The organism is Azospirillum sp. B21 (genome assembly GCF_008364825.1).
In the GTDB taxonomy this organism is placed as follows: Bacteria; Pseudomonadota; Alphaproteobacteria; order Azospirillales; family Azospirillaceae; genus Azospirillum.
On the sequence record NZ_VTTO01000006.1, the window covers coordinates 335,880 to 450,716 of the forward strand.

A 114,837-nucleotide genomic window follows, 5' to 3' on the forward strand; every position below is an offset into this window, starting at 1 on the left:
GGCGACGGTTGTAAGTGCGGCCGCGGACGAAGTTCCCAAAGGTCATCAGGCGCTCCCCGGAGTTGAACTCGCGGATCATAGAAATTCGCTATTAGCGCGTCATCCGCTTTCACTTCGCCGCGATATGCCGGCAGAGGTGATCGCGTTGAATGTGAGGTAGAGCATGGTCGCCTACAGCTTCAAGAAGCGCTTCGCCCCTCCGATCATTGCAGGCCTGCAGCCGGGCCCGCTGGTTGTCGGCATGAAGCGCCAGACCATCCGTGCCGACCGGAAGCGCCATGCTCGGCCCGGCGAGGAACTGCAGCTCTACACCGGCATGCGCACGCGCTCGTGCCAGCTGCTGGGCAGGACCACTTGCATCGCCGTGGCGCCGGTGCGCCTGCTGCTCGGTCGCTCGCCGTCCGTGGAGATCGGGGGTGAGCCCACCATCACCGATGATGCGGGGCTGGACCTGTTCGCCCGCTTCGACGGCTTTGCGAACTGGCCGGACCTGTGCGCCTTCTGGGCTGCGGAGCATGCCGAGGTGAGCGACTTCAGCGGAGTGCTGATCCGGTGGGAGTCGCGCTCATGAGCCGTGCCCAGCCCACCCTCTTCGAGGACATGCGGACCACCCTGCCCGAGGCCATCGACCTGACGGTCCAGAGCCTCCAGGCCTACGGTCCGCAGCACGAGCACTGGGCCATCGCCTACAGCGGCGGCAAGGACTCCACCGCTACCCTGACCCTCATCATGCACCTGATCGAGATCGGCCGGGTGTCGGCGCCGAAGTCGCTGACCGTCTGCTACGCCGACACCCGCATGGAACTGATCCCGCTGGCCTTCGCCGCTTCGCGGATCATGGAGCAGCTGCGGGCGCGAGGCGTCGACGTCCGTGTCGCTGTGGCTCCGATGGACCTGCGCATGATGGTCAACATGCTGGGCCGGGGCGTCCCGCCGCCCTCCAACTCCTTCCGCTGGTGCACGCGCCAGATCAAGGTCGAGCCGATGCAGGCGGTGCTGGCCGAGCTGCTGGAGAAGGTGCCCGGCACCATCCTGATGCTGACCGGCGTCCGGATCGGCGAGTCCGCGGCACGCGATGCCCGCATCGCCGTCAGCTGCGGCAAGGACGGCGCCGAGTGCGGTCAGGGTTGGTACCAGGAAGTGCTGCCCGACGCCGCCGGCATCCGCGGCCGCATCGCCACCCTCGCACCGATCCTGCACTGGCGGGTCTGTCAGGTTTGGGACTGGCTCATGTTCGAGGCCCCGGCGCTGGGCTGGGCAACGGCCGACGTGGCGGATGCCTACGGCGGGGACGAGGCCGAGGAGGTCAACGCCCGGACCGGCTGCATCGGCTGCCCACTGGCCAGCCGCGACCTGGCGCTCGAGACGGTGCTGCGTTCCCCCCGCTGGGCCTATCTCCGGCCGCTGGCCGACTTGAAGCCGCTCGTCTATCGCGAGCTGCGCAAACCGAAGTGGCGGCTCCGCAAGACCGGGATGGACGAGGCTGGCAACATTGCCGCCGGCAAGAACAAGCAGCGCATGGGGCCGATCACGCTGGACGGTCGGCGAATGGCGCTGGAGCGGGTGCTCGACATCCAAGGGCGGTGCAACGAGGCCGCCGCCCGGCTTGGCCGCCCGACGGTCGACCTGCTGAACGCTGAGGAAGAGGCGCGCATCTGGGAGCTGATCGCCGCCAAGACGTGGCCCCAGGGCTGGGACGGCGACGAGCCGACAGGCGATGTGCCGCTCGATCTGGTCTATCGCGACGGGCTGGTGCAGCCCCTGCTGGTGAGGTGAGCCATGGCCGACCCCGAGCGGATCCAGTCAGCCCGCGCCGCAGAGATCACCGGCCTATCGATTCGCACCGTTCAATATCTGGCCTCTGGCGGAAAGGTCCCTGGCGCCGCCATGCTCGGCGGGCGCTGGACGTTCGACCCCGATCAGCTCCGGCGCTGGATCAAAGACCAAGAGGTGAAAGCAACATGCCGTCCAATCTCTACAAACGTGGCACCGTCTGGTGGTGCCGCATTCAAGCCGGCGGGACCGAGCATCGACGAAGTTTACGAACGGCTGATCGGAAGGAAGCCGAGCGGCGCTTCGCGCAGTTCAAGACGGAACTCACCGCAGCCGTCCACTTCGGCGAGTCGCGGCTGAGCTGGAAGGCTGCCGTCGTGCGGTACCTGACGGAGGTCGGGCCGCACGCGGTGAAGTCTGGAACGCTGAAACGCTACACCGTCAGCCTGAACCAGTGCGGTCCGCACCTGGAAGGGCTCTACATCGACCAGATCACCCGGAAGACGATCGGCGACTTGGTGAGCGCCCGGCGGAAGGCCGGCGCCTCCAACGCGACGATCAACCGCGATCTGACCGCGGTGTCGGCCGTCGTCGGCGCGGCCCTGGAGTGGGGAGCATGCGAATCGAACCCCGCCCGTGACTTCAACCGTCGCATGACGCGGGAGCGCCGTGATCCGATCAACCCGCCGGAGCGGATGGACGTGGAGGCGGTCATTGCCCGCTGCCCGGGCCGGTTTGCGCACATGGTCCGCTTTCTCGACGGCACCGGCTGCCGCCAGGAGGAGGCCGCGGGGCTGACGTGGTCTCAGGTCAACCTGAAGGCTGGCACCGTCACCTTCACCAAGACGAAGACCAGCCGGCCGCGCACGATTCGGCTGGACCAGCCGCTGGTGCAGATGCTGGACGCCCTGCCCCGCTTCCTGGGATCGGAGTTTGTGTTCTGGCACGACGAGGGCAGCCGGTATCTGAACGTCAGCGCCCGGTTTGCTCAGATGGTGAAGTCGGCACAGAAAGCCGGCACGGCTTTCCGGCCCTTTCGGTGCCACGATTTGCGGCACGGCTTTGCGGTGCGGGCGCTTCAGAACGGCTGGGACATCTACGCGCTGTCCAAGCATCTGGGGCACAGCAGCGTGAAGACGACGGAGATTTATCTGGGGTACGTGCCAAACAGGGACGGCACAAAAACCGGCACAGATATAACGGTTCGCCAGGAGTTGCAGCTCCCGACGACCGCGAAGGCTACCGGCTAAGGTATTGAATTTCTTGTGAAAACCTTGCGGTGGCGGAGGGGATGGGATTCGAACCCACGATAGGGCTTTAAACCCTATGACGGTTTAGCAAACCGTTGCCTTCAGCCACTCGGCCACCCCTCCAGCCAGTGCGGTGTCCCGTGGGGCACCGCTGGCGTGGGGAGGTTTCTAATGGCCAGCCGTACCCTTGTCAACGCTTACGGAGGCCAAAATACGCTTTTCCTGAAAACATAAGAATGGGACAAATCTATATAAAATTTTAGGTGCTTTTTAAAGTTCGTCGGTTATGATGTAACCATGAGCAACAAAAAGCCCAACAGGAAGCCCGGGTGACGCTCAATTCGGTCGTGCGAGGTCGATTCCGAAAGGCCCGCCCCGCCGGACAGTGACGCCGCACCCCGATGCCGTGGAGGATTCGATGACCCTGTCACGCCGTTGCGCCGAAACGCTGATCGATCTCGTCGAGATCAAGCTGAGCTGCCTGGAAATCACCGACCGCGAAGACCAGCGGGAGAAGGAACTGCTGCAGCGCTGCGTTCAGGAACTGAATGCCGAACTGCGCGGTGAGAACGGGGCGCTCGCCAACTTCGCGGCTCCCAAGCGCCGCGGCCGCCGGCCCAAGCATCTCCAGTTCCACGAACTGCACGTCGCCTGATCCGCTGCCCCGGCAGACCGTCTGCTCCGCACCGCCAATTCAGGTCAGTGCCGGCTCCTCGGCTGGCACCGCAAGAATCGCCGGTGCTTCACGGGGCAGCAGGATGGTGAAGCGGGTCCCCTGCCCCGGCCAGGATTGGACGGACACCGTACCGCCCAGAGGGCCGGTGACCGTGTTGAACACGATGTGCAGGCCAAGACCCGAACCCCCTTGCCCCCGCTTGGTGGTGAAGAAGGGGTCGAACACCTTCGACAGATGTTCCGGTGCGATACCGGCGCCATCGTCGATGAAGTCGATTCGCACCCGCTCGGTCCCATCCGGCTGCGCGGTGATCCGGATCGTACCGGTCCGGTCGCCGTCGCCATAGGCGTGGACGACGGCATTGATCACCAGGTTGGTCAGCACCTGACCCAGGGCGCCGGGGAAGCTGTCCATCGTCAGTTCGTCGTCGCACTCCACCGTCACCTTCAGGTTGGTGCGCTTCAGCCGCGGGCGGAGCGAGAACAACAGTTCGCGGATATAGCTGCCCAGTTCGAACACCCGCCGGTCGCCGGAAGACTGGTCGACCGCCACCTGCTTGAAGCTCTGCACCAGCGAGGCGGCTCGGTCGATGTTGGCCATCAGCAGGCGGCTGCTCTCGCTCAACCCATCCAGGAACTCCAGGAATTCCGACCGGCGCAACGTGTTGCCGGTGAAGCGGTCGCGCAGGATTTGCGCCTGGTCGCCGATATGGCTGGCCGCCGTCAGGCCGATGCCGATGGGCGTGTTGATCTCGTGCGCGACACCCGCCACCAGCTGGCCGAGCGAGGCCATGGTTTCGGCCTGGATCAGGCTTTCCTGTGCCTCGCGCAGGTCGGCCAGCGCCTGCTCCGCCTCCTCCCGCGCCTGAACCATCGCCGACTCGGCGGCCTTGCGGTCGGTGATGTCGTAAAGCCAGGTCAACAGAGCCGCTTCGCCGTCCAGTTCGATGCTGTTCCAGGACGACAAAACCCAGACGACGCTGCCGTCGGGCCGGCGGAAACGGATTTCGGCGTTGCGGAAGGGACCTTCGCGATCGAATCGAGTGATCAGCGCGTCGCGGTCGGCGGGATCGGCATACAGATCGGCCACCGGCGTGCGCATCAACTCGGACCGGCTGCGCCCCATCAGCCGCACGGACTGGGCATTGCAGAACAGCCAGCGGCCGTCACGGGTGGTGACGTTGACCGCGATGGGCGCCGCCTCCATGATCTTCAGCAGCCGTTCCTCGCTGGCGCGCAGCCGCTCCTCCTGCCGGCGGGCTTCGGTGATGTCGGTCATGATGCCGGCATAGCGCACTGCCCGCCCGGTCTCGTCGCGAAAGGCGCGGCCCTTGGCGGCGATCCACACCCAGCCGCCGCCTTCGTGCCGCAGGCGGTAGGAATAGGCGTAGCTGGTGGTCTCTCCCGCTAGATGCGAGGCGATATGGGCCAGCACCCGCTCGCGATCGTCCGCGTGCAGCCGCTTTTCCCAGAAGTCCGGCGGCATCGGCGGCCGGGCGCGATGGCCCAAAATGCGCGGGAAAGTGTCCGACCACCAGCAGGTGCCGGCCACCAGATCGGCATCCCACACAGCGGCGCCGGTGGCCTCCAGAGCCATCTCCAGCCGTTCGCCGATTTCCGGTTCATGGATGGACGGTCCCGGCGCGCTGTGCCGGCGGGCGGCCCGGCGCCCCGCGACAAGGCCCAGCAGCATCCCCAGCAGACCACCGGCTGCAACACCTGCCAGCGCCACCATCTCCGGTTCTGCCGCCATGGAACCTCCGCCGTTTCCAGCACTGTGGCGATAGTAACCGGGAAAATTCAACTGGGGCCTTGCCGCACCGCTGCGCATCGCCCAAGAAAAAAGCCTCTCCCGCGGGGGAGAGGCTTTCTTTCGGACAATATGGCGACTGCGCACCGCCAAAAGGGTGCGGGCGCTTACCCCTTCAGCTTCTTGGTCAGGATTTCGTTGACCATTGCCGGGTTGGCCTTGCCCTGCGTCGCCTTCATCACCTGACCGACGAAGAAGCCGAACAGCTTGTCCTTGCCGCTGCGGAATTCCGCTACCTTGTCGGGGTTGGCGGCCAGGACGGCGTCGATCGATCCTTCGATGGCGCTGGTGTCGGTGACCTGCCGCAGGCCCTTCTTCTCGACGATGTCGGCGGCCTTCTCGCCGGTCTCGAACATCGTCTCGAACACTTCCTTGGCGATGCGGCCGGAGATGGTGTTGTCGGCGATCAGGTCGATCAGGCCGCCAAGATTCTCGGCGGACACCGGGCTCTCCTCGATCTCCTTGCCCGCCTTGTTCAGATAGCCGAACAGCTCGCCGGTGACCCAGTTGGAGGCCAGCTTCGGATCGCGGCCCTTGGCAACCGCCTCGAAATAGTCGGCCTTCGACTTCTCCGAGACCAGCACGCCAGCGTCATAGACCGACAGCTTGTAGTCCTCGATGAAGCGGGCCTTCTTGTCGTCCGGCAGCTCGGGCAGCGTCTTCTTGATGTCCTCCACCCAGTCCGCATCGAGTTCCAGCGGCAGCAGGTCGGGATCCGGGAAATAGCGGTAGTCGTGCGCCTCTTCCTTCGACCGCATCGAGCGGGTCACGAACTTCGTCGTGTCCCACAGGCGGGTCTCCTGGTCGATCTTGCCGCCTTCCTCGATGATCTCGATCTGGCGGCGCGCCTCATACTCGATGGCCTGCATGACGAAGCGGATCGAGTTGACGTTCTTGATCTCGCAGCGGGTGCCGAAGGCGTCGCCCGGCTTTCGCACCGACACGTTGACGTCGCAGCGCATGGAGCCTTCCTCCATGTTGCCGTCGCAGGTGCCGAGATAGCGCAGGATCGACCGCAGCTTGCGCACATAGGCGCCCGCCTCCTCCGAGCTCCGCATGTCGGGTTCCGACACGATCTCCATCAGCGCCACGCCCGACCGGTTCAGGTCGATGTAGGTCTTGGACGGGTGCTGGTCGTGCAGCGACTTACCCGCGTCCTGCTCCAGGTGCAGGCGGGTGACGCCGACCGTGCGGCTGGTGCCGTCCGGCAGGTCCAGCACGATCTCGCCCTTGCCGACGATCGGCTGCAGGAACTGGCTGATCTGATAGCCCTGCGGCAGATCGGCATAGAAGTAGTTCTTGCGGTCGAAGACCGAGTTCAGGTTGATCTGCGCCTTCAGGCCCAAGCCCGTGCGGACCGCCTGTTCGACGCAATATTCGTTGATGACGGGCAGCATGCCGGGGAACGCGGCGTCGACGAAGCTGACCTGGCTGTTCGGCGCGGCCCCGAATTCGGTGGCGGAGCCGGAAAACAGCTTCGCGTTCGAAATCACCTGGGCATGGACCTCAAGCCCGATCACCACTTCCCAATCGCCCGTTTCACCCTGGATGTACGACATCGTTCCGCTCTTCGACGTTCACGGCACGGGACGGGCCGTGGACCGCCACGAAAACGGGCGCCCCGGCCATACCCTTGGAATCCTGTTTCTTCTAACGCCCTTTGCGCCCGCGCGCACGCTTTATCGCGCCGCCGCTTTTCCAACCCCGCCCTACCCCTATTGTGCGCCCCACCACAGACGCTCCGTTAACCCTCGGGCAAGCTTTGACCGCCACGCTGAACAGGTCGAGCGGGGAGGTCGTGATGTCGGTTCAAGCGCTGATGCGGAAGATCGGGTTCGGTGCGGCTCTGGGCGGGCTGCTGGTGGCGGGTGCCGCGATCAGCCATGCCGCCACCCAGCCGGCCGCCACCCAGCCAAACTCCACCCGCCCGGCCAACGTCTCCCTCGCGCCGGTAACCGTCAATCCGGCGCCCGCGGCTCCGGCCTCCGCCGAATTCCCCGACGCCATCCTGTCGCGCAGCGACCAGGGCGAGGCCACGGTCCTGCGGTTGGACGGCATCATCACGCCGGGGGCGGAGCGCCGCTTCGTCGACGCCCTGCATGCCCTGCCCGCACGCCGTCCGGTGGTGGTCGAACTGTCGAGCCCCGGCGGCTTCACGGCGGCGGGATATCGCATGATCGACGCGGTGCTGGCCGAACGCCAGGGCGGCCGTCCGGTCGCCACCCGGGTGCGCGACGGCGACTCCTGCGAAAGCATGTGCGTCGGCCTGTATCTGGCCGGCTTTCCCCGTTATGCGGCCCCGCGTGCGGAGTTCATGGTCCATGCCCCGCGCATGGCGGAGAACGGCCGGATGACCATGCGCTCCACCCAGGCGATGGTGCAGCGGCTGGTGTCGCTGGGAGCCTCCCCGGCCTGGATCCAGCGCGTGACGGCAGCCGGCGGCTTCTCCGGCACCCGCGACTATCGCGAAACCGCCGACCGCCTGACCGCCGACGGCGCCAACATCGTCACCGACCTGCTGCGCTGACCGGCTCCTCCGCCACTCTCTCCGGCGAGCGGCCGACGATCCGCTCATAGACCTCCGGGTCGGTCGCACCTTCGGTCCCGAACACCAGAACCCGGGCGTCGGGCGCGAGGCCGAGTGCGAGCCGCACATCCTCATGTGCCGTGGCGCAGAGCAGCCCGGCCAGCCCGGCCACGCCCGATTCGCCCGCCACGATCGGCCTGCCGCCGTGCTTGCCATCGGCCAGCTTGCGCATGGCGGTGACTGCACCCTCGTCGGGAATCGTCAGGAAATCATCGGCGCCGCGTTCCAGGATCGCCCAGGCCAGCAACGAGACCTCGCCGCAGGCAAGGCCGGCCATCACCGTGTCCAGGTCGCCCTCCGACCGCATCGGACGGCCGGCGACGGCACTCTGGTACAGGCAGTCGGCGTTGTGCGGCTCCACCACCACGAAGCGCGGACGCTGGCGGCCCCAGCTTTCCCACAGATGGCCGCAGACAGCAGCCGGCAGACTGCCGACGCCGCCCTGGACGAAGACATGGGTCGGCCGTTCGCTGGCGGGAAGCTGGGAGATCGCCTCCTCCACCATGACGGTGTAGCCCTGCATCACGTCGCGCGGGACATCCATATAACCGGTGTAGGAGGTGTCGGAGACGACGAACCAGCCCTGCTCCGCCGCATCGGCGGCGGCCCGGCGCACCGCGTCGTCGTACGACCCGTCGACCACCACCACCCGCGCCCCGTACGCCTCGATGGCCGCACGGCGTCCGGGTGAGCAGGCGGCCGGCACGTACACCACGCAGTTGCAGCCGAACACCTGCGCCCCCCAGGCCACGGAACGGCCGTGGTTGCCGTCGGTCGCGGTGGTTACGGTCAATGTACGCGTCACCCGGGCATAGCGGCCGACGACGAGATCGAGCGCCGTCACGGGTACGCCCGGCACCCGCGCCGTCACCTCCCGCGTCAGCAGCCGCAACACGGCATACGCTCCGCCCAGCGCCTTGAAGCTGCCCAGCGCGAAGCGGGCGCTTTCATCCTTGTACCAGAGCCGGTCGATCCCGGCCTCCCGCGCCAAGCCCGGCAGGGAGCGCAGCGGCGTCGGGGCATAGCCGGGCCAGGCGCCGATCTCCGCCATCGCCTCTTCGAAGGCGGCGCGGCTCAGGATCGCGCGTTCGGACGGGCCGTAGGCTCGCTCATGGTCGGCGCGGGGGTTCGAATGGAGGCGCGGCAGGCAGGAGGATGGGGAGACCGCTTGGTGGGGCATGGCTTCGCTCTCCGGGCCGGCCGGTGGGCGACGCCGTCCGCGACGGCACATCCCGCGACCGCGCACAACGAGACCAGATGCCATCGCCCGCCGTCAAGACTCCAGCCTCAGCGCGGCTGCTACCGAATGAAGCATCGCCAAGGCAGGAGCGCCGCGGTCAACGCTTCCATTCGCGGCTGGATTTGATGAAATCGGTCAGGGTGACGCCGATCTTGTCGTCGATGATCGCCACTTCGCCACGGGCGACCAGAACGCCTTCGACATAGACGTCGGTCGGATCCTTCAGATGGCGGTCGAGTTCGACGACGGCGCCGCGGCCCAGCTTCAGCAAGTCGCGGACGCGCAGCATGGCGGTGCCGATGACGACCTTGATCTCCACCGGCGCGTCGCCGATGGCGAAGGACGAGGCATCGCCGTCGTTGGGATCGGGCGCGCCGAGCAGGTCGTCGATGTTGGCCATGGCTGTCCAAGCTCCCGCGCCGGAATGGGCGCCTTCTTACACGAACGGCGTACTCTACACCCCGACCGGGCAGGCGGGCAACGCCACCAACCGGCGGACTTTGCGACAAGATTGGGCTTTCCCCGCCCCAGCGCTTCGCCCACATTGTCTGCACGCCCGCCGCGGCGGGCATCCGCCATCCTGCCGGATCATTCGTTACGATTGAGTAATGACGACTGCAGGGCAAGGGCACCGACCAACCGGAACCGGGTTCACCGTGATGACCGACAGCAGCATTTCCCCGCTTGTGGACGTTTCCTGGCTGAAAAGCCGGTTCGACAGCCCAGGCATCGTCGTCCTGGACGTGCGGACACCGCCCAGCGGCGGCTTCATTCCGGGAGCGGTTCATTCCGACTACGCAACGGCCGGCTGGCGGACTGTGGTCGGCGGCGGGGCCGGGATGCTGCCGGAATCGGCGGCGCTGGAGGGGCTGATCGGCGGTCTCGGCGTCGGCACCGGCGACCATGTGGTGCTGGTGGCGGCCGGCGCCAATGCGTCGGACATGGGCAACGCCACCCGCGTCTACTGGACCTTCAAGATGCTGGGGCATGACGCGGTGTCGGTCCTGGACGGCGGCTTCGCTGCCTGGACCGCAGCCGGCGGTCCGGTGGTTCCGCAGCCGACAGTGCGCAAGCCGACCGGTTTCTCCGCCCGCCTCCGCAGCGACCTGCGCGCCACGCTGGAGGAGGTCGAAGCGGCGGTGAAGGCCGGCGGCACTCCGCTGCACGATGCCCGCTCCGCCGAGCAGTTCGCCGGCAAGGCCAAAAGCCCGCAGGCCCGCGCCGCCGGCACCATCCCCGGCGCGGTGAACCTGGACATCGCCCCGCTCTTCTCCGCGGCGGACCATCGCTTCGCCTCGGCCGAGACGGTGAAGGCAATGGCCGACCAAGCCGGGCTGCCGCTGCAGGACCAGCCCATCACCTTCTGCAACACCGGCCACCTCGCCTCGGTGTCCTGGTTCGCGCTGAGCGAGATCGCCGGCGTGCCGGGCGTCCGGCTCTATGACGGGTCCATGTCGGAATGGAGCGCCGATCCGGAACGCCCTCTGCAGACCGAGGGCTGACTCACGACTTGGCCCGCCGGCGGCGCAGACGGCCAAGGTCGCTGCGCCGCACCAGCCCCAGCAGCACGGCAACGATGGCGTAGACCGCCAGCCCGACCACTGCCAGCACCAGCAGCCCGCCCAACCGCTCGAACAGCCCGGTGGCACCCAGCCACGGCGCCAGTCGTTCGGTCGCCAGCCACAGGGTGCCGGCCATGGCGGATGCTGCGATCACCATGCGCGGCAGGTTGCGGGTCAGGCGCGCATCGGCCCGGAACAGGCCGCGCCGGTGCAGCAGCAGCGCCAGCAGGCCGGCATTCACCCAGGCGCCGACGGAGGTCGCGACCGCCAACCCGACCTGGGCCAACGGCCCCATCAGCGCCAGCTTCAGCGCCACATTGATGCCGACCGCCACCAGCGCCACCCGCACCGGCGTCGCCGTGTCCTGGCGGGCGTAAAAGCCGTTGACCAGACTGCGGATTACCACGAAGGCCGGCAGACCCAGCGCATAGGCCTGCAGGGTGAGGGCGGAGGCCGCGGCGTCGGACGGGCCGAAGGCGCCGCGCTGGAACAGCACCGACAGGATCGGCGTGCCCGCCACCAGGAAGGCAATGGCCGCCGGCAGGGTCAGCACCAGCGACAGTTCGATGGCGCGGTTTTGGCTGTCGACCGCGCCGGCTTCGTCGCCGCTCTTGATCCGCTTGGACATTTCCGGAAGCAGAACGGTCCCGACCGCAATGCCGATCACCCCCAGCGGAAGTTGGTTCAGCCGGTCGGCGTAGTAAAGGTACGACACCGCACCCGTCGGCAGGGCCGAGGCGATCAACGTGTCGGCGAACAGGCTGATCTGCGTCAGGCCCGATCCCAACGCCGCCGGCCCCAGCACCGTCAGGAAGCGCTTCACGTCGGCGGACAGGCGCGGCACCACCGGCCGCAAGGTCATGCCTGCCCGCCGCGCGTCCCAGGCCAGATAGAGATACTGCGCCACGCCGGCGGCCAGAACGCCCCAGGACAGCGCATGGCCGGCACTCGGCATCAGCGGGGTTCCCACCACCAGCGCCGCGATCAGGCAGAGGTTCATCAGGATGGGGGCGGCGGCGGCGGCACCAAAGCGGCTCATGCTGTTCAGCACGCCACCGTAGAGCGATACCAGCGAGATCAGCAGCAGGTAGGGGAAGGTGATGCTGGTGAACAGCACGGCCAGCCGGAACTTCTCCGGATCGTCGGCGAAGCCGGGGGCGAAGACCGTCATGAATTGCGGCATGAAGGCCAGCACTGTCAGCAGAAGCACCATCTGCACGATGACCAGCAGGGTCATCACCTCGTCGGCGAAGCGGCGGGCCGCGTCGGCGCCGTCCTGCACCAGCTTGCCCGAGAACAGCGGCACGAAGGCGGAGTTGAAGGCACCCTCCGCAAACAGGGCGCGGAAATGGTTCGGCAGCCGGAAGGCGACGAAGAAGGCGTCGGCCACCGGCCCGGCGCCGAGCAGCGCCGCGGTCAGCACGTCGCGCAGGAAACCAAGCACCCGGCTGGCCAGGGTCAGGCCGCCGACGGACAGGATATGACGGAACACGATGGCTGAATCGCTCTTGTGGTGCGGATGATGCCCGGCGGCATCCTAGCGGTGCAGCCGCGTTCGTCATAGGATCGCCGCCCACATTCGTCCAGAACACATCTCACGACATCACAGGTCGAAGGCCCCGACATGCCGCAGCAGCAAGCCCTCCCCCTGACCTATCTGGAAGCCGGCGAAGCCAACGGCGGAACGCCGATGCTGGTCCTGCACGGCCTGTTCGGCTCGGCCCGCAACTGGCAGACGCTGGCCCGCCGCTTCGGCGAATCGCGCCGGGTCTATGCGCTGGACCTGCGCAACCACGGCGGCGCGCCCTGGGCCGAGGGCATGAGCTACCCGGAGATGGCCGCCGACGTGCTGCGCTTCCTCGACGACCGCGGCTTCGCCCGCGCCACCATCGTCGGCCACTCGATGGGCGGCAAGGTTGCCATGGCTTTGGCCCTTGCCCATCCGGAGCGGGTGGAGCGGCTGGTGGTGGCCGACATCGCCCCCGTCGCCTACACCCACACCCACGCCCCCTACGTCGCAGCCATGAAGGCGGCCAAGCTGGAAGGCGTCACCCGCCGGCCGGAGGTGGAGTCCCAGCTGGCCAACGCCGTGCCGGAGGCGCCGCTGCGCTCCTTCCTGATGCAGAATCTGGTGCTGGAGAACGGCGTCTTTTCCTGGCGGATCAACCTCGATTCCATCGGCGCGAACATGGAGGGGCTGATCGGCTTTCCCGATTTCGGCGGCGCCCGCTATGAAGGTCCTGCCCTGTTCATCGGCGGCGGCGCCTCCGACTACATCCGGCCGGAACATCACGACGCCATCCGCCGCCATTTCCCCAAGGCGGAAATCCGCATGATCGAGGGGGTCGGACATTGGCTGCATGCCGAGCGCCCGGCCGAATTCGCGGCGATGGTGGAGGGATTCCTCTGATTTCCGCGGCAAAACTCCACATTTTCGCGTGGTTGTAAGCCGAAGCAGATATTGCATCGCCCGGACTGCGGGGCTATCAAGCCTGCGCGCTTTAAAACGCGGCCTGCGAGACAACGCGGCTGCCATTCCTCGAAGGATCGACCGACCATGAGCGTCATCACCGAGATTCACGCCCGCGAAATCCTGGACAGCCGCGGCAACCCGACCGTGGAAGTGGACGTTGCGCTGGACAGCGGCGCCTTCGGCCGCGCCGCGGTGCCGTCGGGCGCCTCCACCGGCGCCCATGAGGCGGTCGAACTGCGCGACGGCGACAAGGGCCGCTTCGGCGGCAAGGGCGTGCTGAAGGCGGTCGAATCGGTCAACGGCGAGATCTACGACGCACTCGCCGGCCTTGACGCCGACGACCAGCGCGCCATCGACCTTGCCATGATCGACCTGGACGGCACCGAGAACAAGAGCCGGCTCGGCGCCAACGCCATCCTGGGCGTGTCGCTGGCGGTCGCCCGCGCCGCCGCCGAGGATGCCGGCCTGCCGCTCTACCGCTATGTCGGCGGCGCCTTCGCCTCGCTGCTGCCGGTGCCGATGATGAACATCATCAACGGCGGCGCCCATGCCGACAACCCCATCGACATCCAGGAATTCATGATCATGCCGGTGGGCGCCGAGACCGGCGCCGACGCCATCCGCATGGGTTCCGAGATCTTCCAGTCGCTGAAGAAGAAGCTGAAGGACGCCGGCCACAACACCAATGTCGGCGACGAGGGCGGCTTCGCCCCCAACATCGGCTCCACCGACGAGGCGCTCGGCTTCGTCATGAAGGCCATCGAGGCCGCCGGCTACAAGCCGGGTGACGACGTCATGCTGGCGCTCGACGCCGCCTCGACCGAGTTCTTCAAGAACGGCAAGTACGAGCTGGCCGGCGAAGGCAAGTCGCTGTCGCCGGAACAGATGGTCGCCTACTGGTCCGATCTGGTCGGCCGCTTCCCGATCATCTCGATCGAGGACGGCATGGCCGAGGACGACTGGGAAGGCTGGAAGGCGCTGACCGACGCCATCGGCAACAAGGTGCAGCTGGTCGGCGACGATTTGTTCGTCACCAACCCGAAGCGTCTGGCCCAAGGCATCCGCCAAGGCGTCGCCAACTCGATCCTGGTGAAGGTGAACCAGATCGGCACGCTGTCGGAGACGCTGGAAGCGGTCGATATGGCGCACAAGGCCGGCTACACCGCCGTGCTGTCGCACCGTTCGGGCGAAACCGAGGACAGCACCATCGCCGATCTGGCGGTCGCCACCAACTGCGGCCAGATCAAGACCGGCTCGCTCAGCCGTTCGGATCGCCTCGCCAAGTACAACCAGCTGATCCGCATCGAGGAGCAGCTGGGGGTCGCCGCCCGCTTCGCCGGCCGCGGCATCCTGAAGGCTTGATCGCCGTGATGTGAAAAAGCCCCTCTCCGGGATGCCGGAGAGGGGCTTTTTTGTTGGTGGGGTGAGGGCACCGCGGAGAAGAACTCTCACTCCCCAGCCAGCGCGCCGATCATCTTGCGCACCGCGGTCATCTGGAAACCGCCCTTGCGGGCGAAATCGTAGCCGGTGTAGCCGAACCAGTCCCAGCAGGCCTTGGGGTTGGAGGTCGGCTTTGCATTGGCGTCGATCTGCGGGTACAGCACGACGATGTTGTTGACGTCGGCCCAGCGGTTGTAGCCGGCATTCACGGCGAAATGGTCGCCGATCAGGTTCGACGCCATCTTGCAGCCGTGGAAGGCGACATGGATGCGGCAGGTCTGCTTGCCGCCCTCGCAGGCTTCGGGAACATAGATGTAGCCGGTCTTGGCCATGCCGCTGCGGCTGGGCTCGCCGACGAAGGGCGCCTGGTTGAACAGCTGGGGCTGGCGGGCCGCGGCGGGGGCGTTCGGGGTCTTGGCGTCGGCGTAGAAGAAGCGGACGATGGCACCCGCCTGATCGTACTGGCAGTTGTTGATGTATTCGCTCTTCTCATCCTCCTTCGGGATGAAGTCACAGGCGGCGCCATAGCCGTCGGTGATGTAGGCATGCGCCGCCTTCGGGAACTTCACATAGGTGAAGTTGGCGTCAGTCACGCCCAGCGCCTTGTAGAACCGCTCCGTGGCGTCGGCAACCGGGCGCTTCACCGTCAGGTCGTTGTCGCCGTTGAACAGGTAGATCTTCGACTGCGCCATGTTCGACAGCGAGTCGATGTCCTTGGACTTTTCACGCTTCCTTGCGTTGGCGACCAGCGCGTCGAAATCCGGCGCCCCCATCGCCACGTCCATGCAGCGCTTCAACGCCACCACCGCAGGGGCGATGCCGCCTTCCGACACCTCGGCACAGGCATAGGGGCCGCCGGCGACGAGGCCGGCCGCCTTGACCAGACCCGAATAGGCGACCTGGAACTGGCCGGCCATGTAGGCGCCGGAGGAAATGCCAGACACCGTGGTCTGCGCCGGATCGATCTTCAGCTTCAGATCGGAGAGCTTGACTGGAGCGCTGCTTTGGGCTGCGGCGGGAAGAGCCGCGAGAACGACGAACGCCGCCAGCGCCGATTTCAAAATGACTTTATTGGAAATGGTCATGAGAGGGTCACCTTTGCCCGGCAAGGGTTGTCAACATCGCATGGACAGCGGCGATCTGCGCCCCGCCCTTCGTTGCGTAATCCGTCCCCGTCGTGCCGATCCAGTCCCAGCAGGCGACCGGGTCCGCCGAACGGCGGGGCGACAGCTGCGGGTAGAGCACGATCAGATTGTTGTTGGCCGCCCAGCGGTTGAAGCCGGCGCCGGTGGTCACCGCGTCGCCGACCTCCGCCGCGGACTGGCGGCATCCGTGAAAGACGATGTGCACGGCGCAGGCCGATCCCCCCGCACAGGCCGGCGGCACAAAGACGTAGCCGGCCGGTGCCAGACCGGTTCGTTCCGGATCGCCGAAAGGCGTCTGGTCAAAGGGGCTCGCCGCCGGCAGGTCCGGGGAGGGCGGATTCAGGCCGCCGTAGATGTGCGACAGAATTCGTCCGGCTTGGTCATAGTCGCCACAGGCGTTGACGTAGGGGGTGCGGTTGGCGTTGCAGTCGTTGGGCCCGCCCGGTGAAATGAAGCCGTTGCCGGCCTCCAGACCCGCTTCCAGGCGGATCCGGTTCGCCGGGACGCGGGCGGCACGATAGAAGGCCTCCGCCTCCTCCACCGCCTTACGGTTCACCACCATGTCGGCGCGGCCGCTGAACAGATAGACCTGGGCTTCCGGCAGACGGTCGAGCGGATCGATCGCCCCGGCGGCGGCCAGCGGCTGCGCCGCCTCGTACAGCGACTGCCCTCGCGGCCAGAGCGCGTTGCCCTGCATGCAGGACGCCGCCAGCAGCGGATTCTCCGCGGCGCAGAGGAATGGGCCGCCGGCAACCAAGCCGACGCCCGTGATCTCGGTGGAATGGGCGACATGGAACTGGAGCGCCATGAAGGCGCCCGCCGCCAGACCCGACGCCGAGCTCTTTTCGATGACGACCTTGCGCGGCAGGAGCGGGGGCACCGGTTCACCGGCCCTGGCGCCCGGCCAATCGGCGAAAGCTGCAAGCAGCGTCAGCGCCGCAATCCATGCAACCAGGAAAATCCGGGACTGCCGATACGATGCCACCTGCCATGCCCCATCCGCGGCCATGAATGCGGAAGGTAGCGATGCAATGATGTTTGTCTATCAAAAAGGATATGAAGCCATCCGATGCACGCGGATGCAGGACTTTTCACAACTTGATTGCGCGCGGATGGCGTGAGAAGCCTTGCCGCACCCATGAGAAAGGCCGGCGGAGCCCCCGCCCCGCCGGCCTTCCGTCATCGCTCGCCGACTCGGCGGCTTCAACCGCGCAGATAGGCCAGCACGTTCTCCGGCGAGGATTCGCCGTAGGGATCTCCGTTCTCGCCGTCGTCGTTGATGCCGGGCTCCTCGAACCATTTCTCGACCACGCCGTCCTTGACCACCATGGCATAGCGCCAGGACCGGAAGCCGAAGCCCAGATGATCCTTGTCGATCAGCATGCCCATGCGGCGGGTGAAATGGCCCGAGCCGTCGGGGATCAGCTTGACCTTCTTCAGGTTCAGGCTCTTGCCCCACTGGAACATGACGAAGGCATCGTTGACGCTGAGGCAATACACCTCGTCGACGCCGAGATCCTTGAACTCGTCGTAAAGCCGTTCGAAAGCCGGGCACTGCTCGTTGGAGCAGGTCGGCGTGAAGGCGCCGGGCAGGGAGAACAGAACGACGCGTTTGCCCTTGAACAGCTCGTCGCTGGCCACGTCCTGCCAACGGAACGGGTTGGGGCCGCCCACGCTTTCGTCGCGCACACGGGTCTTGAACACCACCGAGGGGACCTTGCGCCCTTCCATCGTCATCTCCGGCTATCGTTTCGACTGTATCGGCCAATGGGGTGAGCCGCGCCGCATCCGTACCTTCCGGGCCGACGCCGGTCACGATACCGGCTCCCCCAGCCTCCTCCAACCGGCAATAAGTCATGCACCCGTTCCGGCAAAATGCCGCAAGACGGACCGTAAGAGCAGCCAAGACAGGGGTAGAGCTGCGCAAAAGTGGTGGCATCCCGTGGCAATCCTGTGACGCGTCCGAATGTTAAGGTCCCATTTACCAAGATCGCGTTCCCTGAGCTCGCCTGCATCCAGTGGGCACTGTGCCGACCGGTGACAATTGGAGGGCTGTTTATGCCTATTTCGACCAAGTCCAACACTACGCAAAGGACCGGCATCGATAAGCCGGAAGCGGCTTTCAACCGCGGCTATTTTACCAGGGTACTTGTTAGTACATTTATCTTCAGCGCCACCATCAATGCTCTGATGCTGGCCATGCCGCTTTATTCGCTTCAGGTGTTCAGCCGGGCCATTCCGTCCGGCAACTACGACACCCTGATCATGCTGACCCTCATCGTGGTCATCGCGCTGACGCTGAGCGGCGTGCTGGAGATGGTGCGGTCGCGCCTGCTGGCCCGTGCCGGCAACGCGCTGGAGGTACGGTGGCGCCGCCGGCTGACCGCCGACGCCCTGGACGCCGCCGGCCGCGGCCGTCCGGACAACGGCCCGCTCGCCGACCTGATGGAACTCAAGGCCGCCTTCGGCCGTCCGTCGCTGCCGGCGCTGATGGACCTGCCCTGGGCGCCGCTCTACGTCATCGGCATCTACGTGATCCATCCGATGCTGGCGCTGGTCCTGGTCGTGTCGATGGCGATCATGGCGGTGATGGGCTGGATCGGCTATGTGGCCGTCAAGGACGTCAACGACGAGAGCAAGCTGCCGGCCGGCCGCGCCCAGAAGCTGTTCGAGGCCCTGGCCTCCCGGTCCGACACCGTGCGCGGCCTGCGCATGGGCGACACCGCGCTGGATGCCGTCAACCGCGACTTCCTGACCGCCAGCGCCCTGCAGAACCAGGGCTACGAGCGCAGCGCCTCCATCGGTGCCGCCACCAAGTGGGTCCGCATGGTCCTGCAGATCGCCGTGACGGGCATCGGCGCCTGGCTGGTGATCGAGCAGCACCTGTCCTTCGGCGGCATGATCGCCACCTCGATGCTGGTCGGCCGCGGCCTCGCCCCCATCGAACAGACCGCCGGCGCCTGGGGCGGGCTGGTCCGCTCCGCCCAGGCCATTCGCCGCCTGCTGCCGCTGCTGAAGCGCCTGTCGCGTGAGCCGGAGCGTCCCGCCGTCCCGGTGGAGAGCGAGCGCCTGACCGTCGAGAACCTGCTGTTCGTCTCCCCCCGCGACCAGAAGCCGATCCTGCGCAGCGTCAATCTCTCGATCGAGCCGGGCGAGACCGTCTGCATCGCCGGTCCCAACCGCTCGGGCAAGTCGGTCCTGGCCCGCCTGCTGGCCGGTGTCGCTCTCCCGTCGGCAGGGACGGTGCGGCTCGGCGGCCTGTCCGTCGCCACCCTGACCCCCGACGCTCCCGAACAGGGCATCGGCTACCTGCCGCAGCAGGTCGATCTCCTGCCCGGCAGCATCGCCGACAACATCGCCCGCTTCACCAGCGCCAGCCGCGAACAGGTGGAAGAGGCCGCCAAGGCCGTCGGCATCCACGAGTGGATCGAAAGCCTCCCCATGGGCTACGAGACGGAGGTCAACGACCCGCTGTCCCCGATCACCGGCGCCAGCGCCCGCCTGATCGGTCTTGCCCGCGCCGCCTTCGGCCAGCCGCCGCTGATGGTGCTGGACGAGCCGACCGCCGGCCTGGACGAGTTGGGCATCAAGGCCGTCCGCGCCTTCGTGGCGGCCGCCAAGCAGCGCGGGGCGACCACGATCGTCATGACCCACGCCCCGGTCTTCGTCGACATGGCCGACCACACCTACGTCCTGAAGAACGGCATGGCGATGGAGCTGCCGCGTCCGGAGCAGCAGCAGGCCCAGCCCGGCGCCGTCAACCTCGCCCGCCTTCGCAATCTCGGCCCTCAGGCCGGTCCGTCCGCCGCCACGGCAGGGGCCGCCGGCTGACCGCCGGCACCGCCCTCAAATCCGAGCAGCCGGCCAGCGACGCCCGACCCGACAGAGCCAAGGAAGTCCCCATGACCACGATGACCACCAGTTTCCCCGCCCCGCTCTCCTCCGACACCGGTCCCGAGACCCCCGCCGGCAAGCCTTCGCGCAAGACCGCGACCATCACCTCGATCCACGCGCTGCGGGCGGCGATGCCGGAAACGGGCGTGCGCGGCCTGCTGCTGGGCGGCTTCCTGGTCCTGGCGGTCGGCTTCGGCGGCATGACCGGCTGGGCGGCGGTGGCCCCGCTGCACAGCGCGATCAGCGCCGTGGGCTCGCTGGCCCCGGAAACCGGCCGCAAGGTGGTGAAGAACACCGAGGGCGGCGTGATCAGCGCCATCCTGGTCAAGGAAGGCGACCGGGTCGAGGCGGGTCAGGTCCTGATGCGGCTGGACAGCACCGAGGCGCAGACCCGGCTGGAGATGCTGAACGTCGCGCTGTTCGACACGCTGGCGACCGAGGCCCGCCTGTCCGCCGAGATGTTCGAGAAGCCGGCGATCGAATGGCCGGCGGAGCTGACCGCCCGCCGCTCCAAGGAGCCGGCGGTCGACAACGCCATGCGGAACCAGGAGAAGCTGTTCCATGTCCGCCGCAACCAGCTGGAGACCGAGGCCAAGCTGACCCAGGACCGCATCGCCACGCTGGGCGACGAGGTGCGCAGCCTGGAACAGCAGCGCGCCTTCCTGGCCCGCGAGATCAAGCTGTCGGACGAGGACATCCAGATCACCCAGGGCCTGCTGGACCGCGGCAACTCCACCCGTACCAAGCTGGTCGCGGCGCAGAAGGAGAATGCCCAGCTGCACGCCCAGGACCATGCGCTGGAAGCCCGCATGTCCCAGTCGCGCCAGCAGGCGGTCGACGCCCAGGGCGACCTGGTCCGCCGCCGCAGCGACTTCCGCGAGAAGGTTCTGGTCGAGCTGGAAAAGTCCCGCGGCGACGCCCAGAAGCTGGCCGAGCAGATCCGCGACGCCAAGAACCGCCTGGACAACCGCACCATCAAGGCGCCGGATGCCGGCAACGTCGTGATCTACGGCCACCCGGCCGTCGGCGGCACCATCACCGCCAACGAACCGGTGCTGGACATCGTCCCCGACGACAAGGCCCTGCTGGCCGAGGTCCGCATCCAGCCGAAGGACATCAAGTCGATGGCCGTCGACCTGCCGGTGAAGGTGCAGCTGACCGCCTATGACAGCCGCGTCGTCGGCACCATCGACGGCACCGTGTCCTACGTCTCGGCCGACCGCCTGACCGACAACGCCACCCGCCAGGACTATTATCTGGCCCGCATCCGCCTGAAGGACGCCGATAGCCACGAAGTCCGCCACATGAAGATCAAGGCCGGCATGCCGGTGGAAGCCCGCATCGTGCTCTCCCCCCGCACCCCGCTGGACTACCTGATCCAGCCGCTGAGCCAGTCCTACGTGAAGGCGTTCATCCAGGAGTGACGGGTTCCTGGGGAGGAAGGTGCTTTGCCCCTTCCCCGACCCTCCCCCACCTTCGGTGGGAGAAGGTGCCTTATGCGAAGCGATGACAGTCCCCTCTCCCGCGTTAGCGGGGGAGGGCTAGGGAGGGGGCAATCGGAGCCGACATCCCCACACAGAAAAAAGCCCCCGGCCATCCGGCACGGGGGCTTTTCCTTTTCCCGAAACCTCAGCTCCGCCCCGGCCGCAAATCCGGCCTCGGCGGGACCGCCATCGGGGTGGGAAGCGGCTCCGGCACCTGGATCGCCTCCGTCTGCTCCTTGGTGCGGCGCGATGCCGCACGGTCCTGCGCCAAGCGGTCCATCGCCTCCTGGCGCTGCGCTTCGGTGGTCAGATCGGTCGGGCGCGGGGGAACCGTGCCCAGGTTCGGGTATTCCGTACGCTCGCCGCTCATGCCGCGGATGGGCGACGTATTGTCGCTGACCGGCGAGGGCTGGCCGGTGACGGCGCCCAGAAGGCCGGTGTCCAGCGCCCGGTCGCTGCAGGCCGACAGCCCGAAAACCATTGGCATTACAAAGATCAGGGTGCCGAACACCCGTGCGGTCACCGCGATGCCCCGACCGCCCTCCTGACTGCCCGTCACCATCATCCTTCCCCGTGTCTGGCCGCGACGCCGCACTTGTGCGACGATCCGTGAAATGAAATGTTCACACCAGCGGTGTATGAGAGGTTTCGGATTTCTCCCGCACCGCACCAGAAGGCCGGACCGCCGCACGCCACCCACAGCGACATGGTGCAGAACGCCCGCTGATAACATCAACCGCAAGCCTGTATAGCCGCCCGTCAGCAAGGCCCAAAGCCCTATCTGGGCCATACGGACCATGGTGGCCGATACCACGTGACCGACGACGCGACACCCGCCCAAAGAAGAAGGACCGTGCACATGGCCGAGACCAAGGCCCCCCCTCAGGCTTCCACCCCGGCTTCCCCCCAGGTGCCCGACGTCAAGCTGCCCGACCCGGTCGAGATGTCGCGGGCGATGACCCGCATCGCCGAACAGAGCCAGCGGTTGGTTTCCGAATTCCTCGCGCGCCAGGCATCCGACGGCGCCGGCCCGAAGAGCCCGGACCCGATGGGCGTCGGCCATGCCTTCCTGGAGATGACCACCCGCATGATGGCCGACCCGGCCAAGCTCATGCAGGCGCAGATGTCGCTGTGGCAGGACTACCTGACCCTGTGGCAGCGCACCACCCAGCGCTTCTTCGGGCAGGAGACGCAGCCGGTCATCGCACCCGCCAAGGACGATCGCCGCTTCAAGGACGCCGCCTGGGACGAGAACACGCTGTTCGACTTCATCAAGCAGTCCTACCTGCTGAGCGCCCGGTGGATGCAGTCGACCGTCAATCAGGTCGAGGGGCTGGACGACCACACGGCCAAGAAGGTCGATTTCTACACCCGCCAGTTCGTCGACGCGATGGCGCCCTCCAACTTCGTCATGACGAATCCGGAGGTCCTGCGCGCCACCATCGAGAGCGGCGGCGAGAATCTGGTCAAGGGCCTGGAGCATCTGCTGAAGGACCTGGAGCGCGGCAAGGGCGAGCTGCGCATCTCCATGACCGACTACGACGCCTTCCAGCTGGGCAAGAACATCGCGGTCACGCCGGGCAAGGTCGTCTTCCAGACCAGCCTGATGCAGCTGATCCAGTACACGCCGACCACGCCGGACGTGAACAAGCGCCCGCTGATGATCGTGCCGCCCTGGATCAACAAGTTCTACATCCTGGACCTGCGCGAGAAGAACAGCTTCATCAAATGGGCGGTCGACCAGGGCCACACCGTCTTCGTCCTGTCCTGGGTCAACCCGGACGAGACGCTGGCGGCCAAGGGCTTCGAGGACTACATGGTCGAAGGCCCGCTGGCGGCGCTGGACGCCATCCAGAAGGCGACCGGCGAGCGCGACGTCAACGCCATCGGCTATTGCCTGGGCGGCACGCTGCTGGCCTCCACGCTGGCCTACATGGCGGCCAAGAAGGACGACCGCATCAAGTCGGCTACCTTCTTCACCACCATGCTGGACTTCACCGAAGCCGGCGAGCTGTCGGTCTTCATCGACGAGGAGCAGCTGACCTTCATCGAAGGGCAGATGGCCGAGCAGGGCTATCTCGACGGCTCCAAGATGGCGACCACCTTCAACATGCTGCGCGCCAACGACCTGATCTGGTCGTTCGTCGTCAACAACTACCTGCTGGGCAAGGACCCGTTCCCGTTCGACCTGCTGTACTGGAACGGCGACAGCACCCGCATGCCGGCGGCGATGCACAGCTTCTACCTGCGCAACATGTACCAGAAGAACATGCTGGCGCAGCCGGGGGCCGTGACGCTGAAGGGCGTTCCGATCGACCTGACCAAGGTCAAGGTCCCAGCGCTGTTCCTGTCGGCCCGCGAGGACCACATCGCCCCGTGGAAGAGCACCTACAGCGGCGCCCAACTGTTCAGCGGCCCGGTCAAGTTCGTGCTCGGCGCCTCCGGCCACATTGCCGGCGTCGTCAACCCGCCGGCGGCCAACAAGTACTGCTACTGGACCAGCGACAAGCTGGCCAAGACCTCCGACGAGTGGCTGGAGAAGGCGACTCAGACCCCCGGCTCCTGGTGGCCGGAATGGAACAAGTGGGTCGGCCAGTTCGCCGACGGCAAGGTCCCGGCCCGGCAGCCCGGCGACGGCGCCCTTCCCGCCCTGGAAGACGCCCCCGGCTCCTACGTCAAGGTCAAGAACGAGTAAGCCCGACGAACGGGGAACTGTGATGAAGGCCCCTCTCCCGACCGGAGAGGGGCTTTTTCTTTGCCTGCCGGGTACACGTCCGGAAGCGGTCAGGCACCAAGCCCCCTTGGAATTGACCCGGATCAAGGAGAGACCTCTAATAGATATGCCATGGTTAACGGACGCTTTCGGCAAGACAGGCGCACGACGCCGTCACCCATCAGCGAACAGGGGTGCCGGAAGACAGAAGAGTCGGATACCGGACAGTTGAAGCATGAGCTTGATCTTCTCTCCTGATTCCCTTTTCGGAGCGCGGTCGACACAACGCAACATCAGCTCCCATCTGCTTGGGATCGTGGTCACCGCCTTGGTTTCGATGGCGCTGATCGCCGTCGGTCTGGTCACCTACACCCTTTCCAGGCAGCGCGACTTCGCCGAGGCCGAGATGTCGGTGACCGCCCGCGCCCTGTCCGTCGCCCTCGACCAGCAGCTGCTCGTCACCAGGGCGGCACTTGAGAGCATCGGCGCGGCCGTCACCGAAGGCGGCGATCCGGAACAGCTCCGCCGCATCGCCCGGACCGTTCAGGCGATGCATCCCAACTGGTCGGCGGTGAGCCTGCGCGATGCCGGCGGCACCACGCTGTTCAGCACCGCCGTCCCCTATGGAGCCCCGGCGCCGGAACCAACCGACGTCTCCACGCAGATCGCCGAGGTGATCGGCAGCGGGCATCCCCAGGTCACCGGCCTGATGTACGATCCCGTCTCCAACACCCCCGTGGCCGCAGTCCTGGTGCCGGTCCAAGCCAGGGACGGCCGGCGCTTCGCGCTGGTGGCGGAGGTCGCGGCTTCCAAATGGGAAGATCTCCTGCGCAACCAGCAGATCCCTGCGGGCTGGGTGGCGGGCATCGTCGACCGGACCGGCATCGTCATCGCCCGAACCCGCGCCAGCGAGCAGTATGTCGGCCGGCCGGTCCGCGACTGGATGAGAGAAGCGATCCAGTCGGCACCCGAAGGACGGGCGGAAGGCCCGGCTTTGGAGGGAGAGATTCTGTCCCTCGCCTTCTCGCGCTCCACGGTTTCCGGCTGGACGGTGACCTTCGCGGCACCCGCCGCCTTCTTCCAGGAACCGCTGCGTCGGTCGCTGTGGACGAGCATGGCGATCTGCGGCCTCGCTCTCGGGGCCGCCTCGCTGCTGGTCCTGCACTATGCCCGCCGGCTGTCCCGCTCCGTCGTCGGTCTGGCGCGGATGGCCGACGCGATGCAGACGCCGGGCGCCACCCTGCCACCGCCGCCGCCCGCCGACATGGAAGAGCTGACGTCCGTCTATGACAGCATGAGGCAGGCGACAGACCAGCTGCGCAAAGCGGAAGAGCAGCGGATGACCTCGATGCGGGAGCTGCAACATCGGGTGAAGAACGACCTGCAGGCGATCATGGCCCTGCTCGCGCTGGAAAGCCGGCAGAGCAGGAGCGACGAGACCCAGCGCATCCTGAAGGAGCTGGAAGGCCGCATCGAAGCGCTCCGGCTCGTCCACAGCCGGCTGTACGAGGCCAAGCTGATCGGCCGGATCGAGCTGGGCGGCTACCTGCGCGAGCTGTGCGGAAACTCCGTCGCGCTGTATGGGCGCGGTCATGCCGCAGGCATCCGCTTCGAAGCGGCGGTCGGCGAAGTCCATGTCGACCACGATACCGCCGTCTCGCTCGGCCTGATCGCCAACGAGTTCATCACCAACAGCGCCAAGCATGCCTTCCCCGGCCGGGCCGGAACCATCAGCCTCGACCTTGCCGTGCCGGAACCGGGCAAGGTCCGCCTGCGGCTGTCGGACGACGGGGTCGGGCTGCCGCCGAACCGGACCCGGTCGTCCGGCATGCGGCTGATCTCGATGCTGGCCGGACAGGTCGGGGCGACGCCGGACTGGGGTGCCGAGGCCGGCACCTCCCTGCGGCTGTCGTTCCGCGTCGAGGAGGAACGGGCGGCGGCGTGACGCGAAACCTCCGCCGCGAGCCTCCCGAGGAGAAGTGCCGGTGGGGGCTCCCGGCGGGGGTTTTCCTGTCCGGCCCAATCCGATAGTGTTACGCACGCGCACGTTAAGGGTTTGTTTGCCCTTTTCACGCCACCTAAGGCCTGCGCACATTCGCACGCCCCGGGGATCCGCCGTCCATGCCTTCCGACGCCCAGACTGGAACGATGGGAACCGCCGCGGCAACGATGGGCAATGCCGAACCGGTCAAGCTCGCCGAACGCTATGAAATCCAGCCCGGCGCGCCAATCCCCCTGCTGAATGCCGTCGGCGGCAACGCCTTCGCCGCCAAGGCTCTGCGCGAGAAGCGGATCGAGCCCTTCGCCATCATCTGCCATGCGGCGATGCTGCCGCGGATGGACATCTGCTCCACCGTCGGCAGCCTCGACAACGCCACCCACATGCGGCTGCTCGACTGGGGGCTGGTGGACTGGCCGCAGGACCGCGGGCGGCGCTATTGCCTGGTGTTCGAGCGGCCGGGCGGCAAGCGGCTGATGGGGTCGCTGACCGACACGCTGGACCCGATGCCGGAAGACCAGCTGACCCGGCAGATCATCCACCCGCTGGTGTCGGCGCTGAAGGAGCTGTCGAGCCGCGGCGTGATCCACGGCGCGATCCGCCCAGCCAACCTGTTCTACCGTGATCTCGCGTCCGGCGGGCTGATGCTGGGCGACTGCGTGTCGACGCAGCCCGGATACGGCCAGCCGGTCCTGCTGGAGACGATCGAGCGCGGCATGGCCAACCCGGCAGGCCGCGGCACCGGCACCATCGCCGACGACCTCTATTCGCTGGGCGTCACCCTGCTGATCCTGGCGCTGGGCCGCAACCCGCTGGCCGGGCTGGACGACGACGCCGTTCTGCAGGCGAAGATGGAGCGCGGGTCCTACCCGGCCCTGGTCCAGCAACTCCGGCTGCCGCTGGCGATCAACGAGGTGGTGCGCGGCCTGCTGGTGGACGATCCCAAGCAGCGCTGGACCCTGAACGACCTCGACCTCTGGGTGGCCGGCCGCCGTCTCAGCCCGAAGCAGCCGCAGATTTCCCGCCGCGCCGCCCGGCCGCTGGAATTCCAGGGGGCCGAATACTGGCACTGCCGCACGCTGGCCCGCGCCTTCGCCCGCCATGCCCCCGCCGCGGCCAGCGTCATCGAAAGCGGGGAGCTGGACAAGTGGCTGCGCCGGTCTATGGGCGACGAGGTTCGGGCGGAAGCGGTCGGCAACGCCATCCAGACCGCGTCCAGCGGCAAGGGCGGCAGCCAGGGCGACCGGCTGGTGGCGCGCGTCTGCATCGCGCTCGACCCCACCGCCCCCATCCGCTACCGCGGCCGGGCGATGATGCCGGACGGCATCGCCACCATGCTGGCCGATGCCTTCATGCGCGGCGAATCCCCCCAGGCGGTGGCGGAGGTGATCGCCAACCAGCTGCCGATGTTCTGGGTCAATGTCCAGACCGACTTCAAGCCGGAATTCGTGCCGCTGGTGCAGACCTTCGACCAGCTGCGCGGCTTCCTCGACCGCTCCTCCCACGGGCTGGGGGTGGAGCGGGTGCTGTACGAGATGAACCCGACCATGCCCTGCATGAGCGCCCTGGTCGCCAAGCAGCTTCCGACGACGCCGGCGGAACTGCTGCGGGCACTGGACTGGATCGCCGCCGGCGGGGAACGGCACAAGGACCCCATCGACCGCCAGATCGCCGCCTTTCTCGGCGCCCGCAACAAGCGCGGGGACGAGCTGCTGTTCACCCAGCTCGGCAGCGGGGTGGAGCCGATGCGGCGGGTCATCGCCATGCTGACCATCCTGTCCGACATCCAGGCTCGCACCGGGGTGGACGGGCTGACGCATCTGGCCTCCTGGGTGGTGGCTCTGCTCGATCCCGCCTTCCGCCGCTTCCACAACCGGCCCCAGCAGCAGGAGGTGCGCAAGATGGCCGACGCCGCCGCGCACAACGGCCGGCTGACCGAGTTGCTGAAGGTGGTCGACGACCCCGAGGCGCTGCGGCGCGACCGTCTGGAATTCGAAGCGGCGCAGATCGCCTATCGTGAGGCGGATGCGGAGATGGACAAGATCCGCCACACCATCGCCGACCGCAACGCCATCATCGAGACGTCGGGCCGGCAGGTCGCCGCGATCGTGTCGAGCCTGCTGTCGACCGTGCTGGTCGCCGCAATCATCCTGTTCTTCGCCTTCTGACCGGATAACGGGGGGATCGCCATGGCGCGCAAGAAAAAGAAGAAGGGCGGCGCCCTCACCCTGATCCTGCTGATCATCCCGGCGGCGCTGATCGTGCTGCCGACCACCATCCTGTTCGGGGTGGGGATGATCCCGACCATCGTCGCCTATGTCGTCGACCGCGATCCCGACAAATCGGCGCCGATCACCGTCGGCGGGCTGAATTTCTGCGGCTGCATGCCCTTCGCCATCGACTTGTGGAAGCACCAGCACACCATCGGCGCCGCCGCGAAGATCTTCGCCGACCCGCTGGCCTGGCTGGTGATGTATACGGCCGCCGCCGTCGGCTGGGGCCTCTATTACGGCATCCCGCCGCTGGTCGCCGGCATGGAGGTCACCCGCGCCGAAAAGCGGGTGGAGGTGCTGAAGCAGAAGAAGGTGGCGCTGGTCCAGGAATGGGGGCCGGACGTCGCCGGCGATTATTTCGACGAATCCGGTGGCCTGGAACCGGGCGCGGAAATGGAAGGCGCGTGACGGAACCGGACCGCTTGCGACCGGGGCTATCGCCATATGCGATAGCCCACAGCCTTGCAAGCAGGCCCCTCTTGCAACCGAACCCGGCGGCAGGGCATGATCGGCGGCACGGACCGCGTGGTCGGCCGAGGGGTCGGAATGTTCAGCGTCAGCCAGGATGAAGCCGCCGCCATTCAGAAGGCGTTTCACGAAAGCGGCGAATGGGCGGCGGTCGTCGAATTGCGGCGACATTTCCCCATTCAGGACAATGTGAACGCCCTGAACGCCGTACGGGCCATCGTCAAATGGGCCCGGCCGCCGCATGCGGCTTCCGCCGATACGCCCGTCTGACCGGGATCAGCCGACGCTGGCCGCCACCGCCCGCGCAACCTCGGCGTGGATGGAATCGTGCTGCTTGAAGTCCTTCGCCGTCTGGGTCAGGTAGCTGGCGACCAGCAGCGGCGGGCGGTTCTCCGGCCAGAGGATGGCGATGTCGTTGGCGGTGCCGTTGGTGCCGGTCCCGGTTTTGTCGCCGACGCGCCAACCGGCCGGCACCCCGGCGCGCAACCGCTTGTCGCCGGTCTTGTTGGCAATCATCCAATCGGCCAGCTGCCGGCGGGAGTCCGGACGCAGCACGTCGCCGACCAGAAGCCGTTCCATGCTGCGCACCATGGCGGCAGGCGTGGTCGTATCGCGCGGATCGCCGGGAATGGCGGTGTTCAGCGTCGGTTCGTTGCGGTCCAGGCGGGTGGTCTTGTCGCCGAAGCCCCGCAGGAAGGCGGTGAGGCCGGCCGGGTCGCCGACGCCCGGCAGCAGCAGGTTGGCCGCCACATTGTCGCTGAGCGTCATCGTCGCCTCGCAGAGCTCCGCCACCATCGGCGGCGTGCCGTTCAGCCGCTTTTCAGCGAAAGGCGCATAGGGCACCATGTCGGCCTGCGTCACCGGGATTCGCCGGTCCAGCCGCTCCTTGCCCTGGTCCACTGCCTTCAGCACGGCGGCAGCCAATAGAAATTTGAAGGTGCTGCACATCGGGAACCGCTCGTCCACGCGCCAGCCCTGCAGCCGTCCGCTTCCGGTGTCGAGCACCGCGACCCCCAGTCGTCCGCCGGTCCGCTCCTCCAGGGCCGCCAAGCGCTCCGCCAGTCCATTGGTCGCGGACTCTTTGCCTTTCGCCGCTTGCGCCGCAGTTGCAGTGAGCAGCAGCGCCCCACCCGTCGCCACCAGGAAACCCCGTCTTCCGATCATTGCGGCCACCTTCCTTGCCGTTGCGATGGCCGGACGATAGAAACCCGGCGCCACGCGAACAAACGAGGTTTCCTCGCGGAAGGCACAAATTAAACTAATGGCTGAAGAGCTTTCCCGGCCCACCGCCGCCGTGGCACCCTATGGACCGCCAGCGATGGGCGAAGGGAGCAGGCAGATGCCGTTGCGTCAGGACATGGAGACCGGCCGGTTCGAGGCACGGGCCGAGGATGGCACCATCCATTCGGTCGTCGAGGTCACCAGCTACATCCAGATGGTCACTTTCCGCGGCCCCGCCGGCTGGGTGCCGGACGGGAAGAGCTATCGCCTTGATGCCGGCGAGGCGGTGGAGGAGACGGCGGACGGCGGGTTCCGCATCGCCGCGACGGGGCTGGCGCTCCGGCGGATCGGCTGAAGACCGGCGGTTTCGCTCCGTGGCCGGGGCCATGGCGGTCCGCCTGATGTTCTCGATCACGAAGCCGCTGAAGGCCTGCAGAGACCGGACAAGAAATCGCTCCAATACGGTGACGAGACCGAAAGCTTAACCTCGGCGAAGGCTTTCAAAGTCATGTTTATTTTCTTCACTTGGTTAATCAGGCAAGGCACATCCTCACCGATCCCCCCTATCAGTTCGTATATGTAGTTAAACTACATTGCGGATTGCTCAATATCTACGGTACAAATTCTTGCGTCATGAAAATGTTCACCGCCCGAGATGATCTAGATCAATCATTCCAGCAACTGGTATGACCACTCTTGCGAACCGATCAGGGTGGATGTAGGTTTCCTACATACCGCAGGGAACCGCGACATAGCAGGTTCCGGGCCCGTTTGCCGGCCGCATGGCGACACCCGACGGGAGACGCCCGATCATGGTTACGACTGTCAAATCCCTCTCCGACCTGAACGCCCTGATCTCGCGCGTGAAGGCGGCGCAAGCGCGCTTTGCCGAGTATTCGCAGGAGAAGGTCGACCTGATCTTCCGCAGCGCGGCTCTGGCCGCCGCCGATGCCCGCATCCCGCTCGCCAAGATGGCGGTGGCGGAGACCGGCATGGGCGTGATGGAAGACAAGGTCATCAAGAACCACTTCGCCGCCGAATACATCTACAACAAGTACAAGGACGACAAGACCTGCGGCGTCCTGTCGGAGGACGATGATGCCGGCATCCTCACCATCGCCGAGCCGGTCGGCCTGATCTGCGGCATTGTCCCCACCACCAACCCGACCTCCACCGCCATCTTCAAGGCGCTGATCGCGCTGAAGACCCGCAACGGACTGGTCCTCTCCCCCCATCCCCGCGCCCGCAAATCGACCTGCGAGGCCGCCCGCCTGGTGCTCGCCGCCGCGGTCGAGGCCGGCGCCCCCGACGACATCATCGGCTGGATCGACGAGCCCTCGCTGGAGCTCTCCAACGCCGTCATGCACCACCCGGACATCAACCTGATCCTCGCCACCGGCGGGCCGGGCATGGTCAAGGCCGCCTATTCGTCGGGCAAGCCCGCCATCGGCGTCGGCGCCGGCAACACCCCGGCCGTCATCGACGAGTTCGCCGACATCAAGCGCGCGGTCGCCTCCATCCTGATGTCCAAGACCTTCGACAACGGCGTGGTCTGCGCGTCCGAGCAGTCGGCGGTGGTGGTCGATGCCGTCTATGACGCCGTGCGCGACCGCTTCGCCCACCATGGCGGCTACATCCTCTCAGGCATCGAGGCCGATGCCGTGCGCAAGGTTCTGCTGGTCGACGGCCATCTCAACGCCGACATCGTCGGCCAGCCCGCCCACGCCATCGCCGCCATGGCCGGCCTCACCGTCCCGCACGCCACCAAGGTGCTGATCGCCGAGGTCACGGACGTCGACGATGCCGAGCCCTTCGCCCACGAGAAGCTCTCCCCCACCCTGGCGCTCTACCGCGCCAAGGACTTCCATGAGGCCTGCGACAAGGCCGCGGCGCTGGTGGCGCTCGGCGGCATCGGCCACACCTCGGTGCTCTACACCGACCAGGACCAGCAGAGCGACCGCATCCGCCATTTCGGCGACAAGATGAAGACCGCCCGCATCCTGATCAACACGCCGTCGTCGCATGGCGGCATCGGCGACCTCTACAATTTCCGCCTCGCGCCGTCGCTGACGCTGGGCTGCGGGTCGTGGGGCGGCAACTCGATCTCCGAGAATGTCGGGCCGCAGCACCTGATCAACAAGAAGACGGTGGCGAAGAGGGCGGAGAACATGCTGTGGCACAAGCTGCCCAAGTCGATCTACTTCCGCCGCGGCTGCCTGCCGTTTGCGCTTGAGGAGCTGCGCGGCAAGAAGCGCTGCCTGATCGTCACCGACCGCTTCCTGTTCGAGAACGGCCATGTCGCCGAGAGCGTCCGCGTGCTGAAGTCGCTGGGGCTGGAGGTGGAGACCTTCTTCGAGGTCAGCGCCGACCCGACGCTGGCGGTGGTGCGCAAGGGCGTCGCTCTGGCCAATGCCTTCCAGCCCGACGTGATCCTGGCGCTGGGCGGCGGCTCGCCGATGGACGCGGCCAAGATCATCTGGGTGATGTACGAGGCGCCCGAGGTTGCCTTCGAGGATCTGGCGCTGCGCTTCATGGACATCCGCAAGCGCATCTACACCTTCCCCAAGCTCGGCGTGAAGGCGCAGCTGGTCGCGGTGCCGACCACGTCCGGCACGGGATCGGAGGTGACGCCGTTTGCCGTGGTGACCGACGAGCGCACCGGCACCAAATACCCGATCGCCGATTACGAGCTGACGCCGACGCTGGCGATCATCGACGCCAACCTGGTGATGGACATGCCCAAGGGTCTGACGGCGGCGGGCGGCATCGACGCGGTGACGCATGCGCTGGAAGCCTATGTCTCGGTGGTGGCGAACGAGTACACCGACGGTCAGGCTCTGCAGGCGCTGAAGCTCCTGAAAGAGAACCTGCCCTCGGCCTATCGCAATGGGTCGAAGGACCCGAAGGCGCGGGAGCTGGTTCACAACGCGGCGACGCTGGCCGGCATCGCCTTCGCCAACGCCTTCCTTGGGGTCTGCCATTCGATGGCGCACAAGCTGGGGGCGGAGTTCCACATTCCGCACGGCATCGCCAACGCGCTGCTGATCGCCAACGTGATCCGCTACAACGCGGCGGACATCCCGACCAAGCAAACGGCGTTCAGCCAGTATGACCGGCCCAAGGGCGTGGCGCGCTATGCGCAGATCGCCCGGCATCTGGAACTGGGCGGCAGCCGCGACCATGAGCGGGTGGAGAAGCTGATCGGCTGGGTCGAGGAGCTGAAGCAGGCCCTGGAGATCCCGGCCTCGATCCAGGCGGCGGGGGTGCCGGAGGCGGCGTTCCTGGCGCGGGTCGATGCGATCGCCGAGGCGGCCTTCGACGACCAGTGCACCGGCGCCAACCCGCGCTATCCGCTGGTCGCCGAGATCAGGCAGCTGCTCATCGACAGCTACTATGGCCGCGCCTATGCCGAGCCGTCCGCCCAGGATGCCGCTCCCGCGCAAGCCCCGGCGAAGGCCGCCGCACGCAAGGACAACGGCGCCCGCAAGGAAGCGGCGCTCGCCAAATGACCGGCGGCAGGGGGCTGCCATGCCGCAAGCCCCCTGCCCTTTTCAATTCCATCCGAGGAACAAGACCATGAGCAAAGCCATCATGTGGGCCGAAACCGATGCCCGCGGCTTTCAGACCGAATGTCTGTTCAACGAAGACAACCGCAGCTACGAAGTGCTGGTCTGCGCCAGAGCCATGGGCGTCGACCGGGCGGAGAGCTTCCCGGTGATCGAGGATCCCGGCCTGGGCATGAGCGCCGACGATCTGCACCGCTCGATCCGGCTGGCCGACCGCCTCGTGTCGGAGGTCGAACGGTCTCTGGGCGACTGCTGACCGTCCCTGCATCGATCAGGACTCTGTTGCGGCGCATATCCTGTGGCATAAGGGGCCAACCACGCCACGGGATTTCAGCCGGATATGATTCGTTTCGATAACGTCAGCAAGCAGAATGGTCACCGCATTCTTTTCCTGGAGGCCTCTGCGGCACTGAACCGGGGTGAAAAGATCGGCCTCGTCGGCCCCAACGGTGCGGGCAAGACCACCCTGTTCCGCATGATCACCGGCGAGGAGCAGCCGGACGCCGGGCAGGTAGCCATCGAGAAGCAGGTCAGCATCGGCTATTTCAACCAGGATGTCGGCGAAATGTCCGGCCGCAGCGCGGTCGCCGAGGTCATGGACGGCGCCGGCCCGGTCAGTATCGTCGCAGCTGAGTTGGCCGAGCTGGAAGCGGCCATGGCCGACCCGGACCGCGCCGACGAGATGGATGCCATCATCGAACGCTACGGCGAGGTGCAGGCGCGCTTCGACGAGCTGGGCGGCTACGAACTGGAAGGCAAGGCGCGCGAGGTTCTGGCCGGCCTCAGCTTCAGCCAGGAGATGATGGACGGCGATGTCGGCGGCCTGTCCGGCGGCTGGAAGATGCGCGTGGCGCTCGCCCGCATCCTGCTGATGCGGCCCGACGCCATGCTGCTGGACGAGCCCAGCAACCATCTGGACATCGAAAGCCTGATCTGGCTGGAAGGCTTCCTGAAGGGCTATGAGGGCGCCCTGCTGATGACCTCGCACGACCGCGAGTTCATGAACCGCATCGTCACCAAGATCATCGAGATCGACGGCGGAACGCTGACCAGCTATTCCGGCGACTATACATTCTACGAAAAGCAGCGGGCGCTGAAGGAGAAGCAGCAGGAGGCGCAGTTCGAACGGCAGCAGGCCATGCTGGCGAAGGAACTGAAGTTCATCGAGCGCTTCAAGGCCCGCGCCTCGCACGCTTCCCAGGTGCAGAGCCGGGTGAAGAAGCTGGACAAGATCGAGCGCTTCGAGCCGCCCAAGCGCCGTCAGGTCGTGACCTTCGATTTCCCGCCGGCCCCGCGTTCCGGCGACGACGTCGCGGTGCTGAAGAACGTGCACAAGGGCTATGGCAGCCGGGCGATCTACCAAGGGTTCGACCTGACCATCCGCCGCAAGGAGCGCTGGTGCGTCATGGGCGTCAACGGCGCCGGCAAGTCGACGCTGCTGAAGCTGATCGCCGGCGCGACCGAACCCGATGCCGGCACCGTCACCGTCGGCGGCAGCGTCAAAATGGGCTATTTCTCCCAGCACGCCATGGAACTGCTGGACGGCGACCAGACCATCTTCGAGTCGCTGGAAGCGCATTTCCCGCAGGCGAGCCAGGGATCATTGCGGGCGCTGGCCGGCTGTTTCGGTTTTTCCGGCGACGATGTGGAGAAGAAGTGCCGCGTGTTGTCGGGCGGCGAAAAGGCGCGGCTGGTGATGGCGATCATGCTGTTCAACCCGCCCAACTTCCTGGTGCTGGACGAACCGACCAACCACCTGGACCTCGACACCAAGCAGATGCTGATCGCGGCGCTGGGAGCGTATGAGGGCACGATGCTGTTCGTCTCGCACGACCGGCATTTCCTGGCCGCGCTGTCCAACCGCGTGCTGGAGCTGACGCCCGACGGCATCCACCAGTATGGCGGCGGCTACACCGAATATGTGGCGAGCACCGGACAGGAAGCGCCGGGCCTGCACAGCTGATCGGCAAGCAACGGGGAGCGCCGCACTGCGGCGCTCCCGCCAGCCTTACGCCGCCTTGATCGACGCCAGGAACTGTTCCACCTCGTGGCGCAGGGTTTCGGCCTGCCGGGCCAGTTCGCCGGCGGCCGACTGGACCTGACCGGCGGCACTGCCGGTCTCGCCCGCGGTCTGCGTCACCTGGGTGATGTTGACGGAGACCTCCTGCGTCCCGACCGCGGCCTGCTGCACGTTGCGGGAAATTTCGTTGGTCGCCGCACCCTGCTCCTCGATCGCCGCCGCGATGGCGGTGGAGATGTCGTTGATGCTGGTGATGGTCCCGCTGATCCCGCCGATGGCGGCGACGGCGCCGGACGTCGCCGACTGGATTCCGGAGATCTGGCTGGCGATCTCCTCCGTCGCCTTTGCGGTCTGGGCGGCAAGCGACTTCACCTCCCCGGCGACGACGGCGAAGCCCTTGCCGGCCTCCCCGGCCCGCGCCGCCTCGATGGTGGCGTTCAGCGCCAGCAGGTTGGTCTGGCTGGCAATGTTTGTGATGAGGTTCACCACGTCGCCGATGCGCTGTGCGGCGTCGGCCAGACCGCGCATGGTGTCGTTGGTTCGCGACGCCTCTTCCACCGCCTGCCCGGCGATGCGGGTGGAGTTCGTCACCTGCTGGCTGATCTCGCGAATGGAGCTGCTCATCTCCTCCGTCGCGGTGGCGACCGTCTGCACGTTGGCGCTGGTCTGCTCGGCCGCCGCAGCGACGGCTCCGGCCTGGGAGTTGGTCTGATGCGCCATCGCCACCATGCTCTGCGCCGTCGCGTCCAACTCCGACGCGGCCGAAGACACGGTGCGCAGGGCGGAGGCGGCGACCCGGTCGAAGTCGCCGATCAGCTGCTCGATCCGCTCTGTCCGGCGCAGCTTGGCGGCCTGCTCCGCCGCCTGCTCCGCCGCCAGCCGGTCGGCCTGCACCAGCCCGTCCTTGAACACCTGGACCGCCCGTGCCATGGCTCCGAGTTCGTCGCCCCGCGCAGTGCCGGTCACCTCGGTCGACAGGTCACGGGCGGCAAGCCGGCTCATCGTGCCGGTGATGCCCTGGATCGGCCGCGACACCGTGGCGATCATCATCCAGGCGGCGCCCAGACACACCGCCATGACGATGCCAAGCGCCGCGACGATCAGAATTCTGCTGCTCAGATAGACCTGCTCGCCGCGGATCGCCGATTCGGCTCCGTTCCTGGTGTTGAACTCCGTCAGTTCGTCCAGCAACTTCTTGGCAGACCGGTAGGCCACGCGGGAATCGCCGCGATACAGCACCGCCGCCTCGCTGTTCCGGTTGGCACGTGACGCGGGCAAAAGCTTCTGCTGGCTGATGGACAGGTAGCTGTCCCAGAGCGTGATGAACTTTCGATAATTCTCCGTCTCCCATCCCGGCGTCAGGAGAGCGGCATAGGCCTGCTTCGCCTTCTCCAAATCGTTCAGCACGACCTGCATCGTGTCTTCCTCGACCTTCAATTCCTGGGGCGTTTCGGAGGCAATATGGGCTCCTTCGAGAATCCGGTAGAAATCGAAAGCCGCACGCAATTCGCCGATGGATTTGACGCTGGGCAGCCAATTGTCCCGAACTTCCGCTGCCTCTTTGTTTACCTCGGAGAGTCTTTCGATGGAGAAAACACCGAGAATGAGTGTGAACAACATGACGAAGGCGAAGCTGATCAACGACTTCGTCCGTATGGTGGTGTCAGTGACCCATGACATTCGCATAGCTCTCCCTGTTGCGCCCATGCATGGGCTGGCGACCAAAATCTCCTACCTCAGTACTCAACAGATATCACGGCGAGGTGAATGAGCGATCTGAGGGAAACCCTGATCTTTCTCGAATGAAAACCCCAAATTCCGAGCAATTAATTAGCGTGCCCACGGCATTATTTTTCTTCAGAGATATAATTTTTACACCGGAAGGCTAAAAAATCGCGCGACCTGTAATATCATTACCACGGAAACCACCTTTTATTACATACGGTGCCCCACCAGACCGCCACCGACTTTGGATTTTCCCAATCCACACAAGTCTTGTATGCGCCGGAATCCGGGTCGATCACTCCGCCGCTCGCTCAGCCAACCGTTCACGGTCCGAACAACGCTGTTGACCAAACCTGTATTATGGATCATACAGGTTCCTGTCTGATCCAGAGACAGGCAGTGGTTTTCCAGCGAAGTTTCCAGCGACAGGGGAGGCGGAGCACTGTGAAGTCGGCGGTCGAACCCCTGAAAGCGCGCAGGATCTATCTGCTGCTGCGCGACCGCATCGTCACCGGCGAACTGCCGCCGGGTGCGCGCCTGCCGGGAGAACCGGCGCTGGCGACCGAACATGCCGTGTCGCGGGTCACCGTGCGCCGGGCGCTCGACCTGTTGGAAAAGGAAGGGCTGGTGCAGCGCAAGCCCGGCTCCGGCACCTTTGTGCACGACACCCGCGCCGTCCGCCCCATCGTCGCCGACCTGTCCAACGTGCTGTCGCACCTGATCGACATGGGGCGCAGCACCGATGTGAGGCTGCTGTCCTTCGGCTATGTCGTGCCCTCCGAAGCCATCGCCGCAAGCCTGGGGCTGCAGCCGGGGGAGCGGGTACAGCGGTCGGTGCGCGTGCGCCTGATCGATGGGGAGCCCTTCTCCTACCTGACCACCCATGTGCCGGAATGGATCGGCCTGACCTATTCGGAGGCGGAACTGGCGGCGCGCCCGCTGCTGGAGCTGATCGAACGGTCGGGCGTGGAAACCGACCGCGCGACCCAGGCGATCAACGCCACGCTGGCCGGACCGGACGCCGCGGCCGCGCTGGATTTGGAGATCGGATCGCCGCTGCTGACGCTGACCCGCATCGTCTACGAACCGTCTGGACGCGGCGTCGAGCATTTGCACGCGCAGTACCGGCCCGACCGCTACAGCTTCCATATGGACCTCGTGCGCACCGGCAACGACGGCGAACGGCGCTGGAGCCCGGCGCTGGGCCGGCCGCGCAGCAGTGACAAAAGCAAAACCGACAAGATCAAGACCGAAAAAAGCAAATCGGGCGAAAAGCCCACCCGCGCAGCGCGGGTCATCAAGCAGAGGAGTTGAGCGTAATGGGACGTTCGGTTCAGGACCCCGCGCTTTGCGGAATTTCCCGCCGCACCGTGTTGAAGGCCGGTGCCGCAGCTGCAGCCTTCGTCGCCGTGCCGGTGGCCGCCCCGTCGATCCTACGGGCACAGACGCCGGCGGTGAAGATTGGCATCCTCCAGCCGGTGACCGGCGCGCTGGCCCATGACGGCGACCTCGGCCGTCTGGGCGCCGAAATCGCGATCAACGAGATCAACGCGGCCGGCGGCATCAAGTCGCTGGGCGGCGCCAAGATCGAGATGGTGTTCGGCGACGCCCGCTCCACGCCCGAAGCCGGCACGCAGGAGGTGGAGCGCATGCAGGCGGAAGGCGTATCGGCCATCGTCGGCGGCTTCGCCAGCCCGATCTGCCTTGCCGCGTCCCAGGCGGCGGCGCGCTACGACCTGCCCTATCTGGTCGATGTCGGCGTGTCGGACCAGATCATGGCGCGCGGCCTGACCAACACCTTCCGCTTCAGCCCCGGCTTCGGCAAGGTCACGCAGGTGGCGCTCGACAACCTGACCGCCATCAACGAGCGGGCGGGCAAGCCGGCCAAGACCGTCGTGCTGGTGCATGAGGACGGGCTGTTCGGCTCCGGCCTCGCCAAACTGCTGCAGACGGAACTGCCCAAGCGCGGCTTCGAGATCCTGGAGACCATCGCCCACCCGACCCCGGCGCGCGACATGTCCAACGTGGCGCTGCGCATCCGCTCGCTGAACCCCGATCTGGTCATTCCGTCGAACTACTACGGCGAGTTCGTGCTGCTCGCCCGCACGATGCAGCAGCAGCGCATCAAGCCGAAGGGCGTCTACGCGATCCTGGGTGGAGCGGCGTCGAACGGCCGCTTCGTCAAGGAATTCCCGCAGGCGGCCCAGAACGTCATCGACTGCAACCACTGGCACGATCCGAAGAACCCGAAGGCGCTGGCCCTGCGCAAGGCGGTGGAGGACCAGGGCAAGTCCTTCGCCTACAACGTCCCGCTGAACTATTCGAACCTGCTGCTGCTGGCCGACGCCATCGAGCGCGCCGCCTCCACCGACCGCAAGAAGATCATCGAGGCGCTGAACGCCTCCAGCTTCGCCGGCCACATCATGCCCTACGGCCCGACGAAGTTCGTGAACGGCCAGAACGAAGGCGCCACCCCGATCAACACCCAGATCCAGGGCAGCGACATCAAGGTGATCTTCCCCGAAGCGTTCGCCGAGGCGAAGGCCAACTTCCCGGCGGCCTGATCCCTTTTTCCGCCGTCGCATCTCCGCATTTCCCTGCCCGTCCGGGACGCCGCAACCAGGCGCATCCCGGCCGGGTGACGGGACCATTCCCCTCATGCGCGGGCCGCCATGTATTCACCTCAGATCATCCTGGAAGCGGCGCTGAACGGTCTGATGACCGGTGCGGTCTATGCGCTGATCGCACTCGGCCTGACACTGATCTACGGCGTGCTCCACATCATCAACTTTGCCCACGGCGCGCTGCTGACCTGCGCGATGTTCGCGGTCTGGCTGGCCTGGGCGTGGCTGGGGATGGACCCCTATCTGGTCATCGTGCCGCTGGTGCCGCTGATGTTCGCGCTCGGCTACGGCCTGCAGCGCTTCGTCGTCGGGCCGGCCAGCCACGGCGACGACGGCAACATCCTGCTCGTCACGCTCGGCCTGTCGATCGTGCTGGAGAATGTGCTGCTGGCGCTGTTCCAGTCGGACACCCGCACGCTCGACACCGACTATTCCTTCCAGGTGGTGGCGCTGGGGCCGCTGCTGCTCTCCTACCCGCGGGTGATCGGGCTGGGCGTGGCGATTGTGGTCACCGGCCTGTTGTGGCTGGTGCTGAACCGCACCGACACCGGCAAGGCGATCCGTGCCGTGGCCAAGGAGAAGCTGGGCGCCAATCTGGTCGGCATCGACGTGCCGCACATCTATGCCGTCACCTTCGGGCTGGGCTGCGCCTGCCTTGCCGTGGCGGCCGGGCTGCTGATGCCGACCTTCTACGTCAACCCGCGCATCGGCGGCGCCTTCGTTCTGGTCGCCTTCACCGTGGTGGTTCTGGGCGGCATGGGCTCCATCCCCGGCGCGCTGCTGGGCGGCCTGTTCATCGGCGTGGTGGAGAGCCTGTGCGGCCTGTTCCTGGGCGACAGCCTGGGCCAGATCGGCATCTTCCTGATCTTCATCGCCGTGCTGCTGGTGCGGCCGACCGGACTGTTCGGAGCCAAGGCATGACCGCGCGCGACCTGATCCCGATCGCCGTCCTGGCCGTCCTGGCGGCCCTGCTGCCGCTGGTGGTGACGTCCAGCACGGTGCTGAACTTCCTGGTCTTCACGCTGATCGTGTCGCTGGGCGCGCAGGGCTGGAACATCCTGGGCGGCTTCGGCGGCCAGTTCAGCTTCGGCCATGCCGCCTTCTTCGGCACCGGCGCCTATGTGACGGCGATCCTCCAGCTGCGCTACGGCGTCAACGCCTGGGCCGGGCTGGCGCTGGCGACGGCGGCGGGCGCCCTGGTCGGCTGGGTGATCGGCTTCCTCAGCTTCCGGTCGGGCCTGCGCGGTTCCTACTTCGCGCTGGTGACTCTGGCCTTCGCCGAGGTGTTCCGCATCCTCGCCAACGCCGCCTCCTTCACCGGCGGTGCGGCCGGCCTTCTCATCAAGCTGGACGTCCGCCCGGCGAACCTGCAATTCGACGACCGCGCCGTCTTCTACTGGCTGGTGCTGGCCTTCGTCACGGCGACGCTGCTGCTGACGCGCTGGATCCAGCGCTCCCGCTTCGGGGCGCAGCTGGTGGCGGTGCGCGAGAACGAGGATGCCGCCAAGGCGTTGGGCGTCGATTCCCTGAAGGTGAAGCTGCGCGCCATCGCCCTGTCGGGTGCGGTAACGGCGCTGTCCGGCTGCCTCTATGCCCAGTACTTCCTCTACATCGACGCCAACATCGCCTATGGCAGCTGGATTTCGGTGGAGCTTCTGCTGGCCCCGATCATCGGCGGCGTCGGCACCGTCTTCGGCCCGGTGGTGGGGGCGCTGACCCTGCACGGGCTGGGCGAGGTCGCCAAGCAGTTCGCCGGCCGGATTCCCGGCATCGACCTGATCGTCTTCGGCGGCGTGCTGGTGCTGGCCGTCGCCTTCGCCCGCGGCGGCATCCTGGGCCTGCTGGAGCGGTTGCGCGACCGCGGCCGGGGAATGGTGACCCGTGGCACCAAGGAGGTTTCCCATGCTGGCCGTTGACGGCGTCTCCAAGCGTTTCGGCGGGCTGATGGCGGTGGACAGCGCGACGCTGTCGCTGGAGCCCGGCGGCATCGTCGGGCTGATCGGTCCGAACGGAGCCGGCAAGACCACGCTGTTCTCGATGATCTCCGGCTTCATCGCCCCCACCGACGGACGCATACGGTTCGAGGGAACCGACATCACATCCGAGGAGCCGCACCGAAGGGCGGAGCGCGGCATCGGCCGCACCTTCCAGATCGTCCAGCCCTTCGCCGGCTTGACGGTGTGCGAGAACATCGCGGTCGGCGCCTATCTGCGCCACGCCAAGCGGGCCGACGCCACCGCCAAGGCCCGCGAGGTGGCGCGCCGCGTCGGGCTGGGCGCCGAACTCGACCGGCCGGCAGGCGGGCTGACGGTGGCCGGGCGCAAGCGGCTGGAACTCGCCCGCGCGCTCGCCACCGAGCCCAAACTGCTTTTGCTGGACGAGGTGCTGGCCGGCCTGAACCCGTCGGAGATCCGCGACATCATCCCGGTGATCCGGGGCATCCGCGACGAGGGGGTGACGATCCTGATGATCGAACACGTCATGCAGGCGGTGATGAACCTGTGCGAGCGCGTCTATGTGCTGGCCCAGGGCCGCATGATCGCCGAGGGCCGGCCCGCCGCCGTCTGCGCCGACGCCCGCGTGATAGAGGCCTATCTCGGCCACGGCGCCGCCGCCCGCCTGAAGGCGGAGGGGGCGGCCCATGGCTGAGCAGCTTCTGGAAATCCGCGGCCTGAAGACCGGCTATGGCGCGACCGAGGTGCTGCGCGGCATCGACATGGCCGTCCATGCGGGCGAGATCGTCACGGTGCTGGGTTCCAACGGCGTCGGCAAGACGACGCTGAACAAGGTTCTGTCGGGCGTGCTGCCGGCCTGGACCGGCGAGATCCGCTTCGGCGGCACCCGCATCGACGGCAAGTCCGCCGCCCGCGTCGTGGAGGAGGGGCTGATCCAGGTGCCGGAAGGCCGCAAGATCTTCCCCAACCTGTCGATCCGCGAGAATCTGGAACTCGGCAGCTACCGCCGCGGCAAGCCGAACCGGGCGCGGAACCTGGAGCGCATCTTCGCGACATTCCCCCGGCTGAAGGAGCGCGAGGCACAGTTCGCCGGCACCCTGTCCGGCGGCGAGCAGCAGATGCTGGCCATCGGCCGCGGCATGATGGCGGAGCCGCTCCTGCTGATCCTCGACGAACCGTCGCTCGGCCTCTCGCCGCTGGTGGTGGAGGAGATGTTCGGGCTGATCCGCAAGCTGAATGCCGACGGGCTGGCGATCCTGCTGGTGGAGCAGAACGTCGTCCAGTCGTTGGAGGTCGCCCGCCGGGCCTACATCCTTGAGAACGGCGTCTTCGCGCTGTCGGGACCGTCCGACGAGATCGCACGCGACCCCGAACTGAAACGCACCTATCTCGGCCTTTGACGGGCCGTCCGCCTGGGAGCGGTGACATGACAAGCCTGTCCTTCGACGTGAAGCCGGCGAGCGAGCTGCTCGCCGCCGCCCGCCCGTCCTGGCTCGACCGCTGGGGCGCCTTCGCCGCCGGCCTGAGCTTCGCCGACCTGCCGGCCCCGGTGGTGGAGCGGGCGAAGCTGGTGCTGCTCGACTGCATCGGCGTGATCGCCGCCGGCATGCAGGAACCGGAATGCCGCGCGCTGGCGGGCCGGATGACGGCGACCGCCGGTGCCGGCGATTGCCCGGCCATCGGTGCGGGCCGCGGCTTTCCCGCCGGTTCGGCCGCCTTCCTGAACGGTGTCGCAGGCACCATGCTGGAACTGGACGAGGGCAACCAGTATGCCCGCGGCCATCCGGGCATCCATGTGCTGCCGGCCGCGCTGGCCGCCGGTCCGCGGCTGAAGGCCACCGGCGCCGACCTGCTGACCGCGCTGGCGCTGGGCTATGAAATCGGTTCGCGCATCGGCATCGCCGCCAAGCTGCTGGTCACCACCCATCCGCACGGCACCTGGGGCACGGCGGGGGCGGCGCTGGCCGTGGCGCATCTGAACCGGGCCGATGCGGCGGCGATGATCGAGACGATCAACATCGCCTCCACCCTCGGCCTCGCCACCAGCCGGCGGACCATGCTGGAGGGCGGCACGGTTCGCAACGCCTATGCCGGCGTGTCGAACCAGCTGGGCCTGACCGCCTGGGATCTGGCTGCCAGCGGCTTTGTCGGCGAGACCGACGGGGTGGGCAGCGTGTTCGGCGGCGTCATCGCCCGCGATTTCCGGCCGGAACTGATGGTCGACGAGCTGGGCGAACGCTGGGAGATCGCCCGCAACTACTTCAAGCGCCACGCCGCCTGCCGCTACACCCACGGCGCGCTCGATGCGCTGGGCGACATTGTGGCCCAGGCCGGCGGGCGGATCGCCCCGGAGCAGGTGGCATCCATCGAGGTCGACACCTATGTCTGGGCCGCCCAGTTGAATGGCGCAGAGCCGAAGAACATGCTGGCCGCGAAATTCTCGCTGCCCTTCGCGCTGGCGACCTTCCTCGCCAACGGGGCGGCGACGCCCGACGCCTTCCGTGACGAGGCCCGGCAGGCCGCGGCCACCCGCAACCTCGCCCGCCGGGTGACGGTGCGCGAGGACACCGAGCTGACCGCCCGCCTTCCCGGCCTGCGCCCGGCCCGCGTCCGCCTGACGCTCGCCGACGGCCGCAGCTTCGCGGCGGAGGCGCTGACCAACAAGGGCGACACCGAGGATCCCTACAGCCCCGACGAGGTGCGGGCGAAGTTCGCCGAACTCGCCGGGCCGGTCTGGGGCGCCGCCCACGCCGCCGCCATTGCCGACTGCGTCGAGACCATCGACCGCGCAGCCGATCTTTCAACCCTGACCCGGCTTCTGTCGGCGCCCGCCGCCGCCGGGGGGAGCGTCTGAGATGACCATGCCCGACCTCAGCTTCAAACAGCGGCTTTCCGAGAACCGCGTCGTGCTGGCCCCCGGCGTCTATGACGCCTTCACCGCGTCGATGGCGGCGCGTGCGGGATTCGAGGCGCTGTATCTGTCGGGTGCCGCCATCGCCTACACCCGGCTGGGCCGGCCCGACATCGGGCTGGTTTCGGTCAGCGAGGTGGCGGACACCATCGCGCTGGTGCGCGACAGGGTGCCGACGCCGCTGATCGTCGATGCCGATACCGGCTACGGCAACGCGCTGAACGTCCAGCGCACCGTGCGCATGTTCGAGCGTGCCGGCGCCACCGCGCTGCAGCTTGAAGACCAGAGTTTCCCCAAGCGTTGCGGCCACCTGACCGACAAGGCGGTGATCCCCGCGGGCGAGATGGCCGGCAAGATCAAGGCGGCGGTCGATGCCCGCGCCAGCGAAGGCACCCTGATCATCGCCCGCACCGACGCGGTGGCAGTGGAGGGCGTCTCGGCCGCTCTCGACCGCGCGCGTCTCTATGTCGAGGCCGGGGCCGACGTGCTGTTCGTCGAGGCACCCAAGAGCCGCGAGCAGCTGTCCGCCATCGCCACCGACCTGGGCGGCATCCGCCCGCTGCTGGCCAACATGGTGGAGGGCGGGCAGACGCCGATCAGCTCCGCGTCGGAACTGGGCGATCTGGGCTACCGGCTGGTGATCTTCCCCGGCGGCATCGTGCGGGCGCTCGCCCGGCAGGCGCAGGACTATTACGGCTCGCTGGCGCAGCACGGCACCACCCAGCCCTTCCGCGACCGCATGTTCGATTTCAACGCGCTGAACGACCTGATCGGCACGCCGGAGATGCTGGCGCTCGGCGAAACCTATAAGGACTTTGGCCCCGCCAAGCGGGAGGACGCAGCATGACCACCAGAACCACCGCAATCGACCCCGTCACGCTGGCGGTCCTGAAGGGCCGGCTGGAGCAGATCGCCGACGAGATGGACGCGACGCTCTACCGCTCCGCCTTCAACCCGATCATCGCCGAGGCGCGCGACGCCTGCCACGGCCTCTACCATGCGGAAACCGGCGCCACGCTGGTGCAGGGCACCAACGGCCTGCCGATCTTCGTCGGCGCCATGGCCTTCGCGGTCAAGGCGGTGATCGACAAGGTGGCTCGGGAAGGCGACCTCCACGCCGACGACATCTTCCTGTTCAACGACCCCTATGACGGCGGCACCCACCTGAACGACTTCCGTCTGGTGCGGCCGATCTTCCGCAAGGGACAGCTGTTCTGCTGGATGGCGTCGGTCGGCCATTGGCTCGACATCGGCGGCAATGTGCCGGGCAACTTCAACGCCCGCGCCACCGACAGCTTCCAGGAAGGCGTGCGCATCCCGCCGGTGAAGCTGGTCAAGGCCGGCGTGATGAACCACGACCTGCTGGCGATCCTGGCCGCCAATTCCCGCGTGCCGGTGTCGAACTACGGCGACTTGAACGGGCAGCTGAACGCGCTGGATCTGGGCGTGCGCCGCCTGACCGAACTGCTGGACGAACATGGCGAGGAGACGGTCGCCGCCGCCTTCGACGCCTTCACCGCGCGGGCCGACGCGCTGATGCGCAGCGCCGTGTCGAAGCTGCCGGACGGTACCTACAGCTTCGAGGATTATCTCGACAATGACGGCATCACGGCGGACCGGCTGCGGATCGCGCTGGACCTGACCATCGTTGGCGACCGGATGACTCTGGACTTCTCGCGGTCGTCGGCGCCCTGTGCCGGGCCGCTGAACATCGCCTATTCCACCGCGGTCGCCTGCTGCTACGTCGCGCTGAAGCATGTCTTCACCGACGTGCCTGCCAATGCCGGCTGCCTCAACCCGATCACCTTCGTCATCCCCGAAAGCACGCTGCTGGCGGTGAAGCCGCCGAAGCCGGTCGGCGGCTATACCGAGACGATCCTGCGCGTCATCGGCGTGGTGTTCGGCGCGCTGGCGCTCGCCGATCCGGCCCGCGCCACCGCCGCCCCCTTCGGCACCATCAACGCGCTGTCGCTGGCCGGCCACCGCAAGGATGGCTCGCGCTGGGTGATGTTCTCCTTCTTCGGCGGCGGCTTGGGCGGCAATCCGGAGACGGACGGGCTGAACCACGCCAACAACCCGATCTCCACCGCCACCATCCCGCCGGTGGAAATCCTGGAAGCCGCCTATCCGGTGATGTTCACCCAATGGGCCCTGCGCCCGGACTCCGCTGGTGCCGGCCTGCATCGCGGCGGGCTGGGCGCGGTCTATGAGATCGAGGCGCTGACCGACGCCGACGTCTTCCTGCTGGGCGAGCGCGGCGTCTTCGCGCCCTTCGGCGTGGCCGGCGGCACCCCTGCGGCGCTGAACCGCTTCACCTGGCAGAGCGACGAAGGCGAGAAGTCGCCGCCTCTGGCATCCAAGGTCACCGACGTGAAGATCCGCGATGGCCAGCGCGTGCGGCTGGAGACGCCGGGCGGCGGCGGCTGGGGCGACCCGAAGCGGCGCGATGCGGAGGCCGTCGCCCGCGACGTGCGGCTAGGCTATCTCGGCCGTGAGGCGGCACGCAACGCCTATGGCGTGGCGCTGACCGACGACGGCGCGCTCGACATCGCCGCCACCGCCACTTTGCGCGAATCCTCCGCCGCCTGACGATTCCGGGATCCAAGACCATGAGCAAGGGTATTTCCAAGGGCGCAATCGTCGGCGTCGATGTCGGCGGCACCTTCACCGACCTGTTCCATTACGACGAGGCGCGCGGCAGCTTCCGCACCGCCAAGGTGCCCTCCAACCGCGGCGACGAGGCGGTCGGCTTCCTCGCCGGGCTGCAGAGCTTCGGCCCGGTCGCCGAACTGGGCTCCATCGTCCACGGCACCACCGTTGGCACCAACGCGCTGCTGGAGCGCAAGGGCGCCAAGGTCGGTCTCATCACCACCGCCGGCTTCCGCGACGTGCTGGAGATGCGCCGCCGCGACCGCCGCCAGACCTGGGGCCTGTGGGGCGATTTCGTCCCCGTCGTCGACCGCGACATGCGGCTGGAGGTGGCGGAGCGCACGCTGGCCGACGGCACGATCCGCACCGAAATCGACCCGGAGGAGGTCCGCGCTGCGGCCCGCCGGCTGGCCGACCAGGGGGCGGAGGCGCTCGCCATCGTCTTCATCAACGCCTACGCCAACCCGGCCAACGAGCTGGCGGCGCTGGAGGCGGCGCGCGAGGTCTGGCCGAACGCCAATCTCGAATGCTCGTCGCGCATCCTGCCGGAAATCCGCGAGTTCGAGCGCACCTCCACCACCGCTCTCAACGCCTATCTCCAGCCGGTGGTCGGCAGCTATCTCGCCAAGCTCGACAATGCGCTGGCAGGCGAGGGGTTCGGCGGACGCTTCCACATCGTGCAGTCGAACGGCGGCGTCATGTCCACCGACACCGCGCGGCGGCTGCCGGTGCGCACCGCCCTGTCGGGGCCGGCGGCAGGCGTCATCGCCGCGGCGGCGATCTCCAAGGCGGCCGGCTTCCCCAACGTCATCACCGGCGACCTCGGCGGCACCAGCTTCGACGTGTCGCTGGTGGTGGAGGGGCAGACCATGCTGGCCGCCCAGACCACCATCGATTTCGGTCTGGTCGTCCGCACCCCGATGATCGAGATCACCACCATCGGCGCCGGTGGCGGTTCCATCGCCGGAGTCGATCCCGGCGGCATGCTGCAGGTCGGGCCGGAGAGCGCCGGCTCGCGGCCCGGACCGGTCTGCTACGGCCAGGGCAACACCCGCCCGACGCTGACCGACGCCAACGTCCTGCTCGGCCGCATCAATGCCGAACGCCCCATCGGCGGCAAGCTGGCGCGGCTGGACGTCGATGCCGCCCGCAAGGCTATCGCCACCCATGTCGCCGAGCCGCTCGGCCTCGACGTCATGGCGGCGGCGGAGGCGGTGGTGCGCATCGCCAACAGCAAGATGGCCGGCGCCATCCGCCTCGTCTCCATCGAGCGCGGCCACGACCCGGCCAAATTCGCCGCTGTGCCCTTCGGCGGCGGCGGCGCGCTGCATGTCGGCGCGCTGATCAAGGAGGTCGGCTTGAAGGCGGCACTGGTGCCGCGCTTCCCCGGCGTGACCTCCGCACTCGGCTGCGTCATCGCCGACATCCGCCACGATCAGGTGCAGACGGTCAACCTGCCGCTGGCCGGCATCGACGCCGCGTCGCTCGACCGCCGCATGGTGGAGGAGGCAACCGCCGCCCGCGCTGTGGTGGAGGCCGCGGGGCTCAGCGTCGAGCGCATCGACCTCGTCTTCGAACTCGACATGCACTACATCGGCCAGACCCACACGGTCGCCGTGCCGCTGCCGGTATCGGTCGAGAACGGGACGACCGGCATCGACGAGGCGACCATCCGGACCGCCTTCGAGCGCGCCTATCAGGCGTCCTTCAGCCGCTTGCTGCCGGGCGTCGGCGCCAAGATCGTCAACCTGCGCACCGCCGCCATCGGCCGCCGTCCGCATTTCGACCTCTCCGCGCTCGCCCCGGCCGCCGGGACGACGGTGGAGGGTGCCCATGCCGGGTCGCGGCCGGTTTGGTTCGACGGGGCTTGGCACGAGACCGCCGTCTACAACCGGCTGGACCTTCCGGTCGGCGCCGTGATCCAGGGGCCGGCGATCCTGGAGCAGCCGGACGCCACCACGGTCATTGACCCCGACCTGAGCGCCCGCGTCGACGGTTACGGCAACGTCATCGTGGAAAGGAGCGGCCGATGAGCAACGCCACCATTCCTGTCGAGCGCACCGCCCTGCTGGTCTGCGACCTTCAGAACGACTTCATCCACCCGGACGGCGCCTATGGCCGCGCCGGGCAGACGGCGCCGGAAATCCTGGCTCTGCCGGAGCGGGTGAAGCCGCTGGCCGATCTGCTGCGCTCGCGCGGCGGCTGGGTCATCTCCACCAACTTCACGCTGGTGCCGGGCCGTGGCGGCGAGCCGATGATCTCGCCCCACCTGAAGGCGCTGCGTCCCTTCCTGGCCAAGGGCGATTTCCAGCCCGGCAGCTGGGGACACCGCACGGTGGACGCGCTGCAGCCCGTCGATGTGGAGGTGGAGAAGGTCGCCTATTCCGCCTTCTACATGTCGCGGCTGGAATGGGTGCTGCGGAAATGCGGGGTGGAGCGGCTGCTGGTCTGCGGCATCGTCACCAACGGCGGCGTCGCCTCCACCGTGCGCGACGCCCATGTCCGCGAGTTCGACACCATCCTGCTGGAGGATGGCTGCGCCGCCTTCAGCCGGGAACTGCATGAGGTCTCCGTCGCCGCCCTGCGCCCGGTCTGCCGCGTGGCGACCGTCGCGGCGATGCTGGAGGAGGTGGCAAGCCGATGAGCCGCATCCTGCCCGCCGACGGCGTGGAGTTCGAATTCACCGTTCCCGTCGTCGTGATCGGCGGCGGTGCCGCCGGAATGGTAGCCGCACTGGCCGCCCATGAGCAAGGGGCCGGCGTGCTGGTGCTGGAGCGCGACGCGCTGCCCCAGGGCTCCACCGCCCTGTCGGCCGGGCTGATCCCGGCACCGGGCACCCGCTGGCAACACGCTGCCGGCATCGTGGACAGTCCGGACCGCTTCGCCGCCGACATCGTCGCCAAGGCGAAGGGCGAGCCCGACCCGGTCGAGGTCGCCCGCGTCACCCAGGCGGTGGGTCCGGCGCTGGAGTGGCTCGCCGACCGCTACGGCCTGCCCTTCTCGGTGGTGGACAATTTCAGCTATCCCGGCCACAGCGCCCGCCGCATGCACGGGCTGCCCAGCCGGTCGGGGGCGGAGCTGATCGACCGACTGCGCGGCGCCGTCGAGACCGCCGGCATCGACGTGTTGTGCGAGGCGCATGTGACGGCGCTCTATGCCGATGGCGGGCAGGTTCTCGGTGTCGAGATCACCCGCCCGGACGGCAGTGTCGAGTTGGTCGGCTGCGGCGTGCTGATCCTCGCCTGCAACGGCTATGGCGGCAACAGGGCGCTGGTCGAGCGCCATGTGCCGGAACTGGCCGACGCGCTCTATTTTGGCCATCCCGGCAACCAGGGCGATGCGCTGCTGTGGGGCGAGGCGCTGGGCGCCGCCACCCGGCACCTGTCGGGGCACCAGGGCCATGGCTCCGTCGCCCATCCCGCCGGAATCCTCGTCACCTGGGCGACGATCACCGAGGGCGGCGTGCAGGTGAACGTGGAAGGCCGGCGCTTCTCCAACGAGGCGCAGGGCTATTCGGAACAGGCCGCCATCGTGCTGCGCCAGCCCGACGGCATCGCCTGGACCGTGTTCGACGAGCGCATCGCCGGCATCGCCCGTCAGTTCGAGGATTTCCGGCAGGCCGAGGCGATGGGCGCGGTGCTGGCCGCCGACAGCCCAGCCGAGCTTGCCCGGCTGATGAAGATCGACGCGGACGCTCTCATCGCGGCTCTGGCCGAGATCGACCGGCTGAAGACGGTGGGTGGAACCGATATCTTCGGCCGCGACTTCACCGGCACGGCCCCGCTGGTGCCGCCCTACCGCGCAGTCCGCGTCACCGGCGCCCTGTTCCACACCCAGGGCGGGCTGGTCGTAGACGACGATGCGCGCGTTCTGGATGCCAATGGTGCCCCGCTGCCCAACCTCTATGCCGCGGGAGGGGCCGCCTGCGGCGTGTCGGGTTCCAAGGCGTCCGGCTACCTGTCCGGCAACGGCCTGCTGACCGCGGTGGCTCTCGGGCGCATCGCCGGCTCCGCCGCTGCAAGCGCCGCAAAGGAGGAAACCAGCCAATGACCGTGCAGCCACGCAGCCTGTTCGAGAAGGTCTGGGACGCCCATGTCGTGGCGACCCGGCCGGACGGACAGGCCCTGCTCGCCATCGACCGTCATTTCCTGCACGAGGGCTCCTTCCACGCCTTCGGCATGATCGACCATGCCGGCCGCAAGGTGCGCCGGCCGGAGCTGACCTTCGCCGTCGCCGACCATTACGTGCCCTCGCACAGCCGGTCCAAGCCCATCGCCGATCCCGAGATCGCCAACATGGTGACGATGCTGGAGGCGAATGCCGGCCGCCACGGCCTGCGCCATTTCGGCCTGCACGACCCGGCGCAGGGCATCGTCCATGTGCTGGCGCCGGAACAGGGGCTGACGCTGCCCGGCCTGACCATCGTCTGCGGCGACAGCCACACCTCCACCCATGGCGCTTTCGGCGCGCTGGCCTTCGGCATCGGCGCCACCGAGGTGTCGCATGTGCTGGCGACCCAGACCCTGTGGCAGCGCCGGCCCAAGACGATGCGCATCACCGTGGACGGGGTGCTGGGGCCGCATGTGACGGCCAAGGACCTGATCCTGGCGGTGATCGCCGCCATCGGCGCCGACGGTGCCGCCGGCCATGTCATCGAATATGCCGGCAGCGCCATCCGCGCCCTGTCGATGGAAGGCCGGCTGACCGTCTGCAACATGTCGATCGAGGCCGGCGCGCGGGCCGGCATGATCGCGCCCGACGACACCACCTTCGCCTGGATCGAGGGGCGGCACTACGCCCCCAAGGGCGCCCTGTTCGACCGCGCAGTGGAGCATTGGCGGACCCTGCCCAGCGACGACGGCGCCGTCTTCGACCGCGAGGTGACGCTGGACGCCGCCGACATCGCCCCGGCGGTGACCTGGGGCACCAGCCCGGAAACCGCCGTTCCGGTGACGGCGGCGGTGCCCGATCCGGGGGCGGAGGCCGACCCGGTGCGCGCCGGCCAGATGCGCAAGATGCTGGATTACATGGGCCTCGCCCCCGGCATGGCGCTGGAGGACGTGCCAATCGACCGCGTCTTCATCGGCTCCTGCACCAATGCCCGGCTGGAGGATCTGCGCGCCGCCGCCGCGGTGCTGCGCGGCCGCCGCGCCGTGGTGCCGGGGCTGGTGGTTCCGGGATCGGTCCCGGTGCGCCGTCAGGCGGAGGCGGAGGGGCTGGACCGCGTGTTCATCGACGCTGGTCTGGAATGGGGGGAGCCCGGCTGCTCCATGTGCGTGGGCATCAACGGCGACCTCGTTCCGGCGGGGGAGCGCTGCGCCTCCACCACCAACCGCAACTTCCCCGGCCGCCAGGGGCCGAACGCCCGCACGCATCTGATGAGCCCGGCGATGGCCGCCGCAGCCGCCGCGACCGGCAGGCTCACCGATGTCAGAAAGCTGGATGTCCGCAAGCTGGGAGCGTCGTAGAATGGATCCCTTCGTCATGCTGACCGCGCCGGCGGTGCCGCTCGACATCGCCAACATCGACACCGACCAGCTTCTGCCCGCCCGCTTCCTGAAGAAGCCGCGCAGCGCCGGCTACGGCAACTTCCTGTTCCATGACGAGCGCAAGCCGGGCTTCCCGCTCGACGACCCGGCCTATGCCGGTGCGCGCGTCCTGGTGAGCGACCGCAATTTCGGCTGCGGGTCCTCGCGGGAGGGGGCGGTCTATGCGCTGGTGGATGGCGGGTTCCGCTGTGTCGTCGCGCCCAGCTTCGGCGACATCTTCGCCGCCAACGCCGCCAAGAACGGCCTGCTGACCGTCACCCTGCCGGAGGATGCGGTGGCGACGCTGCGCCGCCAGCTGCAGGAGAACCCAGGCGCCGCCGTCACGGTGGATTTGCCGGCCCAGACCCTGACCGGCCCGGACGGACGGGCGCTGTCCTTCGCCATCGACCCGTTCAAGAAGGAATGCCTTGTCGAAGGGCTGGACGACGTGGCGCTGACCCTGCGCCACCAGGACGCCATCGACGCCTTCGACCGGGCCGACGCCGAGGCCCGGCCGTGGGTGGTGCCGGGGGCCTGAGAAAAGGGCTCCCGGACCTCACTCAGCGCGGCAGGGGCGTGCCGTTGACCGCGTGGTAGCTGCGGATCACCTGGCTGTCGTCCATCGCGCCCTCGCCGCGGCCGGAGGTCGCCAGGAACATCTGGTGGGCGACGGCGGCCAGCGGCAGGGCGGCCTTGGCGTCGCGCCCGGCCTCCAGCACGATGCCGAGATCCTTGACGAAGATGTCGACGGCGCTGGTGATGCCGGGCTCCGCCTCCAGCATGCGGGGCCCGCGGTCCTTCAGCATCCAGCTGGAGGCCGACGACCCGCTCATGATCTCAAGCAGGACCTTCAGATCCACGCCGACCTTGGCGGCCAGCGCGAAGGCCTCCGCCACCACGGCGATGTGGACGCCGCACAGCAGCTGGTTGACGGTCTTCACCGTGGCGCCCTGCCCCGGCGTCTCGCCGACATGGAAGACCTTGTCGCCCATGGCGGCCAGGACCGGGCGGACCCGCTCCACCGTCGCGGCCGGCGCCGCCGCCATGATCGACAGCGTGCCCGCCACGGCTCCCACCACCCCGCCGGAGACGGGGGCATCGACGAAGCGGCGCCCGGCCGCCTCCACCCGCTCCGCCAGGGCGGCGACCGCGCCCGGCGGGCAGGTTGCCATCAGGATCACCGCCGCACCGGCCGGCAGGGCCTCCAGTGCGCCGTCGGCGAAGAGGGCGGCGTCGGCCTGGGCGGCATTCACCACCATCAGCACCAGCGCGTCCGCATCCACAGCCGCAGCAGCCGCGCTGGAGACGCCCTTCCCGCCCGCACTCTCCAGAGTCCGGACACTCTCGGCCCGCACATCGGAGCCCTGAACCTTGAAACCCTTCGCCAGCAGATTGCGCGCCATGGGCATGCCCATGGAGCCGAGGCCGATGAATCCGACTGTCGTCATTGTTTGAACGTCCTTGGATAGAGTGCAGCCGGCTCAGTACAGGATCGTCGCCGGCACGTAGGACACGAGCCCCAGCACGACCAGCGCCACCAGATAGAAGGGCCACAGCTCGCGCACGATGGCGCCGATGGGCTCGCGGGAGATGGCGGCGGAGATGAACAGGGTGGTGCCGATGGGCGGAGTGAACAGGCCGATGCTGAGATTGACGGCCATCATGATTCCCAGCTGGATCGGGTCCATGCCGATGGCACCGCCGACCGCGACGAAGGTCGGCCCCAGCAGCAGGATCGCCGCCGGCAGGTCGAGGAACATGCCCACCACCAGCATGATCAGGTTCATCGCCAGGATGATCAGCCACGGCTCCTTCAGCACGCTTTCGGCGTAGGAAGCGACCGCGTTCGGGATGGCTTCGGTGATCAGCACATAGCCGACGAGGTTGGAGGCGGCGATGACCAGCATGACCACGCCCGTGGTCACGACCGTGCCCAGCAGCGCGGCATAGATGCGCTTCACCGTCAGGTCGCGGTAGATCAGGATGCTGACCAGCAGGGCATAGGCGACGGCGATGACGCTGACCTCGGTCGGCGTGGCGATGCCGAAGCGCAGCAGCACCAGGATAAAGGCCGGCATCAGCAGCGCCGGCAGCGCCGCGACGGTGGCGGTCCCCAGCGCCCGCAGCCCGCCCTCGCTCTTCAGCAGGGGGAAGTTGCGCATGCGGCCGCTGACATAGCAGACGATCATCATGCCGCCGGCCAGCATCAGGCCCGGCAGGATGCCGGCGAGGAACAGCGAGGCGATAGAGGCGTTCGACACCGCGGCATATAGGATCAGCGGGATCGACGGCGGGATCAGCCCGGCGATCACCGACGAGGAGGCGGTGGCCGCTGCGCCGAAGGCGGCGGGATAGCCCTCGCGCTTCTGCCAGGGGATCAGCATGGAGCCCAGCGCCGACGCCTCGGCCACGGCGGAGCCGGACACGCCGCCGAAGATGGTGGAGCCGACGACGGTGACCTGCGCCAGCCCGCCGGGATAGCGCCCGACCAGGGCCGCGGCGAAGCGCACCAGCTTCTGGCCCAGCGTGCCGCTCATCATCAGCGCGCCGGACAGGATGAAGAAGGGGATCGCCAGCAGCGGGAAGCTCTGGGTCGGCTGGAACAGCTTGATGACGGAGATGACGGTGGGGACGGAGCCCATCGTCATCACCGCGGCCCCTGAACTGATGACCAGCGCATAGCCGACGGGGAATGAGAGCAGCAGGAGAAGGGCGAAAAGGGCGACCATCACGACGGTCATAGCTCTTCCTCCGACACATGGGCGCGGACGGATCGCGGATCCTCGGCGATCAGCAGGCGCAGGAAGGTGGTGACGGCGGTCAGCCCCACCCCGACGAATCCCGCGATCAGCGACAGGTAGGCCCAGCGGGCGCTGACGCCTGTCACCGGATAGACCTCGCTGCCGGTGATCTCGATGACGGCGAGGCCGATGTAGGCGAGATAGAAGAAGGTCGCAGCCACCACCACCTGCATCGCCAGCAGCAGCGACCGCGCCGCCGTACGGGGAAGCATGTCCAGCAGCAGCGTGACCGAGATGTGCGCGCCCTTCTGCGCCGCCAGCACCACGCCGCCCATCACCAGCCAGGGAAACAGCAGGTTGGGCAGTTCGGACGGCCAGCCCATCCCCTGGGTGGTCAGGTAGCGGACCACGACCTCGGCCCCCAGCGACAGGAACAGCACGACCAGCGACAGGATCGACACGGCGGCGGCGGCGACGGAAATCGCGCCGTCTGCCGCCTGGAGAAGGGTGGCGGGAAGTCCCGCCACCACATGCTCCCGGTCGTGGGACACCGTCATCACGGCGTTGCCCCGGCCGCAGCCTCCTTGCGGACCAGCGCCACCAGTTCGGGGAATTGCTTCTCCCACTTGTCGTAGACCGACTTGGTCTTGGCGACGAAGGGCGCCGCATCGACCGTGTTGAACTTCACGCCGGCGTCCTCCATCTTCGACCGCAGTTCCTTGTCGGCCTTGGCGGACATTTCGCGGTTCAGCTTGCCGGCCTCCGCCGCCGCCTCCAGCACCGCCTTCTGGTCGGCCTTCGACAGGGTGTCGAACACCATCTTGCTGGCCAGCAGCGGGGTCGACTCATACTTGTGGCCGGTCAGCGAGATGTATTTCTGCACCTCGAAGAGCTTGGAGGAATGGATGTTCATCAACGGGTTCTCCTGCCCGTCGACCACGCCCTGCTGGAGCGCGATGTAGAGCTCGGAGAAGGCCAGCGGCGTCGGGTTGGCGCCCAGCGCCTTGAAGATGTCCACGGTCATCGGATCCGGCGGGGTGCGGACCTTCACGCCGGCCAGATCCTCCGGCTTGGTGATCGGGCGGACGTTGTTGGAGACATGACGGATGCCGTTGTCCCACATCGCCAGCAGAACCAGCCCCTTGGTCTTCGACGCATCGTCCAGCTTCTTCGCAACCGGGCCGTCCAGCACCTTCCAGGCCTGCGGCAGCGACTGGAAGAGGAAGGGCAGGCCCAGCACGGCATAGTCCGGCACGACGCCCGAGGTGGTGCCCTGCGAATTGGCGCTGAAGGCCAGCGTGCCGAGACGCATGCTGGTCAGCGCCTCGACGTCGTCGCCGTACTGGGCGCTGCCGCCGACCTCGATCTTCACCCGTCCGTCCGTCTTCTGGGCGACGAGTTCCGCGAATTTCAGCGAGGCTTCCGCCTTCGGGTTGCCCGGGGCCGCGTTGTGGGCCAGACGCAGGACCTGCTGGGCCCAGGCGGCCGGCGACGCGACCAGGGCGGTGCCCACCATCAGCGACAAGAGCAGCTTCTTCATCGGATTCCTCTCCCTATGGACGTTTGTTGGTTGAGCGGGTGTGATCGGGTCGGATGAACGGTCGTCCTAGAGCCAGCCCTTGATGCTGGCCGCCATGGCGTCGGTGGAGATGCCGTAGAGGTCGTGCAGGGTCGGCAGGGCGCCGGCCTTCAGAAACTCGTCGGGCAGGCCGATCTGGCGGAAGACCGGGGCGACGCCGGCGCGCAGCAGGGTGCCGGCAACCGCCTCGCCCAGCCCGCCGATGACGGTGTGGTTCTCCGCCACCACCACCATGCGGCCGGTGCGCCCGGCTTCACGCAGGATGGTCTCGGTATCGAGCGGCTTGATGGTGGGGACGTGCAGCACGGCGACGCCGACCTTGTCGGCCTCCAGCCGCTGCGCCACCTCCAGCGCCCGCATGGTCATGATGCCGGACGAGATGACCAGCACGTCGGCGCCGTCGCGCAGCAGCTTGGCCTTGCCGAGTTCGAACTTGTAGTCGTACTCGTCCAGCACCAGCGGGACGTTGCCGCGCAGCAGCCGCATGTAGACCGGGCCGTTATGCGCGGCCATGGCCGGCACCGCCTGCTCGATCTCGTGGGCGTCGCAAGGGTCGATCACCACCATGTTCGGCATGGCGCGCATCAGCGCCAGATCCTCGGCCGCCTGATGGCTGGGGCCGTAGCCGGAGGTCAACCCCGGCAGGGCGCAGGCGATCTTGACGTTGCGGTTCTCCTCCGCGATCGTCTGGTGGACGAAGTCGTAGGCCCGGCGCGAGGCGAAGACGGCGTAGGTGGTGACGAAGGGCATCATGCCCTCATGCGCCATGCCAGACGCCGCCCCCATCAGCAACTGTTCGGCCATCCCCATCTGATAGAAGCGGTCGGGATAGGCCTGGGCGAAAATGTGCAGGTCGGTGTATTTGGCGAGGTCGGCGGTCATGCCGACGATCTCCGGCCGCTGCTTCGCCAGCTCGACCAGCGCATGGCCGAAGGGAGCCGGCCTGGTCCGCTGCCCTTCCGCCGCGATCGAGGCGATCATGGCGGAGGTCTTCAGGCGCGGCTTCGCAGTGGTGTTCGCAGCGGTGCTCATGCGGTCCTCCCGGCGTCGAGCGCGTCAAGCGCCAGCTGCCATTCGTGCGCGTCGACGCGGATGAAGTGGTTCTTTTCGCGGGCTTCGAGGAAGGGCACGCCCTTGCCCATCTTGGTGTCGCAGACGATCATCCGCGGCTTGGCCTCGGGGTGCGACTTGGCGGCGTCGAAGGCGGCGACCACCGCGTCCATGTCGTTGCCGTCCACCCGCTGGACGAACCAGCCGAAGGCCTCCAGCTTGTCCACCAGCGGCTCGAACGCCATCACCTGGGTGGAGGGGCCATCGGCCTGCTGGTTGTTGACGTCGACGATGGCGATCATGTTGTCGAGCTTGTAATGGGCGGCCGACATGATGGCCTCCCACACCGAACCCTCGTCCAGTTCGCCGTCGGAGAACAGCGTGTAGACACGGGCAGCGGAGTTCTTGCGCTTCAGCCCCAGCCCGATGCCGACCGCGATGCCGAGGCCGAGGCCGAGCGAGCCGCCCGACATCTCCATGCCCGGCGTGTAGCTGGCCATGCCCGACATCGGCAGGCGGCTGTCGTCGCTGCCATAGGTCTCCAGCTCTTCCGCCGGGACGATGCCGGCCTCGATCAAGGCTGCGTAGAGCGCGATGGCGTAATGGCCGTTGGACAGCAGGAAGCGGTCGCGCTCCTCCCAATGCGGGTCCTCGGGCCGGTATTTCATGGCGTGGAAATAGGAGACCGCCAGAACGTCGGCGATGTCGAGGGCTTGGCCGATGTAGCCCTGCCCCTGCACCTCGCCCATCAGCAGGGCGTTGCGGCGGATGCGGTAGGCGCGTTCGGCCAGCGGGACATTGTGCCCCAGCGGGGTGGTGTCGAGTGCGGTGTCCACGGGAGGTGTCTCCAGCATTTCGGGATCAGTGGATCAGCATGCCGCCGTTGACGTCGAGCGTGGCGCCGGTGATGTAGGAGGACAGCTCCGACGCCAGGAACAGGCAGGAGCGGGCCACATCCTCGGCATCGCCCAGGCGGTTCAGCGGGATGCCCTTCAGGATTTCCGCCCGCAGTTCGTCGGTCAGCTTGCCGCCGGTGATGTCGGTCTGGATCAGGCCCGGCGTCACCGAGTTGACGCGGACATTGTCCGGTCCCAGCTCGCGCGCCATCGCCTTGGCGAGGCCCAGCACGCCGGCCTTGGCCGCGCTGTAGTGCGGGCCGCCGAAGATGCCGCCGCCGCGCTGCGCCGAGACGGACGAGATGCAGACGATGGAGCCGGACTTGCGCTCCCGCATGTGGGGGACGACGGCCTGGCTCATGTACAGCGTGCCGCGCAGGCTGACGTCGGTCACCGCCTCGTAGTTCTTCGGGCCGATGTCCATGAACTTCAGCGGCTGGGTGATGCCGGCGTTGTTGACCAGCACGTCGATGCGGCCGAACTCCTCGACCACGCGGTTCGCGGCGGCGAAGCAGGCGTCGCGGTCGGTCACGTCGCAGGCCAGGCCGCGGTGCGCCTCGCCCAGTTCGGCGGCGGCTTCGGCAGCCTGCCCGGCGTCGAGGTCCAGGATGATCGCGCGCCCGCCATGCAGCGCGAAAAGCCTCGCGGTCGCCCGGCCGATGCCGCGGCGCGATGCGGCGCCGGTGATCACGCAGACCTTGTTGGACAGCAGCATGCTCGCTCCCTCTGTCGAAGCAGGCTCCGCCGTGGCGGCAAAAGACATGCCGCGGGCGGAGCGTCGGTTTCGCTCGGTTGTGGTGATTTCGCTGCGGCCGACCGATGATTCGTTCAGCCGATGATTGAGGTGATCCTATGGTCTTGAGATGAATTCGACAAACGAATAAGATTGCTCATTGATGAGCTGAATTCATGTGAATGGCGCGATGCGGAAACGGGTCTCGATCAAGGCTTTGCAGGCGTTCGAGGCCGCTGCGCGGCTGGGTTCCTTCGCGACTGCGGCGGAGGATCTCGGGCTGACGCCGTCGGCGATCAGCCATCAGGTGAAAATCCTGGAGGAACAGCTTGGCTTGCCGCTGTTTCATCGGGTGCACCGTTCGGTCGCGCTGACCGATGCCGGGCGCGGCTTCGCCACCGAGATCGTCGGCGCCTTCGCCCGGATGGAGACCGCCATCCGCAACGTCACCACGTCCAACAGCGGCACCGAGATCCTCACCGTCCGCTCGATGCCCAGCTTCGCCACCCAATGGCTGATGCCGCGGCTGAACCGGGTGAAGGCGCTGCATCCCGCCATCGACATCCGGCTGCAGGCCTCGGTCTCGCCCATCGACCTGACGACGGGCGCGGTGGACGTCGACATCCGCTACAACCCCGGCCCGCCGCCGGCCGGCTGCGTGCTGGAGCAGTTCCCGGACGACGTCATCGTGCCGATGTGCTCGCCTGCGCTGGCGAACGGGCTGGTTCCGATCCGCGAGCCGAAGGATCTCAGCCGCCACATCCTGATCCATTCGGAGATCAACATCGTCGGCTGGCGCGACTGGGCGCGCAAACATCGCGGCGTGCAGTTGGACATGGACCGCGGCCTGCGTTTCGACCGCTCCTTCATGGCGATCAGCGCGGCGGCGGACGGGATGGGGGTGTGCCTGGACAGCCTGCTGCTCGCCCGGCAGGAACTTCAGTCCGGCCGGCTGGTCGTCCCCTTCCCCACCCGCGGCCTGCGGGCGCAGGGGCATGGCTTCGTCACACTGAAATCGACCGCCGACCTGCCGAAGATCCGGCTGTTCCGCCAATGGCTGTTCGGCGAACTGGACGCCGGCTGCCAGTGGGAGGAGCAGTATCTCGCCTCGCTCGGAACGCCCGCCGCCGGGGACTGACCGCGGACGGCTAGCCGATCGGCGGCATGCGGTCGATCAGCTTGTCCAGCGTGACGGGATAATCGCGCACACGCACGCCGGTGGCGTTGTAGACGGCGTTGGCGATGGCGGCGCCCACACCGCACAGCCCCAACTCGCCGACCCCCTTCGCCTTCATCGGCGACGACATCGGATCGGTCTCGTCCAGGAAGATCACCTCCTGGTGCGGGATGTCGGCATGGACCGGCACCTCGTAGGACGCAAGGTCGTGGTTGACGAAGAAGCCGCCGCGGGTGTCCACCGCCAGTTCCTCCATCAGCGCCGCGCCCACCCCCATGGTCATGGCGCCGATCACCTGGCTGCGCGCCGACAGCGGGTTCAGGATGCGGCCGGCCGCGCAGACGGCCAGCATGCGCCGGACACGGATTTCCGCGGTCGCGGCATCGACGCCGACCTCGACGAAATGCGCGCCGAAGGTCGATTGCTGGGCCTTCTTGTCGAGGTCGCCATACTCGATGCCGTCCTCCGCCGTCAGCTCGCCGTCGCCGGCCGCCTGCGCCAGCGGCACGCGGCGGTTGCCCGAGCCCACCTGCCCGTCGGCGAACTGCGCGTCGGCGGAGTTGAAGCCCAGCTTCTGCGCCACCGCCTCGCGCAGCTTCACGCAGGCGGCATAGACGCCGGCGGTGGAGTTGTTGGCGCCCCACTGCCCGCCCGACCCGGCCGATGCCGGAAAGCTGGAATCGCCGAGCCGCACCACCACCCGGTCCAGCCCGACGCCCATCATTTCCGCCGCCGTCTGGGCGATGATGGTGTAACTGCCGGTGCCGATGTCGGTCATGTCAGTTTCGACCGTCACCACGCCGCGCTTGTCCAGCCGCACCCGCGCCGCCGACTTGGTCAACAGGTTGTTGCGGAAGGCTGCGGCCATGCCGATGCCGACCAGCCAGCGCCCCTCGCGCATCCGCGCCGGCTCGGCGCTGCGCTTGCTCCAGCCGAAGCGCTCGGCCCCGGTGCGCAGGCATTGCACCAGCTGGCGCTGGGAGAAGGGCCGCTCCGGCTTTTCCGGGTCGACCTGGGTGTCGTTGAGGATGCGGAACTCGACGGGATCGATCTTCAGCCGTTCGGCCATCTCGTCCATGGCGATTTCCAGCACCATCAGGCCCGGCGCCTCGCCGGGCGCCCGCATGGCGTTGCCTTCCGGCAGGTCGAGATGGGCGAGCCGCGTCCCGCTCAGCCGGTTCGCCCCGGCATAGAGCAGGCGCGTCTGGTCGGTCGCCGTCTCCGGCTTGCCGTCGGGCAGGTTGCCGGACCAGCTTTCATGCGCGATGGCGGTGATCCTGCCGTCCGCGGTTGCACCGATGCGGACACGCTGGATCGTCGCCGGACGGTGGGTGGTGTTGTTCGCCATCATCGGCCGCGGCAGCGCCACCTTGACCGGCCGCCCCGCCGCCCGCGCGCCCAGCGCCGCCAGCAACGTGTCGGCACGCAGGAACAGCTTGCCGCCGAAACCGCCGCCGACGAAGGGAGAGATCACGCGGACCTTCTCCTTCGGCATCTTCAGCGTCTCGGCCAGATCGGTCGCCGCCCAGTCGATCATCTGGTTGGAGGTCCACACCGTCAGCCGGTCGCCCTGCCAGGCGGCGATGCTGGCATGGGGTTCCATCATCGCATGGGTCTCGTCGGGCGTGCTGTAGGTCTCGTCCAGCTTGACCGGCGCGGCGGCAAAGGCGGCGGCGAAGTCGCCGACGACGGAGTCCTCCTTCTTGTGCTCGGCCGAATCGCCCATGGCGTCCTTGGCGCGGGCGAGATCGAAGGCGCCGTCGGTCTTCCGGTACTCGACACGGACGAGATTTGCCGCGGCGCGCGCCTGCTCGAAACTCTCGGCGACGACCAGCGCCACCGCCTGATGGTAATGGGCGATCTCCGGCCCCCCCAGAAGCGGGGCGGCATTGCGCTTGCCCTTGCCGAGCTTGCCCGCGGTCTCATGGGTGACGACGGCCAGCACGCCCGGCACGGCCTTCGCCTCCGCCACCGACAGGGAGGCGATGCGGCCCTTGGCGATTCCGGCGCCGACGACATAGCCATAGACCTGATCCGGCACCACGTCGTGGCGCTCATAGGCATAGGGTGCGGTTCCCGTGGTCTTCAGCGGCCCGTCGATGCGGCTGGTCGGCTTGCCGATGACTTTCAGCTGGTCGATGGGGTTGGTGGTGGCGGGGGTGTCGAACTTCATGGCTCAGCCTTTCGCTTCGGCCAGGACGGAGCCGAGCGTTCGCTCGACCAGCGGCAGCTTGAAGGCATTTTCCGGCGTCGGCTTGGCGCCGGCCAGCAGTTGCGCCGTGACGGCCTTGGCCCCCTTGGGCATTTCGGCCTCCGCCGCCTCGACGCGCCACGGCTTGTGCGCGACGCCGCCCAGCGCCACCCGTCCGCTGCCGTCCGGCTGGACGACCGCCGCGACGGCGACCAGCGCGAAGGCGTAGGAGGCGCGGTCGCGCACCTTGTGATAAATGTGCGTGCCGCCGACCGGGCGCGGCAGGGTCACCGCGGTGATCAGCTCGCCGGGTTCCAGCACCGTTTCGATATGCGGGGTGTCGCCGGGCAGGCGGTGGAACTCGGCGATCGGGATGCTGCGGGCGGCGCCGTCCGGCCGCACCGTCTCCACGGCGGCGTCCAGCACGCGCATCGCCACCGCCATGTCGCTGGGGTGGGTGGCGATGCAGGCTTCGCTGCCGCCGATCACCGCAAGCTGGCGGCTGAAACCCCCGATGGCGGCGCATCCGCTGCCGGGCCGGCGCTTGTTGCAGGGCTGGGCGGTGTCGTAGAAATAGGGGCAGCGGGTGCGCTGGAGCAGGTTGCCCGCGGTGGTCGCCTTGTTGCGCAGCTGGCCCGAAGCCCCGGCGAGCAACGCCCGCGACAGCACCCCATAGTCGCGCCGCACCCGTTCGTCGGCGGCGAGGTCGGTGTTGCGCACCAGCGCACCGATGCGCAAGGCTCCGTCCGGGGTCGGTTCCACCTTGTCCAGCGACAGGCCGTTGACGTCGATCAGATGGACCGGCGTCTCGATCTCCAGCTTCATCAGGTCGAGCAGGTTGGTGCCGCCGGCGATGAACTTGGCGCCGGGGGTACGGACCGCGGCGGCCGCGGCTTCGGCCGGGCTGCCGGCGCGTTCGTAGCTGAAGGGTTTCATGCTTCCCTCCCGGCGACCTCGGTGATCGCATCGACGATGTTGGAATAGGCGCCGCAGCGGCAGATGTTGCCGCTCATCCGCTCGCGCAGTTCGTCGGCGGTCAGCTTCGGCGCCGCCATCAGGTCGGCGCTGACATGGCTGGGAATGCCGGCCTCGATCTCCTTCAGAACGGCGACGGCCGAACAGATCTGGCCGGGGGTGCAATAGCCGCACTGATAGCCGTCATGCTTGACGAAGGCGGCCTGCATCGGATGCATGCGGTCGGGCATGCCCAGCCCTTCGATGGTCGTGATGCTGTCGCCCTGGTGCATCACCGCCAGCGACAGGCAGGAATTGATCCGCCGCCCGTCGACCAGGACGGTGCAGGCGCCGCACTGCCCGTGGTCGCAGCCTTTCTTCGGGCCGGTCACGTGCAGCTGCTCGCGCAGCGCATCGAGCAGAGTGGTCCGCGTGTCCAGCGTCAGGTCATGGTCGCGGCCATTCACCGTGAATGACACGGTCGAGGTGACGGGGGTCAATGTCTGTTGGGGGGCGGCGTCGCCGATGGCGGCCTCGGCCGGCACCGGGAAGCTTCCCGCCGTCAGCGCGATGGTCGCCGCGGTTCCCATCAGGACTCCGCGCCGTGTCACGTCCAGATCGCCGGGCTGATGCATCGCGTGCTTCCCTCCTGTCGTCAAGGCCATGCCCTGTCGGCAGCGCGCACGGGCGGTCCCGCTTCGCTTCCACCAACACATACCCCCACAAGCTGGGGCGCGCTGGTCTGACGATTAGCCCCCAATTTGCGATAGGGCCTATAAGTTCAGGTCATGAAACAACGCCAGTCCGCCGGGGTTATCCTGGGTTCGGGCTTTTTCTCCGCGATCGGACGATTCGGGCAGCGGCTTCCCGAACCCCGCCTGTCAGCGGAGCTTCATGGGACTGCAGGAATAGGCGGAGGCGCCCCTCCGCCCATACCGGGGGCCGGTCAGCCGTACGACTTCGGCTCGATCACGCCGGTGGTGGGGTTGAGGCCGAGGATGGGCAGCTTCGCCTCCTTCCAGGCATTGAGCCCGCCCTTGACGTGATGGACGGTGCCGGCACCGGCCTCGATCATGCGTTGCGCGGCCATGCCGGACCGCCGGCCGGTGCCGCATTGCAGGATCACCATCCGGTCGCCCCACATGGCCGGCAGCGCCTTCGGATCGAAGGTGACCAGCGGATAGAGCAGCGCGCCGGGAATGCGCTCCGCGCCATATTCATAGGGCTCGCGGACATCGACGAGGACGGCCTCGCCCCGGTCCAGCCGCGCCTTGGCTTCCACGGGGTCGAGATCGACGATCTTGTGTTCGGTGCTCATGGTATTGCCCTTTCGGTTTTGGACGGGGTGCCGCCGCGAAGCGCGACGTAGATGGCGGGGATGACCAGCACGGTCAGCAGGGTGGAGCTGGCAAGCCCGAACAGCATGGAGATCGCCAGCCCCTGGAAGATCGGGTCGGTCAGGATGAAGGCCGCCCCGATCATCGCGGCCAGCGCCGTCAACAGGATCGGCTTGAAGCGGATCGCCCCGGCCTCCAGCACGATGTCGCGGATCGGACGGCCGCCCTCCTGCGCATGGTCCTCCCGCAGATGGCGGATGAAATCGACCAGCAGGATGGAGTTGCGGACGATGATCCCGGCCAGCGCGATGAAGCCGATCATCGAGGTTGCGGTGAAGGGCGCCGCGAACAGCCAATGGCCGATCAGGATGCCGATCAGCGTCAGCGGCACCGGCACCAGGATGACCAGCGGCAGCTTGAAACTGCCGAACTGGGCCACCACCAGCAGATAGATGCCGAGGATGGCGACGGCGAAGGCCGCCCCCATGTCGCGGAAGGTGACATAGGTGATCTCCCATTCGCCGTCCCACAGGATGCTGGGCCGGGTTTCGTCCCCCGGCTGGCCGTGCAGCCGTACCTCCGGCGGACCGTCCAGCCCGACGGCGCGCCAGTCGATCTCCGACAGGCGGTCCTGCACCGCCAGCATGCCGTAGATCGGCGCCTCGAAGCTGCCGGCCAGCTCCGCCTGCACCATCTCGGCGAAGCGGCCGTCGCGCCGGAAGACCGTGTAGGAGGCGGGCTCCCTGGTCATGGTGACGAGGTTGCCCAGTTCCACCGACCCGCGCCTCCCCGGCACCGGCGTCGCCAGCACGCGCTCCGACAGGAACAGGTCCGATTTCGGCAGGCGGACGGAGATCTCCATCGGCAACCGCCCGGCGCCGCGATGGGAATAGCCGACCGGCACGCCGCCGAGCAGCGCCTGCAGCGTGTCGTAGACCGCCTGCTCCTCCACGCCGAAGAACTCCAGATTGCCATGGTCGAGCGCGAAGCGCAGGCGCTCCCCCGGCTGGCGGACGGTGCCGTCAATGTCGACGACGAAGTCGACCCTCCGGAACGCTTCCCGGACCAGACCGGCGGTCTCGCGGCGGGTCTCGGCATCCGGGCCGTAGACCTCGGCCAGCAGCGTGGACAGCACGGGCGGCCCGGGCGGGACTTCCACCACCTTCACCACGGTCCCCGCGGGGAAGGGCACGGCGGCAAGCCGCCGGCGCAGGTCGATCGCCACGTCGTGGCTGGCGCGCGTGCGCTCCGCCCTTGGCGCGAGATTGACCTGCAGATCGCCCTGGGCCGGCTGGCGGCGCAGGTAGGAATGGCGTACCAAACCGTTGAAGTTGAAGGGAGACGCCGTGCCGGCGTAGGCCTGGATGCCGGTCAGTTCGGGCAGGCCGGCGATGCGGTCGGCGGCGGCGAACAGAGCGCGCTCCGTATCCTCCAGCGAGGCGCCCTCCGGCAGGTCGATGACCACCTGAAGCTCCGACTTGTTGTCGAAGGGCAGCAGCTTGACCGTCACGTCCTTGCTGTAGAACAGGACAAGCGAGGCCAGCGTGGCGACGCCCACCGCCAGCAGGAAGATCCAGGCCGACCGCCTGCTGCGCACCACCGGCCGCGCCGCCGCCAGATAGAGCCGGCCGAGGCGCCCGCCATGGCCGCCCCCATGATCGCCCCCATCATCGCCATGCGCGGGCGGCATCTCGCCGCGGCGCAGCTTCACCATCAGCCAGGGCGTCAGCACCATGGCGACGAAGAAGCTGAACAGCATGGCGGCGGAGGCGTTGGCCGGGATCGGGCTCATGTACGGCCCCATCAGGCCGGACACGAACATCATCGGCAGCAGGGCGGCGACCACCGTCAGGGTGGCGACGATGGTGGGGTTGCCGACCTCGGCCACCGCCTCGATGGCGGCCTGGATCTTCGGCCGGCCGTCGCGCATCGACCAGTGGCGGTCGATGTTCTCCACCACCACGATGGCGTCGTCCACCAGGATGCCGATGGAGAAGATCAGCGCGAACAGGCTGACGCGGTTGATGGTGTAGCCCATCGCCCAGGAGGCGAACATGGTCAGCAGGATCGTGGTGGGGATGACCACGAAGACCACCGCCCCCTCGCGCCAGCCGATGGCCGCGGCCACCAGCAGCACGATGGACAGCGTGGCGAGCGCCAGATGGAACAGCAGCTCGTCCACCTTCTCGTCCGCCGTCTCGCCATAGTTCCGGGTGACGGCGACCTCCAGGTCCTTGGGTAGTCCGGCGGAGCGCAGGGCGTCCAGACGCTCCAGCACATGGTCGGCGATGACCACGGCGTTGGCCCCCGCCCGCTTGGCGACGGCGATGGTCACCGCCGGCACGCGGGTCAGCCCGCCCTTGCCGTCCGGCGTCATGTGCCAGGCCCGCGCCTCCTCCGGCCGGGCACCGACGATCACGTCGGCGACGTCCTTGACATAGACCGGGCGCCCGTCGCGCGTGGTCAACAGCAGCAGGCCGATGTCGGGAACGCCCTGCAGGGTCTGGCCGGCCACCGCCGGCAGGCTGCCGCCGCGCGAGCGCAGCTGCCCGACCTGGAAGGAGCGGTTGGCATTCCTCACCTTCTCCACCAGCTGGTTCAGCGTGATGCCGGACAGGGCGAGGCGTTCGGGATCCGGCTCCACCCGGATCTGGTCCGGCCGGCCGCCGACGATGTAGGTCAGCCCGACATCGTCGGTCTTCACCAGCTCGCCCAGCATCCGGTCGGCCGCCGTCCACAGCGCGTTGTCGTCCCAGCGCGCCGCCGCCTCCGCGCGGGGAAACAGCGTCAGCGTCAGGATCGCCACGTCGTCGATGCCGCGGCCGACGACCAGCGGTTCCGGAATGCCGAGCGGCATGCGGTCGTAATTGGCGCGCAGCTTCTCGTGCACGCGGAGGATGGCGTTGTCGGAGGGCGTGCCGACGACGAAGCGCGCCGTCACCACGGCGCCGTCGTCCACCGTCTGGCTGTAGACATGCTCGACGCCGTCGATCGCCTTGACGATCTCCTCCAGCGGCTTGGTCACCAGCTCCACCGCGTCGTCGGCGCGCAGCCCGTCGGCGCGGACATGGACATCGACCATCGGCACGCTGATCTGCGGCTCCTCCTCGCGCGGGAGGGAGAGAAGGGCGACCGTCCCGACCACCAGCGAGGCCAGGAGCAGCAGGGGGGTCAGCGGCGAGCGGATGAAGGTCCGCGTCAGCCAGCCGGACAGGCCGAGCCTCATCGCGCCGCCCCCGCCTTGACGATCACGTCGCCGGGCCGCAGGCCGGACAGGATCTCGATGGCGCCGGAACCACTGTCGGAGCCGTCACCCGGCACCGGCCGGCCGACCTGAACCGGGATCTCCGCCCCATCGGCGAGCCGCACCATGTCCAGGCCCAGCCGGCGGGTCAGATAGTCCGGCGGGATGAGGATCGCCTCGCGGCTGCCGGTGGCGACCAGAACCCGCACCCGCTCGCCGACGAAATAGTCGCCTAGGGCCGAAACCTCGGCATCCGCCACCACCTGCCCGTCCTCCAGTTCGGGATAGACCCGGCGCACCGTTCCGCGGGCGAGGCCGGCCGCCGGATCCGGCGCGAGGCCGCGGGCGCCGACCAGAACGGGATCGCCCTGCTTCATGAAGCGGGCGTGACGTTCGGGCAGGCGCAGGCGCAGCACATAGCTTTCCGTGGCGATGGTCGCCACCGCCTCCCCCGGCAGCACGACGACACCGTCGACCAGCGGCACCTGCAGCACCCGGCCGGCCGCCGGGGCCAGCACGTTGCCTTCGCGAAGCTGCTGTTCGACCACGGCGCGGTCGGCCTTCATGGCGGCCATCTGGGCGCGGACGACGTCGAGCGCGGTCGTCGCGTCGTCGAGCTTCTGCTGGCTACCGATGCCGGTGGCGCGCAGCTGGCGGGCGCGGTCGAGCTCGATCTCCGCCTGACGCTGCTGCGCCTGGAGCGACTGCAGCCGGGCGTCGAGCGCCGCGATCTGCAGCGGCAGCTTTGGGTCGCCGACGGTGGCGATCACCTGCCCCACCTCCACCCGGTCGCCTTCCCGCACCGTCAGGCCGGACAGGGTGCCGCCGATCCGGGTACGCGCCTTGGCCTGACGAACGCTGTCCACCGTGGCGAACACGGATTTCAGATCCTCGACGGGGCGGCTTTCGACGGTCATACGGCCCTCCTCCGCCGCAAGCGGAGCGGAAAGGCAACACAGCAGGAGGGCGAGGATGGGAAGCGCCGGAAAGGCGCTCTTGCGGGTGCTCATGATGGGAAACCCTGGCCAATGACTCTCGGTTTGACGCTTGACCATTTAATAAGATAAATCTAATTTAGCGTCAACGAATGCATTATGGGGAGCCAGGAGATGCCGCCTCCGGTTGGCCCCCTCGGGAGTGGACACATGAACATCGACCGCATCGTCATGGCCTTCGCCGGAACCGTCATCCTGGCCGGCCTCGCCCTGTCGCAGCTTCACAGCATGGCGTGGCTGTGGCTGCCCGCCTTCGTCGGCGCGAACATGCTGCAGGCCGCCTTCACCGGCTTCTGCCCGCTGGCCATCGTGCTGAAGAAGGCCGGCGCCCGCCCCGGCTGCGCCTTCAACTGATCTCCACCGCTCACAGAAGGATACGGATCATGCACAAGAATTGGCCCGACATGACGGTCGAACTGTCCGGCGCCATCCGCGAACTGCGCGGCGGCGCGCCGGAGGTGATGAAGGCCTTTTCCGGCATCGCCCAGGCGGCGCTGAAGGCGAACGCTCTCGACACCAAAACGAAGGAGCTGATCGCGCTGGGCATCGCCGTCGCCATCCGCTGCGACGGCTGCGTCGCCTTCCACGCCGAGGCCGCGGTGAAGCAGGGCGCCACCCGCGAGGAGATCATGGAGACCATGGGCATGGCCGTCTACATGGGCGCCGGTCCCTCCGTCATGTATGCTGCCCAAGCGCTGGAAGCCTATGACCAGTTCGCGGATAAGGCCAAGGTCACGGCCTGATCGATGGGACGGGGACGACCATGAACCACCTCGCGCTTCTCCTTGCCGCCGCAACCGTGGCCGCGGCCGGCATCGTCACGGGGGGCACGGCAGCAGCGGCGGATCTCGCCGTTTCGGTCGGCCCGGTGCGGGACGCGGCCGGACAGGTGAAGGTCGTCCTCTACGATCGCCCGGACGCCTTCCGCAAGGAGGCGCAGAGCCGCGCCATCCAGACGGTTCCCGCGGTGCCCGGCATGGTGGAGGTGGTCTTCCGCGACCTCCCCGCCGGCACCTATGCGATCATGGCCTATCATGACGAGGACGCGAGCGGCGACCTCAACCGCTTCCTCGGCATGATCCCCACGGAAGGCTATGCCCTGAGCAACGATCCCGAGGTGACCGGCCCGCCCTCCTTCGAGGCGTCGGCCTTCGCACTCCCGGCGGCGGGCTCCAAACTCAAGCTGTCGCTGCGCTATTGAGCGGGGCGGGCAAATGCTCGCTTAGGAAAGCCAGAACAGGGGCCATCACCTCCTCCATCCGGTCCACCGTGTCATGGCCGACGCCGGGCAGGATCGTCAGCCGCCCCAGCCCCTCGGGAAGGGAGGCGGCGATGGCCTCGGAGTCCTCCGGCGGCGTGGTGGTGTCGTCGGCGCCATGCAGGACCAGCGTCGGGCAGCGGACGCGCGCCGCCGTATTCACCGGTGCGATGCCGTCGAAGCGCTCGCCGATCACGCGCTCCACATAGCGGCAGATCAGCCAGCCCAGCGGCCGGTAAGGCACGCGATGCAGGGCAAGAAAGCGCCGCATGACGATTTCCGGATGACGGAAGGCGGCCAGCGACACCACGGCGGCCGGCTTGCGCAGGCGCGCCGCCGCCAGCAGCGCCGCGGCGGCCCCCACCGAATGGCCGAGCAGGGCGATGCGCCCCGGACTCGCCTCCGGCTGCCGCTCCAGCCAATCGAAGGCGTGGGCCAGATCCTCGGCGAAGCGCGGCATGGAGGAATGGCCGTCCCGGTCGCTGCGGCCGTGGTTGCGCGCATCCACCAGCAGAACACCATAGCCCGCCTGCCGCAACGGTGCGGCGACCGGCAGCATGTCCTCCGCATTGGCGCCCCAGCCGTGCATCACCACCAGATGGGGAGCCGGGCCGCCTCCCGGCGGCAGGATGTGCCACGCGAACAGACGGCGGCCACGTTCCGTGACGATGGAGGCGGACCGGTACGGCAGGCCGGCATCGGCGGGAGTCCCGACCTCCGGACGGCAGGGAATGCGGAAACCGCGATGCACCAGCGCCCGGACGGCCAGCGGAAGTCCGAGCGCAAGCGCCAGCGCGGCTCCGGTGCCGGGGCCGAGGACCGCTTCCACCCAGCTCATGGCGTCTTTCCGGTCACGCCGGCGTCAGTGCCCGTGCGGCGCCTTCCAGGCGAACACTCCCTGGACCGCATAGGCGAGAATGGTCGCGCCGACCAGCCCCACGCCCCAGATCAGGCCGACCAGCAGCCAGTCCACCGGTCCGCCGGCATCGGAAAAGCCGGAGATCGTCACCATCGCCATCAGGCCGAGCGCGGCGAAGCCGCCCAGGACGCCGACGATCTCGGACCGGACCAGCCGGCGGCTGACCAGCCCGCCTTCGTGCAGCAGCACGGCGGCGAAGGATACCAGCCCGGCGATGGCGAGCGCCGGCAGGATCCACAGAAGCGGACCCAGCATTTCCTGGAACACCACCAGGAAGACCGCGAGATCGAATTCCTTCATCCTGTCGTCCTCCGCTTATGCCTGGCCGCGCAGCATCGACATGTAGGTCGGCTTCAGAGCCATGGTCTTCATGACCCAGGTCACCCACAACTCCTCCAGCGGCGCGATGACGCCGGGGAAGGAGGGAACGAGGTTGTCCTCGTAATCGAATTCCACAAGCATCGCCCGGCCCAGCCGCGTGATCAGCGGACAGGAGGTGTAGCCGTTGTAGACGCTGGCCGAGGTCGTGCCCTGGATGCTGGCGATCAGGTGATCCACCGCCACCGGCACCTGCCATTTCACGCTGGCCGCAGTCTTGCCCTTCGGAACGCCCGCCACGTCGCCGATGCCGAAGACGTTGGGGAAGCGCTTGTGCCGCAGGGTCGGCTTCTCCACCTCCATCCAGCCGTCGCCGGCCCAGACGCCCTCCTGCCAGCGCAGCGGGCTGTTGCGCACGGCGGCCGGGGCCCGCATCGGCGGGACGACATTGATGAAGTCGTACTTGAATTCGGCCGTGCCGGTCGGGGTCTTGTAGGTGGCGATCTTGCGGCCGGGATCGATCGCCGTCATCACACGCTCGTAGGCGACCTTCACCTGCCGGTCGCGGAACAGCATCCGCACCTTCTCGGAGACGATGAGAACGCTGAACAGGCCCTTGTTCTGCGCCGTGTAGATCAGTTCCGACTTGCCGCGCGTGCCATTGCGGCGCAGATAGTCGTCGGTGATGAAGGTGTATTTCAGCGGCGCGCCCGCACATTTCATCTCGGTGGCCGGACGGCCGAACAGGCCGACACCGCCGGTCTCGGCAAAGCGCGCCATCTCCTTCCAGGTCACCACGGCGGCGGCCGGACCGGCATAGACGCTGCCCAGCCCATCCTTGCCGATCAGGTCGGTGCTCATGCCTTCGATGGCGGCATAATCGAGATGCAGTCCCGTCGCCACCATCAGGAAGTCGTAGCGGATGGCGCGGCCCTTGTCGGTGACGACCTTGTTCGCCACGGGGTCGAACTCCGCCACCTGCTCCTCGATCAGGGTGACGCCGCGGGGAAGATAGTCGGCGGTCGTCGAGACGACGTAGCCCTGCGGCTTCAGCCCGGCCGCCACCAGGGTGAAGCCCGGCTGATAATAATGCTCCTTGCGGCGGTCGATCACCGTGATCGTCGCACCGTCCAGCCGTTCGGCAAGGCGGGCGGCGGCGGCCAGACCGGCGGCGCCGGCACCGGCGATGACGATGTGGGCCTTGGTCGCGACCTTCGGCGGCGCCTCCGCCGCCCTGGCGGGTGCGGACACCGCCATCAGCGTTGCCGCGCCGGCACCGGACAGCGCCAGCATCCTGCGGCGGCTCAGCGGAGAGTCGAGGCCCGCGATCAGACCATCGCGCGGCGGGACTTCGTTCGTCATGCGCTTTCCCCCGGAATTCAGTGTTGTCCGCGCGCCGGCCCGGCATGAGGACGCACCTTATTTATAAGAGAATTCTTATATTGCTGGATGGCAATACAATCAAGCGAATTCGGGGTATGCCGGTTATCGCTTTGCAGGTGGCCGCCCTTTGGATTAAGAGCGACAGCCTCACCGGTCCGCAGCCATCCCGAACAGCCCCCGAATCTTCGATGCCGATCGCAGATACCGAAATCGCGGACGTGGCCCGCCTGCTCGCCATCCTGGGCGAGCCGTCGCGGCTGCGCATCGTCCGGGCGGTCTGGGAAAGGCCGCAGGCGGTCAACCGGATCGTCGAGGCGACCGGGCTGAAACAGGCGAACGTGTCGAAGCAGCTTGGTTGCCTCGTCGAGGCGGGCATCCTCGGCCGGCGCCGCGACGGGGTTTCGATGATCTACTTCATCGCGCTGCCGCTGGTGCGGGACCTCTGCCGGCTCGTCTGCGCCGGCGTCCGGCAGATCAATGACGGGAAGGCACCGATGCCGCCGAACGACGAAGCCCAGCGCGTTTAGAGTCTGTCTGGTGCTTATTGAAGCACCAGACAGACTCTAAGCTTATGGTTTTCCGTGTGATTCACGCTTCAAGCGTTTCCGCTTGAACCGATCACACTCTAGGAGGCCGGCTTTTCCAGGATGGTAAGCCGGGCGGGCTGGTCGAAGAAGAAGAAGCCGTCGCGCAGGGTCGCCAGCTCGTGGAAGCGGGCGCGCAGGACATCCTCGCCGGCGGCGACGCGGCTCTTGCGCGTCGCATCGATCAGGCCCATCCGGGTGGCGAACGCCTCATAGCCGTCGAAGCGCACCGGGTTGAGATAGACGACCTCCTCCCGCTCGACGAACAGGCCGGCGGAGCACGCGCTTCTGAGCGACGCCAGGGCGGCGGCACGCACCTCCTCCTCGTCCTCGACCAGCCGGGTCAGCTGGAAGAAGGGGCCGTCGGCGATGGGCTCGTTGACCAGCACGAGCCCGCCCGGCAGCAGCACCCGCGCGGCCTCGGCGAGGGCGCCGGCCATATGCTCCACCGGAACATGGTGCAGGCTGTTCATGAAGACGACGCAATCGGCGGAGGCGTCGGGCAACGGCAGTGCCTGTCCGACGCCCTCGACGTAGCGCTCGTTCCCGGCCGGTTCGGCGGCACGGGCGCGCTCCAGCATCTCGGCGCCGCACTCGACGCCGATCACCTGGGCGCCCAGCCCGGTCAGCGCGCGGACGAACCCGCCTTCACCGCAGCCGACATCGGCAACACGGCGGCCGGCCAGATCGAGGCGCTCGGCGATCACGTCCAGGGCCTTGCGGCGGATGGGCTCGCTCATGCGTGATTCTCCTTCGGCAATCGCGCCATGGTCGCAGGGCAGCCTCGCATATATCGCAGAGAGCGGTCCAGCCCGAAGCGATGGCGCTCAGCCGCCGATGTAGTGCGGCATCAGCTTCGCCTGATCGCCGACCCAGACGCTGCAGCGGCTGTCCTGATTGCGGAAGAAATAGACCTTGCCGGGCTGGCGCAGGTTCTGCGGATCGATCAGGTTGGCACCGCCGGAAAAGGCGACGCCATAGCGAAACTCCGGCGTCGCCGCCCAATAGAGGCCGTCGACCTCCTGCAGGAAGGCGCCGCGCTGGCACAGGCGCGACAAGTTGCGGTCGAAAGTGGCAAGGCCCTTCAATCCCTGCGGCAGGGCGTAGACGCGGCGGCTTTCGGTGCGGCGCAAGCGCGGCTCGTGGCCGGGCGGCGGGGGCTCGTAGGCGCGGAACGGCGGGCGCAGATGGCCGGGGGCGGTCCGGTCGGTGGGCAGCACCTCCTGCGCTCCCGCGGACAGATGAGGCAGGAGGGTGGCCAGCGTCGCGACGGTCAGGAGGAGGCGGGTCATCGCACCGACGGGTTGTTGGCGACGAAGGCGAAGTAGGGCAGACGCCGCACCGCGTCCGCCACCATCAGATAGGCGACGGCGAAGGCGATCAGCGAGCCGAGGAAATAGCCGTAGCCGTACCACGGGAACCCCATCCGGCTGAACAGCAGGGTGAAGCCGGCATTGGCGGCCAGATAGACCAGCTGCGCCGTCAGGTTCCGCGCCCGCAGGTCGAAATAAGCCAGGATCACCGTGCAGAACAGGAACAGCACCTGGAAGAAGGCGCCCAGCACGCCGAAGCGGAACATGCCGATCTGCTGGTACTGCAACCCGATGGCCCCGACGATGGCCGGAGCCAGGAAGATGCAGACGGCGCAGACCGCTCCCTGCAGGATCACCAGATTGCGGCTGCTGTCTGCCAAGGCGGCGATGATGGCGCGGTGGTTGCGGGCGATCTGGTCGAAGGTCGCGTGCTTCTGGATGTCGCGGTAGAAGCCCTGGTAATGCTCGAAGAAGCGGGTCTCGATGTTCACCGTGAACAGGGTCAGCGCCGGCAGTGTCGTCAGGTAGGCGACGAACATGGCGCCGTCATAGGCGCTGTAGATCGCCATGGCGCCGGAGACGATCTCGCGTTCCGGCGCGAACCACATGATCCATTTGTCGGTCCACACCGCGGCGTTGGCGAACAGGCCGATCAATGCCAGGTCCCAATAGCGCCGGAAATAGCTCAGGAAATCGAACAGCCGGCCCACAGGATAGGGATATTCGGCGAGCACCCGCGCGATCAGCCCGAACTGGATCACCGCCAGCCCGGCGGAAAAGCCCCAGACCATGCCGGCGGCGCCATAGCGGTCGCCCAGCAGCAGCGTGGCGGCCATGCCCACCGCCATGCCGACGCCGAAGGCGACGGTGACGGCCAGATAGTCCTTCAGCGCCGACAGGAAGATCGACACCACCCAGATGCCGCAGACCAGGAAGAAGTTCGCCAGCCCGCCCAGCATCACCGGCAGCGGCAGTCCGCTGAACAGCGGATAGAAGGGTCCGGCCGTCAGCGCGGCGATGGCATAGGCCAGCCCCAGCGTTGCCAGCAGCATGCCCGGCGCCGCCTCCACCTCCTTGGCATAGATGGCGTCGGCGAGATAGCGGGTGGCGACCATCACCAGCGGCCCGGTGAACACCACCGAGAAGCAGAAATTGTAGATCACCACCACGCGGAACAGCGTCAGCTGCTCCATCCCCACCAGATCGCGCCCGATCAGGGTGATGCCGGCCAGCGCCAGGATGGTGAACATCCACGGCCCCGAGGTGATGAAGGCGGAATGGGCGTAGCCCTGCAGCACGCCCAGCAGGTCGTCGCGCCGGGCGAGCCGGCGGAGCGCGAAGCCGATGCCGGCCATCTCAGGCTGCTCCGCTCAGCTGGAAATCGGGCTGCTCAAGCGTCGGCCGTGTCGGCATGGCGATGTGCTCGTCATAGATGGCGCGGTAGATGCGGTCGATGGCGACCTTGTCGTAGGACCGGGCGACGCGCCGGGCGATGGCCTGGGCGCAGCGCTCGCGCCAGGGGCGGTCGAGCAGAAGCGCGCGCAGCTCCCGCGCGGTGTCGAGCGGGCTTGCCAGCGGCGTCACCGCCCCGCCCGGCCCCAGCGGCGGAACCTCGTCCGGGCGGCCCAGCAGCAGCTCGGCGCAGGATCCCACGTCGGTCGCCACCGTCGGCACGCCGGACGCGCCGGCCTCCAGGATCACCAGCGGCTGCGCCTCGCTGACACTGGTCAGCGCGATGGCGTCGACCCGGCCCAGCCAGTCGGTCAGCTTGACCCGGCCGGCGAAGATCACCGTTTGCTCCAGCCCCAGATGCGTCACGATGGTACGGCATTCCTCGACATAGCCGGGATCCTCCTCCAGCGGCCCGAGGATCATCGCCTTCAGGTCGGGGATGTCCTCGCGCAGGATGGATGCGGCCCGGATGTAGGTCTTCACGTCCTTGATCGGCACGACGCGGCCGATCAGCGCGATGGTCGGCGGGCGCGGCTCCGGGTCGCGGCGGACCTGGGAATAGCCGGCATAGTCGATGCCGTTGGGCACGATCATCAGCTTGGCCGGATCGGCACCCTGGCGGCGCTGGAACTCCTGGTTTCCGCCGTACAAGGTGATGATGCGGTCGCAGGCGTCGTAACAGGCCTTGGAGTAGCTGGCGAAGGTGTCCAACCACAGATCCCGCAAATCGCGCTTCTTCCGGTCGAGCACCAGGGAGGTGTCGCCCCCCTCGAACAGCCATTCGGCCATCAGGATCTCGATGCGCCGCTCGTTGGTGTAGATGCCGTGTTCGGTCAGCAGCGCTGGCCGCCCGGTCTCCAGCCTCGCCCGTGCGGCGAACAGCCCGGCATAGCCGGTGGAGACGGCATGGTAGACGGAGGCCCGCGGCATCGGCACCAGCAGCGTGGCGAACAGCCCGCTCATCAGCGCGCGGCTGCCCCAGAAATATTCGAGGAAGGAGGCGTCCGGCAGGGCGGCCCGGCACATGCGCACCACCATCTGGAAGGCGTCCTCGGAATTCAGCAGGGCCCGCTTGCCGACCCGGCCGCGCCGTGGCGCCAGCAGCCGCAGCACCTCGGCCACCTCCGCCAGCCCGCCGCCCTGCTGCAGCCGGCCCAACGGCTGCTCCAGCGCCGCCACCAGCCGCGCCGTCCCGGGTTGCCAGCGCCAGCCGGCGGGCGGGTCCTGGAGATAGACATGGGTCAGGCCGGTGACGTTGGGCGGCAGCTCGTAGGCCAGCCGGCGCGCGCTGCGGTCGGCGACCAGCGCCACGACATGGAAGGTCAGGTCGGCGTGGGAACGGATCAGGTCGTGGGTCCAGGTCGACACGCCGCCTGCGACATAGGGATAGGATCCCTCCATCAGCAGGCAGACGTCGGCCTTGGGGGCATAAGGCGCCTCGGGCAGGGAGCGGCTGGTCATGCGGCCAACTCCTTCGCGGCGGTCGCCGGAGGGACGGATGGCGGATCGTCGCGCCAGAGGGCGAATACGTCGCGCAGGGTGTGGGGCAGGTCCGCCTCGTCGCCCAGCAGGTCGGGCCGGCGGCCGGGAAGCGCGCGCAGCTCGGCGAAGCGACCCAGCCGGAACAGGCTTTCGGCATACCAGTACAGAATGCGACGGTCGGGCGTGCGGTCGACCAGCGGTTCCAGCCGCGCCGCCGCCTCCGCCGCCAATCCGCAGCGCAGCAGCAGCCGGCCGAGGTCGAGGCGGATGGTGTCGTCGTCCGGGGCCAGATCCAGGCTGCGGCGATAGCCCTCCAGCGCCTTTTCCCGGATCTCCGCCTCGCGGTTGGCGTCCAGCAGGCCGCAGAAGGCGTAATCGTCGAGATGGCGGGCGAGTGTGGCCAGCGCGTTCGGGTCCTCCGCCCGGTCGCGTGCCGCATGGTCCAGCGTAAGCCAGCGCTCGTTGAACTCATGCTCCACCCGCGCGGTGGCGGTGGCGGCCTGGACGCGGACGGACGGGTCGGCATCGGCAAGCCCCGCCTTCAGCGCAGGGGTGAAGGCGGGACGGAAATGGCGGGCGACCAGCGCGATCACCGCCTGCTTCTGCTGCGGCGAGCCGATCCACATCACGTCGGTGAAGGACTCGCCGGCGGCGAGGTGCGCGTTCTCCCGCCCCGTGACGATCAGCTCGTACAGCTCGCGCGCGGGTCCGGTCTCGCTCTCTGGGAAGAGGGAAAGATACCAGTCCTGGAAGCCGGTCGCATAGCGGCTGAACAGCGCCAGCAGCGCCGCGGTCACCACGGTGCAGGCGGCGCCGACCGGCCCCAGCGGCACCATGGTGACCAGCAGAAGCCCGGCCAGCCGCAGGTCGCGCCCGCGCCGCGCCAGCCCGCGCACCCACAGCCCGACAAAAGCGCAGAGCGCCAGATGCAGCGCCGCGCCGACCGGCAGAGCGAAGGGAAGACCCGAGAGGGCAAATGCCGCCACCGCGGCGTCGAGCAGACCGGCGGCCGGCGCCACCAGCAGCAACTCGCCCACGCCGGCGGACGGCCGGTCGCCGGGAAGACCATCGAAAGCGGCCGGGATCGGGGCGCTCATTGCACATCCTGCCCGTCCAGCCGGCTCTCCACTCGCTTCTCCACCCGGCCATCCGCGGGTGCTTCGATCCGCCGGGTGGTGAAGCCGATGGTGATGCCTGCCAGTGCAGCGGGAAGCGCCTGCCGGACGGCCCGTTCAAGCTTCGCCTCCACCAGTCGGGCGCCGTCCAGCGGTGTACCGGCCAGCACGACGCCGAAGGACGTTCCCTGATGGCCGAAATCGCAGGCGAGGTCGGTATCGCGCAGGCTGCCGCGCACCGCCTCGCCGATGGCGGCGGCAAGCTCCGCCCGCTGGCCGATCGACAGGCGGGCGATGCCGGTCGGGCGGATGGTGATGGCGGTGGTCTCGAACCCCATGCGGCGGCCGAGCAGGGCCAGGAACTCCGCCTGACGGCCGATGTAGGTGGAAGAATAGAGCGCGTCGTCGGTGAACACCCGCTGTTCGTTGGCGGCGCGGTACTGGCGCGCCTTGGCCAGCGCGGTGCCGATCCATTCGCACAGGATGCGGAAATTCTCGACCGTGTTGACGCTGAGGTCGGTGAAGCCCAGGCTTTCGATCTTCACCATCCCGATAACCTCGCCGGTGTCGCTGCTGACCAGCGGTCCGGCCAGAACGCCTTCGCCGGCCAGGATGCGTTCGTCCTCGGCCCGGCTGACGCAGACCTGGCGCTGGCGTGCGATCACCTGCTGGAACAGGGTGGTGCCGCTGTCGAACCAGCGCGCATAGGTGTCGTTGTCGTCGTCCCAGCCCTCGTTCGTCACCGATTCCAGCACGTCGTTGTTCAGCAGGAACAGCGAGAACTTCTCCGGCTTCATGACGGTGCGGACGAGGTCGGCGACGCCCAGCATCACCTCCCCCTCGTCCAGCCGGTCGATGGACTTGGCGGCCTGATAGAGGGTGAAGACGGTGCGCAACTGGCCGGCGACGCGGGTTTCCAGGCTCTCCTTCACCGATTTCAAGGCGCGATAGGACCGGGCGATGGCCTCCGCCTCCTGCCGGGCGGTGGCAAGGCCGGCACGAAGCTCCTCCCGCTCGCGCAGTTGGCGCATGCGCAGCTCGCCGAACAGCACGGCGGCGACCAGCCACAGGATCGGTTCGCGCGTCAGGGTGAAGAGATGGTCGTACAGGTCCTGGCTGATGCCGGCGTCCGGCACGTTGCCCAGCCGCAGCGCCACCGACGCCGCCAGTGCCGCCAGCACGCCCTCGTTGGTGCCGTACTGGATCGCCAGCAGCAGGACCGGGATCCAGAAGGGATGCGGCTGCACCCCCTCGAACCGCAGCCCGGAGCCGAGCCAGACATCCACCCCCAGCGCCACGCCGAAAAACAGCGCAAGCTCCAGCAGTGCCACCGGACGCAGGCCGAACCAGCGGCGGCGGGGCGCACCGTCGGCGGGGATCGTGGCTGCCGGGACGGAGGGGGGCGGGCTGTTCATCGTCGGACCGAATCTCAGGGCGTGGCGGCGACCACCGGCCGCAGGCTGTCGATCATGCGCGCCACCACGCGCTGGGCGACGTTGTTGACGCTGTCGCGGCTGAAATAGCCGCGTCCGGCCTCCGACTGGCTGGAGGTCCAGAGAACGGCACCGTCGGATACCCGCACCAGCCGGGCGTTCAGCCCGACCACCGGTTCCTCCCGCAGGCCATGCTGATAACCGTATTCCGATACGCTACCGGCCAGCACCGCATCCACCTCCAGCACCCGGCCGGCGGCCTGCACGTCGAGCGGGGCATCGGCGGAAGTTTCGGTTGCCGTTGCCGCACCCGCGTCGGTGGACTTCTGGGCCGCAAGGCGGCTGCGGACGCGGCCGGCCTCCACCGTGCGGACGTTGCCGACGCCGTACAGCTCGGTGGAGACGAGATCGGCGGCGATCTGGCCGGCGTTGGGGTGGTTGGTCAGGTTCTCGAACGGCAGAACGGCGACGGTGGCGCCGGCCAGCAGCGCGGCACCGGGCTGGGCGAAGTCGCGGCTGTTGATCCGCCCGACGCTGCACCCCGCCAGCAGCAGCCCGGCCAGCAGCAGCGCGCCGCAAGCCTGTATTCCCTTGATTTTCATCCCCATGCCCGTCGGCCCCATCGCGTCACGCATCCCCATTCCCGCGTTTCCCTTCCTTTAACCATGAAGACGTTGACACACCGTCAATAACGCCAGACCAGAGTGACGCCTGCGCTGTTCACCGCGCTGGCCGTGCCGCGGGCGGTGGAGCGGGCATGGGCGGCGCGAATCCCCAGTTCCAGCCCGTCCGCCGGCTCCCAACCCAGGGAAACCGCGCCTTGCGGGCCGCTGCGCCCCCGTCGGTCGTAGGCATAGCCGAGCTGCGCGGCGTAGCGGACATAATCGGTGACATGGTCCTCGACGTTGATCTGGAGCGCGTGGACCTCGCGCGTCGCGGCCGGCAGCGGGACATAGGTCTGTCCGTCCGCGTTCTGCCGTTCCTCGCGCTGGCCGACATATTCGGCATCCAGCACATAGGCGACGCTGGCCAGCGGCCCGGCGGCGTTGAGGGTATAACGCAAGGAGCCCTCCACCGTGGCGCTGCGCGCCAGATCGGCGGCCCCGGCCAGCCCATAGCGGTTGTATCCGGCGCCGACCGACAGCGACCAGCGCTCCGACAGCCGTTCCTCATGCTGCAGGAACAGGCGGTCGCGCCGTCCGCCGCCGACGATGCCCTCCAGGAAGGCGAAGTTCGGCTCGCTCCAGGCGAAGCCGGCGCGGGTTTCCGACTCCTCGTCGCGCCAGCCATGGGTGTAGCCGGCGCCCAGCGTCCGCGGGGCGGCGTAGATGGACAGGGTGGAGCGCTGCAGCTCCGGCCAGTCATGGACCAGCGCCGCCTCCAGACGGGTGCGCGCGCCATGAAAGGGTTCCAGCCGGCCGTCGGCGCGCTGGGCGGCGTCGACATCCACCTCGCGCCGTTCCAGCCCCCAGGTCAGGCTGGTCGAGCGGCCAAGCTCCTGCACTCCGGCGAGCCGCGCGATGCGCTGCATGTCGGCGTTGCGCACCTGCTGCCAATCGACGTCGAGGCGGACGCGGTCGGCATTCGCGTGCAGAAGCAGCGCCTTGGCCTGGACCAACGACGGTTCATCGGGCGTCAGTTCCAGTGCGCCGTCATAGGCCATGACCGCCTCGCGCCAGCGGCCGAGCCGTTCCTCCGCTTGGCCCAGCAGGGCGGTGGACTGGGCATCCCGCGGGTCCTGGGCCAGCAGGTCGCGCAGCAGCACCCGCGCCGGCCTGACCTCTCCGCCTTCCATCAGGGCCAGGGCACGGAAATAGTCGATGCGGCGCCCGGCCGCCCGGTCGGCCGCCTCGGCCTGCGGCGTCGGGCCCACGGCGGGGGCGCGGGCCAGCGCGACGGTGACGCCCTTCGGGTCCGCCGCGATGTCGGCTGTGACGTCGGTGGCGAGGACCAGCACGACGCTGTCGTAGCCGTAGAGGATGTTGTCGATCCAGGACTCCAGCCGCTCCGGCACGCGGTCGAGCTCGACCTCACCGAGCGGTCGGCTGAAACGCAGGACGATCTCGCGTCCCTGGCGCTCCACCTCGGTCGCGACCGGAGCGGTCCAGCCCAGGGTGAGCCGGGCGGCGCGGTCCTCCCGCACCGTTTCCAAGCGTGCGGCGGATGGCGCCGGCTGGGCATGGATGGGGGTGGCGGCAAGGAGGAGGGTTAGGAAGACAAGTATGAGTGCCTTTGATCCCCTCTCCCCCCCGGGGAGAGGGTTAGGGTGAGGGGGATGCGTGAGGAGGATTCTCGGGAAGTCACGCCACGCATCCCCCTCACCCTCCCCGCGCCGATGGCGCGGGGCCCCTCCCTCTCCCCACTTTCGGCGGACCGGAGGTCCGCCTGTCGCGTCAGGGCAAACTTCGTTTGCGCGGGAGCGGGGGGGAGAGGGGGTGGATTGCGGGGATTGATTACGGAAGAGCCAGGACACGGCGGGCCTCCGGCAGTCGTCCGTTTTCGATCAGCATCGATGCATAATCCGCCTTCAGCTGCCGGTCGCCGGGGCGGCGCTTGCGCAGGGAGTCGAACAGGACGACGGCGTCATCGACCTTGCCCAGCCGGTTCAGCAGGTTCGCCTCCGTCTGGACCGCCGCGTCACCCCGGCCACTACGGGCACGGAGCTGGGTCAGCGCGGTGCGGTAGAAGGGTGCGGCGGCGGCCGGGCGCTTCAGGGCGGTCAGCGCCTCGCCCAGGAAGTAATGCGCCTCGTAATCGTCAGGGCCACGCGCGGTGTAGCGGCGCAACAGGCGCTCGGCGTCGGCGAGGCGGTTCTCGTCATAGGCCAGCATGCCAAGCTGGCGCAGCGCGTCGGCATCCTCCGGCATCCGCGCCAGCAGAGCCGTCCAGGCTTCCCCGGCGGCAGTGCGCTGGCCGGCCTGTTCGGCAAGGCGGGCATAGCGGCGCAGGCGGTCGGGCGCGGTTTCCTCACGCAGGGCGGCGCGCACGGCGACGGCCAGTTCCTTGCCCTTGCCGGCCGACGCCAGCGCCTCGATGTAGGGCGCCTTCAGCGCCGGCTGAACCGGTGGGCCGGCTTGCGTTGCGAGACCGGCGGTGACGCGGGCTCCGCCACCGAGTTCGGCCAGACGGTCATACCAAGCCGCCTGCGCTGCCGGGCCGGCCGCCGCCTTGGCCCGCGCCTCCAGCCAGTCCAGCGCCGCGGCTGGCGGGCGCGGACCCCAGAGATAGGCGAGCTGCTTGAAATCGTCGCTCTGCGGCCCCTCATCGGCCGCCAGCCGCTGCAAGGCCTGCGTCGCGCCTGCCTTGTCGCCGAGCGCCAGCAGGGCGGAGGCCGGTTCGCGTCGCCGCTCCACCGGCAGGCGGTCGTCGCCGGCGCGGGCCAGCAGGTAGCGGCGCAGGTCGGCCTTGCGGCCCAGCTTGTCCAGCGTGCCGCGATAGAGCGAATCCTCCGCCTCGGCCAGCGGGGCGACGGCGGCCTGCCGTTGCAGCAGCGCGGCAAGCTCGGGCAGCGCGTTCGCCTTGGCAGCGGCATCGGCATAGGCCGCCATCCAATCGCCGCCCAGCCGTTCCGCCCGCACACGCAGCAGCGGCAGCGCGGCGCGGTAGGCCTTGTGGTCGAGCAGCAGGTAGACGATGCCCTGCTCCTCCGCGTCGGTCAGGCCGCCCCTCGCCAGCTTGGCGGTCAGGTGGCGGGCCAACTCCTCCGACCGGCCGGCGCCGTCGAGCGCCGCGATGTAGGCGGCCTCCACCTCCGCACCGCCCTGGTCGAGCAGGGGGGCCAGCAGCGGCAGCGCCTCGGCCGGCTTTCCCGTCGCGGTCAAGGCTGCGGCGACGGCCAGACGGCTGCGCGGCGAGGGGTCGAGCGCGAAGGCGCGCTGCGCGGCGGCCAGGGCCAGCGGAGCGGCACGCCGGTCGGTGACGGCCCGCTCGGCGGCGCTGCCGGCGATGTCCTGCAACAGGGCAACGGGCAGCACCGGCCGGGCGGCCAGCCAGTCGGCGACGGCATCCGGATCGCCGGCCTTGGCCGCCAGCCTCGCCCACCCCTGCCCGACCGCCGGAGAGGGCTTGCCCTGCCGGCGCGCGACGAACCAGTCCAGGCCGGCCGGCGCGCGGTCGAGGTCGATGAACAGGGCGGCCAACTCCTCCAGCTGGTCGTCGGGCAACTGGCCGTCCGACAACTGATCGTCGGGGAGAGGGGCGGACAGCGCCAGACGGTCGAAGGCCGCGGACGCGGCGGCGCGGCGGCCGGCGCGGTCGAGAATGCGGACGGCGGCCAGCCGGTCACCGAGAGTCAGCACGCTCCCGGCCAGACCACGCTCCGCCCAGCGCGCGGCGGCATCGGCATCGCCGCGGCCGAGCGCGATGTTCGCCGCCAGCACCGGGTAATCGGCGAGGAACCCCTCGCCCAACTCGCGGTGCAGGCGGTCGAGAAAGGGGCGGTCGCCGTCGCGCAGAGCCGTCTCGGCCAGCCCGGCCAGCACCCAATCCGGCGCCAGACGCAGATCACGGCCCTTGGCAGCCCGCAACGCCTCCTGCGCCTGCCCGGCACTCATCTCCAGCGCCAGCAGCCGGCCGAAATGGGAGTCCTCCACCGGGCCGGACAAGGCCGACAGACGGGTCCGCGCCTCCTCCCGGCGGTCGGCGGCGATCAGCAGGTCGATGTACGCCAACTCCAGCGCCAGCGCGGGCTTTCGACCGGTCCCTTCCAGCCCGATCACCTGCGGCCCGATCACCTGCGGTTCAAGCAGCCGCAGGCCCAGGTCCGGCCGGGAGGCCGCCGCCAGCTGGCTCGCCAGACCGATCATGGCGGCGACGGTCGGCCGCTCGCCGAGCCAGCGCCGGGCGCGGCCGAAGGCATCCTCCGCCCGGCCGAGGTCGATCAGCAGGCTCATCAGCAATTCGCGGCTGTCGGCGCCGATGTTGCCTCGGGCGCGGTCGTCGGCGCGCAGAAGCCGGTCCACCGCGCCGGCATGGTCGCCACGCGCCGCCAGCAGGGCGGCCAACTCCTGCTGGGCATCGACATCCTCGGGCGCCAGCGCGCAGTAGCGGGCCAGCGCATCGGCCTTCAGCGCCATCCGGTTGCGGAACCCGGCGGCATAGGCCAGTTCGCGGTAAAGGTCGGCGCTGTGCCGCAGCTCCGCCAGGACCGTCAGGTTTTCCAGGTAATCGCCCGGCCGCTGGGCATCCTGGTAGAGGCGGCTCAGCAGCTCGCGCGCCTCGATGGAGGACGGTTCGGCGACGATGAACTCCTCGGTCAGCGCGATGGCGCGCTCCACGTCGCCCTGGACCAGCGACAGGCGGGTCAGCGGCATCACCGTGGCGCCGCCGCGGTCGCCGGCGGCATAGCGCTCCTCGTAGACGGCGCGGGCGCTGTCGTAATCGCGGTCGCGGAATTTCTGCAGGGCAAGCTCGCCGCCGCGTGGAATCAGCAGCAGGCTGGCGCCGATGCCCACGAGCAGCACCAGCAGGACGACCAGGATGTTCGCACGCATCGCCGCCCTACCCCGCCACACCAACGGTGGGACGAAGCCGCAGCAGCAGCGGGGCGATGCCGGAAACCGGAACGGTCAGCGCCAGCCGGCCATCCTCATCCGCAGTCGCGCTGCCGGTCCACAGAACGGTGCCGTCGCGTTCCGCCGTCACCGTCCAGGGACCGGAACGGGGAACCCGCCAGACCATGGAGCCCTCGCCATAGCCGGTGGCGGCGACGCGGAAGCCTGCGCCCTCCCCCGCCCCCTCCCTCGCCAGCGCCGAGAAGGCCCAGCGCCCTTCGACCAGAAAAGGCACGGACGCGGGCGGATCGCGGTCGGCGCGGTCGACCTCGGCGAGCGCCACCACCGGCTCCGCCACCGCGGGGTCGAGCGCGACATAGAGGCTGCCCTGGCTGTGGCGCTGGCCCAGAACCCCGGTGGAACGGGAGAAATCGACCGCGGTGGCGCTGGCCCGGTCGAAACGCAGCGTGTTCAACGCCCCACGGTCGCGCACGCGCCAGCGCCGCCCATCCTCCAGCGGCTCGAACCGCGCGGTGTAGAAGCCTTCGGCGATGCGGGCATAGGTGGTGGCGGCGACCGGCGCCAGTTCCTGCCCACGGGCGGCGGTCAGCACGCTGACCAGCGCGTTCAGGCTGGCCGCCTTCTGGCCGCTGTACATGTGGTAGTAGACGTTGAAGGGCTTCAGCCGGATCGGAGCGCCGGCGTGCCGCATGGTGTTGACCAGATTGCGGTAGCCGTAGAAGCGGTTGGTCCACAAGTCGGTATAGGTGTTCTCGTTGCTGCCGGCGGCGTAGATCTGGCGCTCCGCCCCCACCGGCAGGCCGACGGGCGGCAGACCGGTGATGGACGGGAAATCGGCGTCGAACCGGGCGTCGCCGCCGTTCATGTTGACGCCGCCCGCCTTGCGGACCGCCGCCAGCGCCGCCTCGTATGGGGACGTATCGCCCGACCATTGCACCAGCACCGCCCGCTTGCCGGTGGGGGCCAACCGGGTGAAATAGTCCAGTGCGCCGCCGATCTCCTGGTCGAGGTCGAAGGGCTGCTGCAGATAGGCGCGCGGGACGGCATAGCGGCCGATGTCCGACACCTCGCCCGCCGTCTCCGCCGCATGCTCGTCGCCCTTGCCGGGGCGGTAGGTGCCGTCGCGGTCGAGGAATGGGGCTTCCTTCTGCCGGCTGTAATCCTTGAAGAAGGCCCATTGAAAGGGATGGGTCCAGGTGTGGCTGGCCGGTTCGACCTGCGGCAGGGAGAACAGCCGCTTCGCCGCTTCAACGGATTGCGGCGTGCCGCTCCAGGTCGGGTCGAGGTCGCCGACGATGGGGGCGACGGTCACCGGCAGATCGGGAAAGGGCTCGATGGCGGCGATGCGCACCATGTCGGAGGACAGGACGCGCTTGGCGGCATGGGGCGCCACCTCCGTCACGTTGCGCCAGCCGTCGCCGTCGATGTGGCTGAAATAGATCCGCCGGCCCGACAGTGTGGTGACGTCGGGCTTCGGCAGGTCGTCGGTGGCGAAGGCGTCGCCGAAAAAGGCGAAGGGATCGACAATCCATTGGCGCCGGTTGTACTCGGCGTCGAAATGGCGGCTGTAGCCTTCGGCCGCCAGCCCGCCGGCCGGACCGGTCACCACCAGATGGCTGTCGCTGGCCGGATCGTCCGCCCGCCGCATCACCAGATGGGAGACAACGCGCGTATCGGTCTTGCGGAACAGCGGGTAACCGGGCAGCACGCCCGACAGCGGCCGTTCGAAACCGATCATCCCGTCGGCCAGCGCCGGCTTGGATTTATAGGTCAGGTCGGAAAAGCCGTCGTCGTCGCGCAGCCCGAACCTGGCGAAGAAGCGGTTGGCGAGCGCCAGCGGCACCTGCCTGCCGCCGCTTTCCAGCCGCACCCCCGGCTGGCCCAGCACGGCGAAGCGGACGCCGCGGTCCATCGCCCGCGCCACCCAGTCGATGTAGGCGCCGACATCGGCGAAGGGATCCCCCGCAAACCAGGTGACGACGCCGCGAAGGCCCGGATAGCGCGACAGGTCGGGAAGGCCGTCGGCGACGTTCCAATAGACGACGGACAGGCCCAGATGGTTCAGCGGAAGCTCCGCCATCGTGTGGATGCGGCCGAGGCGGATCGTTTCCTCCTCGCGCAAGTCCACCAGTGCCAGGATGGTTCGCGGCACCTCCTGCAAGGCGGTTGCGGCCGCAGGCGGCGCGCCGGCCGCCATGGCGGGAGCGGCCCACGGCAGCAGCAGGCCGAGCGCCAATGCCGCCGTCACTCTGGTGATGCGCATCACCGGGGCGGCTCCGGGATCAGGCGGTCGAGTTCGACCGTCGAGACATAGGGGGAAAAGCCGTTGGCCCGCTGCAGAGCATAGATGGCCCGGACGCCCGCCGTATCGGCCGGATCCCAGTAATCGAGCGTGAGCAGGCCGAGCCGCGGGTTCAACGCGCCGGCGGCCTTCAGCGCATCCACCTGGAACCGGTAATCCTCGGCGTTCTGGCGGTGCGGGCGCTTGGCGGCGAAATCCCAGCCGGCATAGACGCTCTCCCCCAGCACATGGCTCAGCAGCGGCGCCGTCTGCGGCAGGATCTCGTAGGCGCGGTTCTGCATCAGGCCGATGTCCGGCCAGTTGCGGCGGATGGCCCGCACCAGGGCCGCCGCCGCATCGGTCATGCCACGCCAGCGCTTAGGCTCGGTACGCTCCAAATGCGGCGGATTGTCGAGCGTGTCGAGGAAGACGCCGTGAAAGCCTTCGCGCAGGATCGCCGGCACCAGTTCCTCCACCACCAGCTTGACCCAGCGGCGGTCGCGGACATCGACATAGAAGCTGCCGGGCCAGTTGGGGTTCTCCTGGTCCAGGATGCCCCATCCCTTCACCCGGCCGAACCAGGGGCGGTGCGTCTCCACCTCCCCCACGCTGAGATAGCCGAACAGGGTCTTGCCGCGGTCGGCCAGCGGCTGGAGCGGCGGATGGGTGCGGCTGTCCAGAACCAGCAGCCGATAGGGTTGGAAGGCCGACAGCGGGGCGGCATCGGCGTAATAGACCGCCCAAGGAGAGTTTGAGGATTGAGCGGCGGAGGATAGAGAGCCGGAAGCTTGGCCGGTTTCGGCGGCCCGCAGGGGGCGGTTGGGCAACGCCAGCGACGCCGCACCCGACACGAGCCCCACGGCGACAGCGCGCCGCCCGATCAGACCACCGATCACGCCAGCCGAACCCTTCCCGACGCTTACCCGACCTGAACGGTCAGCCCAGCCACGCCAGCGTCTCGCGCAGCCCGTCCTCCAACGGCGTGTCGCAGCTCATGCCGAAGGCGGCGACGAGGCGCGACGGATCGCCGATGGACACCCGGATGTCGCCCGGCCGCGCCGCACCGTATCGGCGGTCGAGCGGCCGGCCCGACAGCTCCGCCAGCACCTCCGCCAGCCGATTGACCGAAGTCGGACGGCCGGTGCAGACGTTGAAGACCGGTGCGCCGGACCTTGGGTTGTCCATCGCCGCGGTCAGGTATCGCACCAAGTCCTTTACAAAGATGAAATCGCGGACCTGTTCGCCGTCGCCGTTGATGGTGATCGGCTCCCCCCTCACGATCCGGCCGGCGAAGATGGAAATGACGCCGGAATAGGGTGATTTCGGGTCCTGGCGCGGCCCATAGACGTTAAAGAAACGGAAGCCGGTGGTCGGCACGCCGTGCACGATGTCGGCCACCCGCGCATGCAGTTCGCAGCCCAGCTTATCGGCGCCATAGGCGGAAAGCGGGCGGGTCGCCGCGTCCTCGGTCAGCGGCATGGCGGGATTGTCGCCATAGACGGCGGCGGACGAGGCGTAGACCACCGGCACCGGCCCCTTGGGATTGGCGCGGCGGGCGGCATCGAGCACGGCGACGGTGCCGGACAGGTTGGCATGGTGGGTTTCCAGCCACGCCTCGCGCGAGCGGTCGACAGAGGCGACGGCGGCCAGATGGAAACAGCCGTCCACGCCCTCACCGCCGGTTCCGGCCATCGCCGCCTCGACCGCCGCGGCGTCGGCGACGTCGCCGACCGTCACCGGCACGTCCCCAGGCAGGTTTTCGCGCTTGCCAGTGGACAGGTCGTCCAGAACCAAGACCTCGTGCCCGGCGGCCAGCAGCCGCTCGATCAGGTGCGAGCCGATGAAGCCGCAGCCGCCGGTAACAAGATAACGCGCCATCGCTGCTGCTCTCTCCGCTTTTGCGTGTGTGGTGGTTCTTACGCGAGCACCGGCATGGCGGATCTCACGCCACGGCGGAAATCACGGAAGGGGGGTGTTCCCCGGCTGAACAGCGGTCAGGCGGCAGTCAGGAAACCGGCGACGGTGGCCTGGAATTCCTTGGGCTTGATCGGCTTGGAGACATGACCGTCGAAACCCGCATCCGCCAGCCGGCGCTTGTCGGCGGGGGTGGCGAGGTTGGTCACGGCCAGCACCGGCGTTGCGGTGAGTTCGCCATCGGCGCGGATCTGCTTGATCAACTCCAGCCCCGACAGGCCGGGCATGACGATGTCCATCACCACCAGATCCGGAGCCATCTCGCGCATCAGCGACAGAACCGAAGTGGCGTCGGACGCCTCGACCACGGCAAAACCGCCTTCCTCCAGGCAACGGACGAAGAGCTTGCGCATCAGCACATTGTCTTCGACCACAAGGATCGTCCGCGTCTTTTCGACCGTGTCCACCATCTTGCCATCCGGACCTTGGTTCCGCGCCCCGTGCCGCCTGCCATGCGGCGCCGACCGGCGCACAGGACCACACACGGCATATCCACGCGGTATTTCACATACAACTCAGTGTCTACGGCTTTTGGTTTCGCCGGTCAAGCAGCCCACAGCTTTGGAGAAGGGCACTTTCACCGATGTTGTGTGAAACTTGTTGCAGGAGTGCCATGAATAGTGGGGCTGCGCTTTCCACTGGCGCGCCCGGTCCGGTTGAGGCCATCCTCCCGGCAAAGTCGGAGATCGATTTTCCGCAAGATCATCCGGCGGGACCATGCGGGTCCGCAAACCAGGGAGACAGAGCATCGTGACAGCGCCCTTCATCCTCTACGGCAACGTGAATTCCCAGCCGGCGACCCGCGTGGCGCTGTTTTTCCGGCTGGCCGGCATCCCGTTCCAGTACCGGCATGTCGATCTGCACAATGGGCAACAGAAGTCGCCGGAATACCAGGCGATCAACCGCTTCGGCCGGGTGCCGACGCTGGTGCATGGCGACCATTCGATTTCCGAATCCAGCGTGATCCTGACCTATCTGGCCGAACAGACCGGGCAGTTCGGTGGTCGCGACGACGCCGAGAAGCTGCGCATCGCCGAATGGCTGAGCTGGCTGGCCGACGTGCTTCTGCCGGTCCAGCGCGCCCGGGCCGTGCGCAAGTTCAACGGCGACGCCAACGCCCTGCCCTGGCTCGACGCTTCCGCCGCCAGCGGCATGAAGCTGTTCGACGAGCATCTGTCCGGCCACAGCTTCATCCAGAGCGAACGGCTGACCATCGCCGACATCTTCGCCTTCCCCTGGATCGACCTGCTGAACGAATCGGCCATCGAGGCGAAGGACTACCCCAACGTCCAGGCCTGGGCCGAACGCATCCGCGCTCAGCCGGGCTACAAGCCGCAGTACGAGCTGATGCCGTCGGCGGATGCGGAGTGCTGAGGGTCGTTTGACGAGGTTCTGGCGGCAGGTGCCCCCTCCCTAGCCCTCCCCCGCTAACGCGGGAGAGGGAACTCCGCCGCTCAAGCGCTGACTCCCTCTCCCGCGGAGCGGGGGAGGGCTGGGGAGGGGGCAGAGCTGCGACACTCACCCCCGCGTGTCGTCGATCACCTTGCCGTCATTCGGCAAACTCCCCGGCGGCACGAACTCCACCGCCCCTTTGAGCTTGGTCACCGACGACAGCGTCTCGCGGATGGCGGCGGCGAGAGCGTCTCCGGTCTCCTCCGCCTCGCAGCGCAGGGTCATGGTGTCGCTGGCGTCCCGGCGCCCGACGACGAGGCGGCCGCGGGAGAGCTGGGGATGGCGGCGCAGCACCTCGGCGACCTGCCCCGGATGGACGAACATGCCCTTGACCTTGGTGGTCTGGTCGGCACGGCCCATCCAGCCCTTCAGCCGCATGTTGGTCCGGCCACAGGGGCTGGTGCCCGGCAGCACCGCCGACAGGTCGCCGGTGGCGAAGCGGATCAGCGGATAGGCCGGGTTGAAGATGGTCACCACCACTTCGCCCACTTCGCCGTCGGGAACCGGGTCGCCGGTGCCGGGGCGGACGATCTCGACGATGCAGCCCTCGTTCACCACCAAGCCCGAGCGGGCGGCGGTCTCGTAGGCGACGATGCCGAGGTCGGCGGTGCCGTAGCTCTGGTAGACCTCCAACCCGCGCGCCTCGTAGAAGGCGCGGGCGTCGGGCAGATAGGGGCCACCCGACACGGCGGCGATGCGGATGGACGAGACGTCCAGCCCCAGCGCGTCGCCCTTCTCCAGGATGATCTTCAGGAAGTCGGGCGTGCCGATATAGCCGCGCGGCTTGAGGCTGGCGACGACCTGCGCCTGCATCTCGGTGTTGCCGGTGCCGGCGGGGATGACGGCGCAGCCGACGGCGTGCGCGCCCGTCTCGAACATCGAGCCGGCGGGAGTCAGATGATAGGCGAAGCAGTTGTGGGCGAGGTCGCCGGGGCGGAAGCCGGCGGCGAACAGCGCGCGGGCGCTGCGCCAGGGATCGGTGCCATGCGGCTCCGGATCGTGGATCGGGCCGGGCGAGGCGAAGACGCGGGCCAGACGCCCGATCTCCACCGCCGCCAGACCGCCGAAGGGCGGGTTTTCCTGCTGCAGCGCGATCAGGTCGGCCTTGCGCGTCACCGGCAGGGTGGCGAGCGACGCGCGGTCGTGGATCGCCGCCGGATCGATCTCCGCCAGCAGCCGGCGGAAATAGGGGGCCGCATCCCTGGCATGGTGCAGGTGGGCGGGCAGCGCCGCGAACTGCTCGGCCTCGCGCCGGTCGGAGGAACGGGTTTCGAGGTCGTCGTAGAAATCGGTCATGGTCGTTCGTCCGTTCAGGGGTCGGCCGAGGTGACGCGGGGGATTGCCCCCTCCCCATCCCTCCCCCGCTCCGCGGGAGAGGGGGCAGGAGCTTTGCGGGAGTTTTGCAAAGGAGTGGCGGCAGTCCCCTCTCCCGCGATCGGACCGGCCTTCGGCCGGCCGAGAGCGGGGGAGGGTTAGGGAGGGGGCATCAAAGCCGACGCCTCCCCCCTCAAATCCAGCGCTTGCGCCGCTTGAAGCTCTTGAGGTTCTTGAAGCTCTTGCGCTCTTCGTTGCCGCCGCCGAGGTAGAATTCCTTCACGTCCTCGTTGTTGCGCAGCTCTTCGGCGGTGCCGTCCAGCACGACCTTGCCGTTCTCCATGATGTAGCCGCGGGATGCCGCCTGCAGCGCCATGCGGGCGTTCTGCTCCACCAGCAGGATGGTGACGCCAAGGTCCTTGTTGATCTGCTGGACGATGCTGAACACCTCCTTCACCATCAGGGGCGACAGGCCCATGCTGGGCTCGTCCATCAGGATCAGCTTCGGTCGGGCCATCATCGCGCGGCCGATGGCCAGCATCTGCTGCTCGCCGCCGGAGAGATAGCCGGCAAGGCCGGTGCGCTCCTTCAGGCGGGGGAAATAGCTGAAGACCATGTCCAGGTCGTCCTTCACCCCGTTGTCGCGGCGGGTGTAGGCGCCCAGGCGCAGGTTCTCCAGACAGGTCATGTCGGCGATGATGCGGCGGCCCTCCATCACCTGGAAGATGCCCTTGCGGACGATCTGGTCGGGGTCGATGCCGTTGATGCGCTCGCCATTGAAGGTGATGTCGCCACGGGTGACCTCGCCGTCCTCGGTCTTCAGCAGGCCGGAGATCGCCTTCAGCGTCGTCGACTTGCCGGCGCCGTTGGCGCCCAGCAATGCCACGATCTCGCCCTCCGGCACCTCCAGGCTGAGGCCGCGGAGCACGAGGATCACGTCGTTGTAGACGACCTCGATGTTGTTGACGGACAGCATCATCCGCTTCGCCGCCGTGACGGGCGGCACAACTGGAGCGTTGGTCGAAGCGGCCGTGGCGGTGTTCAGCATGCGGCACCTGGACTGTTCGGAAGAAGGGGGGCGCCCCCGCCGGAAACGAGCGGAGGCGCCGGGCACTCAAGGACTTACCAGCCCAGCCATTCCGGCTTGCGCGGGACGTCGACGGTGGTCAGCTTGTCCAGCTTGATCGTGCCGGCCTTGACCAGTTCGTCCACGCCGGCGCCGGTATCGCCGCCGACCTTGGCGCGGTAGATGTTGACCGCCGTCATGCCGCGGTGGTCGTTCTCGGTCCAGGTCGAGGGAACGCAGACGCCCTCGAGCCCGGCCGGGACCCAGTCCTTCTTCTGGTACATCGCCTTGCGGATGTTCGGACCGGTGACGCCGCCATTCTTCGACGCCCAGTCCATCGCCTCCTTCATGTAGAAGGCGGTGCAGACGCCGGCCATGTAGTGCACCGGACGGTAGGCGGTGCCGGCCGCGTCGGAAATCTTGGAAATGTCCTTCAGCGTCTTCATGCCCGGCACCTCGGCGTTCCAGGTCACCGCGGTGCGCATCGGGAACACCACGCCGTCGGCGGCCGCACCGGCGGCCTTGGCGGCGTTCTCGTCCATGCCCCAGACATTGCCCATGAACTGCACCTTGGCGCCGACCGTCTGGCAGGCCTTCAGCACCGAGATGTTGGAGCCGGCGGTGTTGCCGAGATAGGCGTAGTTGACGCCGGACTGCTTCAGCGTCAGGCACTGGGCGGTGTAGTCGCCGGGGGTCAGCGCGAACTGCACGGCCGGCAGGACGTCGAAGCCCAGCTCCTTGGCCAGCTGCTCGCCGGCATCCTTCGGGGCATTGGGATAGGGGTGGTTGGCGCCCATGTGGACGTATTTCGGCTTGCCCTGGCCGCCCTGCTTCTTCCAGTCCTCGGCCGCCCACATCAGCATGCCGCGCAGGGCGTCGGAGTAGGACGGACCGTAGAAGAAGTTGTAGGGCGCCGGCTTGGAGCCGTGCGGGCCCTTGCCGGTCGGGTCGGTCAGGTGGCCGGAGTAGGAGCCGGAATAGGCCGGGATCTCGTCCTTGCCGACGAAGCCGGTCAGCGCCTCGGTATCGGCGGTGCCCCAGCCCTGCAGGGCCGCAATCTTGTCGCTGCCGGACGACCACTTCTTGTACTGGCTGATGGCGCGCGGCGCCTGATAGCCGTAGTCGACGGTGTCGACCGCCAGCTTGGTGCCGTTGACGCCGCCCTTGGCGTTGATGTAGGCGAGCGCGTCCGCCACGCCCTGGGCATAGGGCACGCCGACGTCGGAGGTGGCGCCGGACTGGTCCGCCAGATGGCCGACCGGAATGTCGGCGTAAGCGGTGGCGGTGGTCGCCAGCAGGAGCGCGGAGGTGGCGAAAAGCGCGGTCTTGATCGACATGGTGCGTTGACTCCCCATTCTGTTCTGTTTGTTGACCGGCAAAGCGTCGGGTCTTAGTGCGAGAAAGGATAGAGCTTCCAATAGGCCTTGATCTGCTTCCAGCGGTGGGCCAGCCCGTCGGGCTCGAACACCAGGAACAGGATGATGACGAGGCCGATCGACATTTCGCGCAGGAAGGCGATGTTGTCCTTCAGGTTCAGCGCGGTATCGATGGCGGTGCCGCTGACCAGCTTGGTGAGCGCCTGCATCGCCTCCGGCAGGAAGACCATGAAGGCGGTGCCCATCAGCGTGCCCATGATCGACCCCAGCCCGCCGATGATGATCATGCCCAGGAACTGGATCGAGAAGAGGATGGTGAAGCCCTCCACCGACACGAACTGCAGGTAATGGGCGTACAGCGCGCCGCCGATGCCGGCGTAGAAGGCGGAGATGCCGAAGGACATCGTCCGGTACTTCGTCAGGTTGATGCCCATGATCTCGGCGGACAGGTAATGGTCGCGCACCGCCACCAGGGCGCGGCCGTCGCGGGTCCGCATCAGGTTGGTGGCGAGGATGTACATCACGACCATCGCCACCAGCGCGACGTAGAAGTAGCGCTCGTCGGTGTCGAAGGCGAAGCCGAAGATGGTCAGCGGCTCGGCGATGGTGCCGGCGGTGCCGCCGGTGAACCAGTCGGCGCGGGCGAAGAAGTCCTGCAGGATGTACTGCGCCGCCAGCGTGGCGATGGCGAGGTACAGGCCCTTCAGCCGCGCCGCCGGCATGCCGAACAGCAGCCCGACCAACGTGGTGACCACGCCCGCCAGCGGAATGGCGAGCGCCACCGGAACGCCCAGGCTGTTGTTCAGCCAGGCGGACGCGAAGGCGCCGAAGCCGAAGAAGGCGGAATGGCCGATGGAGATCTGGCCGGTGAAGCCGACCAGGATGTTCAGGCCAAGCGCGGCGATGCCGAGATAGCTGATCTGGATCAGCAGGCTGAGCCAGTAGCGGTCCATGAAGGCCGGGCAGGCCAGGAGCAGAACCACGCCCAGGATCGCGAAGTTGCGGCTGGTCTTCGTCGGGAAGATGGTGGTGTCGGTCCCGTAGGACGTCTTGAAATCGCCGCTCGGGATGATGCTGATGTTCGCCATGGGGGCCTCACACGCGCTCGATGTCTTTGGTGCCGAACAGGCCGTAAGGCTTGATCATCAGGATGGCGATCAGGACGTAGAAGGGCGCGATCTCGTACATGTTGCCCCAGTTCAGCCACTGGCTGTCCAGGTAGTGCGCCATGTTCTCCAGCACGCCGACGATCAGGCCGCCGACCACCGCGCCGATGACGCTGTCGAGACCGCCCAGGATCACCGCCGGGAACACCTTGATGCCGAAGAAGGACAGGGCCGACGACACGCCGTTGACCACGCCCACCGTGACGCCGGCCACCGCCGACACCATGGCGGAGATCGCCCAGCTCATCGCGAACATGTGGCGGACCGAGATGCCGAGCGACTGCGCCACCTGCTGGTCGAAGGCGGTGGCCCGCATGGCGAGACCGGTCCGCGAGTATTTGAAGAACCAGCCGAAGCCCGCCATGATCAGGATCGAGATCAGCAGCGACATAACGTAGACGGTCTGCACCTCCAGCCCGAACAGGTTCATGGTGGGGCTGGCGAAGATCGGCGGGAAGGGCTTGGCGAAGACGCCGAACATCCACTTCATCGCCGCCTGGAAGACGATGGACAGGCCGATCGTCACCATGATGACGGAGATGATCGGCTCACCGATCATCGGCCTCAAGACGACGATCTGCAGGATGACGCCGAAGGCCAGCATGAAGACCAGCGTGATCGGGAAGCCGATCCAGAAGGGCAGCTGCCAACTGGTGAGGAGCCACCAGCAGGTCCAGGCGCCAATCAGCAGGAATTCGCCCTGGGCGAAGTTGACGATGCGGCTGGCCTTGTAGATCAGCACGAAGGACATGGCGACCACGCCATACAGCGCGCCGACGATCAGGCCGTTGACGAGAAGCTGAAACAGAAGGGTCATGGCGTGGCCTCGCCGAGATGGGATCCAAATCCCCCTCTCCCCCCCGGGGAGAGGGTCGGGGTGAGGGGGACGCGCGGCGAGGAGCGTCCGGCAGGCGGAACCCCCTCACCCATCCTCTCCCCGGGAGGGAGAGGGGTCTTAAGCGGTAGCATCGCTATGCGCTCCCCTCACGCCGCGACCGGCTGCCGCGGCGCCTCGGCGGCGGCGGGGGCCAAATCGATGACGGTCAGCGTCGTGCGGATGCGCTGCTTGGTGCCGTCCTGGAAGGCGATCGTGGTGTCCACGTCGATCTTCGGCTGGCCGGCATAGATGCTGTCGATGATGGTGCCGTATTTCTCGGCGACGACGCCGCGGCGCACCTTGCGGGTGCGGGTCAGTTCGCCGTCGTCGGCGTCCAGCTCCTTGTAGAGCAGCAGGAACTTGGAGATGCGCTGAAACTCGGGAAGCGTCTGGTTCACCCGCTCCACCTCCGCCCGCAGCAGGTCGTAGACCTCCTGCTTGGACGACAGGTCGGAGTATGTGGTGAAGGCGATGCGGTTCTTTTCCGCCCATTTCGAAACGATGGAGAAGCGGATGCAGATGATCGCCGACAGGTATTCGCGCTTGTCGCCCAGGATCACCGCCTCGGCGACATAGGGGCTGAACTTCAGCTTGTTCTCGATGTATTGCGGGCTGAAGCGGTCGCCCTGGGCGGTGGTGGCGATGTCCTTGATGCGGTCGATGATGACCAGATGCCCCTTCTTGTCGAAGAAGCCGGCATCGCCCGTGTGCATCCAGCCGTCGCGCATGTCGGCGACAGTCGCCTTCTCGTTCCGGTAATAGCCGGCGAACATGTTGGGGTGGCGGGTGACGATTTCGCCGACGCCGTTGTGGTCGGCGTCGATTACCTTCACCTCGATGCCGTCGTCGAAGGGCACGCCAACCGTGTCGAAATCCACGTCGGTGCCGCGATGGACGGTGTAGGCGCCCATCGTTTCGGTCTGGCCATAGATCTGGCGCAACGGCACGCCCAGCGCCTGGAAGAACTTGAAGGTGTCGGGGCCGAGCGCCGCACCGCCGGTCGCCGCCGATTTCAGGTTGGTGAAACCCAGCCGGTCACGCAGAGCCTTGAACAGGATGGCGTCGGCCATCGCCGAGCGCTGCCCCTTCGCCAGCGCCTCCAGCCCCAGCTTCATGCCGAGATCGTACATCTTCTGCTTGAAGGGCGAGGCGTCCATCATCCGGGCGCGCACGTCGGCGGCGATGGCCTCCCACAGGCGCGGCGCGAACAGGACGAAGGTCGGCCCGATCTCGCGGAAGTCGTGCATCATCGTCTCGGCTTCCTCGACGAAGTTCACGCGCATCCGCGACACCACCCCCATGCCGACGGCATAGACCTGCTCCATGATCCAGGACAGCGGCAGGACCGAGACATACTCGTCCTCCGGACCCTTGGGATCGGCGGACAGGTAGCTGGCGACATGGCGGATCAGGCGCCCGGCCGGCAGCATCGCCATCTTCGGGTTAGAGGTGGTGCCCGACGTGGTGCAGAGGATGGCGACATCCTCGCCCTTGGTCTCCGCCACCATGCGGTCGTAGAGGTCCGGCTGCGCGGCCAGCAGCTCCTCGCCCATGCGGATCAGGTCGGTGACCGGCATCAGGCGGGGGTCATGGTATTTGCGCATGCCGCGCGGGTCGGAATAGATGATGTGCTGCAGCGTCGGCAGCCGGTCGGCGAGGTTCAGCAGCTTGTCGACCTGCTCCTCGTCCTCGGCGAACACCACCTTCACGTCGGCATAGGTGATGAGGTAGGCGACCTCCTCGTCCAGCGCATCGCGGTAGATGCCCAGGCTGTAGCCGCGCAGCGCGTGGGTCGCGATCTCGCCCATCACCCAGTCGGGACGGTTGTCGCCGAGCAGGCCGACCACCTCGCCCGGCACGACGCCGAGCTTGGTCATCCCCAGCGCGAAGGCTCGAACGCGGACATGCACGTCGGTCCAGGTGAAGGTCCGCCAGATGCCGAAATCCTTCTCGCGCATGGCGATGTCGCCGCCATGGTCGCGGGCATGCAATGCCACCAGCTTCGGCAGGGTGTCGTAGACGGCCAGATCAGGCAGATTGAGGTTCGACATCACGCGACCTCCTTGCGCGGCGGCACGACCGCGGCAGGAGCCGCCGGCGCCTCTTCCTCGTCGTCCTCGCCCAGATAGGCGCGGCGGACGCGGGGATCGGCCAGGACCTCTTCCGGCCTGCCTTCGGCGATCTTCTTGCCGAATTCCAGCACCATCACCCGGTGCGAGATGTCCATGACCACGCCCATGTCGTGCTCGATCATGACCACGGTCATGCCGAACTCCTCGTTCAGGTCGACGATGTAGCGGGCCATGTCCTCCTTCTCTTCCAGGTTCATGCCGGCCATCGGCTCGTCCAGCAGGATCAGATCCGGCTTCAGCGCCATGGCGCGGGCCAGTTCCACCCGCTTGCGCAGGCCGTAGGACAGGGTGCCGGCGGTGGCCTTGCGCACATGCTGGATTTCGAGGAAGTCGATGATCTCCTCCACCTCGCGGCGGTGGGACAATTCCTCCTTCCTGGCCCCGGTCAGCCAATAGAGCGACCCGGTCAGGAAGTTGTTCTTCAGCAGGTGGTGGCGGCCGACCATGATGTTGTCGAGCACGGTCATGTGCCCGAACAGCGCCAGATTCTGGAAGGTGCGCCCGATGCCGAGCGAGGCGCGATGGTTCGGGGTCATCCCCGTCACGTCGCGGCCCTTGAAATAGACCTTGCCATCCGTCGGCCGGTAGCGGCCGGAGATGCAGTTGACCATCGAGGTCTTGCCGGCCCCGTTCGGGCCGATGATCGAGAACAACTCGCCCCTACGGATGCCGAAACTGACGTCGGTCAGCGCATGGACGCCCCCGAAGCGCAGATTGACGCCCCGAGCCTCGAAGATGGTCTCCGCCTGGGTGGTGGGCGACGTTTTGGCAGGGCCGGGGTGTGGTGCGACGGGCGCGCCTGACATTTCCTCCTCCGTTGCTGTTGGTACCGCTTCTCGGGGTCACGACCCGGCTCTTTGGTGGCCGGCGAGGTCCATATTGTGGACCGTTTCATGAGCAACTTCCGCACTATATACCGGGTTCCGTTCTGTTATCAACACTGACATTCCGCTAGTGCATGTTTTTTGACGCGACAAGCCGCCGCGTGGTCCATATGATGGACCTCATGAGCAGTCACGCCGGCATCGCCACACCTCCTGCCGCTCCGAGCGGAGCGGGCGGCACCCAAAGCCTGGAACGCGCCATCGCCCTGCTGCGCGCGGTCGCCGACGCGGGCACCGACGGCGCGCGGCTGGCCGATCTGATGGGCGGGGTCGGGCTGTCGAAGGCGACCACCCACCGGCTGCTGATGGCATTGGCGCGCGAAGGGCTGGTGGAGCAGGATGGGCGCAGCAAGCGCTATCACCTGGGGCCGGATCTGGTGGCGCTGGGCGATCTGGCTGCGCTGCGGCACCGGCCGGCTCCCCCTGCCCCGCCACAGCCGCCGGAAGCAGCGGCGTCGGTGGCGGCCGAGACGCCGCCGGCCCTGATGGTGAGGCCGTCGGCCTTCCTGCGGCCGGAGTATCGCGGCCTGTCCATCGCGCTGGCTTCGCTGTTGTGCGACCGTCATGTCCGCGCCGCCGACGGCGCGCGGGCGGCGCTGCTGCATGAAAGCGTGGCGGGACAGACGACGGAGCTGAGCTTCGCCCGCCTCGCCCACGATTCGGCGCGCTTCGCGACCGTGCTGGCAGGCATGGGGGTGGGCCAGGGCGACCGGGTGGCGGTGCTGCTGCCCAAGGGGCCGGAACTGCTGATCACGGCATTGGCGATCTGGCGGCTGGGCGGCGTCTACATGCCGCTGTTCACCACCTACACCGCATCGTCCGTGGCGTACCGGCTGGCCGACAGCGATGCGCGAGCCATCGTCACCAACGGCTTCCTGCGCCGCAAGGTACCGCGCGACAACACCCGGCCGGTGGTGACGGTGGAGGGCGACGAGGCCTTCGGTCCCGACGCGGTGCCCTTCTGGTCGTCGCTGCACGAGGCCGCGCCGCTGGCCGAGGTGGCGCGCTACCGGGAAGGCGACGCCTTCGCCCTTATCTACACGTCCGAATCCGAGCCGACGCCGCTGGGCGTCTCGCTTCCGGTCAAGGCGCTGTCGGGGATCGAGCAGTACATGCGCATCGGCCTGGACCTGCGCGACGACGACATCTATTGGAACATGGCCGACCCCGGCTGGGCCTATGGCGCCTATTACGGGCTGGTCGGGCCGCTGCTGCTGGGACGGACGACGATCTTCTGCGACGGCCCCTACGACGTGCGGCAGGGCTACCGCATGCTGACGAAGTTCGGCGTCACCAACCTGACCGCCGCCCCGTCGCAGATCCGCGCCTGGCACGGCGCCGACCCCGGCGTGTCGCACCAGTTCGCGTTGCGCATCCTGTCGGTGGTGGGCGAACCGCTGCCCCCCGACTTGATCGCCTGGGCAAACCGGACGGTGAAGGTCCCGCTGCTCGACCAGTATGGCCAGCGCGAGACCGGCATCTTCATCGTGAACCGCTACGACCCCGACGGGATCGGCCGTTACGAGTCCGAGGAGGTGGATGGCGGCGAGCCGGCCCAGCCGCCCAGCGGTTCGCTCGGCCGGCCGATGCCGGGATTCCGCGTCGTCATCCTCGACCCCGACGGCCGGGAGGCGCCGGTGGGCGGCGCCGGCGAGATCGCCATCGACGTGGACCATTCGCCGCTGTTCTGGTTCGAATCCTACGCCAACAACCCGGAGCGCACCGCCCAGCGCTTCCGTCATGGCCGGCGCTATTACCTGACCGGCGACCGCGCTTTCTTGGACGGCAACGGCAACATCCATTACCGCGGCCGGGCGTCGGACGCGATCCAGATGCAGCAGGGCGAATAGTCATGGACCGCCCTTTTCGGGTATAGATCGCCTCCGGAGATGCGGCAGCCGGAAAAAGCGCGAAGGACGGGTATGGAATCCAAGACGAAGAACCGCGAATCCTGGCTGGCCGCCGCCTTCGCGGCGCTGGCCGAAGGCGGCGTCGACAAGGTGCGGGTGGAGGTGCTGGCGAAGGCCCTGAAGGTCACCAAGGGCAGCTTCTATTGGCATTTCCGCGACCGCACCGACCTTATGAACGCCCTGCTCGACAGCTGGAAGCTGGGCCGCATCGCGGCCATCAAGGAACAGACCCGGCTGGACGGGCGCGAACCGGCGCAGCAGCTGCGCGACCTGCTGGCGCTCTATGGCGGCAGCAAGCCGCGGGGCATGGCGATAGAGCTGGCGGTGCGCGACTGGGCCCGGCGAGATCCCGAGGCGGAAAGCGTGATCGCCGAGGTCGACCGCGAACGCCTTCACAGCGTCGCCGGCCTGTTCGTGGCGCTGGGTCTGCCCTCCGACCAAGCCTTCGCCCGCGCCTATCTTTTCTACGCCTTCGCCTTCGGCCAGGGGCTGCTCGCTCCCGGCGCCGCGGCCGACCGCGCCGAGGTGGTGCGGGCGATCTGCGCCGACGTGCTGGTTCCGGAGGCGCAGACGACCGCTTAGAAGAGGTTCAGGGCGTATAGGCCAGCCGCACATTGCCCCAATGGCGGCCGCGCACGACGATCGGCGCATCGACCTCCTTAAGGCGCACCATCCGGCCGCCGCCCATATCGCGGCGATAGGCCTGCAGCAGGAACGGCCGGGTGTTGCGCGCGGCGGCAAGGCCCGACCGGTCGGCGAAGACGCGGCGGTTGCGGCAATTGGCGGTGTTCCAGGCGGGGTCGCCCGGCCGCTGCGGCTCGGAATAGCGGCTGTTGTGGGTCGGCACATAACCGACGCTGTTGGCCGCCACGCAGAGCTGAAAGCGGGGGTTGGAGGCCAGGACCGGCTCCTGGATCGCCGGGAACAGGCGGTCGGTCAACTCCGTGAAGGGGGCCAGCGCCTGTTCGGGGTCGCTGCCGGCAATGGGGGCCAAATCGGTGGAGAACAGCGCCTCCTCACCGATGCTGCCACTGGAAAGAGCGCTTTCCAGAGCCTTGGACAGGGCCGCGGCAGTGTTCTGCGCAGTGCGGATGACATCGGAATCGGCCTCCACCATCGCGCGATAGGCCCGGCCCAGCCGGTCCGCCTGAACATCGGACAGCTCGTCGAAGGCCAGATGCAGGCCGAGGTCGCTGATCCCGGCGACGACGGCCGGCAGGTCGCCGACATCGCGCAACGTCACGGTCAGCCGCGTCTGCTCGGCAAACGGGGGAAGCCCCGTGCCCTCCACCAGCATCCCCTCGAGCGACAGGTCCAGCATGGTGGCGGTGCGGCGGTCGTCGGCCAGGACCAGCGTGACGGGCTCTTCGCAGGGGATCCGGTCGGACATGCGGCGGTCGCCGGCAACCGACTGGCGGAGCGCGATGACCAGACGGCGCTTCAGGTCGGCGACGGCGGTCTGGGTATCGGCCATCCGGCGGCTGACGTCGGTGGCGATGCCGGTGATCTCGTCGGCCTGATCGCGGATATGCAGGACGCTGACCGACACCTGCGATGCCCCGCCGGCCGAGTTGGTGGCGCTGCGCCCGATCTCCCCGTTGGCGGCGGATTGCTCCTCCACCGCGGCGGCGGTGGCAGCGGCGGCCTCGTCGATCTCCTCGATCACGGAAATGACGGTCTGGATCGCCGTGACGCTGCCGCCGACCGCCTGCTTCAGCTGGTCGATCTGGCGGGCGATGTCTTCGGTCGCCCGCGCCGTCTGGTTGGCGAGCGCCTTCACCTCGCTGGCGACCACGGCGAAGCCCTTGCCGGCCTCCCCGGCCCGCGCCGCCTCGATGGTGGCATTCAGTGCCAGCAGGTTTGTCTGGCCGGCGATCTCGTTGATCAGGTTGGCGACCTTGGCGATCTCTTCCGTCGCCAGTTCCATCTGGCCGATGGCGGAGGCGGAACCGCGGGCGCTGTCCACCGCCCGCCGGGCCACCTCGCTGGACCGGGCGGCCTGCCGCGCGATCTCGTGCCCGGCACTGTTCAGCTCCTCCGTCGCGGCGGCGACCGACTGGGCATTGGCGCTGGCTTGCTCCGAAGCCGCCGACACCACCATCGTGTTCTCCCGCACCACGCCCAGGGCCTGCATCAGATGCTGGATGCCGTCGCCGGCGCGGTTGCTGGTCAGCTCCACCCCCATCCAGGTGGAGTCCAGGTCGCTTTCGATCGACTTGCAGGTCTCCAGCAGGGCTTGGCGGGTCAGCGCTTTCTGCCGCAGTTCGGTCTCGTGCTTCTCGTGGGCGGCATAGGCCAACTTCGCCTTCATCGCGTTCAGTTCGGACGCGACGCGGGCGAATTCCGGCACGCTGATCGGCGTCATCGGATCGGTGAGAGCGCCGCGGGCGATGCGCTCGAACGTCTGTTCCAGGACCGACAGCGGACGGCGCACCGTGCGCAGGATCAGCCAGCCGAACAGGGCGGCGAGCACGCAGCTCAGCAGTACCGCCGCGGCGACCGCGGCGATGCGCCGACTATGGTCGGCTTCGGCCTTGTCGAACTCCTCCCGCGCCACCCGGATCTGGAGTTCCAGCAGCGCATCCGACACCCGGCGCAGTTCGGCGAAGGCGGGCCGGACGGTGCCGCGCAGATGGGCGTCAAGCGCGGCTCCGTTCTTCTCCCGTGCCAGGGCCAGGGCCGGACCGATGCCGGACTGGAGATAGGAGCCGACCAGCGGCTTGAACCGGTCGGCGAGAACCGCCTCCTCCGGCGTCAGGTAGGTGGCGAGATAGGCGGTCAGCAGCCGCTGCATGGCTGCGGTGTTGCCGGCGACCGCGGACTCGACGGTTGTGAGGTCTCCGGTCCCCTTGCCGGCCTGAAGATCGGCGGCAAAATCGGTCAGGCGCTGCCGGCTGTCGCGGGCGAGATTCTGGATTTCGCCGATCTGATAGGCGGGAACGGTCCGGTCCTCATACACCGTGCGAAGCGACCGGTTGGAGGCCTCCATGCCGTTCAGGCCGAGCCAGCCGGCCGCCAGCATCGCCAGGATCAGCAGCACCATCACCCCGGCCAGACGTCCGGACAGGCTGGACCACGCCTTGGCGGCGGCCCGGCCAGCGCGGCTGCGGCGGACGAGCGCGCCCTGGCTCAGCACCACCGCCGCACGTCCGTCGCGCATCGCCGTATACAGGGCATCGGCCTCCGCGATCTCGTCGCGCGATGGTTTGGAGCGGATGGAGATATAGCCGGTGACGGCGCCGTTCTCGATCACCGGGGTGACGTTGGCGCGCACCCAGTAGAAATCGCCGGACCTGGTCCGGTTCTTCACCAGCCCTTCCCAGGGCCGCCCCGACTTCACGGTCGCCCACAGGTCGGCGAAGGCCTCCTTGGGCATGTGGGGATGGCGGACGAGGTTGTGCGGAGCGCCGATCAGCTCATGTTCGTCGAAACCGCTGATCTCGACGAAAGCCTGGTTCACGAAGGTGATCCGCCCGCCGGTGTCGGTGCGCGACACCAGGGGGACGCCTTCGGTCAGATGGACCTCACGGTCGGTGATCGGGGTGTTGACACGCATGACGCGGTTCCGCTCCAGCCAAAGCCTTGCAAAAAGCGGTCGGGCGTGGAGGCGAAAACTGCAGCGCCGGACGACCGCATCGGTCGCACCCCCGAACCGGACGTTGCACTGCAAGCGGCATGCCGCCAAAATTGACAGCGACCGAACAATCTGTGTGGCGCAATACAACGGTAAGGCGATTTCCACCCGCCGAACTTGTCGCAAAATGCGTCCGGAAAAGAATGGCGGGCGCGGCGCACGATGCAAACTGAAAAAAGCTGAACTGCCTAATTGTTTAGCCGCGCAACGAACCTGCGGACAATCCATCGAGCGGAATGGCGGTGACGCTTTTGACCTCTTCCATCACCGCATAGGTATGGGTTTCCCGCACGCCGCGCGCGGTGGACAGCAGTTCGCCCAGGAACAGGCGGTATTCGTTCATGTCGCGCACCCGCGCCTTGACCAGATAGTCGAAGCCGCCGGCGACCATGTGGCATTCCATGATCTGCGGCATGCGCAGCACGGTGGCCTTGAAGTCGTCGAAATTGTCGGGCGTCGTGCGGTCCAGCACCACTTCCACGAAGACCAGCATCTCCGCTTCCAACCGGTGCGGGTCGAGCAGCGCGACATAGCGCTGGATGATGCCGTCCGCCTGCAGCCGCTTCACCCGCTCCAGGCAGGCGGCCGGGCTCAGGTTGATGCGACGGGCCAGCTCGACATTGCTGAGGCGTCCATCCTCCTGCAGTTCACGCAGGATCTTGATGTCGGTGGGATCGAGGCTGCGGTCCATCGGCGGCTCGGAATGCTGTTCGGCAGGCCGCCCCGATCTTCGGGCAAAGAACGGGGCCACCCCGGAACCGACCATAGCAGGAACGGCGCCGACCGCGCCACTCCGAAGCCTGTTCGCCGGTGAGGGGCGGACGCCGTCACGCCGCCAGCGGCAGCATCACCGTCATGCGCAGCCCGCCGGTCGGGCGGTTTTGGGCGCTGACGCGGCCGCCGAAGGCCTCGATGTTGCGGCGGACGATCCACAAGCCGATGCCGAAATGCGCGGCCCCGGCCTGATGAGCAGCCGATTCGTCCTCCGGCATGCCGCGGCCGGGTTCGCGGTGGGAGAAGTAGCGCTCGAAGATGCGTTCCAGGTTGGCCGGATCGACGCCCGGTCCTTCGTCGTCCACCACCAGCTCGGCCCAGCGGCCGTTGCGGGTCAGGCGGACGCTGACGGCGGAGTCGGCCGGCGAGAAGCTGACGGCGTTCTCCACCAGATTCTCGACGATGGTTTCCAGCGTCTCTTCGCTGGCCCGCACCACCAGCCCGGCATCGATGCGCGAGCGCATGTGCAGTCGCCGTTCGGCCAGCAGACCGGTATAACCGCCGGCCATCCGCTCCACCAGCGACGACAGGTCGACGCGGCGGCGCGAGGGGGCCAGCAGGTCGGCTGCCGCCTCGTCCATGCGGCGGGCGAAGGACACCAGCCCGTCCAGCTTGTCCAGCGACTTCTCGATCATCGTCAGCGCGCGCTGGCTGCGGGCGTTCTCCGCCGGCAGGGCGCGGCGCAGCGGCTCCACCGACTGGCGGATCACGGCGATCGGCGTCTTGAAGGCGTGGGCGTTGTCTTCCGCCGCACGGCGCAGCGACTGGGCGCTGTCGCGCAACGTGGAAACGAGACGGTCGAAATCCTCCGCCACCCCGGCCAGTTCCGGCACGGTGTTGCGCGCGGCGAAGGAGGCGCTGCGGCCCTCATGGTCGGGGGTATCCTCGCCGCCGACGATGCGGCGGGCAAGATCGCCGAAACGGTTCAGGTTGCGCCAGACCCCGGCCAGCACCGCCAGCACCAGGGCCGCCATCGCCAGATAGATCGCCGCGGCGGCCTGGACCGCCGGCGTGCTCCAATAGGGACGGCCGATGGAGGACGAGATGTAGGCCTCGGTCGCATGGCTGGTCACCAGCGCCCAGCAGCCGAAGCTGGTCTTGATCGGGGTGATGGAGGACAGCACCTCCTCGCCGCCTTCGGCATGGGGAACACGCATCGCCAGCGTGGAGTTGCCGGCACAGCTCGACCCCAGCCGGTCCAGCACACCCTGTTCGAGCAGCAGGCGCCGTTCGGCATCGATGTCGGCGGTCGACAGGCTGGGCGCCGCCGCGACATAGAAGAAGGGTTCCGGTCCGGTCCTGAGCGCCGCGGTCCCGGTGGCCGCCACGCGCGGACGCACCAGCAGCTTCAGCCGCGTGCGGTCGTCGCCGTAGCGGGCCAGCGCGCTGCTGAGACTGGGCAGCGCCGTGCGGTCGACACCCAGAAGTTCCGGTTCCAGCGCCCGGGCGATCAGTTCACCCTGGCGCTGGGCGCTTTTCAGCAGGAGCTGCTGCGAGGCCTCGTCGGCGCGCTGGAACTGGTCGTAGAGCAGAACCGGCACGGCGACGAAGACGACGGTGAGCAGCACCAGCCGGCTCGCCATCGAACGCCACAGCCAAAGCAGGCGGGCGGACGCTTGTCTGGGCGCCCGCATCGCAAGGTCACTCGGCAGCAGCGCCATTGATCAGCATGTCCTCGCTCATTCCACCGCGCTGGCCATTGCGCGTGCCGTTGCCCGGGGCAGTGTCCACGCCGTCCTCGTCGCCGCCCTGGGCCGGGTTCTCACCCTTGCCCCAGCGATAGCCGAAGCCCGGATAGTTCTCGATGCAGGCGAAGTTGGCGTCGACCGAACGGAACTTCTGGCGGATGCGCTTGATGAAGGCGCGAACGTTGGCGCGGTAGCCCGACGGGCCGTAGCCGGCGACGAAGCCCTTGCCGTGGACGAGGTCGTAGATCTCGCGGTAGGACACGTCCTCTTCCGGGCGGGTCGACATCAGCTTGACGATGTTGAACTCGGTCAGCGTCAGATCGATGCGCTTGCCCTTCCAGAAGGCGCGGCTGTTGTCCAGGCGCAGCTCCAACTCGCCCAGGCGATGCATGGTGGCGTTGCCGCCGGTCTCCGCCTCCTCGGCACCCTTGACCGCATCGCCCTTGGTGCCGTCCAGGATCAGGCGCATGCGCTTCAGCAGGATCGACAGGCTGCGCGACTTCTCCACGAAGTCCAGCGCGCCGCCGGCCAGCGCCGCCTCTTCATAAATCTGGTCGGACAGGACGGTCAGGAAGATCACCGGGGTGGCGATGCCGCGGGCGCGCATCTGGCGCAGGACGTCGATGCCGTCCAGCTTGGGCATGCGCCAGTCCAGCAGGACGATGTCGACCGATCCGTCGTCAGCGAAGAAATCGAGCGCCGGTTCGCCGCGGTCGAAGGTGATGACCTCGTATCCCTCGTCGCCGAGGTTGAGGCTGAGCGACTCACGGAACAGATCGTCGTCGTCCACCAGAGCGATGCGGGCAATGGTCGGTTCGGTCATTGCGGACATTCCCTTGTTCGACTCCGCCTTACTGAATCCCGGGGCGGACAGGGCGCCCTGCGTCAGCGTGAGCGAGGAGTTGGGCGAAGCATCGGTGGTCGGCGTCAGGGACATTTTGGCTGCTCTTCATATCGTAGGAGAGGGCGCGGAAGTCCTGGGACGAGGTCATATCCATGAAGAAGAAGACCTTGAGGGTGCAGTCACCCTTGGAATACCGCCAGATCTTGGCGGGAGGCGCCTCTTCCCTTGCAACAGGGGACCCCAGGAGGTTGAGAGTCTGGACTTCGTCCAGCCCGACAAGACTGTCGGGGTCGGCGTTGGTGGTTGCGGGAGGGGTGGGCGTCAGCCCCACGGCCGGCCCCACGGCCGGCATGGCCGAGGCGTTCGCCGTCCGGGGGTCGATGGCCGCCAATTGGGTGGCGGCGGTATTGGCGTCGGTGCTGGCCGCCGCCACATCGCCGTTCGTCACCGGCGGGCCCGGCTGCGGCATAGGCAGGTTCGGCGCCAGCGATGCGGAGTCGGCAATCTTGCGGGCCGGCTTCTGCCTGGGCACCGGCGGGGAAGCCGGACGGGCGTTCGGGTTGGCGGCCGACATATCAGGTCCGCCCCATCCCGGCCCGGCCGTGTTGGCCGGGCAGCCGGCCAGCAGCAGGACCGCGACCAGCAGGCCCGCATGTCGGCCCCGGCCGGCGGCGTAGGCGCCGAACTGCGCCACATCGCGGAGGACTGCCGGCACGGTCATGGGGGCGAGCCTTTCAAATGCTGGAGGGCAAACACTGGAGGGACGAACACGAGATGGTTGGCTATAGCGGCATTAACACGGAACCGGGCGTTTCCATCTGACCGCAAATTTTACTTCGCGTCAGAGTTGGAGTTGACCGCGTCTGATGACCCTAAACTCAGTCCATCCTGGTTAATGGCGCGTTAAAGCCACAGCAGATACCCCCATTTTGCGAAAACCTACCAATATTTTGCGAATTTTCGTTTGAATTTCGAGAGAAAGCGTCAGGAGAACTCCCCGCGCTTTGCTCAAAAGTGGTACACAATTGGGTCAGGTCCATTCTGCGTCGACCGCTTTGTAGGGTACAGGCGGAGGGCGACAGGACGTGACAGGAATGAGGCAGGAAGATGGCCGGGGTCGGAGGGGAATGAGGCCGTCGTGGGCCGAAGGCCAAAAACAATCGGCGGCGGAGCCACCCGGGTATGGCTCCGCCGCCGCTCAGCCGGACGGGCAACAGTTCATGTGGCGGCGCGCATGACAGCGGCCGCAGGGCGTTGCCTCTGGAACTCCAGCCGTGGTTCCGGCCGGCCGTCAAGCCGGTCGGCGTCGTGGGAACAATGCATTTTCGGCACCATCCGTCACGGTCGCCATCATGCGCCGGACGGACGGCGCAGTCAAGTTTGCATTACGTACAATTTAGTGTTTCTGCTATCCAAGCGGTTTGGGGAGCTGGACATTGATCTTGCCGCGGTTTGGTGGACACCTCAGCGAAGCTCCGAGTGGAGCGGGAAGGTGTCTGATGACGAAGCCAAGGCGATCCTTACACGGACGAGTTCAAGCGTGAGGCCGTTTGATCAAGCGTCGGATATATGGACGCGCCAGCCTCGATCTGCTGCGCCGTCGTGTGCTCCTCGCAGCCTGATCCACTCAAAGCGCGGGGGACCTGGAGAACCGGGACGACTCACACGACCGGGCGAAGCGGGGCCGCTCGGTCAACCGCAGACCGAACCTTCGAAAAGGAAATGCGCTTGCAGTTCTCAGGTGACCCGTGGATACAATGCTCGCCTTTTTGGTTCTTCCTGCTCAACCCGCACCGATCTCCGCTGCATGTCTCCTAAGGTATTTATCAGTCACAGCGCGAAGACTGACCCTGCGCAGAACGTAAAGCGGCAGTTGATCGGGGCGTTGAAAGCGGCCGGCTTCGGGGTTTGGGAGCAGGAGGAGCTTAAGCTAAATCCAGGAGAGCATTGGCTTTCCGGGCTCCATGAGTGGGTGGCGGGCTGTTCTGCGGCCGTGGTACTGCTGTCAAAGGCTGCGCTTGTGTCGCCGTTCGTGCAGGCTGAAGTGTCTTGGCTATTATTCCGCAAGGCGCTGGATGAAAATCTTCCGATTATCCCTTTGGCTGTCGAAGACATCGAGGAAGAGGATGTTCCGGACTACCTGAAGCGCACAACCAATCTCGCCTACAGGCAATGGTGGACCATGTCATCCATAGATGACACGACCACACGAGTGCTGGCCGAAATTAGGAAGGTCACCCTCCGCGACTGGAACGATCCACTTATTTTCGCGGCTCAAGAGGCAGTATCATTGATCGCAGATGCTACGGATGCCGAACTGCTTAGAGCCGGAGACAGGATAAAGTGTGACCTGCAGGGCTGGATGCCGCAGCAACTTAGCCGCCACACTCGTTTTGTCGAAGCGCTTCTGTCGGGCATTTCATTGCCCGAAGTGGCCCGTACGCTGAACATCCTAACCAACGTGGAAGCCAGGAATCGGCGGAAGGTATTGCGTATGATCGCGACTGCGCGTGTCAGGCACGACGTCGTCAAGGAGATTCCCGGCATTGCCATAGGACCGCAAGCTGACCGCGTTTTCGGGCTGGCCATTCGGCAACCGAGTGTCGCGGAGTGGCACATCTACCGGCCGTTCAGCGGAAGCCGCGGCATCTCGTTCGATTTTTATTCTCTGTTGGCCTCCAAACAGGAGGACAGCAATTTCGACGTCCTGAAGGACCTCCGCTCTCAGGTGCGCAAGGAATGCGTAGGGACCGAAGGCGAGCATTTCGTGAGCGAGGACGATGTCGATGCCGAACTGGCGCTGATCGGGTCCGTAAGTCCCGCCATCGCCATGTTCAAGTCGCAGTCCGACTGGCCGACCCTCCTCGCCGCACTGCGGGACACCTGCCAGGATCTCACCCTCGGGATCTTTGCCGTCGACGAGGGATTCCACCATACGACCATCGCCGCCGGCTGTGAGGATAACGAAGACAACCTTCACCGGGAGTTCATCAGCGCCTTACGCATTCTCAATCATGGAGCCACGGGGTAATTGCATGCACTATATCTTCAATGCTCCAGCCGAGCGGCCTGCGCGGCGCCTTCGGAAAGAGGTGTATGGCGATCGTCGAGACGGCGCCGTGTATTGCTACGACGACACAATAATTCTGGCGATCAACGTCGCGCTGGCAGCGCGGCGCCCGCTCCTGGTCGCCGGACCGAGCGGGTCGGGCAAATCTTCGATGGCGCGACACATCGCCGCGACCTTGAAATGGCGCTATATCGAGCATGTCGTGACCTCGCGCACGCAGGCGCAGGATCTGCTGTGGTGGAACGACACTGTGCGGCGATTGTCAGATGCGCAGACCAAAGCTGGAGTAAAGCAGGACTATGCCTACATCGAGCCAGGGGCGCTATGGTGGGCGTTCTCCCCGGACACGGCCGCCCGCCGCGGCAGGGACAGCGGCCTGAAAGATGACGAGAAAGCGCACCCCCCCTATGAAGGCACGGAGGCTGACCCGTGTGCGCCAGCCGTGGTTCTGATCGACGAGATAGATAAGGCGGATCCCGATGTCCCCAACAGCCTACTCGTTCCCCTCGGCAGCTTCACGTTCCGTGTTGCCCCGGTCGGCAGTACGATCACGCCGGAAGCGGCCGAACCGCCGCTGATCATCATCACCACCAACGAGGAGCGGGAACTTCCCCCGGCATTCCGGCGCCGCTGCATCGAACTGCGCATCACTCCTCCCTCGCAGGAGCGGCTCAGGCGGATCGCCATGGCGCACTTCGGCAGCACCGCAAAGGTTAAATCGCTCTGCGACAAGGCCTTAGGGCTGATTGAACGGAAACAGGACGGGCGGGAGATCAGCACCGCCCAGTTCCTAGACGCGATCCGCGCATGCTTGGGGCTGGATGTGGAGGCCCGGTCCGATGATGCCCAAAAGGTGATGGAGGCGGCCTGGGACTTCCTGAACACACAGGGGGCGTGACGGAGGTGAGCAAACCGCCGGAAATCTGGGCCGCAGATCTATTGCGGGTGGCCGGGGCACTGCAGGCCGAGGGCGAGGACGATCTCCGCCGGCTTGCCGAACGGCTCGGTCTACTGTCGCCCGGGCCGGCAGCCTCCGCGTCTGGCGGCGGCACTGGATCTAAGGGGAAGAGGGCTTCGGGCTCCCGTCGCAGGCAAGCACCCCCTGATCGGCAGCTGAACCAGACTCCAACGCAGCAACACACGTCCGGCGAGCATCATGAGTCCCTCTATCTGCTGCGCGCTGAGCGTGATCCGGATTTCCAGAGCGACCTTCGGCGCATCCTCGCCGACGTGGTGCCGATGCCCCGTCCCACTTCGGCCGGTGCGGTGCTGCTGCCAGCGCCGCTGCTCGACGACCGGAAGGCGCCGGCGCTCGTCGCCAAGGCGGCGGCCGTTGCCGGCGGAGATGGTCTGCTGCACATTGAAGACTTGGTCCAGCGCTTCGCCCGTGGCGAAGCGATCACGCGCCTGCCGTGCCACCCGCGTCCGACGCTGAGAAGGGGTGTGCAGTGGCTGGAGGACTGGGGCGACGGCATGGCGCCGTTCTTGAACGACTTGCTGTGCCTGCGTAAGCGGGTGCGCTCGGTAATTGGGAAGGAGGTATCGAGCATTCTGCGGTTTGCCGGCAATCCCCGTGTCGTCGGCGACGGTCCCCGGCGGAAGTGGCGTCCCTATGCCCCGCCTCCGGCCGGCGTCCCGGTCGTGGCGGTGACCGATCTGGGCATCGGGGGAGCGGAGGACAGCGTGGTCTTGAGCGTGTGGCGGCGCTTGGCCGAGACGCTGCGAGAGCGTGGATCGTCACTC

Annotated in this window: 98 protein-coding genes and 1 tRNA gene (2 of these 99 running past the window's edge); 46 read left to right on the plus strand and 53 right to left on the minus strand. The window is 67.8% G+C overall.

Annotation, left to right across the window (positions count from 1 at the left end):
• The 4 genes from FZ983_RS34745 to FZ983_RS34750 all read left to right on the plus strand — a co-directional run.
• On the plus strand, nt 1-160 hold the 3' portion of the coding sequence (locus FZ983_RS34745) for a hypothetical protein (protein ID WP_247883798.1). The gene continues 872 nt to the left of window position 1, outside the view; only the last 160 of its 1,032 coding nucleotides appear in the window; its start codon lies beyond the left edge, outside the window; its stop codon occupies nt 158-160.
• A gap of 3 nt (nt 161-163) precedes the next feature.
• Nucleotides 164-571: an ASCH domain-containing protein gene (locus tag FZ983_RS17195; protein WP_149224728.1), complete on the plus strand. Its 408-nt coding sequence runs from the start codon at nt 164-166 to the stop codon at nt 569-571.
• A complete protein-coding gene (locus tag FZ983_RS17200) occupies nt 568-1,776 on the plus strand; it encodes a phosphoadenosine phosphosulfate reductase family protein (protein ID WP_149224729.1) in 1,209 nt (402 codons plus the stop codon). The genes FZ983_RS17195 and FZ983_RS17200 overlap by 4 nt, the downstream gene beginning before the upstream one ends.
• Before the next feature lie 185 nt (nt 1,777-1,961).
• Nucleotides 1,962-3,023, plus strand: a complete 1,062-nt coding sequence (locus FZ983_RS34750) for a site-specific integrase (protein ID WP_247883799.1) — start codon at nt 1,962-1,964, stop codon at nt 3,021-3,023.
• Between the two features lie 30 nt (nt 3,024-3,053).
• On the opposite strand, the gene FZ983_RS17215 is transcribed toward FZ983_RS34750, so the two are convergent.
• Nucleotides 3,054-3,146 (minus strand) — tRNA-Ser (locus FZ983_RS17215).
• 295 nt (nt 3,147-3,441) lie between these two features.
• On the opposite strand from FZ983_RS17215, the gene FZ983_RS17220 reads away from it, so the two are divergent.
• Nucleotides 3,442-3,678 (plus strand): hypothetical protein, encoded by a 237-nt coding sequence (locus FZ983_RS17220; protein WP_014188024.1) that lies wholly within the window; start codon nt 3,442-3,444, stop codon nt 3,676-3,678.
• Nucleotides 3,679-3,717: 39 nt separating this feature from the next.
• Here the strand turns inward: FZ983_RS17220 and FZ983_RS17225 are convergent, their stop codons facing one another.
• The gene (locus FZ983_RS17225) at nt 3,718-5,451 is read right to left on the minus strand and encodes a PAS domain-containing sensor histidine kinase (RefSeq protein WP_149224731.1); all 1,734 of its coding nucleotides are present in this window, start codon (nt 5,449-5,451) and stop codon (nt 3,718-3,720) included.
• A gap of 164 nt (nt 5,452-5,615) precedes the next feature.
• Nucleotides 5,616-7,067, minus strand: coding sequence for an Asp-tRNA(Asn)/Glu-tRNA(Gln) amidotransferase subunit GatB (gene gatB / locus FZ983_RS17230; RefSeq protein WP_149224732.1), 1,452 nt, complete (start codon nt 7,065-7,067; stop codon nt 5,616-5,618).
• 242 nt (nt 7,068-7,309) lie between these two features.
• On the opposite strand from gatB, the gene FZ983_RS17235 reads away from it, so the two are divergent.
• Nucleotides 7,310-8,035 carry a hypothetical protein gene (locus FZ983_RS17235; RefSeq protein WP_149224733.1) on the plus strand — a complete coding sequence of 242 codons (726 nt, stop codon included), beginning with the start codon at nt 7,310-7,312 and terminating at the stop codon, nt 8,033-8,035.
• Here the strand turns inward: FZ983_RS17235 and FZ983_RS17240 are convergent.
• Nucleotides 8,016-9,275, minus strand: coding sequence for a diaminopropionate ammonia-lyase (locus FZ983_RS17240; protein WP_149224734.1), 1,260 nt, complete (start codon nt 9,273-9,275; stop codon nt 8,016-8,018). The two genes, FZ983_RS17235 and FZ983_RS17240, sit on opposite strands and share 20 nt — an antisense overlap.
• 157 nt (nt 9,276-9,432) lie before the next feature.
• A complete protein-coding gene (gene fliN, locus FZ983_RS17245; protein WP_014188019.1) occupies nt 9,433-9,735 on the minus strand; it encodes a flagellar motor switch protein FliN in 303 nt (100 codons plus the stop codon).
• 259 nt (nt 9,736-9,994) lie between these two features.
• On the opposite strand from fliN, the gene FZ983_RS17250 reads away from it, so the two are divergent.
• Nucleotides 9,995-10,837: a sulfurtransferase gene (locus FZ983_RS17250; protein WP_149224735.1), complete on the plus strand. Its 843-nt coding sequence runs from the start codon at nt 9,995-9,997 to the stop codon at nt 10,835-10,837.
• Nucleotide 10,838: 1 nt separating this feature from the next.
• Here FZ983_RS17250 and murJ read toward each other — a convergent pair whose 3' ends face one another.
• Entirely contained in the window at nt 10,839-12,389 is a 1,551-nt protein-coding gene (murJ, locus tag FZ983_RS17255; RefSeq protein ID WP_149224736.1) for a murein biosynthesis integral membrane protein MurJ, read from the minus strand.
• Between the two features lie 132 nt (nt 12,390-12,521).
• Here murJ and FZ983_RS17260 point away from each other — a divergent pair, with 132 nt between their 5' ends.
• Nucleotides 12,522-13,307, plus strand: a complete 786-nt coding sequence (locus FZ983_RS17260; RefSeq protein ID WP_149224737.1) for an alpha/beta fold hydrolase — start codon at nt 12,522-12,524, stop codon at nt 13,305-13,307.
• A gap of 147 nt (nt 13,308-13,454) precedes the next feature.
• Nucleotides 13,455-14,732, plus strand: a complete 1,278-nt coding sequence (gene eno, locus FZ983_RS17265; RefSeq protein ID WP_014188015.1) for a phosphopyruvate hydratase — start codon at nt 13,455-13,457, stop codon at nt 14,730-14,732.
• Nucleotides 14,733-14,818: 86 nt separating this feature from the next.
• On the opposite strand, the gene FZ983_RS17270 is transcribed toward eno, so the two are convergent.
• The gene (locus tag FZ983_RS17270) at nt 14,819-15,895 is read right to left on the minus strand and encodes a PHB depolymerase family esterase (RefSeq protein WP_149224738.1); all 1,077 of its coding nucleotides are present in this window, start codon (nt 15,893-15,895) and stop codon (nt 14,819-14,821) included.
• Nucleotides 15,896-15,902: 7 nt separating this feature from the next.
• Complete coding sequence (locus FZ983_RS17275) at nt 15,903-16,763, minus strand: PHB depolymerase family esterase (RefSeq protein WP_247883800.1); 861 nt, start codon at nt 16,761-16,763, stop codon at nt 15,903-15,905.
• Between FZ983_RS17275 and FZ983_RS34755 the strand changes: the two genes are divergently transcribed.
• Entirely contained in the window at nt 16,762-17,076 is a 315-nt protein-coding gene (locus FZ983_RS34755; protein ID WP_247883801.1) for a hypothetical protein, read from the plus strand. The genes FZ983_RS17275 and FZ983_RS34755 overlap by 2 nt on opposite strands.
• Before the next feature lie 82 nt (nt 17,077-17,158).
• On the opposite strand, the gene FZ983_RS17280 is transcribed toward FZ983_RS34755, so the two are convergent.
• The gene (locus FZ983_RS17280) at nt 17,159-17,686 is read right to left on the minus strand and encodes a peroxiredoxin (RefSeq protein WP_149224740.1); all 528 of its coding nucleotides are present in this window, start codon (nt 17,684-17,686) and stop codon (nt 17,159-17,161) included.
• A gap of 327 nt (nt 17,687-18,013) precedes the next feature.
• Here FZ983_RS17280 and FZ983_RS17285 point away from each other — a divergent pair, with 327 nt between their 5' ends.
• Both FZ983_RS17285 and FZ983_RS17290 read left to right on the plus strand, forming a co-directional pair.
• The gene (locus tag FZ983_RS17285; RefSeq protein WP_247883802.1) at nt 18,014-19,786 is read left to right on the plus strand and encodes an ATP-binding cassette domain-containing protein; all 1,773 of its coding nucleotides are present in this window, start codon (nt 18,014-18,016) and stop codon (nt 19,784-19,786) included.
• A gap of 71 nt (nt 19,787-19,857) precedes the next feature.
• A complete protein-coding gene (locus tag FZ983_RS17290; RefSeq protein WP_149224742.1) occupies nt 19,858-21,273 on the plus strand; it encodes an HlyD family type I secretion periplasmic adaptor subunit in 1,416 nt (471 codons plus the stop codon).
• Nucleotides 21,274-21,478: 205 nt separating this feature from the next.
• Here FZ983_RS17290 and FZ983_RS17295 read toward each other — a convergent pair whose 3' ends face one another.
• Nucleotides 21,479-21,895, minus strand: a complete 417-nt coding sequence (locus FZ983_RS17295; protein WP_149224743.1) for a hypothetical protein — start codon at nt 21,893-21,895, stop codon at nt 21,479-21,481.
• Between the two features lie 297 nt (nt 21,896-22,192).
• Here FZ983_RS17295 and phaC point away from each other — a divergent pair, with 297 nt between their 5' ends.
• The 5 genes from phaC to FZ983_RS17320 all read left to right on the plus strand — a co-directional run bounded on the left by phaC (nt 22,193) and on the right by FZ983_RS17320 (nt 29,056).
• The gene (gene phaC / locus FZ983_RS17300) at nt 22,193-24,028 is read left to right on the plus strand and encodes a class I poly(R)-hydroxyalkanoic acid synthase (protein ID WP_149224744.1); all 1,836 of its coding nucleotides are present in this window, start codon (nt 22,193-22,195) and stop codon (nt 24,026-24,028) included.
• Between the two features lie 253 nt (nt 24,029-24,281).
• A complete protein-coding gene (locus FZ983_RS17305) occupies nt 24,282-25,991 on the plus strand; it encodes a sensor histidine kinase (protein ID WP_149224745.1) in 1,710 nt (569 codons plus the stop codon).
• Between the two features lie 176 nt (nt 25,992-26,167).
• Nucleotides 26,168-28,213, plus strand: coding sequence for a serine/threonine protein kinase (locus tag FZ983_RS17310; RefSeq protein ID WP_247883803.1), 2,046 nt, complete (start codon nt 26,168-26,170; stop codon nt 28,211-28,213).
• A 21-nt stretch (nt 28,214-28,234) separates the two neighbouring features.
• Nucleotides 28,235-28,726 carry a hypothetical protein gene (locus FZ983_RS17315; RefSeq protein ID WP_149224746.1) on the plus strand — a complete coding sequence of 164 codons (492 nt, stop codon included), beginning with the start codon at nt 28,235-28,237 and terminating at the stop codon, nt 28,724-28,726.
• A gap of 96 nt (nt 28,727-28,822) precedes the next feature.
• Entirely contained in the window at nt 28,823-29,056 is a 234-nt protein-coding gene (locus FZ983_RS17320) for a hypothetical protein (RefSeq protein WP_149224747.1), read from the plus strand.
• Nucleotides 29,057-29,062: 6 nt separating this feature from the next.
• Here FZ983_RS17320 and bla read toward each other — a convergent pair whose 3' ends face one another.
• Nucleotides 29,063-29,950 (minus strand): class A beta-lactamase, encoded by an 888-nt coding sequence (bla, locus tag FZ983_RS17325; protein WP_149224748.1) that lies wholly within the window; start codon nt 29,948-29,950, stop codon nt 29,063-29,065.
• Nucleotides 29,951-30,125: 175 nt separating this feature from the next.
• On the opposite strand from bla, the gene FZ983_RS17330 reads away from it, so the two are divergent.
• The 4 genes from FZ983_RS17330 (at nt 30,126) to FZ983_RS17345 (ending at nt 35,536) form a co-directional block, all read left to right on the plus strand.
• Entirely contained in the window at nt 30,126-30,362 is a 237-nt protein-coding gene (locus FZ983_RS17330; protein WP_149224749.1) for a hypothetical protein, read from the plus strand.
• Nucleotides 30,363-30,819: 457 nt separating this feature from the next.
• The gene (gene adhE / locus FZ983_RS17335) at nt 30,820-33,516 is read left to right on the plus strand and encodes a bifunctional acetaldehyde-CoA/alcohol dehydrogenase (RefSeq protein WP_149224750.1); all 2,697 of its coding nucleotides are present in this window, start codon (nt 30,820-30,822) and stop codon (nt 33,514-33,516) included.
• 67 nt (nt 33,517-33,583) lie between these two features.
• Nucleotides 33,584-33,829 carry a hypothetical protein gene (locus FZ983_RS17340; RefSeq protein WP_188092372.1) on the plus strand — a complete coding sequence of 82 codons (246 nt, stop codon included), beginning with the start codon at nt 33,584-33,586 and terminating at the stop codon, nt 33,827-33,829.
• Nucleotides 33,830-33,913: 84 nt separating this feature from the next.
• Nucleotides 33,914-35,536 (plus strand): ABC-F family ATP-binding cassette domain-containing protein, encoded by a 1,623-nt coding sequence (locus FZ983_RS17345; RefSeq protein WP_149224751.1) that lies wholly within the window; start codon nt 33,914-33,916, stop codon nt 35,534-35,536.
• Nucleotides 35,537-35,581: 45 nt separating this feature from the next.
• Here the strand turns inward: FZ983_RS17345 and FZ983_RS17350 are convergent, their stop codons facing one another.
• On the minus strand, nt 35,582-37,300 hold the full coding sequence (locus FZ983_RS17350; RefSeq protein ID WP_348771059.1) for a methyl-accepting chemotaxis protein: 1,719 nt from the start codon (nt 37,298-37,300) through the stop codon (nt 35,582-35,584).
• Between the two features lie 462 nt (nt 37,301-37,762).
• Between FZ983_RS17350 and FZ983_RS17355 the strand changes: the two genes are divergently transcribed.
• The 14 genes from FZ983_RS17355 (at nt 37,763) to leuD (ending at nt 53,523) form a co-directional block, all read left to right on the plus strand.
• Nucleotides 37,763-38,632 (plus strand): GntR family transcriptional regulator, encoded by an 870-nt coding sequence (locus FZ983_RS17355; protein WP_149224753.1) that lies wholly within the window; start codon nt 37,763-37,765, stop codon nt 38,630-38,632.
• Nucleotides 38,633-38,637: 5 nt separating this feature from the next.
• A complete protein-coding gene (locus tag FZ983_RS17360) occupies nt 38,638-39,882 on the plus strand; it encodes an ABC transporter substrate-binding protein (RefSeq protein WP_149224754.1) in 1,245 nt (414 codons plus the stop codon).
• 108 nt (nt 39,883-39,990) lie between these two features.
• A complete protein-coding gene (locus tag FZ983_RS17365) occupies nt 39,991-40,863 on the plus strand; it encodes a branched-chain amino acid ABC transporter permease (protein WP_149224755.1) in 873 nt (290 codons plus the stop codon).
• Complete coding sequence (locus tag FZ983_RS17370; protein ID WP_149224756.1) at nt 40,860-41,858, plus strand: branched-chain amino acid ABC transporter permease; 999 nt, start codon at nt 40,860-40,862, stop codon at nt 41,856-41,858. Before FZ983_RS17365 ends, FZ983_RS17370 begins: the two co-directional genes overlap by 4 nt.
• Nucleotides 41,845-42,591 carry an ABC transporter ATP-binding protein gene (locus FZ983_RS17375; protein WP_149224757.1) on the plus strand — a complete coding sequence of 249 codons (747 nt, stop codon included), beginning with the start codon at nt 41,845-41,847 and terminating at the stop codon, nt 42,589-42,591. Before FZ983_RS17370 ends, FZ983_RS17375 begins: the two co-directional genes overlap by 14 nt.
• Nucleotides 42,584-43,297: an ABC transporter ATP-binding protein gene (locus tag FZ983_RS17380; protein WP_149224758.1), complete on the plus strand. Its 714-nt coding sequence runs from the start codon at nt 42,584-42,586 to the stop codon at nt 43,295-43,297. Before FZ983_RS17375 ends, FZ983_RS17380 begins: the two co-directional genes overlap by 8 nt.
• A gap of 26 nt (nt 43,298-43,323) precedes the next feature.
• Nucleotides 43,324-44,751 carry an MmgE/PrpD family protein gene (locus FZ983_RS17385; RefSeq protein WP_149224759.1) on the plus strand — a complete coding sequence of 476 codons (1,428 nt, stop codon included), beginning with the start codon at nt 43,324-43,326 and terminating at the stop codon, nt 44,749-44,751.
• Nucleotide 44,752: 1 nt separating this feature from the next.
• Nucleotides 44,753-45,655 (plus strand): isocitrate lyase/phosphoenolpyruvate mutase family protein, encoded by a 903-nt coding sequence (locus tag FZ983_RS17390; RefSeq protein WP_149224760.1) that lies wholly within the window; start codon nt 44,753-44,755, stop codon nt 45,653-45,655.
• On the plus strand, nt 45,652-47,397 hold the full coding sequence (locus FZ983_RS17395) for a hydantoinase B/oxoprolinase family protein (RefSeq protein WP_149224761.1): 1,746 nt from the start codon (nt 45,652-45,654) through the stop codon (nt 47,395-47,397). Before FZ983_RS17390 ends, FZ983_RS17395 begins: the two co-directional genes overlap by 4 nt.
• 20 nt (nt 47,398-47,417) lie before the next feature.
• A complete protein-coding gene (locus FZ983_RS17400) occupies nt 47,418-49,490 on the plus strand; it encodes a hydantoinase/oxoprolinase family protein (RefSeq protein WP_149224762.1) in 2,073 nt (690 codons plus the stop codon).
• Nucleotides 49,487-50,101 carry a cysteine hydrolase gene (locus tag FZ983_RS17405; RefSeq protein ID WP_149224763.1) on the plus strand — a complete coding sequence of 205 codons (615 nt, stop codon included), beginning with the start codon at nt 49,487-49,489 and terminating at the stop codon, nt 50,099-50,101. Before FZ983_RS17400 ends, FZ983_RS17405 begins: the two co-directional genes overlap by 4 nt.
• A complete protein-coding gene (locus FZ983_RS17410; RefSeq protein ID WP_149224764.1) occupies nt 50,098-51,507 on the plus strand; it encodes an FAD-dependent oxidoreductase in 1,410 nt (469 codons plus the stop codon). The genes FZ983_RS17405 and FZ983_RS17410 overlap by 4 nt, the downstream gene beginning before the upstream one ends.
• A 2-nt stretch (nt 51,508-51,509) precedes the next feature.
• Nucleotides 51,510-52,925 carry a 3-isopropylmalate dehydratase large subunit gene (leuC, locus tag FZ983_RS17415; RefSeq protein WP_211102935.1) on the plus strand — a complete coding sequence of 472 codons (1,416 nt, stop codon included), beginning with the start codon at nt 51,510-51,512 and terminating at the stop codon, nt 52,923-52,925.
• 1 nt (nt 52,926) lies between these two features.
• Complete coding sequence (leuD, locus tag FZ983_RS17420; protein ID WP_149224766.1) at nt 52,927-53,523, plus strand: 3-isopropylmalate dehydratase small subunit; 597 nt, start codon at nt 52,927-52,929, stop codon at nt 53,521-53,523.
• Between the two features lie 22 nt (nt 53,524-53,545).
• Here leuD and FZ983_RS17425 read toward each other — a convergent pair whose 3' ends face one another.
• The 7 genes from FZ983_RS17425 to FZ983_RS17455 form a co-directional block, all read right to left on the minus strand.
• Complete coding sequence (locus FZ983_RS17425) at nt 53,546-54,433, minus strand: NAD(P)-dependent oxidoreductase (protein ID WP_149224767.1); 888 nt, start codon at nt 54,431-54,433, stop codon at nt 53,546-53,548.
• Between the two features lie 33 nt (nt 54,434-54,466).
• The gene (locus FZ983_RS17430; RefSeq protein ID WP_149224768.1) at nt 54,467-55,726 is read right to left on the minus strand and encodes a TRAP transporter large permease; all 1,260 of its coding nucleotides are present in this window, start codon (nt 55,724-55,726) and stop codon (nt 54,467-54,469) included.
• The gene (locus FZ983_RS17435) at nt 55,723-56,283 is read right to left on the minus strand and encodes a TRAP transporter small permease (protein WP_188092373.1); all 561 of its coding nucleotides are present in this window, start codon (nt 56,281-56,283) and stop codon (nt 55,723-55,725) included. Before FZ983_RS17435 ends, FZ983_RS17430 begins: the two co-directional genes overlap by 4 nt.
• Nucleotides 56,283-57,266 carry a TRAP transporter substrate-binding protein gene (locus FZ983_RS17440; RefSeq protein ID WP_149224769.1) on the minus strand — a complete coding sequence of 328 codons (984 nt, stop codon included), beginning with the start codon at nt 57,264-57,266 and terminating at the stop codon, nt 56,283-56,285. The genes FZ983_RS17435 and FZ983_RS17440 overlap by 1 nt, the downstream gene beginning before the upstream one ends.
• A 66-nt stretch (nt 57,267-57,332) precedes the next feature.
• Nucleotides 57,333-58,337 carry a transketolase family protein gene (locus tag FZ983_RS17445; RefSeq protein ID WP_149224770.1) on the minus strand — a complete coding sequence of 335 codons (1,005 nt, stop codon included), beginning with the start codon at nt 58,335-58,337 and terminating at the stop codon, nt 57,333-57,335.
• A complete protein-coding gene (locus FZ983_RS17450) occupies nt 58,334-59,191 on the minus strand; it encodes a transketolase (RefSeq protein ID WP_149224771.1) in 858 nt (285 codons plus the stop codon). Before FZ983_RS17450 ends, FZ983_RS17445 begins: the two co-directional genes overlap by 4 nt.
• Nucleotides 59,192-59,216: 25 nt before the next feature.
• Nucleotides 59,217-59,966: an SDR family oxidoreductase gene (locus FZ983_RS17455; RefSeq protein WP_149224772.1), complete on the minus strand. Its 750-nt coding sequence runs from the start codon at nt 59,964-59,966 to the stop codon at nt 59,217-59,219.
• 208 nt (nt 59,967-60,174) lie between these two features.
• Here FZ983_RS17455 and FZ983_RS17460 point away from each other — a divergent pair, with 208 nt between their 5' ends.
• Nucleotides 60,175-61,122: a LysR substrate-binding domain-containing protein gene (locus FZ983_RS17460; protein WP_149224773.1), complete on the plus strand. Its 948-nt coding sequence runs from the start codon at nt 60,175-60,177 to the stop codon at nt 61,120-61,122.
• A 10-nt stretch (nt 61,123-61,132) separates the two neighbouring features.
• Here the strand turns inward: FZ983_RS17460 and paoC are convergent, their stop codons facing one another.
• From paoC to FZ983_RS17490, 6 genes are all read right to left on the minus strand, one after another.
• Nucleotides 61,133-63,334 carry an aldehyde oxidoreductase molybdenum-binding subunit PaoC gene (gene paoC / locus FZ983_RS17465; protein ID WP_149224774.1) on the minus strand — a complete coding sequence of 734 codons (2,202 nt, stop codon included), beginning with the start codon at nt 63,332-63,334 and terminating at the stop codon, nt 61,133-61,135.
• Between the two features lie 3 nt (nt 63,335-63,337).
• The gene (locus FZ983_RS17470; protein WP_149224775.1) at nt 63,338-64,288 is read right to left on the minus strand and encodes a xanthine dehydrogenase family protein subunit M; all 951 of its coding nucleotides are present in this window, start codon (nt 64,286-64,288) and stop codon (nt 63,338-63,340) included.
• Complete coding sequence (gene paoA / locus FZ983_RS17475; RefSeq protein WP_149224776.1) at nt 64,285-64,941, minus strand: aldehyde dehydrogenase iron-sulfur subunit PaoA; 657 nt, start codon at nt 64,939-64,941, stop codon at nt 64,285-64,287. Before paoA ends, FZ983_RS17470 begins: the two co-directional genes overlap by 4 nt.
• Before the next feature lie 311 nt (nt 64,942-65,252).
• On the minus strand, nt 65,253-65,624 hold the full coding sequence (locus FZ983_RS17480; RefSeq protein WP_149224777.1) for a rhodanese-like domain-containing protein: 372 nt from the start codon (nt 65,622-65,624) through the stop codon (nt 65,253-65,255).
• Entirely contained in the window at nt 65,621-68,869 is a 3,249-nt protein-coding gene (locus FZ983_RS17485; protein WP_149224778.1) for an efflux RND transporter permease subunit, read from the minus strand. The genes FZ983_RS17480 and FZ983_RS17485 overlap by 4 nt, the downstream gene beginning before the upstream one ends.
• A complete protein-coding gene (locus tag FZ983_RS17490; protein WP_188092374.1) occupies nt 68,866-69,897 on the minus strand; it encodes an efflux RND transporter periplasmic adaptor subunit in 1,032 nt (343 codons plus the stop codon). The genes FZ983_RS17485 and FZ983_RS17490 overlap by 4 nt, the downstream gene beginning before the upstream one ends.
• A gap of 135 nt (nt 69,898-70,032) precedes the next feature.
• Here FZ983_RS17490 and FZ983_RS17495 point away from each other — a divergent pair, with 135 nt between their 5' ends.
• From FZ983_RS17495 to FZ983_RS17505, 3 genes are read left to right on the plus strand one after another with little or no spacing between them, the layout of a single operon-like run.
• Complete coding sequence (locus tag FZ983_RS17495; protein WP_108547940.1) at nt 70,033-70,236, plus strand: DUF2892 domain-containing protein; 204 nt, start codon at nt 70,033-70,035, stop codon at nt 70,234-70,236.
• A 29-nt stretch (nt 70,237-70,265) separates the two neighbouring features.
• A complete protein-coding gene (locus tag FZ983_RS17500; protein ID WP_149224779.1) occupies nt 70,266-70,625 on the plus strand; it encodes a carboxymuconolactone decarboxylase family protein in 360 nt (119 codons plus the stop codon).
• 20 nt (nt 70,626-70,645) lie between these two features.
• A complete protein-coding gene (locus FZ983_RS17505; protein ID WP_149224780.1) occupies nt 70,646-71,083 on the plus strand; it encodes a DUF2141 domain-containing protein in 438 nt (145 codons plus the stop codon).
• Here the strand turns inward: FZ983_RS17505 and FZ983_RS17510 are convergent.
• The 3 genes from FZ983_RS17510 to FZ983_RS17520 are packed head-to-tail and all read right to left on the minus strand — an operon-like array spanning nt 71,061 to nt 73,739.
• Nucleotides 71,061-71,978 (minus strand): alpha/beta fold hydrolase, encoded by a 918-nt coding sequence (locus FZ983_RS17510; protein ID WP_149224781.1) that lies wholly within the window; start codon nt 71,976-71,978, stop codon nt 71,061-71,063. The two genes, FZ983_RS17505 and FZ983_RS17510, sit on opposite strands and share 23 nt — an antisense overlap.
• A 24-nt stretch (nt 71,979-72,002) precedes the next feature.
• Entirely contained in the window at nt 72,003-72,359 is a 357-nt protein-coding gene (locus FZ983_RS17515) for a DUF5368 domain-containing protein (protein WP_149224782.1), read from the minus strand.
• A gap of 15 nt (nt 72,360-72,374) precedes the next feature.
• Nucleotides 72,375-73,739, minus strand: a complete 1,365-nt coding sequence (locus tag FZ983_RS17520) for an FAD/NAD(P)-binding oxidoreductase (protein WP_149224783.1) — start codon at nt 73,737-73,739, stop codon at nt 72,375-72,377.
• 209 nt (nt 73,740-73,948) lie between these two features.
• Between FZ983_RS17520 and FZ983_RS17525 the strand changes: the two genes are divergently transcribed.
• On the plus strand, nt 73,949-74,287 hold the full coding sequence (locus tag FZ983_RS17525; RefSeq protein ID WP_149224784.1) for a metalloregulator ArsR/SmtB family transcription factor: 339 nt from the start codon (nt 73,949-73,951) through the stop codon (nt 74,285-74,287).
• 98 nt (nt 74,288-74,385) lie between these two features.
• On the opposite strand, the gene FZ983_RS17530 is transcribed toward FZ983_RS17525, so the two are convergent.
• From FZ983_RS17530 to FZ983_RS17590, 13 genes are all read right to left on the minus strand, one after another.
• Entirely contained in the window at nt 74,386-75,084 is a 699-nt protein-coding gene (locus FZ983_RS17530; protein ID WP_149224785.1) for a class I SAM-dependent methyltransferase, read from the minus strand.
• 87 nt (nt 75,085-75,171) lie between these two features.
• Nucleotides 75,172-75,636, minus strand: a complete 465-nt coding sequence (locus FZ983_RS17535) for a hypothetical protein (protein ID WP_149224786.1) — start codon at nt 75,634-75,636, stop codon at nt 75,172-75,174.
• On the minus strand, nt 75,633-77,012 hold the full coding sequence (pelG, locus tag FZ983_RS17540) for an exopolysaccharide Pel transporter PelG (protein WP_149224787.1): 1,380 nt from the start codon (nt 77,010-77,012) through the stop codon (nt 75,633-75,635). Before pelG ends, FZ983_RS17535 begins: the two co-directional genes overlap by 4 nt.
• 1 nt (nt 77,013) lies before the next feature.
• Entirely contained in the window at nt 77,014-78,570 is a 1,557-nt protein-coding gene (gene pelF / locus FZ983_RS17545; protein ID WP_149224788.1) for a GT4 family glycosyltransferase PelF, read from the minus strand.
• Complete coding sequence (locus FZ983_RS17550; RefSeq protein ID WP_149224789.1) at nt 78,567-79,688, minus strand: tetratricopeptide repeat protein; 1,122 nt, start codon at nt 79,686-79,688, stop codon at nt 78,567-78,569. The genes pelF and FZ983_RS17550 overlap by 4 nt, the downstream gene beginning before the upstream one ends.
• Nucleotides 79,685-81,121, minus strand: coding sequence for a GAF domain-containing protein (locus tag FZ983_RS17555; protein WP_149224790.1), 1,437 nt, complete (start codon nt 81,119-81,121; stop codon nt 79,685-79,687). Before FZ983_RS17555 ends, FZ983_RS17550 begins: the two co-directional genes overlap by 4 nt.
• Before the next feature lie 14 nt (nt 81,122-81,135).
• On the minus strand, nt 81,136-81,780 hold the full coding sequence (locus FZ983_RS17560) for a hypothetical protein (RefSeq protein WP_149224791.1): 645 nt from the start codon (nt 81,778-81,780) through the stop codon (nt 81,136-81,138).
• Between the two features lie 44 nt (nt 81,781-81,824).
• A complete protein-coding gene (locus FZ983_RS17565; protein WP_247883804.1) occupies nt 81,825-83,282 on the minus strand; it encodes a hypothetical protein in 1,458 nt (485 codons plus the stop codon).
• Between the two features lie 310 nt (nt 83,283-83,592).
• Complete coding sequence (locus FZ983_RS17570; protein ID WP_149224792.1) at nt 83,593-86,631, minus strand: tetratricopeptide repeat protein; 3,039 nt, start codon at nt 86,629-86,631, stop codon at nt 83,593-83,595.
• 7 nt (nt 86,632-86,638) lie between these two features.
• Nucleotides 86,639-88,915, minus strand: a complete 2,277-nt coding sequence (locus FZ983_RS17575) for a hypothetical protein (protein WP_247883805.1) — start codon at nt 88,913-88,915, stop codon at nt 86,639-86,641.
• Nucleotides 88,915-89,829 carry an endo alpha-1,4 polygalactosaminidase gene (locus FZ983_RS17580; RefSeq protein WP_149224794.1) on the minus strand — a complete coding sequence of 305 codons (915 nt, stop codon included), beginning with the start codon at nt 89,827-89,829 and terminating at the stop codon, nt 88,915-88,917. The genes FZ983_RS17575 and FZ983_RS17580 overlap by 1 nt, the downstream gene beginning before the upstream one ends.
• A 40-nt stretch (nt 89,830-89,869) precedes the next feature.
• Complete coding sequence (locus FZ983_RS17585; protein WP_149224795.1) at nt 89,870-90,811, minus strand: SDR family oxidoreductase; 942 nt, start codon at nt 90,809-90,811, stop codon at nt 89,870-89,872.
• Between the two features lie 116 nt (nt 90,812-90,927).
• Nucleotides 90,928-91,317, minus strand: coding sequence for a response regulator (locus tag FZ983_RS17590; protein ID WP_149224796.1), 390 nt, complete (start codon nt 91,315-91,317; stop codon nt 90,928-90,930).
• Nucleotides 91,318-91,657: 340 nt separating this feature from the next.
• Here FZ983_RS17590 and FZ983_RS17595 point away from each other — a divergent pair, with 340 nt between their 5' ends.
• Nucleotides 91,658-92,281 (plus strand): glutathione S-transferase family protein, encoded by a 624-nt coding sequence (locus FZ983_RS17595; RefSeq protein ID WP_149224797.1) that lies wholly within the window; start codon nt 91,658-91,660, stop codon nt 92,279-92,281.
• Between the two features lie 144 nt (nt 92,282-92,425).
• On the opposite strand, the gene FZ983_RS17600 is transcribed toward FZ983_RS17595, so the two are convergent.
• The 7 genes from FZ983_RS17600 to FZ983_RS17630 form a co-directional block, all read right to left on the minus strand.
• Nucleotides 92,426-93,655 (minus strand): AMP-binding protein, encoded by a 1,230-nt coding sequence (locus FZ983_RS17600; RefSeq protein WP_149224798.1) that lies wholly within the window; start codon nt 93,653-93,655, stop codon nt 92,426-92,428.
• 211 nt (nt 93,656-93,866) lie between these two features.
• Complete coding sequence (locus tag FZ983_RS17605) at nt 93,867-94,649, minus strand: ABC transporter ATP-binding protein (protein ID WP_042696924.1); 783 nt, start codon at nt 94,647-94,649, stop codon at nt 93,867-93,869.
• Between the two features lie 146 nt (nt 94,650-94,795).
• Entirely contained in the window at nt 94,796-96,076 is a 1,281-nt protein-coding gene (locus FZ983_RS17610) for an ABC transporter substrate-binding protein (RefSeq protein WP_149224799.1), read from the minus strand.
• Nucleotides 96,077-96,129: 53 nt separating this feature from the next.
• Nucleotides 96,130-97,203 (minus strand): branched-chain amino acid ABC transporter permease, encoded by a 1,074-nt coding sequence (locus tag FZ983_RS17615; protein WP_149224800.1) that lies wholly within the window; start codon nt 97,201-97,203, stop codon nt 96,130-96,132.
• 7 nt (nt 97,204-97,210) lie between these two features.
• Nucleotides 97,211-98,098: a branched-chain amino acid ABC transporter permease gene (locus FZ983_RS17620; protein WP_014187949.1), complete on the minus strand. Its 888-nt coding sequence runs from the start codon at nt 98,096-98,098 to the stop codon at nt 97,211-97,213.
• Nucleotides 98,099-98,265: 167 nt separating this feature from the next.
• Nucleotides 98,266-100,209 carry a long-chain fatty acid--CoA ligase gene (locus FZ983_RS17625; protein WP_149224801.1) on the minus strand — a complete coding sequence of 648 codons (1,944 nt, stop codon included), beginning with the start codon at nt 100,207-100,209 and terminating at the stop codon, nt 98,266-98,268.
• Nucleotides 100,209-101,096, minus strand: coding sequence for an ABC transporter ATP-binding protein (locus FZ983_RS17630; protein WP_211102933.1), 888 nt, complete (start codon nt 101,094-101,096; stop codon nt 100,209-100,211). Before FZ983_RS17630 ends, FZ983_RS17625 begins: the two co-directional genes overlap by 1 nt.
• Nucleotides 101,097-101,296: 200 nt before the next feature.
• On the opposite strand from FZ983_RS17630, the gene FZ983_RS17635 reads away from it, so the two are divergent.
• Together FZ983_RS17635 and FZ983_RS17640 are read left to right on the plus strand one after the other, a co-directional pair.
• Nucleotides 101,297-103,024: an AMP-binding protein gene (locus tag FZ983_RS17635; RefSeq protein WP_247883806.1), complete on the plus strand. Its 1,728-nt coding sequence runs from the start codon at nt 101,297-101,299 to the stop codon at nt 103,022-103,024.
• Between the two features lie 72 nt (nt 103,025-103,096).
• The gene (locus FZ983_RS17640; RefSeq protein WP_149224802.1) at nt 103,097-103,666 is read left to right on the plus strand and encodes a TetR/AcrR family transcriptional regulator; all 570 of its coding nucleotides are present in this window, start codon (nt 103,097-103,099) and stop codon (nt 103,664-103,666) included.
• 7 nt (nt 103,667-103,673) lie between these two features.
• On the opposite strand, the gene FZ983_RS17645 is transcribed toward FZ983_RS17640, so the two are convergent.
• The 5 genes from FZ983_RS17645 to FZ983_RS17665 form a co-directional block, all read right to left on the minus strand.
• The gene (locus FZ983_RS17645; RefSeq protein ID WP_149224803.1) at nt 103,674-106,640 is read right to left on the minus strand and encodes a methyl-accepting chemotaxis protein; all 2,967 of its coding nucleotides are present in this window, start codon (nt 106,638-106,640) and stop codon (nt 103,674-103,676) included.
• 274 nt (nt 106,641-106,914) lie between these two features.
• Nucleotides 106,915-107,409 (minus strand): winged helix-turn-helix transcriptional regulator, encoded by a 495-nt coding sequence (locus FZ983_RS17650; protein ID WP_149224804.1) that lies wholly within the window; start codon nt 107,407-107,409, stop codon nt 106,915-106,917.
• A gap of 136 nt (nt 107,410-107,545) precedes the next feature.
• Nucleotides 107,546-109,153 carry a HAMP domain-containing sensor histidine kinase gene (locus FZ983_RS17655; RefSeq protein WP_149224805.1) on the minus strand — a complete coding sequence of 536 codons (1,608 nt, stop codon included), beginning with the start codon at nt 109,151-109,153 and terminating at the stop codon, nt 107,546-107,548.
• Entirely contained in the window at nt 109,134-110,003 is an 870-nt protein-coding gene (locus FZ983_RS17660) for a response regulator transcription factor (protein WP_149224806.1), read from the minus strand. Before FZ983_RS17660 ends, FZ983_RS17655 begins: the two co-directional genes overlap by 20 nt.
• Nucleotides 110,004-110,031: 28 nt before the next feature.
• On the minus strand, nt 110,032-110,745 hold the full coding sequence (locus FZ983_RS17665) for a hypothetical protein (RefSeq protein WP_149224807.1): 714 nt from the start codon (nt 110,743-110,745) through the stop codon (nt 110,032-110,034).
• A 1,086-nt stretch (nt 110,746-111,831) separates the two neighbouring features.
• On the opposite strand from FZ983_RS17665, the gene FZ983_RS17675 reads away from it, so the two are divergent.
• The 3 genes in view from FZ983_RS17675 to FZ983_RS17685 are tightly spaced (at most 5 nt apart) and all read left to right on the plus strand, a layout consistent with a single transcriptional unit that may run on beyond the window.
• A complete protein-coding gene (locus tag FZ983_RS17675) occupies nt 111,832-113,055 on the plus strand; it encodes a toll/interleukin-1 receptor domain-containing protein (RefSeq protein ID WP_149224808.1) in 1,224 nt (407 codons plus the stop codon).
• Nucleotides 113,056-113,059: 4 nt separating this feature from the next.
• A complete protein-coding gene (locus FZ983_RS17680) occupies nt 113,060-113,992 on the plus strand; it encodes a MoxR family ATPase (RefSeq protein ID WP_188092375.1) in 933 nt (310 codons plus the stop codon).
• 5 nt (nt 113,993-113,997) lie between these two features.
• A protein-coding gene (locus FZ983_RS17685; protein WP_149224810.1) for a metallophosphoesterase crosses the window boundary here: on the plus strand, nt 113,998-114,837 show its 5' end (the start). Its footprint extends 3,576 nt past the window's final position; 840 of the gene's 4,416 nt are visible here — the first part of the coding sequence; the start codon lies at nt 113,998-114,000; its stop codon lies beyond the right edge, outside the window.

Bases quoted from the DNA above. Each gene is read 5' to 3' on its own strand.
- FZ983_RS17195 (WP_149224728.1), top strand. From the start codon at position 164: ATGGTCGCCTACAGCTTCAAGAAGCGCTTCGCCCCTCCGATCATTGCA.
- FZ983_RS17200 (WP_149224729.1), top strand. From the start codon at position 568: ATGAGCCGTGCCCAGCCCACCCTCTTCGAGGACATGCGGACCACCCTG.
- FZ983_RS34750 (WP_247883799.1), top strand. From the start codon at position 1,962: ATGCCGTCCAATCTCTACAAACGTGGCACCGTCTGGTGGTGCCGCATT.
- FZ983_RS17220 (WP_014188024.1), top strand. From the start codon at position 3,442: ATGACCCTGTCACGCCGTTGCGCCGAAACGCTGATCGATCTCGTCGAG.
- FZ983_RS17225 (WP_149224731.1), bottom strand. From the start codon at position 5,451: ATGGCGGCAGAACCGGAGATGGTGGCGCTGGCAGGTGTTGCAGCCGGT.
- gatB (WP_149224732.1), bottom strand. From the start codon at position 7,067: ATGTCGTACATCCAGGGTGAAACGGGCGATTGGGAAGTGGTGATCGGG.
- FZ983_RS17235 (WP_149224733.1), top strand. From the start codon at position 7,310: ATGTCGGTTCAAGCGCTGATGCGGAAGATCGGGTTCGGTGCGGCTCTG.
- FZ983_RS17240 (WP_149224734.1), bottom strand. From the start codon at position 9,275: ATGCCCCACCAAGCGGTCTCCCCATCCTCCTGCCTGCCGCGCCTCCAT.
- fliN (WP_014188019.1), bottom strand. From the start codon at position 9,735: ATGGCCAACATCGACGACCTGCTCGGCGCGCCCGATCCCAACGACGGC.
- FZ983_RS17250 (WP_149224735.1), top strand. From the start codon at position 9,995: ATGACCGACAGCAGCATTTCCCCGCTTGTGGACGTTTCCTGGCTGAAA.
- FZ983_RS17260 (WP_149224737.1), top strand. From the start codon at position 12,522: ATGCCGCAGCAGCAAGCCCTCCCCCTGACCTATCTGGAAGCCGGCGAA.
- eno (WP_014188015.1), top strand. From the start codon at position 13,455: ATGAGCGTCATCACCGAGATTCACGCCCGCGAAATCCTGGACAGCCGC.
- FZ983_RS17270 (WP_149224738.1), bottom strand. From the start codon at position 15,895: ATGACCATTTCCAATAAAGTCATTTTGAAATCGGCGCTGGCGGCGTTC.
- FZ983_RS34755 (WP_247883801.1), top strand. From the start codon at position 16,762: ATGAAGGCGCCCGCCGCCAGACCCGACGCCGAGCTCTTTTCGATGACG.
- FZ983_RS17275 (WP_247883800.1), bottom strand. From the start codon at position 16,763: ATGGCGCTCCAGTTCCATGTCGCCCATTCCACCGAGATCACGGGCGTC.
- FZ983_RS17280 (WP_149224740.1), bottom strand. From the start codon at position 17,686: ATGGAAGGGCGCAAGGTCCCCTCGGTGGTGTTCAAGACCCGTGTGCGC.
- FZ983_RS17285 (WP_247883802.1), top strand. From the start codon at position 18,014: ATGCCTATTTCGACCAAGTCCAACACTACGCAAAGGACCGGCATCGAT.
- FZ983_RS17290 (WP_149224742.1), top strand. From the start codon at position 19,858: ATGACCACGATGACCACCAGTTTCCCCGCCCCGCTCTCCTCCGACACC.
- FZ983_RS17295 (WP_149224743.1), bottom strand. From the start codon at position 21,895: ATGGTGACGGGCAGTCAGGAGGGCGGTCGGGGCATCGCGGTGACCGCA.
- phaC (WP_149224744.1), top strand. From the start codon at position 22,193: ATGGCCGAGACCAAGGCCCCCCCTCAGGCTTCCACCCCGGCTTCCCCC.
- FZ983_RS17305 (WP_149224745.1), top strand. From the start codon at position 24,282: ATGAGCTTGATCTTCTCTCCTGATTCCCTTTTCGGAGCGCGGTCGACA.
- FZ983_RS17310 (WP_247883803.1), top strand. From the start codon at position 26,168: ATGCCTTCCGACGCCCAGACTGGAACGATGGGAACCGCCGCGGCAACG.
- FZ983_RS17315 (WP_149224746.1), top strand. From the start codon at position 28,235: ATGGCGCGCAAGAAAAAGAAGAAGGGCGGCGCCCTCACCCTGATCCTG.
- FZ983_RS17320 (WP_149224747.1), top strand. From the start codon at position 28,823: ATGATCGGCGGCACGGACCGCGTGGTCGGCCGAGGGGTCGGAATGTTC.
- bla (WP_149224748.1), bottom strand. From the start codon at position 29,950: ATGATCGGAAGACGGGGTTTCCTGGTGGCGACGGGTGGGGCGCTGCTG.
- FZ983_RS17330 (WP_149224749.1), top strand. From the start codon at position 30,126: ATGCCGTTGCGTCAGGACATGGAGACCGGCCGGTTCGAGGCACGGGCC.
- adhE (WP_149224750.1), top strand. From the start codon at position 30,820: ATGGTTACGACTGTCAAATCCCTCTCCGACCTGAACGCCCTGATCTCG.
- FZ983_RS17340 (WP_188092372.1), top strand. From the start codon at position 33,584: ATGAGCAAAGCCATCATGTGGGCCGAAACCGATGCCCGCGGCTTTCAG.
- FZ983_RS17345 (WP_149224751.1), top strand. From the start codon at position 33,914: ATGATTCGTTTCGATAACGTCAGCAAGCAGAATGGTCACCGCATTCTT.
- FZ983_RS17350 (WP_348771059.1), bottom strand. From the start codon at position 37,300: ATGGGCGCAACAGGGAGAGCTATGCGAATGTCATGGGTCACTGACACC.
- FZ983_RS17360 (WP_149224754.1), top strand. From the start codon at position 38,638: ATGGGACGTTCGGTTCAGGACCCCGCGCTTTGCGGAATTTCCCGCCGC.
- FZ983_RS17365 (WP_149224755.1), top strand. From the start codon at position 39,991: ATGTATTCACCTCAGATCATCCTGGAAGCGGCGCTGAACGGTCTGATG.
- FZ983_RS17370 (WP_149224756.1), top strand. From the start codon at position 40,860: ATGACCGCGCGCGACCTGATCCCGATCGCCGTCCTGGCCGTCCTGGCG.
- FZ983_RS17375 (WP_149224757.1), top strand. From the start codon at position 41,845: ATGCTGGCCGTTGACGGCGTCTCCAAGCGTTTCGGCGGGCTGATGGCG.
- FZ983_RS17380 (WP_149224758.1), top strand. From the start codon at position 42,584: ATGGCTGAGCAGCTTCTGGAAATCCGCGGCCTGAAGACCGGCTATGGC.
- FZ983_RS17385 (WP_149224759.1), top strand. From the start codon at position 43,324: ATGACAAGCCTGTCCTTCGACGTGAAGCCGGCGAGCGAGCTGCTCGCC.
- FZ983_RS17390 (WP_149224760.1), top strand. From the start codon at position 44,753: ATGACCATGCCCGACCTCAGCTTCAAACAGCGGCTTTCCGAGAACCGC.
- FZ983_RS17395 (WP_149224761.1), top strand. From the start codon at position 45,652: ATGACCACCAGAACCACCGCAATCGACCCCGTCACGCTGGCGGTCCTG.
- FZ983_RS17400 (WP_149224762.1), top strand. From the start codon at position 47,418: ATGAGCAAGGGTATTTCCAAGGGCGCAATCGTCGGCGTCGATGTCGGC.
- FZ983_RS17405 (WP_149224763.1), top strand. From the start codon at position 49,487: ATGAGCAACGCCACCATTCCTGTCGAGCGCACCGCCCTGCTGGTCTGC.
- FZ983_RS17410 (WP_149224764.1), top strand. From the start codon at position 50,098: ATGAGCCGCATCCTGCCCGCCGACGGCGTGGAGTTCGAATTCACCGTT.
- leuD (WP_149224766.1), top strand. From the start codon at position 52,927: ATGGATCCCTTCGTCATGCTGACCGCGCCGGCGGTGCCGCTCGACATC.
- FZ983_RS17425 (WP_149224767.1), bottom strand. From the start codon at position 54,433: ATGACGACAGTCGGATTCATCGGCCTCGGCTCCATGGGCATGCCCATG.
- FZ983_RS17430 (WP_149224768.1), bottom strand. From the start codon at position 55,726: ATGACCGTCGTGATGGTCGCCCTTTTCGCCCTTCTCCTGCTGCTCTCA.
- FZ983_RS17435 (WP_188092373.1), bottom strand. From the start codon at position 56,283: ATGACGGTGTCCCACGACCGGGAGCATGTGGTGGCGGGACTTCCCGCC.
- FZ983_RS17440 (WP_149224769.1), bottom strand. From the start codon at position 57,266: ATGAAGAAGCTGCTCTTGTCGCTGATGGTGGGCACCGCCCTGGTCGCG.
- FZ983_RS17445 (WP_149224770.1), bottom strand. From the start codon at position 58,337: ATGAGCACCGCTGCGAACACCACTGCGAAGCCGCGCCTGAAGACCTCC.
- FZ983_RS17455 (WP_149224772.1), bottom strand. From the start codon at position 59,966: ATGCTGCTGTCCAACAAGGTCTGCGTGATCACCGGCGCCGCATCGCGC.
- FZ983_RS17460 (WP_149224773.1), top strand. From the start codon at position 60,175: ATGCGGAAACGGGTCTCGATCAAGGCTTTGCAGGCGTTCGAGGCCGCT.
- paoC (WP_149224774.1), bottom strand. From the start codon at position 63,334: ATGAAGTTCGACACCCCCGCCACCACCAACCCCATCGACCAGCTGAAA.
- FZ983_RS17470 (WP_149224775.1), bottom strand. From the start codon at position 64,288: ATGAAACCCTTCAGCTACGAACGCGCCGGCAGCCCGGCCGAAGCCGCG.
- paoA (WP_149224776.1), bottom strand. From the start codon at position 64,941: ATGCATCAGCCCGGCGATCTGGACGTGACACGGCGCGGAGTCCTGATG.
- FZ983_RS17480 (WP_149224777.1), bottom strand. From the start codon at position 65,624: ATGAGCACCGAACACAAGATCGTCGATCTCGACCCCGTGGAAGCCAAG.
- FZ983_RS17485 (WP_149224778.1), bottom strand. From the start codon at position 68,869: ATGAGGCTCGGCCTGTCCGGCTGGCTGACGCGGACCTTCATCCGCTCG.
- FZ983_RS17490 (WP_188092374.1), bottom strand. From the start codon at position 69,897: ATGAGCACCCGCAAGAGCGCCTTTCCGGCGCTTCCCATCCTCGCCCTC.
- FZ983_RS17495 (WP_108547940.1), top strand. From the start codon at position 70,033: ATGAACATCGACCGCATCGTCATGGCCTTCGCCGGAACCGTCATCCTG.
- FZ983_RS17500 (WP_149224779.1), top strand. From the start codon at position 70,266: ATGCACAAGAATTGGCCCGACATGACGGTCGAACTGTCCGGCGCCATC.
- FZ983_RS17505 (WP_149224780.1), top strand. From the start codon at position 70,646: ATGAACCACCTCGCGCTTCTCCTTGCCGCCGCAACCGTGGCCGCGGCC.
- FZ983_RS17510 (WP_149224781.1), bottom strand. From the start codon at position 71,978: ATGAGCTGGGTGGAAGCGGTCCTCGGCCCCGGCACCGGAGCCGCGCTG.
- FZ983_RS17515 (WP_149224782.1), bottom strand. From the start codon at position 72,359: ATGAAGGAATTCGATCTCGCGGTCTTCCTGGTGGTGTTCCAGGAAATG.
- FZ983_RS17520 (WP_149224783.1), bottom strand. From the start codon at position 73,739: ATGACGAACGAAGTCCCGCCGCGCGATGGTCTGATCGCGGGCCTCGAC.
- FZ983_RS17525 (WP_149224784.1), top strand. From the start codon at position 73,949: ATGCCGATCGCAGATACCGAAATCGCGGACGTGGCCCGCCTGCTCGCC.
- FZ983_RS17530 (WP_149224785.1), bottom strand. From the start codon at position 75,084: ATGAGCGAGCCCATCCGCCGCAAGGCCCTGGACGTGATCGCCGAGCGC.
- FZ983_RS17535 (WP_149224786.1), bottom strand. From the start codon at position 75,636: ATGACCCGCCTCCTCCTGACCGTCGCGACGCTGGCCACCCTCCTGCCT.
- pelG (WP_149224787.1), bottom strand. From the start codon at position 77,012: ATGGCCGGCATCGGCTTCGCGCTCCGCCGGCTCGCCCGGCGCGACGAC.
- pelF (WP_149224788.1), bottom strand. From the start codon at position 78,570: ATGACCAGCCGCTCCCTGCCCGAGGCGCCTTATGCCCCCAAGGCCGAC.
- FZ983_RS17550 (WP_149224789.1), bottom strand. From the start codon at position 79,688: ATGAGCGCCCCGATCCCGGCCGCTTTCGATGGTCTTCCCGGCGACCGG.
- FZ983_RS17555 (WP_149224790.1), bottom strand. From the start codon at position 81,121: ATGAACAGCCCGCCCCCCTCCGTCCCGGCAGCCACGATCCCCGCCGAC.
- FZ983_RS17560 (WP_149224791.1), bottom strand. From the start codon at position 81,780: ATGGGGATGCGTGACGCGATGGGGCCGACGGGCATGGGGATGAAAATC.
- FZ983_RS17570 (WP_149224792.1), bottom strand. From the start codon at position 86,631: ATGCGTGCGAACATCCTGGTCGTCCTGCTGGTGCTGCTCGTGGGCATC.
- FZ983_RS17575 (WP_247883805.1), bottom strand. From the start codon at position 88,915: ATGCGCATCACCAGAGTGACGGCGGCATTGGCGCTCGGCCTGCTGCTG.
- FZ983_RS17585 (WP_149224795.1), bottom strand. From the start codon at position 90,811: ATGGCGCGTTATCTTGTTACCGGCGGCTGCGGCTTCATCGGCTCGCAC.
- FZ983_RS17590 (WP_149224796.1), bottom strand. From the start codon at position 91,317: ATGGTGGACACGGTCGAAAAGACGCGGACGATCCTTGTGGTCGAAGAC.
- FZ983_RS17600 (WP_149224798.1), bottom strand. From the start codon at position 93,655: ATGACCGATTTCTACGACGACCTCGAAACCCGTTCCTCCGACCGGCGC.
- FZ983_RS17605 (WP_042696924.1), bottom strand. From the start codon at position 94,649: ATGCTGTCCGTCAACAACATCGAGGTCGTCTACAACGACGTGATCCTC.
- FZ983_RS17610 (WP_149224799.1), bottom strand. From the start codon at position 96,076: ATGTCGATCAAGACCGCGCTTTTCGCCACCTCCGCGCTCCTGCTGGCG.
- FZ983_RS17615 (WP_149224800.1), bottom strand. From the start codon at position 97,203: ATGGCGAACATCAGCATCATCCCGAGCGGCGATTTCAAGACGTCCTAC.
- FZ983_RS17620 (WP_014187949.1), bottom strand. From the start codon at position 98,098: ATGACCCTTCTGTTTCAGCTTCTCGTCAACGGCCTGATCGTCGGCGCG.
- FZ983_RS17625 (WP_149224801.1), bottom strand. From the start codon at position 100,209: ATGTCGAACCTCAATCTGCCTGATCTGGCCGTCTACGACACCCTGCCG.
- FZ983_RS17630 (WP_211102933.1), bottom strand. From the start codon at position 101,096: ATGTCAGGCGCGCCCGTCGCACCACACCCCGGCCCTGCCAAAACGTCG.
- FZ983_RS17635 (WP_247883806.1), top strand. From the start codon at position 101,297: ATGAGCAGTCACGCCGGCATCGCCACACCTCCTGCCGCTCCGAGCGGA.
- FZ983_RS17640 (WP_149224802.1), top strand. From the start codon at position 103,097: ATGGAATCCAAGACGAAGAACCGCGAATCCTGGCTGGCCGCCGCCTTC.
- FZ983_RS17645 (WP_149224803.1), bottom strand. From the start codon at position 106,640: ATGCGTGTCAACACCCCGATCACCGACCGTGAGGTCCATCTGACCGAA.
- FZ983_RS17650 (WP_149224804.1), bottom strand. From the start codon at position 107,409: ATGGACCGCAGCCTCGATCCCACCGACATCAAGATCCTGCGTGAACTG.
- FZ983_RS17655 (WP_149224805.1), bottom strand. From the start codon at position 109,153: ATGGCGCTGCTGCCGAGTGACCTTGCGATGCGGGCGCCCAGACAAGCG.
- FZ983_RS17660 (WP_149224806.1), bottom strand. From the start codon at position 110,003: ATGACCGAACCGACCATTGCCCGCATCGCTCTGGTGGACGACGACGAT.
- FZ983_RS17665 (WP_149224807.1), bottom strand. From the start codon at position 110,745: ATGACCGTGCCGGCAGTCCTCCGCGATGTGGCGCAGTTCGGCGCCTAC.
- FZ983_RS17675 (WP_149224808.1), top strand. From the start codon at position 111,832: ATGTCTCCTAAGGTATTTATCAGTCACAGCGCGAAGACTGACCCTGCG.
- FZ983_RS17680 (WP_188092375.1), top strand. From the start codon at position 113,060: ATGCACTATATCTTCAATGCTCCAGCCGAGCGGCCTGCGCGGCGCCTT.